Raw genomic sequence first — 80,998 nt, forward strand, 5'->3', positions numbered from 1 at the left:
TCTTAGCACTCAAAGGTTCTTCAAAGTGCCCACACAGTTTGTCTTCTATCTTCTTAATGAACTTGCCCCGAAGGCGTGCTGCGTATTCTACTGATTTCGCCAACAGTGTCAAACACTTTTTTCATTTTTTTAAAAAAAATGATGACACTCTGTTTATTGTAAATGCAGCTTGGCAATTCTACGTTTGCCAACTTGTATTATATAGGTCTTATTTGTAGATAATACAAGTGATGCATCCTCAGCTTTTTCTCCATCTATTTTAACTGCACCCTGTTTTACCAAACGAATCGCTTCTGAAGTACTTTGAGTTAGATTCATTTGCTTTAATATTTGAGCTAAAGAAAGCGATTCATTCGAGGTTATTGTTTGTTCCTCTAAATCTTCAGGAATAATCCCTTTTTGAAATCGTTCTATAAATTCTTTATGTGCATGTTCTGCTTGTGTTTGATCATGGAAGCGCGCCACGATTTCTTTAGCAAAATCAATTTTTATGTCTCTAGGATTCGCACCGTCTATTACTGATTTCTTTAAAGCCTGAATTTCCTTTCCTGTTTTAAAACTCAGTAAATCTATATATCGCCACATTAATTCATCAGATATTGACATAATTTTACCAAACATATCGGATGCTGGCTCACTAATACCAATATAATTATCTAGTGACTTAGACATTTTCTTCACACCATCTAAGCCTTCAATCAATGGAGTCATCATCACAACTTGTGGTTCAAGACCATAATGCTTTTGTAATTCGCGCCCCATTAATAAATTAAATTTTTGATCCGAACCACCCAGTTCAATATCTGCTTTGAGTGCCACAGAATCATAACCCTGAAGTAGAGGATATAAAAACTCATGAATTGCGATTGGCTGACCTGTAGTATATCGTTTGTTAAAATCATCACGCTCTAACATACGTGCAACTGTGTGGGTTGCAGCTAGACGAATTAAATCTGTTGCATTGAATTTTGCAAGCCACTGCGAGTTAAATGCTACTCTTGTTTTAAGAGGGTCTAAAATTTTAAAAACTTGCTCTTGATAGGTCTTGGCATTATTAAGAACTGTTTCTGGACTAAGTGGCAAACGTGTGACATTCTTCCCAGTTGGATCGCCAATCATCGCCGTAAAATCACCAATTAAAAAAATGACTTCATGACCATGTTGTTGAAATTGTCGTAACTTATTAAGTAATACAGTATGTCCCAAATGCAAATCAGGTGCAGTTGGATCAAAACCTGCTTTTATTTTTAAGGTAGTTCCTTTTTGTAATTTTTTTTCCAATTCATGCTGGGGAAGTACCTCCTCACAGCCTCTTATTAGCTCGGAACAAACTGAATCTTCAACTATCATGACATCAAAACCTTTATAAATGATTGACCTATCTTCTCACACCGAGTATCTTAGCCCGGTTGGCAATTTCCTGCCATACCTAAAAGGTGATTTAAGATAATTTGTCACCCGAAATTTAATAAAATGCAGACAATAGCATGATTCCGGATGGCAATGTATAGGCAAACAATGGATAAAAAACCTTATATATATATCGAAAAAAGAAAAACGAATAAAAATAAAAAATCTAATCCATCTAAGGTATTAATGGGTTTTGCCTTGATTATTGCCTTTTCACTCCCCTATTTCCTTGTAAAAAAGTTTTCACATAACTCACATCAGGGACCTACAACTCAATCCATTGCCTTACCTGATCTTGATGAAGATGAATCAGAAGAGTATCAAGATGAAGCTTATCAAGAAAATGCATTTCAAAATGAAGAAGAGCAAATTGTTGAAGAGTCTAAACCCGATCTGACAGAAGAAACAGCTAAAACTGTTGCACAAAACGCTGTTAAAGCGGTTCAACCAGTTAAAAAAATTGCCAAGGACAATGAATGGCAAACTATTAGACCTAGATCTGGTGACTCTATGGCCACTATATTTAAGCGACTTGGATTAACTGCCCAAAATCTACATTTGGTGATGCAAAAAAATCCTTATGCTAAAGCGCTTACTGCAATAAAACCAAGTCAAGAACTGAAATTTTTAATTAATAAGAATAAATTAGAAAAATTAATTATCCCGATGAACAACATACAGACACTTACAGTTTATAGGGATGGGGCAGTTTATAAAACGAAAATTGATTCCAAAAAAGTAAAAACCCAAGAGCGTTATGTAACGGGTGTAGTCAAAGGTTCCTTATTCGCAACAGCCCAACAATTAGGGATCCCGAGGAAATTAATTCAACAAATGACTACTATCTTGCGTAAAGAAATTGATTTTTCGCGTTCTGTTCGTAGTGGAGATCGATTCTCTATTGCTTATGATACGTTCTATGTGGAAAACAAAATGGTGGGCATTGGTGATGTTGTTGCCGTAAGCTACACCAATCAAGGTAAAACCGCTCAGGCCGTACGCCATATCAGTAGAAATGGCACTCGTGACTATTATACCCCTAAGGGAGAAAGCTTTAAAAAAGCATTTTCACGCTATCCCATTAAATTTAGTCATATCAGTTCGACCTTTACTACTTCAAGATATCATCCAATATTACACTATAAAAGAGCCCATAAAGGTATCGATCTTGCAGCACCGATTGGTACTCCGATTCAATCTGTCGGTGATGGGACTATTGTTAGTATTGGCAGACACAATGGGTACGGTAATATGATTGAAGTCAAACACGATAAAACCTACAGTACGCTTTATGGACACATGCTTCGATTTGCAAAAGGTCTATCCAAAGGAAGCAGAATAAGACGAGGCCAAGTTATTGGCTATGTTGGCCAAACAGGTCTTGCGACAGGCCCTCATTGTCATTATGAACTGCATGTTCATAATCAACCAAGAAATCCAACTACAACTTATTTGCCTACAGCATCTCCTGTTCCTGCGCGAGAAATGGCTCAATTTAAAGCGAAAGTGCGTAATGTGTTTGCTCACTTGAAATCAATGGAAAAAGCAAATTATGCTGGCAAAGGCAAGAAGAAAACAAAAATAGGATAATCTAAAGCAGAACTGTATAATTCATGCATGTGCCAAATTTTCGAGGGCGCCGTATATTTCGCTACCCTATGAATTTCTGGCAAAGCTACAATAGCTCTCAGTTATTATCATCCGAATAAATAGCGACAAACAAGTACTGATGCAATAATTCCAGCAAGATCAGCCAATAAACCCGCGGGTATAGCGTGCCGCGTGCGCCGAATTCCTATAGAACCGAAATATACAGCAATGACATAAAATGTCGTTTCTGTACTTCCCATCATAGTTGCTGCAATTTTGCCTATGAGTGAATCCCCGCCATATTGATGAATCAATTCCGCCATCATTCCCGTTGAAGCACTTCCAGAAAAAGGTCGAATCAAAGCCAACGGTAATACTTCTGGAGGCATACCTATCATAGCTAAAAGCGGTGAAAGAAGATTTGCCATTAAACTAAAAAAACCTGAGGCACGCAGCATGCCTATAGCAACTATCATAGCGATTAAATAGGGAACAACGCTTAAAATAGTATCAAAACCTTGTTTCGCACCGACAATAAATGCATCAAAAACATTAATTTTTTTTACTGCCGCAGCATATAAAGGAATACCTACAATAAAAACTAAAAGCATCCAATTGGATAATTGATTGGCAAACCCACTCATAGACTGTTTTTCCCTTCAACACGAAACATTGGTAATTTGGCTAATTGTTTTACAGAAATAATGGCGACCAATGTAGAAATGGTCGTTGCGATCAATGAGCTGACTATAACGCTGCTAGGATTCGTACTGCCATTGGTCGCCAAATAGGCAATTGCGGTAGCAGGGATTAATTGCACGCTTGAAGTATTAATTGCCAAGAAAGTACACATGGAATTTGTTGCAATTTGTGCGTGTTGATTCAGTGTTTGCAGCTCTTTCATTGCTTGCAGTCCAAATGGAGTAGCTGCATTGGCAAGACCTAGCATATTAGCAGCAATATTCATAGTCATTGCTCCCATTGCAGGATGCTCCGTAGGAATATCCGGAAATAGTCGTCTTAAAATTGGCCTGAGTATTTTTCCTAGTAAGGCAACCAAACCTGATTCGTTAGCTATAGACATTATTCCTAGCCATAATGACATAATTCCTGCCAAACCAAGAGCGATTTCAAAGCCTAGTTTTGCCGATTCTGTGACAGCACGTGCCACCTCATCAATACGCCCCTCAATTACGCCAACGACGACTGAAATTAGTATCATTCCTAACCAAATTATATTCAGCATCCTTGCCTCCATACTTTGGAACGGGTTAAAATGCAGTCATTATTTGGCTTTAGATAGAAAAAACTAATGAAGTACACACTCACTCCCTTAAAACATCTAGCCTTTGCAGCCTGCATTCTCATTTCTTTTCAAAGCCATGCTTTTGACTCAGATAGTGCCGAAAAACAAGCTAACTCCTCAATAGAAGAACTATACCATAGACTAAGCAACATGCCGAATAGTTCCATGCCAGATAGAATAGATTGGGTCAGCAGTCAATTTTTAGGAGTACAATATATTCTTGGTTCCTTAGGTGAAGGACCAAAGGCTCGATACGATCAATACCCTCAATATCGTGTAGATGCGTTCGACTGTGATACCTACGTCAACACCGTTGTATCATTGGCCGTTGCAAATTCGCTTGCATCGTTTCAACGATGCATAAAAAGCATACGTTATAAAAACGGAACTGTCTCTTATCTACAACGAAATCATTTTACAGGTCTGGATTGGAATCAAAATAATCAGCGAAATGGAATTCTTAAAGACATTACACTAACTATAAAAGATCAGAATAATCAACCTGTTGCAAAAATTGCTGATGCGATCATTAATAAACCCAATTGGTATGCCTATAAAACTGTTCAAACAATCAGATTAGTAAACACTGATAAGGTAAAAGAAGAAGAACGATTAATGGAATTAAAAAAGAAAGGGGCCCAATTGGAAACTCTTTCAGAAGAAGTTCCATACATCCCCTTCACTGCACTATTTTCTGAAAAAAATAAACCTAATATGTATTTATTCGCACAAATTCCTAATGGTGCAATCATCGAAATCGTAAGACCCAATTGGGAGCTAAGCCCAAAAATTGGCACTGCATTAAATATTTCTCATTTAGGCTTTGCAATTCGAAATAAAGGTCAATTGTTTTTTCGGCAAGCTTCATCAGAATATGGTAAAGTAGTTGATGTTCCATTGATTGAATATTTAGAAAAAGCAATAAATAGCCCAACGATTAAAGGAATCAATGTCCAAATTGTTGTACCAACACAACCATTAACAGACTGTAAATTGCCTGTTTAAAATCAAACTAAGTTTGGGTAAACTACAAGTCAAATGTAGTCTGGGTGAAGCGCGGCCCAGGTTTAATTAATACAATTCCCGGGTTATACTGCGCTTCACCCAGGCTAAGCCAGGCATTAGGGATTATTAAAATGAATTACGGATTAACGCAAAAACCTAACTTATCAAGTAGTGAATGTCTTGTTATTGGGGTGTTTTCTGATGCTGAACTAGCTGATTTTGCTCTGAGTAAGGAGCATCATAATTTAGTTAGTAGACTTATTAAAAAAACCTCCGAGGCTGGTGATATGCAGTGGCATCATGATCTGGATGGTAGCTTATTAATCATTCAATGTGGTGAACAAACCAAATTCACACCATCTCAGCTAAAAAAAAGAATAACAGAGATTACAGGGGCTTTAATCAAACACCGAATTCGCTCTGCAACCCTATGTTTGCCTCAAATAACGCACTATTCAGCAGATTGGCAATTGGAACAAATGATTGTTCAAATCGATAATCAACGCTATCAATTACTCGATTTTAAAAAGAAAAAAGCGAAGCCTCATCAATTAGAGTCTATAACTTTTTATTTGCCGAATGCTAGTGAAGAGGGATTAAAATTAGGTCAATCAATTGCAGCAGGTGTTGAGTTGACTCGTCATCTGGCCAATATGCCCGCTAATATCTGTACCCCTACTTATTTAGGGGATCAAGCAATGCAATTAGCTAAAGAATTTGCCCAAAATATGAGCTGCAAAGTGATGGGACCGGAAGAAATGCACCAAATGGGCATGGGAACTTTATTAGCAGTGGCACAAGGGTCAGCCCAACCACCAAGACTTATTGACATACATTACAAAGGAGCTGATGATGCTCCTCCAATCATTCTGGTAGGCAAGGGAATTACTTTTGATTCTGGCGGATTATCCATCAAACCAGCCAATGCAATGGATGAAATGAAATATGATATGTCTGGTGCTGCCAGTGTATTAGGTACTTTAAAAGCTTGTGCTTTGTTAAAACTTCCTGTTCATGTTATCGGTTTAATTGCCAGTGCTGAAAATATGGTGAGTGGCACCTCCGTCAAATCAGGTGATATTGTTACAAGTATGTCCGGGCAAACCGTGGAAATCATTAATACTGATGCCGAAGGTCGTTTGGTTTTAGCCGATGCACTGACATATGCAGAGCGATATCAACCGAAATTTGTCATCGATGTTGCAACACTTACTGGTGGAATTATTGTTGCGCTGGGAACTGTTGCATCGGGTTTTATGACTCAAGATGAAGAATTAGCACAATTGATTGAAGATGCGGCTAAGGAAAGTAATGATAGAGTCTGGCGCATGCCTTTAGATGATGACTATCAAGATGCCCTTGATAGTCCTTTAGCCGATATGATCAATGCGGGTTTTGATCGTACTGCAAGCAGTGTCACTGCAGCTTGCTTTTTGTCTCGCTTTACAGAAAAGTATCGTTGGGCACATTTAGACATTGCTGGCACAGCCTGGATCTTCGGCAAAAATCGTAATGCCACTGGCAGACCAGTTCCCTTATTAACTCAAATAATACGCCATGCCCTCAATTCGCGTTGATTTTTATCTATTAGCTAGTGACCAGACTGATGCACGCTGGTCGGTGGCTTGTCGTCTTTTGGAAAAAGCTTATGCTAAAGGACATAAGGTTTATGTCTTATGCAACAACAAACAAGATGCCGAATTTCTGGATGAGCTGCTATGGACGTTCAAAGAAGAAAGCTTTATTCCGCATAACCTGCAAGGTGAAGGCCCCGAACCCCCTCCCCCGATACAAATAGGTTATGAACGGGAACCTAGAGGATTTAACGACATCCTCTTGAATCTTGCGAATTATATTCCAGATTTTTATCCTAAATTTAAGCGTGTTATCGAAATTGTAGTGAATGTAGAAGCTGAGAAAGAATTAAGCCGTGCACACTACAGAGACTATAGAGCCAAAGGTTGCGAATTACATACGCATCAGATTGAATTGAAGTAGTGTGCTGGTTCTTTGATTCGAATGTTTCGTCATCCTGAATACCCACCAGTACACGTCATCCTCAGCGCAGTGGGAGCTCTCCATCGGATGATATGAACATAATAAAATATAATGCTCAAAGTAGTAAATCCTTCATCGTAAGCTCCTCAGGATGACACTAGTTGTGAACGATTACGATAAAGCAGGACATTAATCCCAGAGAATATCTTTATCTTTTTTTATTGCGGCTTGCAGTAAACTAATTAAAGGAACAGCACGCTTTGACAAACTGATTTCTGATTCGTTTTCATCATCCTCTTCAACCACCTTTTTTTCTTTGTTAAGGCCAGCCTGCAATCGTTCCAAAGCTTCAGGAAGATTTTCTGATTTGATTGCACCAGGAGTAGTGCCGCTATGTCCCATTAAAGAAAGCAGACGCTTAGCTACATCTGCAAAATAGGTTATATCTTCATAGGCATCAGTATGAAACGTTATTAACATCAGAATCTCCTTTTGAACTCAACTTTTTCTTGTTATCCATAAACCTTTAGCAAATATTCTGCAACCGTGTGTAACCCCATTGCTTCTCCACCTTCAGGCTTTCCAGGCCTATTACCCAAGTTCCACGCCATAATATCAAAATGCATCCAAGGTATGGATTTTGCTACGAAGCGCTGCAGAAATAATCCTGCCACAATTGCTCCTGCATAAGGATGATCGCTAGAGTTAGCTAAATCAGCAATATTTGAGCGAAGCAAATCTTCGTACGCTGGAAATAAAGGCAATCGCCAGATGGGATCAACCACTTTATAAGAGGCCGCTGTTAGTTCTGCAGCCAAGTGATCATTATTGGTAAACAGTGCGGCAATTTCAGTACCAACTGAAACACGTGCAGCTCCTGTTAGAGTTGCAAAGTCAATCAGTAAATCGGGGTGTTCTTCGCATGCTTTTACTAAAGCATCAGCCAAAACCAACCGTCCTTCCGCATCCGTATTATGCACTTCCACAGTTAAGCCGTTACGCATGGTTAAAACATCACCAGGTCTAAATGCATCAGGACCTATAGAATTTTCTACAGCAGGAATAAGCATTTGTAAGCGTACCGGTAAATTACGCGTCATAATCCATTGCGCAAGACCTATTACATGGGCAGCACCACCCATATCTTTTTTCATTAACCGCATACCAGAAGCCGATTTAATATCTAGGCCTCCGCTATCAAAACAAACCCCTTTTCCTACCAGAGTAATATGAGGATTTTTCTCATCTCCCCAAGTTAATGACAACAAGCGGGGAGATGATTTAGAAGCACGCCCAACTGCATGAATTGCTGGAAAATTATCGTTTAACAATTCATCACCAATCCATTGTCTGAATTGCGCATTATGTGTTTCAGCTAATTGTTCTACTACCTCAGCTAATTCTTTTGGACCTAAATCACTTGTTGGTTTGTTTATCAAATCCCTCACTAAAAAGTGAGCTTGAGTTAATGCCAAAATGGAATTTAAATTATCTGGATGAACTACTAAAAGCCGTGGTTGCACTTCTTGTTTTTTATATGCCTCAAAACGATATTGCGCCAAAGCCCAACTGATTGCTCCTTCTTGGGAACATATTCCTTGTACTTGATAAATATTAGGAGGAAGTATTAATGCTGCATTGGCTAAAGCCTGAACTTGATTCCCATCACCTGTACCAATATATGCTTTATCGATCAAACCATCTGCATTCTGAATGAAACAAGAATCACCTATTTTCCCTTTAAATTGATGCAAGGACAGACAATTTTGTACCGCAGGAGTAAGCATGCTTACCTCCTCTTCCCATTGACCTTGAGAAATCAAATAAAGAGGAATAGCCCTTTCACCTTGAGTCTCATAAAATAACTTTGCTTGCATGTTTTTATTCCTTCACTTGACCTCGGAAATGGGCAGGTCTAAGCCCGGTTAATCCCAGAACTAACAAATAAATGATTACTGCAGCTGTTACATGGACGGATAGTAAGGTTAGACGCATCACGGGGGAAAAACCAAGCCAGTAACTTACTGTACCACTCATTAAAATTAAATAAATACTAATTGCTGCATTAGCAAGGAGTAATTGCATACTGTATTTTAACCATCCAGGAGAAGGTTTGAATACCCCACGTTTAATTAATAAAAATAATAAAGTACCGCAATTAACATAACCTGCCAATGCGGAAGCTAAAGTTAGACCCGCGTGAGCGAAATGCCAAATAAATATAGAACACAATAAAGTATTAACTATCATAGAAATCGCACCCACCTTAACTGGAGTGCTAATGTCTTGTCGTGCATAAAAACCAGAGGCTAATACTTTGACCATCATAAAAGCAGGCACCCCGGCCCCAAGTGTGATTAAGCTTTTTTGAGTCTGAATCACATCATAAGCGGTGAATTTACCATAGGCAAAGCAACTCGCAATCAACGGCATAGCAAATAAACATAATCCTAAACCTGCTGGAATTCCTATAAGTAAAATAGAGCGTAATCCCCAATCTAAGGCACTTGAATATTGGCTTATACTCTGCTCCGCATGCCTTCGAGATAAATGAGGAAGAATCACTGTTGCAATCGCCACACCAAAAACTCCTAATGGAAAATCAGTAAGGCGGTCGGTGTAGTATAACCAAGACACACTTCCAACTTTTAAAAAGGAAGCAAAAATACTGTCAACCATTAAATTAAGTTGGGCAATAGAAACACCAAATAAAGCTGGAATCATTAACTTAAGCACTTTATTCACTCCAGCATCATTTCTGACTAACTGGGGTTTTACTAATAAACTGCGTTGATGCAAAAAAGGAATTTGAAACAGTAATTGCGCAATGCCTGCAATGAGCACGCCCCAAGCCAAACCGACTACAGGTTTTGGTAAATGAGGACATAAATAGATCGCCACAAGAATCATACTGATATTCAATAATACCGGTGTAAAGGCAGGGATTGCAAAATAACCGTAGGTATTTAATACCGCTCCAGCCATAGCTGTTAGTGAAACGAGCATTAAAAATGGAAAAGTAATACGCAACATTTCTGTAGCCAATACAGCACGGTCACTGTCATGACTAAAACCAGGGGCAAATAAAAAGATGATCACTGGTGCAGCAAATATCCCAATTAAAGTGACAACACTAAGAATAGTACCTAGATATCCGGAAATACGTGCGATAAAAACACGTACATCGCTTGGAGAACGAGTTTTTTGATACTCAGCAAGCACAGGAACAAACGCTTGAGCAAATGCTCCTTCTGCAAAAAGACGACGCATAAAATTAGGAATGCGGAATGCTACAAAAAAAGCATCCATGCCTGCTTGAGCACCAAAAAAATTGGCGAGCACCATATCGCGCACAAAACCTACAATACGTGAAATAAAGGTCATTACTGAAACCAATGTCGTTGAACGCAATAAGCTCTGTCGTTTAGGTACCATAATCTCTGTATCTGTTGCTGACATAATTTTTATACAAGGCGCAAAATACCTTATATTATACCTAAATGTATCAACTGTCATAATTATAAATATGATGTCATAGTCTTTATACTGAAATTGAACGAATAATTAGGATTTCATATTACTCAATTGATTTTGAGCATAAATGACACATACCGTCGTAGAGTGAATCAATTTATGCTTTAGAAACAAAGAAGTCTATTGACAAATTCTAACTCATTGTGCATGATCATCATCTTTTTGTACCATCTGAATGAGTGGAGATTTTTAAGTGGCAAATATTAAATCAGCGATCAAGCGTGCTCGCCAAAACGTAAAACTACGTCAACACAATGCCAGTGCACGTTCTATGTTCCGCACCTACATCAAAAATGTAATTAAAGCTGTTGAATCAGGTGATAAAGAAGCCGCTCAAGCTGCCTTCACCAAAGCGCAACCAATTATTGATAAAGCGGCTTGTAAAGGTTTAATTCATAAAAATAAAGCTGCTCGTATTAAAAGTCGTCTAGTAGCTCGTGTTAAGGCAATGGCTGCTTAATCGTTCAATTCGAAAAAATCGAACCGGAATTGCCGGTTCGATTTTTTATCTGCTGAAAGCGTTTAATAGTTCACGACTACCTTATCTATTAACATTATTATAATACTACCTGACTGGAGATTCCCTCGCTACATTCGGAAAAATTGAGCTATGTTCAAAATTTTTTCTGGTGGATGCGGCACTAATACTCTCCCTTGGCTACAGCACTCGCCTTCACCCAGGCTATGATCAAAATACTAAACGGGTACTTATACCGGCAAAGTTACCTGTGTTACTTCGTCTTCCAAATACGGCCTTCCTACTATCTTACATAGACTCTTTTTATCTTCTGTTGATAAGTAAGAAACTAAAGCTTCCAGTACGTTATAGTCTTCGCCATCTACAGTTGTAGAGGTCTCAGAAGGATACTCATCATAAATCGACCATCCATCTACTACGGCCATATAAAGAGTGTTTAAAAGCATTTTTGCCTGATGAATTTTACCTTGTAGTTTTTTCTCTTCATTACTTCTCGGAACAGAAAAAAAACCAAGAATTGAGCCTTGCCAACCTGATATTTTAGTATCATTTTTGGGCTCAATCATGGCAAATGCTTTATAACAGGAAACAATACGCTGAATTAAATCCCTTTGATATTCTTTGTATTTTTCAGGTAAAGATGCATTTCTTATTAACCACTCCAAACGCTGCAACTGACTGACGATATATTTCACTTCATCACAATACTCTTCATCGATTTTAAATAGCTTCTCGGTATCCACTGATAATTCATCAAAACGTTGTGGGGGTACGCTCCAATATAATTTAACTTCCTTATCCTGTTTCATATCTCGATAAAAAACTTCTTTACCTGATGATTTTTTATGTGTGTGTAAAGGGCCCTCACTATGCAAAAGTATAGGTTCTAAACCTGGAATCAATCGTGGCAAAGAGGAATTTTTAAATGGGGCAAGTTGCTCGTCGGTTAAGATTCCTTCCAAAAGGGAAACCGCCATAGTTTTACAGGTATTGGAATTCTTCAGACTAGGTCCCGATAAATCAAATGATAAATGAAAATCAAAAGGCTTAAGCCTGGAAGGACGTCCTTCAATTTTGGCTTTTATTTGTTCAATTTCAAAAATTTGTCTGGAGTAGGCTTCTTCTTGATAAATTCTTCCCTTTTTTGATGGATCTGCTTTAAAATTTTGACCATCACCTACTATTTCTTTAATTGCAGCCTCTTGCTCTGCAACAGCATGTGCGCATCTCTTTTGTAACAATTCAAATTCATGCTGAGTTAGCTCAAAAGTGTATCCATGTAAACCGTGCCCAAGATCCATGAAACGCACTTCCTCATTAATTAGCATCCCATGATTGCCTTGGAAATCAACATCTAAATGATATTTGTTTTTAAATTGCTCCAACCAACTGCTTTTATCTCCGGTACTGGTAACACCATAAAAGCCCCAAGTCTCAACAACTTCAAGCAATTGTTTGCTTTCATCCAGCATCGATAAAAAAAAAGAACCATGCCAAAAAGGATTCCCTCCTACAGTATGATCAAATACGCAAAAAGTTATCGTATATTTCATCGTGACACTCCTGTCATTTTGTTAGACTTTCTATTGGAATACTAGATAAATCAAAAACTATTTTGAGTAAATATTATAAAATATGCAATATTTTATCCCAAAATAAATGGAATAAATTTTAATTTGGAATCAATGGAACGATAAACAGGCAGAAAAGATGAACAAACGATAAATTATGCTTCCCGGGCGTTGTTTATCTCGCCCGGGGAATCAAGGAATTAACTAACTATCCATAAATACTGGCCAATTTTGCCTGATTCAACTGCTCAATGGCACGTTTTGCCGGTACAAAATTTGGAAACTGCGTCACTAAACGTTGTAAAATCATACGCGATAAAACTTCATCCCCCTGATTCCACTCATTTAATGCTTGCAGATACATAAAATCAGCTGTTTGCTCCGGAGTAAAAGAGGCTTTATTCATTAATACAGGTTCAATAAAACTCACACGAGCTTGATTTTGTGCTTCCATTCTCTGTAAAATTTTACGTGCCTGTATGCTGCCATTATCACTTGCCTGCTGTAGTAATTCCTTACCCTTAGAAAGAGATCGCTCACCAGCAGTTCCCTCCAAGTAATAAGTACCTAATTGATACTGTGCATAAGCATTTTGTCGTACGGCGAGTTTTTCATAAAGACTTGCAGCCATTTTGGGGTTTCTCTCAACGCCCAAACCATAATGATACATTCTTGCTAAAGCCAACATCGCCTTCTCGTTACCTTTAGCAGCAGATTGTTGGTAATAGTTAATTGCATCATTAAAATCAAGTTTGGTAATTACTCCTGTTTCTGATAATAATCCCAATTGATAAAGTGCATTGTCATCACCTAAATCTGCGGCCTTTTTATACCAGGATAAAGCTTGTTGTGTGTCACGAGATTGTCCGAGGCCATTAAAATAAATTGCACCTAATTGATTCATTGCCTCATGAACTTGATGGGTTGATGCTTCAACAAATAAATCCCTCGCTTTTTGATAATTGACTGGTGTTCCTTTGCCATATAAGTACATTAATGCCAAATCATATATTCCTAAAGGATCTCCTTTCGCAGCAGCTTGTTGATAAGCCTTAAATGCCTGGGCATAATTATCATTGACTGTTTCATCAATAAATCCTAAAGCAACAGAAGCTTCAGGTAGAACAAAGGCTGCTTTCTCATACCACTGCTTAGCCAAATTGTAATCAGGTTCGCCATTCTCACCTAATTGATAAAACTGACCTAACAGATATTGAGCAAGAGGATTTCCTTGTTCTGCAGATGCAGTATACCAACGTTGTGCCTCTGCCAGATTAGGTTCGGAACCTAAACCCTTTTCCAGCATGAAAGCCAATTTCAATTGTGCATACTGATCTCCTTTTTCGGCCAAACCAGTATAAATTTGTTTGGCTTCTTGCATTTTCTCTGGATCAGAATTTTCTGCCAAATAGAAATCGGCCAAAACAATTCCTGCATGACTGTTACCTAATTTATAAGACCGTATTAAATTAGGTAAAAAGTCTTGTCCATTTTGCTTTTGCAACACCGCCATATTAAAATCTGCATATGAGAATTTATCATCAACGGATTTCTGCAATTGCTCCATTCCTTTTGTCTTGTCTTGGGCAATACCCTTCCCTTCTGCAGAATATGTTCCTAATATAAAATCGCTTACCGAGTTTTGTCCTGCTTGCTGATACCAGGTGATGGCTTGTCCTGGATCCGCTTTAACACCAATACCCCGGTCATAGAGCAATCCCAGCAATAACGCAGCGTTTTCATCTCCACTAGTCGCTTGCTCTTTAGCAATCAGAAAAGCTTGCGCCTGCTTTGCCATATCCTGATCCATAGCATTATAAAATGCGAGAGGCAGTAGTGCCTGAGAAATGCCTCTATCTGCGGCCCCTTGATACAATTGACGAATCATAGCTATTTTGTGCTTCCTTACATTGACACTTAAACCGCTATCATTTTGACGCGCCAAGCTATCTGCAAGCTCATATTCTGCAGGACCATAATTGTTGGCTGCAGCCAGATATAACATAGACGTTGCTTGTTCTGGATTGGGTTGAATATAAACTGTACCATCCGGACCAGTTATCCCCTGGGATAGAATTCTGGCCAAAACGTATTGAGATTTTTTATTTCCTTTAAACGCTGCATCCGTTAAATCATTTAATGCAAGCTGATAATCATTTTTATCCTTAGCATGCTGTAAATATAAAATGCCTAAATTGTATTCTGCACCCAAATGTTGCTGTTGTGCCGCATTTTGATAAAAAATGATGGCTGAAGAATCACTTTGTGCTATACCGATGCCATATTGAAACATTTGTCCGATTTGAAACTGCGATTGAGCATCACCTAATATCGCTCTAAAATATAAATGATTAAACATAGACATGTAGTTAAGTTGTGCTTGCCAACCTTGAGTCCACAAATCCATGATACTGGCCTGTGAATTATCATCATAATCATAATAATTAGCATCTATATAAGGTGCAGGTAAATTCAACTGAGCATAAATTGGGGCATTTATCCTTTCCAAAGCAGAAAGCTGTGGGTCTAAAGGATAAAGAGGATATGTCCATTGATTTGCCTGGAAACTTGGGATTTTACTCAAGAGAGCATCGTAATAACTGGTGATTGGAACATCATTAGGCTGAACTAATTCAAATTGGGGCTGAAAAATAGACTGACGCATTATCTTTTTCAGCTGGGGGGCTTGGTTATAAGCAAAATCTCCTAATACAGCAGGATTATGCCAAGCACTAAGTATTCCTTTCATTTGAAAATCAGTTTGCTCGAGCTTATCGGTTGTCCCATTACTTAGCCACAATGCTGCTTGCGCTAAAGCTGCTTCCTGATTTTTTGCACTTTCATCTTGAATTGCCTGATTCTGCCATTGTTTTGCCAAATCTTGATTGGTATCAACGCCTATTCCTTTTTGATACATATCAGCTAACTCACGTTTCGCTTGCGGCAATCCATTCTGAGCTGCTTTCAAAGTCCACATAAATGCAGTTTTAGGATCATAAATTGGACTTTTTTGTTGTAAATAAATGTGAGCCAAGTCCAAATAGGCCTCATCACTTGATTGACCACCTGCTTTATTAAACCACTGCAAAGCTTGTTCTTTTTGATTTTGTTCTAAAGCTAATTCACCTAATGCCACCATTGCAGGTGCAAAGCCTTGAGCTGCAGCTTGATTTAATAATTCCTCGCCTTTCTTTTCATCTTTATCGACCAGCTGACCTGCAAGATAAAGCTCCCCCAGCCTGGTTATTGCTTGAAGGTTACCATTGGCAACTGCTTTATTTAACCAAATAAGACCTAATTTACGATTTGATGAATTACGGCTATCGATAAAATTCTTGGCTAAAGTAAATTGCGCAAGAGAGTTACCACTTTTTGCCGCATTAATATAATACCGAGTTGCCGCGTCTGTATTTTTCTTTACCCCAACTCCATACATATAAGCAGCTGCGGTAAACATCTGGGCATCTACATCTCCTGCATCGGCCGCTTTTTGAAACCACATAAAAGCTTGTTGCGGATCCTTCTCATGCAATAAAGTATATTTTGCCATCAGTTGAATTGCAGGTAGATATCCTTTTTGTGCAGATTGGGTAAAATAGCGTATTGCCAACAAGTTATTTTTAAATTGACCATATCCATAAAGATAAATCCGTCCTAAGTAGTAATCGGCGACTGCATTTTTCCCCGATTGACTCATCAAAGGCTCTATTGCTTTATTATAATTCCCTAATCGATAAGCACTAAACTCATCAGCAAAAGCATTTTGGCCGGCTGATGCAACGAATAAACAGACCCAAGGTACTAGCGATTTCATGAAAATTCTCCCTCTTTGCATGGCAATTGTAACCTGAATTTTTATCATTATATTTTCAGATTTATACCCCAGGTATTATGCCATAATGCACTACTTCATTAACTGCCCCATTTCTCGTTGTGCCATCGACTATCCAATAGTTACCTTTATTATTCAAACCAAACTTAACATTAACGTATTCACATACTTTAATCGTATCTGCACAATCTATAATTTTTCCATAAGAAGTTTTGCCATCACCCGCAGTACAAATAAATTTAACTAATGGCTCTCCTGTAGCTAACGCCGCCCATTGACGACCACCTATCGAATGATTATATCGAGTTGTGTACTGACTGTCTTCATCACGCATTTGGTACAAGCTGACCGTTTGTGGTGATTTATTAAAGAAAAAATACAAAGACTGCAAAGCCCCCTCTTTCCCAGGAAAAAGAGATAATACTTTTAAACTTTCCTTATATCCTACCGGCCTACATCCTATAGGAAATCGTGCCTCTTCCTTTTCTGCCTTGGCTTGTGCCTCTTGGGGGTTATTCTTTTTGATTTTGGCTGCTTCAAGTTGTGCAGAAGACATTAGTCCTAAGAAAAGCATCAATGAAATTGAAGTGATTTTATTTATTGTATTCATTATATTTCTCACTCACTGTCATTTATTGGACGTACAATAACCGTTGTACCCATGAAATTATTTCGTTCGCTGGATAATTCAACAAAGTTCAGATTTAACCATTTAGCATCCTGGGTAAACATACGCACACATCCGTGACTCGCTCTTACTCCCGGGATATCGTCGGAACCATGTAATGCGAAACCCTTATGGAAAAACATGCAGAAAGGCATCTTTGCGCCACCTTTACCTATGGGGAATACATCGGATGTACATTTTTCATTTTCTTTACTGAACACCCGATAAATCCCAGTTAAAGTGCGGCAAGAACGATTAGCGTCAGGGCATCGGTCTCTTCCAGATGAAATAGGTCCCCATTTCACCAAATTACCTTCGGCATCATAAGCCCCAAAGGCCAATTTATCCTGATCAACAATAATTTGTTTTTGATGTTCATTTGGAATTTTTAATGGGAAAGGTGCAACGTCAAAAACAGTGAGATAAGCTAAATTTTTCGGAACCGCGATTATCTTGCCAGCCCATAACGGGTTATAGGTCCGATTGACTCTTTGAACAATGTCACGTTGATTTTCATCCGGAAACAAAGTCTCCCAACTTTGTCCTGACTCTACTTTAATACAATCGTATTGTGGGTATCCACATAGTCCTGTGCCATAAAAATTACCCGCATTCGCTATGGCAGCCATGAGCATCATCAATGCAGCTGAAAGTAATTTATACATATGCCCCCCCTCTCACCTTTACTTATTATTTTTATATGCAAGATTTGTGCTTAAATATCAATTTATTCCAATTATTATTCGAGCATATCTAAAATAAGTTTAGTACGAATATTAGAGTTTTTGCTAGGGTTATGAATAATATTCTAATTATTGATGAATAACATAGGTACAAAACCCCGTCATCTTGAGTGCAACGAGGGATCTCCATGCTGTCGCACCATGTCCTGATAGGAGCCCCTCATTGCACTCAGGATTGCCGGAACGCACTGCGCCAATCCGGCGCTACAATTTTTTTATGACTACACTTTTTCGCCATGAAAAAATTGAAAAATACGTTTTGCCAAATGTTCACTAATTCCTGATACTTTGGCAATTTCTTCCAGTGGAGCCTTTGCAAGCTCTCGTATCCCACCAAAGCGATGCAGTAATGCTTGTCTACGTTTTGCTCCGACTCCTTCTATATCCTCAAGAGTTGATTCCAATCTCTTTTTTTGTCTTTTTTTACGATGAGCAGTAATGGCAAATCGGTGCGCCTCATCTCGAATATGTTGTAACAAATGCAAGGCTTTAGAGTCATCGGGTAAAGTCAATTCATGTGCTTCATGCACTAGAATCAATTTTTCCCACCCGGCTTTGCGTGAAGGTCCTTTAGCCACCCCCAGCAAGTTCACCGTTGATATACCTAAAGACATAAGCACTTTCTGGGCCACCGCTACTTGCCCTTTGCCTCCGTCAATAATTAATACATCAGGTAGGGATTGAATTTCCACCAAACGTTTAAAGCGTCGGGTAATTGCCTGTTCCATTGCCGCATAATCATCTCCAGGAGTAATTCCTTCGATATTAAAACGTCGATACTCATTAGGACAAGGCCCCTCATGATCAAACACAACACACGATGCAACAGTTGCCTCACCTTGCGTGTGACTTATATCAAAGCATTCCATTCGCTCAATTTGCTTTTTAAGGCCCAAAAGCCGCTCTAACTCTTGGAAACGAGATCTGATTGTAGAATGTTTTGTAACATATTCGGCTACCGAGACACGTAAATTATTCAGTGCAAAATCCATCCATCGGGACTTAATGCCACGAGGATTCACTTGAATTTTACACAATTTACCGCGTTGTTGTGATAATGCCTCTTCTAAGGACTGGTGATCCACCAAATCATGATTCGTAATGATTAATGCAGGAATCTTCTCTGGAACATCCAAATAATAGAATCCTATAAATGCATCAAAAGTTTGTTGCCACAAATCGTCGATATTGAGTTCATCTTCTAAGCCTTTTTGAGGTACCGATGGAAAATAACTACGACTTGCCAATACTTGGCCTTCGCGAATAGTCACGCATTGGACGCATGCAAAACCAGGGCTAATCTCGATTGCAATAGCATCCGCATCCCCACGTAATTGTAAAACGCCCTGTTGTTCTTGCACCAATCGCAAACTTTTAATTTGATCCCGCAAAAGCGCTGCTTCTTCAAAATTTAATTCGCTTACAGCTTTATCCATTCGTTTGGCAAGTTCATCAAGAATTAATTGGGACTTACCCTGTAAAAATCGCATAGCGTCTTGTACAGAACGTTTGTAATCCTCGGGAGTTATGTAATTGACGCAGGGAGCAGTACATCGTTTAATCTGGTACTGCAAGCAAGGTCTTGAGCGTGCATTAAAATAACTGTCCCGACAATTTCGAACTTTAAAGACTTTTTGTATGGTTACTATAGTTTCTTTTACCGCGGCGCTACTAGGATAAGGGCCAAAAAAATCACCTGAAAGAGGTTTTTTTTTAGAACGATAGCTTTCTATACGTGGAAAATCAGGATGATTAGAAAGGTGAATATAAGGATAAGATTTATCGTCTCGTAATAAAACATTGTATTTTGGTTTTAATGTTTTAATCAGATTACTTTCCAATAATAAAGCTTCGGTTTCGCTACGTGTAACAGAAATTTCTATAGAGGCGATTTGACTCACCAAAGATCGTGTTTTAATGCCTGTATTTTGTTTGTTGAAATAGCTGGTTACCCGCTTTTTCAGATTGGAAGCTTTACCTACGTAAAGAATATTGCCTACTTCATCCAGCATACGATAAACACCGGGCTCATTAGGTAACTTAGTGAGAAACAACGCTAATTCAGTAGAAATATTCATGTAATAATAGCAGTAACTCTTGGTTTAAAATGTAGCCTAGGCGGCAGTGCTATACTTTTGGGAAAAGTCAGACGCAATACCCAGACCACACACAAGGACCTTTAATCTTCTGACGTTAAATCGATGGGATTTTCTATAATTCCATGTTTCAGAGCTAAATAAGTAAGCTCCACATCATTTTTAATACCTAATTTTTCAAATGTGCGATAACGATAGCCATTAATTGTCTTGGTGCTAAGGAAAAGCCTATCACTAATTTCTTGCACATTCATGCCACTAGTAATCATCAACATCACTTGCATTTCACGTTCAGATAATACATCAAAGGGAGAACCTTGTACTTCTTCCAAGCTATTAATCGCAACTTTTTGAGCAATTTCAGCACTAAGGTATTTTTCTCCTTTGGCAACTTTACGTATCGCAGCAGCCATTTCTTCTGCACCTGACTCTTTCGTCAGATACCCCATAGCGCCTAATTGCAAAACACGGGTAGGTAACAGATCAGAACACATCGCGGTTACAGCAATAACCTTAACATGGGGATTTGATTTTTTTAGACGACGTGTTACTTCCCAGCCATCAATCCCAGGCATTTTCATATCTAAAAGGACCACGTCAGGAGAATGTTTTTTTACTAATGCCAAAGCTTCTTCACCGCTTTCTGCATCAGCGACTACCTCTACATCCGACATATCTTCGAGTAATCGTCGAATACCCATTCGAACCAATGCATGGTCATCAACAATTAGTACTTTAATCAAATAATGCTCCTTGACTTAAAAGCCAATGAACAAACTAGGTTGCTCGATGTTAACAAGACTAGCTGTTCATTACAATACGTAGATTAACATGCTCTAATATGGATATTAGGGTTATCTGGATCCACCTTAAAAAAAGGTGGAAACTCCCCTAGTTCTCGAGTTCGAGCTAAAAGTTTACCTATGTCAGATAAAACAAAGTCGTACAAAGTCTGATAATTATTGATCACAAAATAAACTGGTTGCAACATGTCGATACGATACGGCATGCGAAATGCGGCTATTGGTTCAAAAATCACTCTCAGCGGAATATCGCTTTCTACACTATATACCGTTTCACTAATGGAAGACAGTATTCCACCACCATAAGCTCGCAGCCCCTTTGCGGTCTTAATTAAACCAAACTCAACTGTAAACCAAAACAAACGTTGGAGTAATGGCCAATCTGATTCAGGGAAGGTTAACACTTTTTGAGCATAATCATAAACAAACTCAGCATATACCTTATCCGTCAACATCGGACAATGACCAAAAACTTCATGAAAGATATCAGGCTCTTTAACATAATCCAACTCTTCTTCACTACGAATAAATGTAGCTATAGGAAAATGTTTAGTTGCCAACAACTCAAAAAATTCTCGAGCAGAAATTAATGCCTCAACTGCAGACACTTGCCAGCCCGTTACTGCTTTAAGCCTTTCATTTAGATCGGGAATCTGAGGAATTACTTCAGACTTTATAGCTAAAGTTTTTAATCCCGTTATGAATTCATCACAAGCTCTTCCTGTTATTAATTTGATTTGTCTTTCAAATAAAATACTCCAGATCTTATTTTCTTCTGCAGAATATTTAACAAACCCTTGAGCGTCAGGAACATGCGCTACATAACGGCTTGAAAATTCCATAATTTCTCCTTTACACACAAATGATTGTTAAAATTAATCGAAAGAGCAGTATTTATCTTAAAAAAAACCACCTTTTCTAGTTATTAGGCAATTTCAGAATAAATGTCAATAACTATTACAGATTTTTCAAATTATGCTATAAAATCAGGCCAATATGATCTTCGGAAATAGGCAATGACCGTAGCCATTTTAGCAACTGGTGATGAAATTATTCATGGCGATACCCTAAATACTAATGGTCGCGACATCGCCCATGCCTTAAGTTCAGAAGGCTTATCTTTAGGTCTTCACCTTTCATGCAGCGACAAAAAAGTTGATATTGTCAATTGCCTGCAGTTCTTAACAAAAAAGCATGACATTATTATTATCATTGGCGGACTTGGACCAACTACCGATGACCTTACTCGCTTTGCCCTATCTCAATTTACAGGTGAGGCATTGGTACAACATTCTGAAGCTCTTGAGCACGTAATAAACCGTTTACGAGATGCCAAGCTAACCCTAAATGCGGGAAATTTACAACAATGCCTTTTTCCTGAACAAGCACTACTTTTACCCAACCCTGTGGGTAGCGCTTTAGGATGCCATTATCAGTGGAATAATAAAAACTTTTTTTTATTACCTGGCCCACCCCGTGAATGTTTGCCAATGTTTAATAATTATATAATGCCTATTTTGCAGCAAACCACCCATAGCCAAAAACAGATACTTAAGTGGCGAATATTTGGTTTGGCTGAAAGTGAAATAGCCCAAAAATTGGAGGATGCACTTCAAAATATTGATTGTCAAACCGGCTATCGCTGGGAATCACCTTACATTGAATTTAAAGTTCGTTGTACTTCCAATTTGGTGCATAAAATAAAAGCCATTGTTGATCCGATTCTAGAGCCTCACATTATTAGTTCTGTAGAGAAAAAAGCTTCTGAAACCCTACGCGAATTAATTGCAAGTATCAATGAGCCAATAACGATTATCGATGAAGCAACTGGAGGATTACTGCAATTACTGCTGACCAAACCCCATATATATCATTTACTCCATTTTAGTAGTGTACATAAAAATAAGCTGTATTTTCATATAAGTGGTTTAGCAGAATATTGGCAGCAACAACCAACAAATGGGACAACACAATTAATTATTGACTACAGTAATCACTCTCAGAAAGGTCGTGAAACCCATAACATACCCTACCGTAAGACTTCAGTAGTTGAACATGCTGCAGAATGGCTATGCTTCAGACTCTTTCATCTCATCAATGAGCTGCATCAATGAATAGCACAATTGTTGTGTTCCTTCGCCATTGATCGCGGAGATAGCAAATACCTTATCCTTCCAACCCAAACCATTTATTATGTCCTGGATTCGTTCCTCTCGACTCGCTGCATCGGGAAGCATATCTATTTTGTTCAATACCAGCCATCTGGGTTTATGTAAAAGCTCGGGATTATATTCTGCCAACTCATGAATAATTGCTTTAGCTGATGCAACTGGATCACTATCATCTATTGGAGCGACATCAATTACATGGAGTAACACACAGGTACGTGAAAGATGTTTTAAAAATCGATGCCCAAGTCCAGCTCCGGTAGAAGCTCCTTCAATGAGGCCAGGAATATCAGCCATCACAAAGCTCTTATGTGAAGAAACGCTAACAACACCTAGGCTTGGATGCAACGTTGTAAAAGGATAATCGGCCACTTTTGCTTTTGAACTGGAAACTGCGCGAATTAAAGTAGATTTGCCGGCGTTAGGCAATCCTAATAGGCCTACATCAGCCAAAACACGCAATTCTAAACGCAAATGTCGTGATTCCCCGGGGCTTCCTGGAGTAGTTTGTCTTGGAGAGCGATTCACACTACTTTTATAGCGTGTATTACCTAAACCATGAAATCCGCCTTGAGCAATTAATACAGGTACGTCTGGTTCTTTAATGTCACCAAGTAATTCTCCTGTATCAACATCATATACCATAGTACCAACGGGTACTTTTATCGTTAAATCATCACCTTTTTTCCCAGTACAATTTCCTCCCATACCGTGCTGACCATTGCGCGCTTTAAAATGACGCATATAACGGAAATCAACAAGGGTATTTAAATCCGTACTGGCTTCAAAGTATACACTTCCACCATCACCACCATCACCACCATCAGGACCACCACGTGGTATGAATTTTTCGCGTCTGAAGCTTAGACAACCATTTCCGCCATGGCCTGCTTCTACTTTTATCACTGCCTCATCAACGAATTTCATGACCAACCTCAAAATAAAAAAAAACCCCGTTGCCGGGGTCAATAACAACATTGCATTTGGGTATAACATGTATTCTGGATTAAGTAAAACCATAATCCAGAATACATCATAACACCAAGGCCGCTGTACGCGGCATATTGGTTTCCCGTAGGAATTAGTTAGCAGCTTCTTGTGCTTCTGCAACTATAGTTACGTATTTACGATTTTTGTCACCCTTGACAACAAATTGTACTAAACCTTCAACCAAGGCATACAAGGTATGATCACGACCACAGCCTACACCAGGCCCTGGATGAAAACGTGTACCACGTTGTCTTACAATTATTTCACCCGCATTAACGAATTGACCGCCATAACGCTTTACTCCAAGATACTTGGGATTCGAGTCGCGGCCGTTACGAGTACTACCACCTGCTTTCTTATGAGCCATTGCTATCCTCTCTTACTTGCTTATCGCAGTAATTTTAACTTGCGAATAATATTGTCTGTGCCCCATTTGTTTTCTGTGGTGCTTACGACGACGAAACTTGATAATTTTAACTTTTTTGTGACGACCATGATCAAGCACTTCGGCTTTCACTGTTGCCTTGGCAACTAATGGTGTACCACAAACAATTGTATCACCATCAGCCAACATTAATACTTCTTCAAATTGTATTTCATTGCCAACATCTTCAGGCAGTAATTCAATTTTTAACACATCACCTTCCTTCACGGTGTATTGCTTACCGCCAGTTTTGATTACCGCATACATAATATTTCTCCAATTCGCCTGATTGGCTATCACAAATTCAATAAAGTCGCATATTCTATGAAATTATGGCTATGACTTCAAGTTCATTTTAAAATATTGTATACTTCGCCACCCTTTCCGGATTTTTTAATTCATTATCCGGTGTTTAATCTGGTCGCGGATTAAATTTTAAAGGAACTGTATCAATTCACCACATTTACATCTTGGTAATACGCCAGATTGAGTCGCTGTGCGGAATAGTTACAAAGAACTTATATCAATTTTTGGAGTATATAATGTCAAACATCCTTTTAGAAGCACAAACAAGAACGGATATGGGGAAAGGTGCGAGCCGCCGCCTACGTCGTCTTGAAAATAAAGTACCTGCTGTAATTTACGGTGGTGATAAAAAGCCAATGTCAATTCATTTTCAACATAACAAAGTAGTTAAAGCTTTGGAAACTGAAAGTATCTATTCCAGTGTTTTTGATATTACAATCGATGGCAAAGTTGAACATGTTATTTTAAAAGCATTGCAACGTCATCCCTACAAGCCTGTTGTAATGCATATGGATTTACAACGCGTTTCTAAAACCGACATTTTGATTAAATTAGTACCTGTTCACTTTGTCAACGAAGATAAAGCTCCAGGGATTAAAGCTGGTGGTATCATTAACCATACTATGACTCAAGTAGAAATCCGTTGCCAAGCAAAAGATCTACCTGAATTTATCACAGTAGACATGTCGGGCGTTAAAATGGATGATGTTGTTCATTTATCTCATTTAAAATTGCCTAAAGGGGTACAACTGACTGTTGATGTTACAGATGGAAGTCATGACGCGCCTGTTGTAAGCATTCACATGCCCAGAGCAAATGTAACAGAAGAAGCAGCTGAAGCGACAGAAGTTCCAGCATCTGCTGTGCCAACTGTTAGCGCTGAGAAAAATGAAGAGTAATATTCAAGTTTGATTGAAAAAATGTAAACCGTAGTCGCGGTGATGCGACAGTAAAACCCGGGAAATTTTGTGTAAACTTACCCGGGTTTACCTAAGCGCTTTGCCCTGGCTATATAAGCTCAAGAATTACGACCCCTATCAAAGAGCTATATCATGGCTATAAAACTTATCATTGGTTTGCGTAACCCCGGATCAGTCTATGAACATACGCGTCATAATGCCGGTGCATGGTTAGTCTCCGCCTTAGCTCAGCGACATAGTGTCTTTTTCAAATTGGAAAAGAAAATGCAAGCCGAACTGGCTGATTTAGAATTAAATCAGCATTCAGGTAAATTGGTTTTGCCGATATCTTTTATGAACCACAGCGGTCAGCCTACTCGGCTTATTAGTCAATTTTACCGAATTCAACCCGAAGAAATACTGGTTGTACATGATGAACTGGATTTACCTCCAGGACGCATTAAACTTAAAACAGGTGGAGGCCATGGCGGTCATAATGGCTTAAGAGATATAATAGCCCAATTAGGTAGCCCGGAGTTTCACCGCTTACGAATTGGAATTGGCCATCCAGGCCATAGAGATTTAGTTCATCAATTTGTGCTCGGTAAACCCTCAGCACAAGACAGACAATTAATTTATGATGCAATTGATAGAGGCATCGCGGCAATGCCCTTAGCCTTATCTGGTGATTTGGCCAGAGCAATGAATCAATTGAACGTTTAGGTACTGCATCTTCGCAAGGTAAAAAATCCTATTCGATCTGAATAAGATTACGGAGTAACAGTTAGTTTGGTTTTAAGGTGTGTTCGATATAAACAGATAAGTTATCCTTTTATATCGAACTTAATAATTTAGAATGAATCCCATACAAAATGTTTCACATTTTTATGGGATAACGTCCGTTTAACGACATAAAAGTAGAACGTTACTTTCTGCTTTTTATGTCGGACTCACGATAGTTTTAACAATTAGAGGTATTACTCATGGGATTTAAATGCGGCATAGTGGGCTTGCCCAATGTTGGTAAATCAACTCTGTTCAATGCACTCACCAAAGCAGGTATTGAAGCAGCAAACTATCCTTTCTGCACTATTGAACCCAATGTCGGGATAGTTACTGTTCCCGATCCCCGTCTTGATGCTTTGAGTGAGATAGTAAAACCACAACAAGCGCTCCCAGCCACCATGCAATTTGTTGATATTGCTGGCATTGTGAAAGGAGCATCCAAAGGCGAAGGCTTAGGGAATCAGTTTTTAGCCAATATTCGCGAAACTGATGCAATTGCACATGTAGTCCGTTGTTTTGAAAATACTGATGTAGTGCACGTTGAAGGTCGTGTGAACCCACTCAGTGATATCGAAGTAATTAATACAGAATTGGCTTTAGCAGATATGGAAACTGTTGAAAAGGCCATCTTAAAAGCAGGAAAAAATAGCCGTAGCGGTAATAAAGAGGCAATTTTTGAAATGAAAACCTTGGAAAAAATCAAGACACATCTTGATGAAGGTTTCCCTGTCCGTACTCTTGAATTAAGTGCCGAGGAAGAACCTATTGCACGCCGTCTATTTCTACTCACCGCAAAACCAGTACTCTATATTGCAAATGTCGATGACAATGGTTATGAAAACAATCCATTACTGGATAAAGTGCGTAACTTAGCCTTGCAAGAAAAAGCCAGTATTGTCGCTCTCTGTGCAGCAACTGAGGCAGAATTGGTCGAATTGGATGAAGCAGATCGCCAAGAGTTCATGGAAGATTTAGGGTTAAGCGAGCCAGGGTTGCATCGAGTGATTCGTGCAGGTTATGAGTTGTTAGGATTACAAACTTATTTCACCGCTGGAGTAAAAGAAGTGAGAGCCTGGACCATTCCTAAAGGAGCTACAGCACCGCAAGCAGCAGGTGTTATCCACTCTGATTTTGAAAAAGGTTTCATCCGTGCAGAAGTCATAGCATACGATGCATTTATCGCGTGTAAAGGTGAACAAGGTGCTAAGGAAGCCGGAAAGTTACGCCTGGAAGGCAAGGATTATATCGTTTGTGATGGAGATGTAATGCATTTCCGATTTAATGTATGAGTTCAAGTAAACCCCAGTTTTACTTGACAATTCGTATGCTCAAACCTTAGCATTTGTTGATTGAATCGTAGAGGACAAACAATGGCGATTGACAGTATACGCGCACTAGTTAGTGACGATTTTGATGCAGTTAATACTTTAATTGTAAATAAAATTGAATCGCAAATTGGCTTAATTGATGATATGTCCCACCATATAATACAAAGTGGCGGCAAAAGACTACGACCATTGTTGGTTCTTTTAGCAAGTAATGCATGTGGTTACCAAGGTAAAGAGCATATTACTCTGGCTGCGATGGTTGAGTTTTTTCACACAGCCACTTTACTTCACGATGATGTTATTGACGAATCTACACTAAGAAGAGGACGTCAGACAGCAAACGACATCTGGGGCAGCAAAGCAAGTATTCTGGTTGGGGATTATCTCTTTACCCAATCAATAGAGCTTATTGTTGATTCCGGCAATACAGCCGTACTTAAGCTCTTTGCCAAAACCGCACTCGAGATCAGCTGTGGGGAAGTAAAACAACTATCCAACCGCCATAACCCTGCATTAACTTTTGATGAATATTTTGATGTAATTCGTGCGAAGACGGCTCTTTTATTTGCAGCTGCTGCCTGTATAGGTCCCATGATCAGCAACGCGTCTAAAGAACTGCAAGACAGTCTCTATTCCTATGGCCTCCATTTAGGTAATGCCTTCCAGCTTATAGATGATGCTCTAGATTATTGTTCTGATGCCAAAACTATAGGCAAAAACATAGGAGACGACTTAGCTGATGGGAAAGCTACGTTACCTTTAATTCATGCATTACAACATGGAACTGAACTGCAGAAACAGCAAATCATGAGCAGCCTGAAACAAGGCAGCCTGGATTTCTTACCTGAAATTCTTATCGCATTGGAAGAAACAAAAGCAATAGAATATACAAAAAAAATAGCAGCACAAGAAATCGACAAAGCATTATCCTCGTTGATGATATTGCCCGATTCAAAATATAAAGAAGCGCTTATCAATTTGGCACAATTTGCTTTGCAAAGAAGCTATTAATTTTTTTAGTATTAAGTAGTCTGAGTATCGTGCAAACCAGGGATGTCAACACAAGATTTATCAGTACCAGACTACTTATTGCTCAGCGCGGAGTGTAGCTCAGCCTGGTAGAGCACTGCCTTCGGGAGGCAGGGGTCGCAAGTTCGATTCTTGTCACTCCGACCATATAAATCAAGGAGTTAAGGATTCCCCCCAACAAAGTTTTAATTTATAAAGTGCATATAAAGTGCAAATTTATTGTATCATGGTACTAATTAAACGGAAAAACACACAGTAAAGTTGTATGAAGAAATTTGAGTTATTTTTTTTAATGTTGTTCTCACTCCATTCTTTTGCTTTTGACTGTCACCCAGACATTAATCCTAATCTTTCACAATATATTGTCGGCTATGGAAGTTTAATTGATGAGGCATCCAAAAAAAGAACAGATCCATCTGCTGAAGAGAGTGTTCCCATTTTGGTAAAAGGATATAAAAGAATTTGGGCAGGACACGGTAATTTACCTGGAGTTAATGCCACATTTTTATCTGCCATTGAAAATAAAAGCTCATCTTTTATTGGTGTAAGTTACAAATTGAGCGAACCGGCAAACATTAAAAGTTATGATAAAAGAGAAAGCTTTTATTGCAGAGAACAAATTAATCCAGAGAATTTCGTATTCCTCTCTCAATCTTCCAACTTTTCAACTCAAAAACAAGTTTGGATATACACTATAGCCTCAACGGAAAATCAACTTCCTACTAAAGACTTCCCAATTGTCCAATCCTATGTTGATAGCTTTTTACGTGGCTGTATTCAAATTGAAGAAAAATTTAAAATTACAAATTTTGCTAAAGATTGTATTGAAACTACTGATGGATGGCCGGTTTATTGGATAAACGATAGAATTTTTCCTCGCCGCCCATCCTTCCATGAACCTTTTGCTGCGCAGATAGATGCTTTACTAAAAGATACTGTATCGGAGCAATTCAGACATATTAGTTTTGAAAAGCCGTGATCTAATCACAGCTTTATTATTTTCTGTGCAGTTCTAACCAAGAGTCAAGATCATCTTTTAAATATCTAACAGATCGGCCTATCTTTATATATTTTGGTCCAGGCGTCCTATTTGCTAAAGTTCCATAAGCCCTATCTTGAGAGAGAAAAGAACGACTCATACAAATATAGTTTGCTGCCTCTGCTTCTTTAAAAACCTTTTTTTCCATAATTGCATCCTTATAGATATACATTGACGTGTATGTAAGCAAATGCATTATATACCTATAAAATGTATTTATACAATATACTATACGTGTTAAACGTATAATTATTTCAAAATATTTTCCTGCACTTCGAAAATCCTTCTTTCGGCTGAGAATTTGTCTTTGAATCGATTAATACCATCTTCACGCATTTTTGCTGCAGATTGATTAAAATAAACAGCGAGTGATTCTCTATCTTCTAATTGATATTGTACTGTTAGCTTTTCTTGGCTCAAGGAACTCTCAGCTTCCGGCCTTAAAATACGAGCTTTTATAAATCCAGGAAATTGAAGCATTTCTTTTACATGCTCTTTTAACCATAATTGGAATTGTGTATAAACGTCTTCATGAATAGTTAAGTTCACTTCGTAAATAACCATATTTTCTTCCTGTAAAATGAATAAATATCAAACATAGAGCGGCACAAATACTTATAGGAATGCCAGGATTCAGATGATTTTCGGAGGTTACAATTAAATAAGGCATTAATCCACCGAATAATGTCAAACTGATGTTATATGAAATGGCAAGCGCCCTTCCCCTCTGATTTAATTTGAATTGGGTTACTATAAATGCAGGTAATGCTGAATTTAGAAAAGCTTGAATCATTGCAAAGAGGACTAATACTATCATGCAATGAAATCCTTCCAACTGAGGTATTACAGCAAAAATCCCATATGAGAATAGCAAATAAAGTACTGATGCAATTTTTATTTGTCTAAGAACCCCTATTTTATCAGCCAATATTCCTCCAAAAGGTAAAGCTGATAAATAAGTAAAAAGAGCAATTAATGTTATTAGAATTGATTGTTGGTGTGAATGAAGATTTAATAAAGTTGATAAGAATGTAGGCATAAAAATAAATGTAATATAAAAAGCGGACGCGGAAAGATTTGATACTATAAATGTAAGCCCCAATTCTTTTTTATAATTTTTGATAAGTTTTTTAAAACCCGATAATTGCATCTGTTCATCAAGAAAATGATTATCAATCCTCTTCCGAATACAGAGCAGAACAAGACATCCTAATGAACCTATTAGAAATGGAATACGCCAAGCAAATTGAATAATTTGTTCATGTGGAATTAAAGAAAGAAGAATCAAGATGCTAAGGTTCGCCAGTAACAATCCCGTACTGCCGCCCACAAAAGCGAAACAGCCAAAAAATGCCGGATATTTTCTCCCTTGCTCGACAGCCATGATAATAGCAGAAGAAAACTCCCCTGAAATTGAAAGTCCCTGAATAATTCTACATATAATTAAACCAGCACCATAATACATACCCATTAAATTTGGAGGTAGTAAAGCTATTGCCGAAGTTGCTACAGTCATTAACACTGTTGTAAACAGCAATATTTTTTTTCGACCAAAATAATCGATTAAATAGCCAAACCCGATAGATCCAAATGGCTTAATAATATAGCTAATGACATAAGCTAAGATGGTAAAATTAATAGCACTATTTTTTGCATGGGAAGGAAAAAATACTTCGGACAATATGGGGAGCAAAAAAGGAAATATAGTGAAATCGTAAACCTCAATTAATGTCCCTAAAAATGCAGAGAGCATTGTAACTTTTTTCATTTACATCCAAGTAAAGTTTGAGTAAATTATTATAACACTGGATGTAAAAAAGTAGCAGTATGGATCTCTGTACAATTCAAAAAGTTGGAAGTTTACATAATTTTTTTCCTGAGAAGTTCGAATTACAGCTTTATCAAGCTTTTCGCAAACTCAAAGCTTTAGGATGTGATTATTTCTATTTTCTAGGATCAGATGATGTAGCCACCTATAGGTTCTGCACCCATGACGAATGGATAGATTTTTATCGCGATGAACAATTCATTTTGAATGATCCTCTTAAGCGCATAATAGAAGATGCTAAATTTCTATTATTACCTTGGTCTCAATTAACTTATTTACATAGCGATGAAAAGAGGACCATGTATGGAAGAGTTTCTTTCGGATTATTTAATGGATTAACAATAACCAGAGAATTTAATAGTAGGAAATATACTTTTGCATTAGCAACAGAATGTAAGGAGCATGACCTGGCAAGATACCTTATATTGGAAAAGATAAATACACTAGAAGAACTCATCTGTGATTGCATCAAGTTATTTGATCAATATTTAGCATTGATATTTAAACCCACTGCTCATGTAATGATGTAACCAGATTGACATGTCTAAGGATTCATAATAAAAACTGACGTAGTCAACCCAAAATGTGACACCCCAGTTAAGCAACTTTCATTAAAAAGATACTCTTCAAATTGATTTGGACTTAAATAGCCCCATTAAGAATATACCCCTGTGGTTGTTATAGAACATGGTGATATGATTCAAAATGTCCTTCTTATGCTATTTTTTGGAATTACTTATTACAAGTAATGTATAATAATTAATAAATGCAGATAAAGTTTAATTTAGATGAATAATGAACAGTTAATCCTAGGTATTCTAGAAGAGGCGCATAATTGTGGTATCTCACCATTACTGAAAACTTCTTTAATTAAATATTTATATTTATTAGAAGTATATTTGGCAGAAGAATGTCAGGGAAAGACTACCCCAAATTGGGAATGGAAATTTTTGCATTATGGCCCTTTCTCAACAAATGTTATGAAGGATATAGATACATTAGAAACAAAGAAAAAAATTATTACGATCCCTTCAACATCTCAAGAAAACGGTAAAGATTGCGTGCTTTATAAAATTACTGATTATCAAAGAACAGAAAATTTGGCTGATTTGAAAGTATCTGTCTCTGTACAGTCAAGAATTCAAGCAGACATGAAAAGATATCAGCAAAATTTAACTAAATTACTTGATTATGTCTATTTTAAAACAAATCCAATGAGAAATGCTCGTCCAGGAGATATTTTAAACTTCACCAATTGTATTAAGAAAAATCCAAATGATTATCGTGTTATACAAATGAAAAAAATTTCTTCTAAAGCAATAAAAGAGGCTCGTAATAAACTTCGGATACTTATTGATATTAGGACACAGAAAAGTATTATAGCTCATGGCTCCTACGATCAAGTTTATTACGAGGGATTAAACATGTTAGATGAAGAACCTCTTGATACAGGGCTAGAAGGCCAAGCAACTTTAAGTGATTAACTTAACATGGAATAATTATGGGTATACTGCAAGTATTTAGTACATTCCTTGAAGATACACCAAGCACAAAACCAGAACCTGGAAGTATTTATTGGGTGCCAACTCCAAATGTAGAAGAAGTAACAAGAATACTGGATATTGAAAGAGCTACCCCCGATGAACATTGTGTTACAAATTTTGAAATAAAACAAATGAGTAGTGTACATTTTACAAGTCGTGAACGGTTGCCAATAAAAAAGTTGAATTTAGGTGATACTGAGGAATTAATAATTTCGAAAGGAAAAAAAAGACCCGTTATAATTTTATCTGCTATACAAGCTAGTAATATGGATTCTATAAGCTCATCTGAACAGAGAAGACTTGCGTCACAATTAGAAAAAACAAGTTATTTGGTCGCGCCTTTTTTCAGCATTTCTACGATGTTGCAACCCGGAACCTTTGGACCTATTTTAGTCGCTCGTATTCGAGCGTTACACTATCCTCAATTTTTTTGCTTACCTGAATCCAATAATCCTGAGAAACCAAACTCAATTATTCGATTAGATAGAGTTTTTCCTACATATCTAGGAGTAGGCTGCAAGCCTATGGGTAAAAGACTTCATCCAGAACCATTTGAATTACTACTTTCACAATTTTCTATAGTAGTTAATGAAAAATGTGCTTATGATGAACCATATCAATTAATTAAAGGTCTTGCTCAAGAAGCATTACCTGATGATTTAAAATTATATTAGTTTATTTTTTACCAAATACTAAGTCTATTCCAAATAGATTAATGTCTTTAGATAATGCTTCGATAGTTCCTGATTTGTTAGCTTCCTGAATATTATCCAGATAATCCTGTTTAATTTTATCTTGCTGTTTTTCTGAAATTGATTTTTGTAAAACCTGCGATTCCTCAGCTTTTTGTTTAATAATATCCCAAAGCTCTAATGGAATTGAATATTCCATGGGCTCAATTCTACCGTTGTGAACACATATTCTTGTTTTTCTCCATGGCTTTGAATCATTTAGCTTTATATATCCTATACACAATAACCCGGGTAGCTTAGTGTATACAAAGGCAATATTTTTACTTGCTTGTACATCTATTTCAACAGATCTTTGTAGATAACGATTAATATTTACAGGTAACTCACTATGTGCGGAACTTACTTCCCCTATGAAATTATAAAGATGTTGCTCATACCCTCCAGGATTTTTATTATTATTAAAGAGGAATTCTTTCCAATTTAACAAAGCCTGATCTGACGCCTTTACTATTTTGTCATCGAAGTCGTTTAATCCTCCTAACTCTTGAAAGTACTTCAATACTCGCCAAGAAAGCGATACTGCAAACTTTAAAAAATTATTATTGTAACTTACATGATCTACATGACGTAAAGGACGAAAAATTTTATTAGAAAAATATGTTTCCCATGTACAAAGTTTGCATTCACAATCAGAACAAAGCCAGTAAAGTTTCAAACCATCTTGAACGCGTTTATTTATCTGGGTTCCAAATCGTAGATAGCTTGTTGCTGAAGTTCTGATTAGCCATCTAAAAATTAATTTTGGCACTATATGACTTTCTCTCAGCTCTCCCTTTTGATTGCAGAGTCGGCAAATTCCTATGTTCATAAAGTTTTCTTTTATCTTTGTTTAAAATTAAAGTCTTATTTTTTAACTATACTATATTTATTACACCATTTATTGCTGACTGTAATATACTATGGAGTTTGGAGATGAGAATTGAAGGAACAACCTATCAGTCTAATGCTCTATTTACTACGGCCGTTCTAATTTTTTTCTCTTTGTTTTTTTTACTTAAAATTGTGTTAGTATCATCTTATATGTATTCAATTTATTTACTAAACAATCTCATTAGTAGTCCTTCAGAGCTTATACGACAAGATTTTATCAGTTCATTAAATTTCAGTGATAGCATGACAAGGTATAATGTTATTATATTTATTTTATGTGCTGTTTCTTTTTCTTTATGGATATATAGGGCAAACAAGAATTTATCTTCTTTACGTATTACTGGGCTAGAGTTTACTCCTGCTTTGTCCGTATGGAGTTTTTATATTCCCTTACTTTGCCTTTATTGGCCATTTAAGGCGGTGGCTGAAATATGGAAGGCAAGCCAACCCGATGCCACGAACACTGGCGAAAGTTGGAAAAATTTGTCCGCGCCCTTAATTATTCCGATATGGTGGATATCATTTATTGGAGCTGGAATTTTAAGCCACATAATAAATACTTACTATCCTCCTCATTCATTATCAGAAATTAAGATGTATTTATTTGAGTGGATAGTAATTGAGTTACTTCTTTTAGTCGCCACCATTTTAATAAGCTACATCGTTTATAAAATAAACGAGAATCAAAATAATAAATTGATAATGCTTAACGCTCCAGTACAGAATAGTTCGGTTAACGTGTAATTTAATACACGGGCCTACATTCAGTAGGCGAAGATTCTATTTTTTTTCTAAGATTTAGGAAACATTGATAATTTCTTACTATGTCAGACAAATAAAAATTTTGTGCTCCCTCTTTTATAGTACTTCTGAAAAGTGTTTTTAATTTGGTCTAAAATTTAAATTAAGATACTCCGCCCGCGAGAGCTAGATGGATAATTTTAGAAAATGGATTTTCATTATATTTTTAACCACTTTAATACCCGTTTTAGGCGTTTTAGTTGGTTGGATGGTCTCAAATGGTTATGAAAATCAATATGAAGAGACAGTTGTTCAACTTTTTAAGGATAAAAAGGGCATAGATATCAGGGAAAATCCGCAAGTTTTAAATCAATTAAAACTTAATACTTTGTGCAATGAAAAGGATCTGGATCCAGCATTAAATTCTGTGTGCGATGAATTCAACCAAATAAACAACTTAAAATATTATTCATCAATAACTTTAGCATTTACTGCATTACTCTTTTGCGTAATTTTTACTTTAGGTTTTTTGTCTAGAAATAATAGAAATATTCTTTTTTATTTATTTAAACCCGGCTTATTGTTGTCACAAATTTCAGCTGCAATATTGGTAATCGCCAATGCAAGTATCCTCATTTTTAGTATTTATTTTGCTGAATCATTTTATTTTGAAAAAGTCCATTTGGGGTTGATTGTAAGTCTAGGAATAGTTGCTGGTATTACTGCAATATACGTATTAATTAAATCATTTATTCCAATAAAAGATGTGGAGGCTAAAGTTTTTGGCAAGATACTCGACAAAAGAAAATATCCAACTATATGGCAAACTGTCGAATCGGTTGCAAAAAAAGTGGGGACTAACGCACCTAGTACAATCATTGCAGGTATGGATCCGACCTTTTTTGTTACAGAAGCAAATATTTTATGTTTGGATGGTAATGTTCAGGGGAGGAGTTTATTTATATCATTACCCTTTTGTAGAGTGCTTTCAAAAAATGAGTTTTTAGCTATCCTTGGTCATGAAATGGGGCATTTTATAGGGGAAGATACAAAATGGAGTAGGAAATTTTATCCCATATATAGACGAGCTAACGATACAATTTTATCGTTAGATACTTCTAATAATGAGCAAGGATTAGCGCAATTATCTTTGCTTCCTTCATTTATTTTTATGAATATTTTTATTGGAGCGTTCGAAAAATCAGAGAAAGCCATTAGTAGAAAGAGAGAGTTAAATGCAGACTCAGTGGGTATAAAAATATCTTCTAAAGAAGAAATGAGTTCGGCTTTATTAAAAGCCCATATATACCAATATGTTTGGCTTTATACTCAGCAACAAATGGAAAAGGTATTATCAGAAGGAAAGCAGATTATAAATATATCAACTTTTTTTGCACAAATATGTAAAGAAATACCACAAGATTTCATGAAAAATGAAATAGGAAATACACATACTAGTCACCCAACAGATAGTCATCCTCCTCTTTCAATAAGATTAAACTCTATGGGGCTTGATGTAGATAGCATTTATAATAAAGGTATTAATATCGAAAGCGATCAAGCTATAACACTTATTGAGGATATAGAAACCTTAGAAAAAGAGTTAACGGATTTGGAATACTATAAATTGAGACAATCAAGCTAAGCGCAAAGCATTTATCAAATAATAAAATAATTAAAATTTCATTCGCTCAAATAAGTTTCTTTTATGAAAGTTATTCATACCTCAACATCCTTTGATTTTCTAGGGTACTACCCTAATGAGGCGTAATAGGCAATCCCATTTTCATCACGGTTAAATATATTACTAACAGCATTAATTTTAGATTTTCATTGGAAGATTTTTGATCATTAATATACAATCAAAAAATTTTTAATCAACACTGAATAAATTAAAACATCGTATTGGATAAAAAAGGTTAATTTAAGAAATAATCTTAGGACGGTACCTTACCATCATTGCTTGAACGTTACTAGCTCCTTAATCTTAATAAAGGGATTGATCGCGTAGAAATGGATTTTCTATTAATATTGGAAATTAAGCTGTGTCAATTTTAGATTTTATTAAAAAACAAATTTTACGTTATAGAGACCTTTTAGCTAACTTATCACGTAGAAATAAAGAAATTTATTATCGCGAAAGTCGGGGGCATTGCATTAATTTATCAAAAGCTCCAAAAGCAGAAGATATTTATAACGATATTATTTCAGAAAAATTTGTACCCATGCGCTCAATGTCATCAAGATTCCAAGACTTGATGAATAACTCAGATTTTGATCTAACTAAACATCTTCTATTAGAAGAAACTAAAAACACAGATTTAATTAAGAGACTTGATAAAATAAGACTTGCTGATGATAAGTTTAGACGTGAATATGGTATGCCTGGAGCTTGGCTTTTAGGTCCATTTCTTTGTTGGAGGGATAGCGCAAATTATAGGCAAGATGAGTTATTAATCTCACCAATTTTTAAAATTGCAGTAGATGTTATTAAGGATAAAAGAAAAAAATGGAGTCTAAAGCTAGAAGATAATATTGTACAATTGAATCCATCATTACGCCTTGCACTTCGGCAAAAATTAGGTATAAAGCTTCCAGAGCACTTCGAATCTGACCAGGTATCCGATGCTTTACAAGAGTTTAAGAATTATCTAGATAAATATGGTAAATCAGTAATTCATGATGAATCATTTACTGATGCTCTTCCCAAAATTCCTCCCCGTTTTAAAATAGTAAAAAATGAAGAAGGAGAACTTGTTGATAGGATTCCAGTTAACCTGGAAGAAGCTCTCTCGAAAAAAGAGTATGAGCTATATAGCAAAGTCAATGCAAACCAGTTTTATTTAATTGATATTGTCTTAATAGACCATCTTAATGCAAGCCGCACTGTACTTCTTAGAGATTATGACTCTATTTTTGAATATTCAGAAATGCATCCCATTTTATCAGAGTTATTTCTCGGAAAACCTATCCCTACTGATAAAGGTGAAATATACGAAAGAACAAAAGCTCTCGATGATTATAAAGAGCGAGATAATTTTTTTGTTGTAAATATTGATTCATCTCAACATAGAGCTATAGATCAAACAACAAAAGGCAAAGTAACAGTAATACAAGGACCACCTGGAACTGGAAAAAGTCAAACAATTACAAATCTTATTGCAGAAGGTATATCAAAAGGTAAAAAAGTACTATTTGTTTCAGAAAAAAGAGCCGCGTTGGATGTTGTATATGCTCGATTAAAAAAAGCTAACCTAGTATCTCAATCAGTACTTATTCATAGTAGCGATTTAAATAAACAAAGCTTATATAGCTCATTTCTAGAACTAGCTGAAGCAAATCATGATCCTCAAGCTGAAAAGCAATGGGATTTGCTTACAAATGAACTCGATAATCTTAAATCAGAAATCAATAATTATTACCGAATACTAGAAACAGTTCACAATCCAAGTGGATTGAATATTTCTGAGTTACTTACACTACATTCTGAGCAAATAAACGTTAAAATGAATATTCAATTTGCCAATTTATTTGCAAGATATTCATTTGATGACTTAAATAGCATTTGCGGAAAATTAAGCGAACTGCAAGCGTATGCCGCAAGAGTGAAAGATATTCCTAATCATCCATGGCTTCATAGGAAAAATGACACTATTTTGACCAATAGCTTTATACAAGTAATGTCAGATTTGGTCGAAAAAATTAAACTCACTGAACAATCAATATCCGCAATTAAAATACAGATTGAAGATCTTGGAGTGAATAATATCGAAGCGCTCCCCTCATCTAATGAGTTAATGGAGTTAAGTCAATTATCTCTACCTTCTGAATGGTTTGAATTTGCAGACATGTTTTATTCTGATTTATCTGGCTTAATGATATATCAAAAAGAAATCCAGGAAATAATACAAACAATTAACAGCGAGAAGTCTCATTTTGATTTGATAAATAAAAACGCTGATGACGAAATAATTCGACAACTTGAAATGTACTATTCTATTTCTCGTAGTGTATTTGATTGGTTCACCCCAAATTTTTGGAGAATGAGGAGTTTTAGACGTCAATTCCTAACGAATTGGGATAGAACAAATAAGTCATTTAAATCATATCGATTAGTAAAAGAAGCAATAAAATCATTCAAATCCATCACTCAAAATAAGTTACTCCCATTAGAGAGTAATGAGTCAGATCCAGAAAAAATAATTCTAGCCTTCAATGCAATTAATCCAATACTTAAAACCATAACTAGTATCGGGGATGCCATGAGGACATTAGGCTTAGTCTCGAATCCTGAACTCTCTAGTTATAACAGCCAATCTGCTATAAAAATTAAAAAAATATTTACTGACTTATCTCAGACAAAAATTAACTTGGAAGAGCAAATTGAGATACTAGATAAGTTAAAAGATAATCTAAATCAGTATTTCGAAAAACCACTAGTCTCAGATACTGATAATGAAAATTATAATTATGATCTACTTATTGAAAAGATGATAGATTTAGAAGTATTAGATAAGATAGATTTATGTTTAAACAGCATAAGATCATCTTTTAATTGTGATTTATCAAAAGAACTAATAATTAAAAATCTCATTCCTATTGATGACTCCTGGGACCAATACGTTATTTCTTTAGTGATCAAATGGTGGATAGATGAAATCATTACACAATATCCTGGGTTAAGAAATTTCGATCGAAATAATTTTCATACAAAAATTGAATCCTTTAAAAAAATTGAAACAGAACACCGACTTTCTGCACGTGAATTCGTAAATAATGCTGTTTCCAAAAGATGGGGAAATGGTGTTGGGGAATTTGAAGGATTAAGTTTACTCAAGAAAGAAGCTAACAAACAACGTAAGGTTCTTTCGCCACGTGAAATTATGGAGCGTGGAGCACTTTCTACAATGTTAAAACTTAAGCCTTGTTGGTTAATGAGTCCCTTAAGCATTAGCCAAATACTACCTATGGAAATGGGGCTTTTTGATATTATTATTTTCGACGAGGCATCCCAAGTAAGAGTTGAAGATGCAATACCCTCGATTTATAGAGCAAATTCTATGGTTGTTGTAGGTGATCCAAAACAAATGCCCCCTACAAACTTCTTTTCAGCAATTGAATTTATTGACGATGATGACGATGAAAATGAATCGGATTTATCGCAAAGTATATTAGATTTAGCTTCCCAAATTTATCCTTCTGAAATATTAGAATGGCATTATAGAAGCCGCTCTGAATCCCTAATTGCATTTTCAAATAGAGCATTTTATGGAGGCAGATTAATTGCAGTCCCTAACCCATATTATTTAACTGAAGGTGAAGTTATTAAGTTTCATCAAATAAATAATGCATATTTTAATCAAAAGGAAGGCAATAATGTGGAGGCTGATGCCTTAGTCGACAGATTAGCTCTGTTATTCCAAATTTATCCTGAAAAATCTTTGGGTGTGATTGCGATGGGACAATCGCAAATGCTAGCAATTGAAGATGCTATCGAACGTAGAATACTTTCTGATGTAAGTTTTAAAAATAATATAAAAAGAGCAAGAATGCTAAGTGATGGCGAATCAGATATACCTTTTTTCGTGAAAAACTTGGAAAATGTTCAAGGAGATGAAAGAGATTTAGTGCTCATTTCAGTTGGATATGCACCTTCTGCACAAGGTAGAAAATTGTATATGAATTTTGGTCCACTTTCGAAACAAGGTGGTGGGCGGCGTCTAAATGTTGCGATCACTCGTGCAAAACAAAGCATAGAAGTATTCTGCTCATTTGATCCAAATCTAATTCCAGCAGAAGAAAAAGATTTTACAAAAAACCCTGATTTGGTTTTATTTGGAAGATATCTTAAATATGCAAAGGCAATCAATGATAAAAATTATCCTGAAGCAAAAGCTATCTTAGATTCCTTTGGTATTGGCGGTGCAATTACTACGCGAAAAACAAGCTCATTCAGCAAAAATGTCCAACGCCGTTTAGAAGAGTTAGGCTATAAGGTATCAGCTGAGATTGGATCAAGTGGCTTTTATATCGATTTAGGAGTTCATCATCCAGTTATTCAAACTAATTTTATTTTAGGAATAGAGTGTGATGGAGCATTATTTCATTCTACGCCCTATGCTCGTGATCGTGATAAAACTAGACAGGAACTGTTGGAGTCTCGTGGATGGAGAATAGAGAGAATTTGGTCACAAGATTGGTCTAGGGACTGGAAGTCTGAAATTACAAGAATAGACAATATATTGAAACAAATTCTAAATATGGATAATGCTCAAAAGTCATTTTATAAGACAACAGAAGAAGTATAATACAGATCTTCTAGTTTAATTATTACTTTTATATCATTAGTATACTGATAATATAAACCATAATGTTCTCGTGAGTAATCACACTATAATCATGGACCTATATCTTTAGATGAGTTTGCATAATGCAAAAAAAATCAACTATTCGACTCCATCGAAAATGCCCTTGTGGTAGCAAAAAAAAAATATAGAAACTGTTGTGGTAAAAAAAATACTGTTAACTTTCATGACTTACCTAAAGAAACACAACAAATGTTTCACGAGCTTCAAGTAAAACATAAAATTGGTTCTCAATATCACCATGATCACATGGGTTACACGCCTGAAATTGTTAGTTCAGTTTTTCAAGGAAGAAGATTTGTTGCTCTCGGAGGTAGTCTTATTCAATCCGATGCCCCAGAAGGAGATTGGGATGAACCGGCAGATTTTTTAACTTCACACCTAAAAACTACACTAGGTAACGAATGGTTTGATGATGAATTAAAAAAGCAGGAAAATGAAAGGCACATAATTTTATCATGGGCAGTCGATGGTGAGTGTTCGGTGATGGACGCCAACAAACCGATTGAGTCAAGAAAACATAATGGTAGCGCTCTTGCTTATTTACATTTGGCGTACGATTTATTTGTTTTACATAATCAAGGCCACATCACTGACAAACTAATATCAAGATTAAAATCTAAACAAGGTTTTAATGGTGCTAGATACGAACTCTTTGTTCTGGCAACTATGATAAGGGCTGGTTTCAACATAGAGCCATTTGATGAAACCCTGGGTGTAGGGAAAGTAACTGAATGTAAAGCGACACATATACAAACCGGGGTTACTGTTCAAGTTGAAGCAAAAACACGTAATGTAAAATATGTCTTAGGCTCTACAGAGGGGAAAGCTAAGAATATTCGTTTGTACGACAAACTCAGAGATGCGATTGAAAAGGAGGTAAACCAACCTTACCTAATATTTGTTGATCTGAATTTTCCAGAGCTGAATGTATATGCTGAAAATGAAAAGATAAAAAAAATACAAGAAGAACATAATAAACTTATAAAACTACACCCCACTAACCTCCCCAATGCTATTATTTACACTAATATCCCTTTCCATTATGCACGTGATTATAATGTAACAAACACTGCGTTTGGTTTAATAAAAATCAATAGGCCAAAACTAAAGCTTGAGAATGAAAACATTATTCTCAATGCAATTAATTCTGCATTAAAACAATATCAATATCTTCCAAGAGAATTTAATGAAAGTGAAAAGCACGCTGAAACTGTAATCAATGCAATAAAAAAACATGCCCAAAGATCATGAATGATCAGCTGAAAACTTAGCCAATCACATACACGCAATTGTGTTGCGCTCATGATAATTAACAAATGTAGATAAAATTGCAAAGTAATCGACAATGAGAATATCTATCTTATATATACAGTACACACACCTTTCGCACGATAAAATTATTCATTATATCTGCATGATTAATAATAATATTTAACTATTTTTATATGTTTAATGCAAAAAAATGCCGGTGAATACGTGATGAATTGTCTAGTGAAAGAAATCCGTCTATCTAATTAGGGAATCAGCCTCCATTTCACCATTAATTCACCAATTAATCACCACAAAATAAAAAATAATCATATATTTATGTTAGGCTAGCGCTCTCAATTAGTGAGCACTACACAAAGCCTAAAACCCGTTAAAAAGCACTTGTCTTGTTACACCGTGGACAATAGTCTTTATTTTTTATCCGACATCTATCCCTTATTACTTTTTGATAAATATGGTTTTGAGGACAAATCCACCAGGCTACTTTTCCACTCCCTGGTGTAACCTGACTAGGTAATAAAGAACCATTTTTAGAAGGGTGCCACTGAATAGCAATTGCTGGATATATTGCTGCTAAGGAATTATCTTCATTTGCTTTTTTACCAGCACAATAAGGGCAGGAATTGCCTTGCACTCTGTCAATAATAGCAGCCTGATAAATATGTTTGTTTTTACACTGCCACCAGGCTTTATAACTACTACCAGCGGTAAAATCAAACGGAGTTTTAGAGTCATTTTTACTGTCTGACCATTCTAATGCCAAATTCGGGTACTTATTTGCAAAACAATTATCTGAACACACTTGATTACCAGAACAGTAGGGGCAACCACTACCGCCAGCCCTGTAGGCAATAACAGTCTTGTATTCATGGCCTTTAGGACATAACCACCAAACGCTTTTACCACTATATTTTTGAAAATCAAAAGAAGATAATTCAGCATTTCTTATAGGGTGCCATTCTTTTGCTACATCAGGGCATAAAACTCCAAAGCTAGTACACTTTGGGCAGTCATTATATTTTATTTGTGTTCTTATTAAGCGAGAATACTCATGTCCTTTTGGACATCTCCACCATGCATTAAAAGTACTAGTTTTAGTAAAGCTAACTGGACTTTTGCCTTTATTTAAAGTTGGGTGCCAATGTTTGGCTATATTTGGATACATCATTTGAATATTGTTATCTTTGGTCACTACTCTTTTGTTGCAATAAGGGCATCCGCTACCTTGAACTCTGCTAATTATTGGGGATTGATAGTGGTGGTTTTGAAGGCAACTCCACCAGGCATTATAGCCACTGCCTTTCGTATACTTAGCAACTGAGAACTCATTTTTATCATTGTCCCACTCATTTGCAAGAGAAGGATAATTTAACGCAAATGAGTTTTCTTTTGATACTTTTTTTCCCGAGCAAAAAGGGCAGTTTCGGCCATTTGTCCTTTTAACTATAGTAGCTTCATATGAGTGGCCAGATAGACAAATCCACCATACTTTAAATCCACTGCCAGAGGAAAAGCTTTCAGGTACTAGGGGCATGTTTTTTTCGTAATCCCACTCTTGGGCAATCCCTGGATAATTAACAGGCAACGAGTGTTGAGGAAGTGGGGCAGGATAATAAGATAGGTATTGATTAAATGTCATACTATTTTGAAATTTGTTTTTCCCTATGTATGAATCAATCTTATGATGAAATTTATTGGGTATTAATTTTTTTATGATTATCAAAAGTTCATTTATAACTTTTTTTGTTATTTCATTTTTACCTACGCAAATATCTGAACTGTCTATTTTATTTAACGGCTTCTCTCTAACTCGTATTAATTTAATGCCTCTGTCGCCAACAGCCTTGTTTTTTTCATTGTCTCTATTTGTCTTTTTCTGTCCTTTATGAAAGTAATACCCATCATACTCAATTCCAATTTTTAATTCAGGTATATATATATCAATTTCACTCCCATCAATAGATTCTCGGTTAATCACTTCATCAAAAACAACCATCAATTCAGTTAAAATTCTAAGCTCTGGTTTTGACGTTTGGTTAGTACAATACTTACACCCAATACCACGAGTTCTATCTCCAATAATAGACTGATACTCATGCCCTCTTGGACATATCCACCAAGCCTTAAAATTACTACCTCTTGTAAAAAATTCAGGCTTAACTTCTCCATTTTTTATAGGGTGCCATTCGCTTGCTAATTCAGGAAATAGTTCTTGTATATTATTATCTTTACATACTTTGGCTCCACTACAATTTGGGCAACCTGACCCCCTTGTTCTAGCCCCTATACTGGCCTTATATTCATGACCTTTGGGACATTTCCACCAAGCCTTGAGTCCGCTCCCTTTTGTATATTCGTTAGGTATCTTTCCCTGGTTTTTGTCAGGGTGCCATTCCTTAGCTATTTCGGGAAACAATGCTAATAAACTATTTTCCTTAGACACTTTCTTTCCTGCACAATAAGGACATGAGGTGGGACCTGACTTTCTTGTTCTTTCACATATTGCAGTTTGATATACATGCCCCTTTTCACAAAACCACCATACCTTTTCTTTACAACCATAGGTAAAATTGCTAGGACGCTTTTTGCCATTTAACTTTGGATGCCATTCTTTAGAAACTTCAGGAAATAAATTCTCTAAGCTATTCTCAGCACATACCATTTTTCCTGCACAGAAAGGACACCCTCTACCAGCAGTTCTGCTTCTAATTGCAGATAAATAACTATGACCTAAATCACATTTCCACCAAAATTTTTTCCCACTTTTTGGAGTATAGTGCTCTGGTTTATTATTCTCATTTTTTTGTAAATCCCATTCTTTTGCTATATCTGGGTACAAAGTTGAGAAACAGTTATCCTTACACGCTTTTTTTCCAGAACAATAAGGACAGCCACTTTTCCTATATGTCCGGTTGGCGATTGTTGCCCTGTAAGAGTGTCCTTTGGAACAACTCCACCAAACTTTTTTTTGGCTTCCGCTTGAAACATCACCAGGAGTTAGTGGGTCATTTTTAATACAATCCCACTCTTTAGAAATTTCGGGGTACCTTAGTATTAAACTATTATCTATTGACATTTTCCTTGCGTAAAATTATTTATCTTTTTAATAAATAATAGACTAGGTTAGTAATATTTCATCGTTTGGGAAACCACCTATTAATTCCACTATTGGCTAGTCTCGTTTAATGAAACCTTAACACTATGCCTAGCGAGTGATTCAGTTTCAAATACTCTACATATAGATTCTATGTTACCTATTTTTAATACAATAGGCTCAGATTCAATTCTAGCTGGATCTAAGATAGCTAGGCGCCATTCATTTTGCCATGCATATTCTTCGAGCTTAGAAAAGCAGCCTATTCGTCCGCTATATTCATTAGCTAAATAATCTACTTTATCAAAAAATTTGTTGGAACATGGTGGAGATTTTTTTCCATTTACACTTTTTGTAATTCTATCTATAAATTCTTGTGGTTGTGTAATTAATATCGCTTTATCACCAAATCCGCAAAATCTTTTGTCTAATTTAAAATTAAAATTTGTCACCTCTAAAAAATTAAGTTCAAATAAGGTCATACAAAATATATTAACTTGATGATCAAAGGGATACATAAAATTAATTCTATTGATTAAGCCTCCAATCGGAACAAGCTTTCCCTCAGAATTAGTTATAGAAATCTTAACAGAATCAGCTAGATAACTAGATGCCACTCCCTCTTGCTTATCGCCACGATTAATTTTTTCCTCAGTTTTTCTATAAAAGTTATATGTATTCATAAATAAATTACCATCCAAGATGTCATCTAAATATTCATCTTTAGTAATTTTAAATAAAAGAACATTTTTCATAAGAACTCATTACTCGTTGAGATATTCTTATAGTGTAGTCTTTCCAACCCCCACCATCTTACAAATCGCTCGATTTCCGAAAATTATGTTCCAAAACTATATCTGAATACTGTAACTACTACTCAAGTCATTAAGTTTTAAAGAACTTATTGCAATGAAAATTTAAAGGAAAGGTGTTATTGGCCATAATATTTCTGCTCGCCTTTACAATGACCGTTAATTTATATTCTGATATCGCTTGCTGCTAAGACCGCTCGTTCTTACAAAGATATAATTAATCAATGATGAACTTTCAATATCTCACTTCGTAGCCATGCTACTTAATTCAGCAAACTTCCCTACCGCTGCCCTTTGCAACTGTTCAAAATCTTCTTGATTAAACTTAAGTAATTCTACTGACATATTTTTAATCAGTGCATTCATTTGAATAATTAATTGTTGACAATGCTGCTCCACAATCTGATTTGATTTTTGTTGCCCCTCATACCAGTGCTGTAGACCAACATGGATTAATCGATTAATGATACTGGACATCGAATCATCATGCTGTATAGCTAGTGATGAAATACGATTGTGTAAATTATCAGGTAATGAAATAGTTAATCGTGACATGATTTATCTCCAAAATTATAGTTCTAGTTCCTTGATTGATTCTTTGGGCTTTTCGTTGTAGCTATTATTCTTGGTGAAATAAAGCTCTTCAATTTTGTTTTTAGGATGTAATTGATCGAATCTCTGATTAGCTTCATAGAGTATTTTCTTATCAATTACAGACTGGATTGATAATTGAGCCTTGCCCATAAAACGATCTTCATGATTCATCAATTGCTTACTTGAAATCACATCAAGAGAAGCCGGCTTTTCATTTGAATTTCTTTGAATGGCCTCAATAAGTTCTTCTTTATTATCGGTGACTAAGGTCATACCATGAACTGCCCTGGAAATTTGCACATAAAAATTTTTTAAAGTAGCACTAAAGCGATGATAAGATTCCATAAGTCCAATTCCATAAGGAGCATCTTTCCCTTGTACTTTGTAATTGGTTAACACATAGCTGTAATCAAGATGTTTTAATGCAGAGTGAGATTGTTTAAGGGTTAAAGACTGTCCCTCTGCAGTAGTAAAAAGAATTGCCTCATCATTAATTTCTTGAATTGTGGCGCATTGTCCATTGCGAATACCGTCTTTATTGAAATTACGTGTCCACATCACTTTATCACCCACATAGAGTTCGAGTGATTTGGCTTCGTAGAGTTCTATGACACGCTCAAAAGGAGCCGTATGTGTTTTGTAATGGGGAAGGTTCTTCAACGCAAATTGAATTGCTTTTCCTTGTTCATTAACTATCGGTAAAACATTGTCTCTAAGATGTGCTTGTGTGATAGTCCCGACTGTATAATAACTCCCTTGCTTAATTCGCCCCTTTTGAAAATCCTGATTAAAACGGATTACATCTCCTTTTTGATAATAAGCAACAAATCGCTGTTGCACCGCTTCAATCGTTTTTGCTTTTAAAACTTTTTGCTCAAGTGATGTACCTTTTAAGACCCCTTCACTCTGAAGGCCTTCACGAATAATTTGAGTAATTGCCTCCCTATTTGCATGAGTGGGAGCAAATAAAAGAGTTTTTTCTCGCTCCTCTGGAATCAACGATAACCAATGATCTGCTATCCACTGAATTCGTTCTTCATGAGTACCTAGAGTTTGCACATTAAGATGCTCCAAAGCCTCTTTTACATTCCCTTTTGTTGCACAAATTACAGCATCTTTTGCTTTTTGATTCTTTTGACGGACAATTTCATCCATGACATTCGTTTCAATCCCATATTCCTGAGTAAGACTAAAAATCCTACCTGTATTAACACTGGGTAATTGTGCTTTATCACCGACCAAAACCAAACGAGCCCCTGTTCGTTCTACTTGCTTTAAAAGCTCATGGCCTTGATGTGCAGAAAGCATCGATGCTTCATCCACAATAAATACCGTTTTAGACAAAGAGGCCGTAGGTGCCTTTTTTAACTCCTGATGCACAATGGGAAATACATCGGTAGAAATACCTGCTTTAGTTTGCAGCTCATGTGCTGCTGAGCTTGCAACCGTTATCCCTCTTAACTGATAACCTCTTTCCTCAATAAGCATCCTTGCTTCTGCAAGCATCGAGGTTTTGGCAACTCCGGCATACCCTTGAATTGCAGAAAAGCGATCGGTTCCAGTTAACAAGGCAACCATTGATTGCTTTTGTGAATCAGTCATTGGATAAGGTAAAATTTGACTTCGCTCACGCTGAAAAGACTCCAGTCGTTCTTTTGATGCAATAGAGGATAACGCCCTTTTATTGTTTTCAATTCGTGCAATGGTTTCGGCTTCTACTGTAAGTAACCAAGGAGTAGTTAAAACTGTTTGTCGTGTTTCAGGGCATTGAGCCTCATACAGATTTTGGTTTATTTTTTCTTGCCCAATTGCAGTAATTAACGTTTCTTTGGTGATGACTTCAGGATAGATGAGGCTGTGTTTCATCGCTTCGTTTAATAAAGTACGTTCACTAAAAACTGCTGTACGCTGACTTAACGTTTCAATAGCAACCTGAACACATGCAAGTGCCACACCTGTTTCCGGGGGTTGTTTATTCTTTTTAACTAAAGCAATGAGCTTCTCTTTAATAGCTGAAAACCAGTTTTGCGATTCAATATGTTGATGGCGGTTTTTGATAAAGTGATGGGCGTCAAATCCAAGAGCTTTAGCACGCTCTTGCCAATCTAACGCAAGTACATCCATTTCTTGATCCTCTTTCCCATGACGTGTTAAAAGGGTTGCAGCAGAAGCACTTTTAGCTCCTGACCACCCTTTTTCTTCCAAATGTTTCTCAATATCCTCTCGCCTTCGTGAAAACTCACGCAAAACTGCATCGGGAATACCATCAATTTCAAACAAACCATCACCAGCCATGCGAAGAGGAAAGCCTGCTTTTTTTAACGAGTTCGCCAAATGCTGTCTATAAATCAATCCACAATAATGGGCGTTGTTTTGGATTTGCTCAATCACCCCATGATTTCTTGAGGGGTCGCTGGCCAATGAACGAATCTTTCCCTGGTGAAAGGTCATGTTCATCGTCACACAATGAGTATGAAGTGCAGGATCATTAGCCCGTGAGTTCGGTTGTCTAAATGCTGCCACTAATAAGTTATCCGTCTTTTCATAACAAATTTCACCATCACGTCGAACACGTGTTTGGGCAAATTCACGTTCAATTTGACCAATTGCATATTTAACTGCTTCATCATGAAATCGTACTAATTCAGGTGCTGCTCCTAAACCAACTAATAAGGATACACTTTTAGGTGCTGAAAAAGTCATGTCAAACCCAGGTCGATGCTCCCCTTTTAGGTTTTGCAGCACTTGTCCATTGGGTAACCTTCCTTCGAGCAAAGCCAACATGTGTTCTTTTTCAATCACCCCATTTAATTGAAAATGTGAGCTAGTTTTACCCAACCACTGCATAGCTGTTGCATCACCTGCATAATAGTTAAATGCAGCGGCATAATAGTCTGCGGCACCTTGTGCTGATTTTAGTGGTTGTATACTAAGCATCTTTATCCCTAATCCATATATTCTATCAGTTGGCGTTCTTTCATTCTTTGTGAGCTGTGTTCCAAACCTTGCCCTAAGGACTCACTATCCTCATCCCCACTTGAAACATCCTCTGTTATGGATTCAGGTACATTTCGTTCGATAAAACCTAAGCTTTGCGAATCACGTTGGATTAATTGAATAGGCAACTTTGTCACTGGATAAGGGCCTGGAAGACGCAAAAAACAGGTTAAATCTTTGAGTTCCAAAATTTCGGGATATGCAACAATAGGACGAGTCACACGTTGACTTCCTAAGGAAATACCATCTCGGATGCTGTTGGCACCATAAGAATAATTTTCCCGAGACTCTTCAATTTCCTCCTCCCCTAGCTCACTAGCTACTAGACGCGCCATATCGCTGCTTGGACTGCGGAAGAAAAAGCGAGTGTTGAGTAAATCAAAAATTTCTCTAGCCCCACTTTGACCATAGACCTTAGTTAGCTGTGAAAAGCTTTGCATCCCTAAAAGAAAACAGCCACCAAATTTACGCACTTCAGCGATCGTCTCCCCAAGTAAAGGAAGTTTATGCAAACTAGGTAATTCATCACAGACAAACCAAATACGTCGATCTCGATCTGGCGTTAAACTCAAAAGCGTCAGGGAAGCCATGGCTAACCACATCGACATAAGTGGTTTTAGAGTTTTATGTTGCTCTCCATTGGATGAAATAAACAACCACCCTTTTCTATGTTCATCAAGGATGTAGTCACGAATGGAGAAAGAAGGCTTATTATCTTTCCCAAGACCTGATAAAGACTGCAATGATTTAAGATAAGTCGTGATTACCGAACGGATGGAAATTGCTGTTTTTTCAATTTTACCACTGACTAAAGTGGCTGCAGCCGTTCCTCGCAAATACTCTTCTAAAGTAGAAAATTCACCAGTTAATAAAAGCCGCAATAATTTATCAAGTGAGCGCTCATTATCATGGCGCATGGTAGATGCAACAGATGCAAAAACAGTTCGGGCAGCATTCACCCAAAAAGGATCAGATTCCCCATGCATAGGAATAAGGCTTTCTGCCATATTTTCAAAATCTGAATCCCGAGGTGCTTCACACCACATATCCCAATTAGGACAACGTGCATCAAAAGGATTTAAAACAATATCACAGTCTTCACGAAAATAATGAGTTATAAAAGAGCACCCTTTATCATAAATAATGACCCTATCTCCACGTGCTCTCAAAGCATCTAAGATCTTCATGATGAGTTGGCTTTTTCCAGTCCCTACTGTTCCATGTACTAATAGGTGCTGCACCTCACTACCTTGAATTAAAGGAAAATCATCAATATGAATGTCGGAATGTGCCGCATCATTTAGGATCATTTCTTTTACCTGAGCTGGTGTATCGATTCGACTTCCTCGAATAAACTGATGTTTACTCTGTTCTTTACCTCGGCGAATAAAGTAAATGGCAAACCCTATTCCAATAAAAAATGCCATGCCAAATGCAACTAAGGCCGATTGCCCCATAGTTCTGATGACCTCATTGGCATTATCACGATAATAGGAATAATGAAGAATTTGCTGAACATTTTGCTGGAAGGTTTTTCCATGGAAAGAAAAATGAAACACATGATTTTGACCAATAGCATTTAAAAATTGAGCCCAATAATAAGCAAATGCATGGTGTAGCTTTTCAACAGAAGTGATACTCCAAATAATAACCCCAGTAAACACTACCCAAAGCAACAAGCAAATTAAGGTTAACGATTTAGTAATTTGATCCCACATGCGAAGATTATGGAAACTAATTTGCCCACCACGAGTATAGTGTTTGAAATTAGGCTCATCACGCATCTGTTTTTCTCCTTATACCTTTTAGGCAAAGCAGTAGCTAACACTGCCTTTAAAGTGATTAAAATTAATTCTTAATGATTTTTTATTGGTTTATCTCAAGGGTAACTCAATTTTTTTTCCTTTATGAAAAAACTCGTTGATTAGAGTAAATATGGTGCTTATACCAATTCGACTAATTTCCATACTCACTAGGAAATAGGTAACCAGTAAGCTTCCAAAAAATGCAAATCCAACGAACATAAAGATTGCAGCAGATTCACCATAACTTGCAAATAGAGCACAAAATAAAGCAAATACCCCCAAAAAAAGGTACGAAAACTGTTTTAATTTTTTTACAACTAAAGATCCTGTTTTAAGCCTTTTTTCCAAATGAAACCTAAAAAGAATGTAGAAATTAAGTGCCTGAAACAATAAGAACATGGCACCTGCACTCATAAAAAATGCCATCAATACTGATTCTCCAATCACCTGAGAAGCAGCCTCTCTTGCGAGCCCTTCGTTTGATGGATGAACTATTCCTGCATAAGCAATCGTGATTGAAGTAATAAGCCAAAATATCAAGAGACCATTTAAAAATAATTTCGAGAGACTCCAATAATAAAAGCGAGCAGGAATAATATCGGGTTGAAGACCTGTAATTGCACCCACATCCTCATCAATAGCACACTTTAAATCCTTATAATTCATCCTATTCTCCTTTATTATGAAGTCCCCATGTTCTTGGTAGTTTTTCGGTTAAAATCACATTCTTTTGTGCTCTGACCATCCCCTCTCTCAATGCGGCTTCCTTCTTGTCCATTAGATCATGGTGATCTTTCTTAATCAACTCCTTCCCTTGATTAAGATTTTGAAAAGATTCATCCAATTGCTGGTGAACATTGTGTTTTAATGGTTTAGCCTTATTTTGATCAATTCCTACTTTGAGTAATTGAGCATCGTACTCCAATTCTTGATTATTTTTTTGATAATGAGTCCCTAACTGTTTTCCCATTGAGCTCACTTGATGCTTTTCTTGGCTATAAAAAGAGTCTATTCTTTTATGGATATCTTGAGTTCCAAAGTCTCTAATTAATTCATCGCGTTTGTGAGCTAGAAAATCTTGCCCTAAAGCCTGGAGTTTATTTAATGAGTGCATATCGCCTGGATGGCTAAATAGTTCGTCACGAGCGGCCTCCCCTATCTTACTTGCTACATAGGCAGGAAACGCTTGATTCAGATCGGTATTAATTTGAGATGAATGTGATTCAACATAGCTTTTTGCTTTGGAAATCCGTTCCGCTTTATTTAGGGTTGCATCATAATTATGGCTTGCAGTTTCTGCAGTCCGCAAATCAGCTCCCAATTGATTTGATAAAGAAGCAGCTTGTGAATGATTGTCATCAAAATGATGCGTTTGAGAAAAATGTTTCACATAGTTAAGTGCATCATTAAAATCACGTGCCTCACGTGCTGAAATACTGCCATCCATCCCTGTATGATATCGATCCTGACTTGAAGAGTTGCGATCAAATTTAAGATGTGTATCGCCTCCCGCATTAAAACCTGTACCCCACTGAGCCACTTTACCGAAGATACTTCGATTTGTTTTCACCCCAGCATGCGCACCCCAACCACCACTGGTTAAATGAGAAAGAGCATCCTCTTTGCTTACCCCAGTTCGTTTCGCCACATCCTCTGCAACATGGCTAATCGTCGATAACGCTTTAGAATATTGACTTGATTCACTATTAGATACTCCATCCCCTAGACGCATCTCATGTCCTTGTAATTGGGAGAGTTGTAATGCCCGATGGGCGAAATGAGATAATGCCGATTGATAATGATTGGACTCATTAAGAGCAGCTTGACGTGACTGTTCATACGCTTGGTTCAGTGAGGCACTTAGCCCTTCGGATGTATTAATAGACACTGCACTTCGTGTCATTCCAGGACTGACGTCAAAAACTCTTTCTCCATTGCCAGTAATGGTTTTTAATACTCCGCTTCCCAATTGCTCAGTATTCATCCCATGCATATGCGTCCAATTGGAGTCATGCTTATTGGCTGAGAAATTATTAGCCGTCGTATTATAGAAACTGGTTTGTCCTAGACCAAAAGAGGAGCTAGCAGCTTCCCCTGCCACGGACATACTTGATCCTTGCATGTGGCTCATCATGCTGGTAGCTAAATTGCTGAAAGCACCGCCCAGATTAGAAACTAAACCATGAGATAAAAAGGGAATTAGCATCATTAAATAACCACAAGCTCCTGAAATATCTGCATGCAATTCATCAATTTTATCAAGATTCACCATTGTAAAATGGCCATATTCAGCAGATGTTGAAGCGCCATAAAGAGTCATACCGGCATTTAAAATGGCAAAAAGCACAGGCCAAAATTGCAGTGACATGAAAAATTGCAAATATCCATAAAGAATTCGAATTCCTCCTGGTAAGGTAGTTAATGCAATAATTAAGGGAAAAACACCAAATAATAAAAGGGTTAGACAGGTATGGGTAATAGGCAAAATCCACAATGCTTTTTGGCCTAAAACCTCCCAACTCCAGCGATGTTGTACTTGAGATTTGGTAAATTGCTGATTAACCACACCCGCAGTAGCATCGGTAAACGCTTGATAATGAGCAACTCCGTCCCCCATCGCATTAATCATCATGCTTTGTAAAAAGATATTGCTCGCCGTATCCGTTAAGCCTTGATAATAGTCAAAAGCAGATTTCAGATGGTGGCTAAACAATGCTTCATAAGTCGTATTCTTTGGTTTGCCAAACAAATTCACGCCAAAAAACGTATATGCTTTTTTAATTTCAACATCCAGTTTTTTACGCAAGCTGTATTGTCCGTCAGGTTTGGAGGCATCAGAGCAAGTAACAAGTTTGCCATTCACACTAATCATACGAAGGGGTGATGCTTTAGAGGTCAATAAATTCCAAATATCGATAGAATGCGCTAAATCACTGACACTGTATTTGCGGTTCATCCGAATGTCTCCAACCACGCAGTTCCGAAAATACTCATTCATTTCTTCTTTCAACACAGGATCTTTAATTCGAAAGGAGGTTGATGCCTGAATGAGGCGAGAACCAAACAACGCACCTGTTTTGGTATATTGCAAATCATCAGGCATAGTGAGCAGTGCATCATACGTTTGAGCAAGGCCATAACCAATCGTAGTGACAAGACTAGCACTTAACGCAAACACCATAGGCACATTATCAACGATTTTAGGATTTTGTGCTGAAATGTCGTCAATGAGCACCGATGTTTTAGGTAATAACACCAAATTCACAAACAATACGTATCCTAAAAACCAACGTGCAAAGGCCATAGGATCTCGAGTCTTTAGAAAACCAACTGTTGCCATAACAATGCCAATCAGCGCTGTTATTCGCAGCAATCCTAAAAAACTGTCTTGTTTCATAAAGGAAGCCAATGCATTGAGCACATGTTGAAATAATTCCCCAGCTGCCAAGACATGAATGGTTATCATTACCTATTCTCCTTACCCTGCCGTACTATTCATACTGGAAGCCACTTGCTTTTCAATACGAGCCATGCGCTCAATCAGAGCCAGCTTTTCTTGTAGTTTGCGACCTACCTTAGGATCAATATCGGCTACTTTAGTCACAGCTACATTGATTCTTTTTTGAATTTCTTTAACTAAATCTGAATTCAATTCTGCGCCTGCCGTCGCTTGACTCACCTCTGTGAGCAATTCCGTAAGATAATTAGTCAATAAATCCTGAGCGATTAACATCGAATACTCTTCTATATCCACAGTAGTACTGCCATAGTGCATGCTGTTTAAAACGGATAAAAACTTCATAACAGGGAGTGATGTCATACTTAAGAAATTAAGCTCGCGATTACCGGGTTTTTCATCGTTAACTAGTTTGGTATTGATACTTCGAATAATCTCACGAATTTTAAAAGTAAGAGTAGAGGCTTCAGGGATAGTGATCTCCTGTAAACTCACCTGCATACACTGGTTGTTGGTACCTTTATCCTTACAGCGCCATATTTTTGCAGTACGAGTTCCATTTCCTGTACCAATCAGCACATTAATGAGATCGGCATTTCCAGCCAATGAAGGGACATTCGTCACTTTGCCTTCTTTATCGATAATCAGCGTTCCCGTCAGACTCATCACCATTTCGGAAAGTTCCTGGTCGCTATTTAAGAAGGACTTAGCTTGCAAAAGTGACCATACCAAATTTTTGTTTAAAACAACTTGCTTTTTACGCTCTGGATCTTGGGATGCTTTATTCATTACGTTATCAAAACCACTGCCAGAACAGGCCATACGTGCTTTGACGTAATCACTAAATAATCCTTCTTTGCCCATAGCCGCTTGGTCTTTGCAAATTTTCTGCTGGCTTTCCGCGGTCTTTGGCCAGACCCCACCAACCATGTTTTGTGACAACTGACAGGAGTTGATACTGGCCTGATTGGCCATTTGTTCCAATTGTTGTAAATAATCTCGAACTTGTTTCAGCTCAGGAACAGTTGATGCCAGCATTACATCTACGGCATAAGCGCCAGCATTGGTCATCACTGATTTGCCTAAATCCACAAGCTTTTGTTCGCTTAAAAAACTCATACTTCCGGTGAATAAATCGATTCCCCCACATCCTGCGCGATAGCTGGGGAGGTCTAATTGCACCAACTGATATTGTCGTACTTGATTGCGCGCATACAGCGAACCTCCACCAAAAAATCCTGCTGCTTGTGACTCAAAAGCAGCGGGAGAAGTTACATTGGATGCGTAGCCAATTCCATTAAAGAAATTATCTAAATCGGTGCTGACACTAGCCCGTGTCATTGAAACCACACTCAACAGCACAAGGCTTACCATTAATTTGTTCATAGCATCACTCCACTGCGCTCATAAGATGTAATTTTGGGAATGAGGTGCTCCATACGATAATTTAATTCGTCTTGGGTCATAGACCCAAATCCAACAGGAAACAGCATCTTTGTTTTGGGATTCACCACAAACAATGCAGGATAGGTAATGGGTTTTCCTTGAAATGCTGCGTTAATCCATTCGGTGGTAGCTGGTAAAAAGTTTGGAAATTCAGGCAAGGGTTGATTGTCAAATGCTAAGGGAAGTATCTCTACTTCATTCTGCACAGCCCATGATTTAAGAATGGGCGCGAATAGATGGCAATGAGGACATTGGCTTGCATAAAAGAGAATGAGTCCATGTTCTCTAAAAAAGCCATGGTGTCGGGTTTTGGGTTCTTCTTTGGCTGTATGTTGTAGTACACCCTGCTCCTTGGAAGCCATAATCTTCGTAAACCATTCGGAACTTTTTGCGTGCACAGTGAATGTACTTATAGTCAGAGTAAGTACGGTAATAAACGAACGCCATTTCATCTTTGTTCTCCTTGAAATAGAGTTCCTATCTGCATGAGTCGCTCCATTAATACATCCTGAGTGGTTAAACCATACGCCACAGGTTCTGTTTTATGGAATTGTGGGTTTACCAAAAGGAGTGCAGGAAAATAATGCACGCCAAGATGATTTGCTTGCCCTGAGTCAATTTTTGAGTGAGGGAATTCAGGTGAAATCACCCCATCCACACTAATGGGCATGAAAGTCAAACGAAACCGATGACAAAAATCAGCAAGAATGGGAATTTGCTTGAGATCATAAGGACTTTTACCCCGGTAGAAAAACAGTAATCCATGGGATTTGGCGAGAGTTTTGATTACTTCTATACGGTGTGTCTCACGTACTTCATCAGTGATTTTAGTACCCATACTCGATGTAGGGTGGGTCACTGTATAATCGTATTGGGGATAAGCAAGCATCGTTTTTTGGAATAAGGTTTTAAAATGCGTTGACTCATTGAGCCAATAATCTTGAAGACTCAGAAAAACGCGCATGTCTTCGACCTTTCTGGTGTACCGTGCTTTATGCAGGGCTTCCATGGTATAGAAACGAAGTATCGCATCGCGTTCAGTAAAACTAAGCTGGTTAAAGGGAATACCTCCAGGCGGTAGTTGTCTTGTCTTTTTCTGTTCCTTTTCGATGCTGTACCAAAGAAAACCGACCGGTTTCTCGGCGAACACACCAAGGGAATTAAGGAATATCAAAAGAAAAATGCCCCATTTAATCATGTGCACGCCCCATCTGTTTTAAGCGCTCGATATGGGACTGATTGACCGCAGAGACTTGCCCGTCATCTGGAAGTACTTTACGACTCATGAGCTCTTGAGTAATGGGGGATAAATCCAAAGCAGAGAAGTTAATACGTTCGAGTTCTTCTGGAGTAATACCACGACAATTGGCTTTATTATCCTCATCTTTTGCCCAACCAAAGTGAATGCCTAACTGATAAAAACGTCCTTGAATTTGCAGAATAGAAGCCAATTTGGTAGGAAAAACGCACCACGACTCTTTTTCTTCAAGACAAATGCCTAATTCTTTTTTGGCACAGAACGTTCCTACGTTAAATGCTCGCCCTTCTTCCTTGGCTTTGGCCAGCCGCTTCTCATCCTCACTGCAATGAGTCATGTGGTAACTGCCATGACAACAATTACGTATATTGGCAACCACTTTGCGACAAGTTGAATTGGTTCCGGTAAAAATGGCAGGCATCCCACTGCGAACTTGCTTGGTTGCAACATCGGATGCCACGCCAGCCAAAGCCCCTAGGCGTGACAAGCCTTCCGCCGCATCATCACTTTCTTCTGCAAAAGATAAGTCACACGCTCCATCACTGCAGGGGATTTTGTCAGGACAAATGGTTTTTTCTGGAAAACACACCTGATTCATACAGGAAAATGTTTGGAGAAACCGAGTGCATAATCCATTGGATGCAGTAAGACACTGTGAACTTATTTGCGAACAGCCGGCCTGAAGCAAAGGCATGCAATAACTGTTTTCTAAATAAGAACAGTGATAGTTGGAAGCATGCCCCCAGCAAGGTCTGGTAATAGCAATACCCTCAATGATTTTTGTGGCATTAGGTTCAAGGCATGAATTGGTGTTCGTCAAAATACAAGAATCCGAGGTATTCTTTTCGCAGGCTTGAGTGACCCAAGACTCTTCACTTACCTGTTGCGTCAATGTCATCCTAAGCGGTATCGGTGCCTTAATTATTTTTCCTAAAGAAACCGTCACTGTGGGGTCTTTGCAGGCAGGATTTTTTATGATTTGCAGCACTTTATTGTGATACATCACCACCAGATTTAATGCTTCACACGCAGGGCTTATTTCGGCAAGATTAGCTTTGCTGCATTTTTTGTTGTGTTTGCCACATTGGGCTAAATGAAACGTTGCGCTTCCTTGAGGAAACATGAGCTCGCGAGTAAAATTTTGTGTGAGTGGTTTTAGCGTTACCTTAAGCGCTTCACCACAGGAAATATTTTTATAGCCCACAGTTTCTTCGCAGATTTTGGTCTCTGGGGTAGATTCACAGAAGCCTGGTTCTTTATAGCAGACGCCATTTACCGCATCTTCGGGATGTTCAAGCAATTGTTCAGCATAGCGCATCTCAGGGCTATTCGGATTGTAGCGCCCTTTAGTGCGGGTTCCTGCGTGTTGATAAACTTCTAAAGCATCGGGATTATTAGACAGTGCGTTTAAGCCTGTAGAAGGCAAAGTGTTTGTTCCTTCTTGCGGGAGAAGGCTCGTCTCGTTGGGATATTGTGTATACCCCTTCAATACGTTTGCAGGATTAAATCCATTTAAAGCCTGCATCGCTTGCTCACGCGCCTTTAATACATCGACTGGAGTTTGAGCAAATCCCGCAGTAATGAATAGAGAGGAAAATAAAATCAAGATGAGTTTACTCATCACCAATCCTCCGAGCATCACGCATTGAAAAGTGGGTATCTCCATGTCCTGCAATTCGCGACAATCCTTCTCGAAGAGTTAAATGACCATAAATCACATCAAAGACGTTACCCTCGTCAACAACCAGTGCAGGGACTTGCTGAATCCCAAAGCGCTCAAATAAGGTTGGGTCAATTGCCAGATTCAAATTTGGGATTTGCTTGCTTAATTCCATGACCTTGAGTGCGGTATCCCTCATTGAATCGTGATATAGTCCATTTAAATACGCAGGAATGTGTAACCTGCTGCTTTCTTTGAGTGTCTCCTCCAAAAGCGTATCCGGCATGGAAAAGCTGACAAACACTGATACCGCAGAGGCAACAATTACAGTATTCGCAAAACATCCCAGTAAAAAAATAATTCCTTTTTTTAGCATTTCAAACTCCGTCTAAAGGAAAGTACAGTTGCGTTTTCGCCACACTAAAAATCCATATTGGTCGGGGGTATGTGGTTTAATTTTTCCGAACTCCCAAGCCAAAGTACTTAAACCGCCTGGATAGCAATGCTTGCCATCTGATACCTGATTCACCATCTCATAGCGATAGCGAGATTTAGGGGTTACGGTGTAATAATGTTCTTTGCAAATTGCACCGGACGCGGAATTTGAATCAGACACTAAAAATTCACGATGCATTTTGTAATTCATACGTTCGGTCAAAAGAAGTGCGGTTTGCACCGGAGAAATAGGTGCATGCACATGGCCTGTCAGAGGATAATGAGTCCCTTGACTACCTGCACACCAAAAAAGGCTGTCTATGGGTTTCTTGGTCAATGTCGAAGAAAGAGCGTCCGCAGCGCATGCTGAAGCTGCTATGGGATTAGCAAACAATACTGACTCAGGACTTAATACAAAGCTCATTTCAGAATCTTGCCAGGTGGGGTCAAGTTCGGTCAGATAAGCAATATCAAAATCACCACCTTGCAAACAGCCAATCGAGGTGATGAGATTAAGCCAGCTGATGAGCGGATATTTGTACCAATGGACATGGAAAAACGCACGTTGCTGCCCATTACCCACCACATGACGCCCTCCCTTATTCTGTTTTAAACCCAATTTGAGCTTGATGCCTCCAAGATTCACCAGGCAATATGGTGTATCGGTCACATCAGTCAGCGCCACAGGCTCCCAAAATCCAATATTCAGTCCCACACGCAATCCCATAGGGCTTGGGCATATACCTACGGGACTTGATGCATTGACGGTATCGGGAAGAGATGAATTTACTACTTTGATGTTGCCTATCGACAAAGGAAATAAGCATCGCCAACACACATCGATAATCGGATTAACAAAATGTCCTGTACACTGCTTGCTAAAACCACTGCAAGAAAAAATAAATAAAACCATTAAAAATAGAGTTCTAAACAACATTGCCATTCTCCTTAATTGCCACTTCAACAATAAGAAGCTGATTTTCTTTGCGTGTTACTTGTGCTGGCACATGTTCAATATTAAGCTTTCTTATAATGCGCCCTTCCTGATCAAAATAAATCACAGCATTTAGACTCTTTTCAGCGCGCTTAATTGCCCCACCCGTCAAAATAAATTTGGGATTAGGACATTTACTCTTCTGCATCTGCGCCCAACGAACCTGTGCTTTGTCATCCGCATTAAAAAATAACCAACAAGGTCTATACGCTGGCATATACTCCATGGCATTGACATAAGTTCCCTTTGGGTACAGAACATTGCCTTTATGGTCAGTGATATCCTGACTTAAAGTTATTTCTGATTTGTAGTAATGTCTGATTGTTTGGTTGATTCGCTCCAAACCTAATGCGGTAGGTCTGTTAGTATGGTTGACCACTGTATTAATCCATTTCCGGTTTAATGCCTCCAACTCACCACTAGTGGTTAATGTGCGTAAACGTTCTTCGATCAGTACTAAAAAGCTTTTTTCTGCAATGGGGAAAACCTCGCCTACAACACCGAATGATTTAGCATTAACATCCCAATAAATTGCTAACATAAGAGACACAAGCAATACCCTTTTCATAACTTGCTCCTCATTGCTTGTCCTAATTTGTTAGCAATCTCATTGGTAATGTCATCACCACCGGCAAGAACCTTACGATGATCTAAAATCATGACGTGATGTTGCTTTGCATACTGTATTAACAGAATTTGGAGTTTATTTTTAAATTGACGTGTTGCATGGATCACTTGCTCATCATTTGCTTGATGCTCTGCTAATTGACGAATCAATTGCGCCTGAATTGCTTCGGTATCAAAAAACACCACTTTAGTGTTTGGTGAACTCCAAAACAGTTCCAATCCAATAAGAATTAATGCAGCTACACTCACTAAAACTTGATGAACTAATCGCATAATTCATCTCCATAATATTGTTGCGCCACACGATAAACAGCATCTGTAAGTGGTACTCCTTGGTTCATTAAGGATTCTATTTCCCCAAATTCATCACCTGAGGTAGAAAACAAAACCCTTGAAAATGGATCGCAAAAATAACGATGAAATGTTGTGACATTACCAAATTGAATCATTAAATTGGAAAAGCCTTGTGTTTTAGCCTCACCAAAGGATTCGATCATGGATACTTCTAGAGGGTTAAAATGGTCGGGATGGCTTTCTATAAAATCTCGAAATGCTCCTTGGCGCATGATGATTTTGGTATCTGCTGCAGCAGCAATGGCTTGCCCTTGTAGCGTTTTCATAGTGTCGGAGAGGTTTTGGGTAATTACCGCAAAACCACCGGTATGTTTTCTTGCCGTACGAAACCCCTGCTCAATAAATCCTGCAGAAATTGGATTAGAACCTACAGCCAGAAATCGCCACGCTTCATCAATAATGCAGCGTTTTTGAATTCGGCGGTCGGAATGGTAAAATTGACCCTGAATAATCACAATCATGACGAACATGACAATGGTAAGCAGTTCTGGGTTACTTTCAAGTTTCCCCATTTCCAGAACCACAAAATTAGAGTTATTCAAGAGAGGGGTATCGCTGTTAAACAGCTTGCCGTAGATTCCTTGGCTTCCATATTTATCCAACAAAACCAGCAAATCTTTTAATCTTCGGTCATTTCTGGATTCTGGTTTGTGAAGAAGCTCTCTCAGTGCTGCCAATACATCATCCATTTTGGCGAGCCGTCCTCTCTCTTTCCAACAGGTAAGAACCGCATCCAAAAGCCATGCTTTTTGTACCTCACCCAATCCTTCATTGGGACTCGCCATAATGGCTAACAAGTCTCTGATTTGAATGTAATCATTCACCTTTTCGCCATCAATTTCCGTAACCCCATCAAAATCAAATAACGTAAAAGGATTAAGCGTCAATGTAGATGCATCAATGTAGCTTCCACCGACTAATTCACATAAATGCTTGTAAGAACCCCCTAAATCAATAACAAAAATTTGCTGCCCACGTGATAAACCATCAAGAATTTGTGCTTGTTCAAAAAAGGATTTACCAGAGCCTGGGCTTGCAATGGTTAAACGATTAAAATTGGTAATAGGTAAAACTCGGTCATCAAAGGTATCTAAATAAAACAATTGATGGCGGTATGTTGGTAGAATAAGCCCCTGCCGTGCTCCTTTAAAATCAGCAACCACAGGCAAAAGATTGGCCACATTCGTATGACTTAGTTTTTTGGTTAAGCCTAAGAGTTCAAGGCTTGAAAAAAGCCCTTCGGTCAACATAAAAGGGAAGCTTCCCAAAAATCGAAGCCACTGTTTGCAACGGCTTTGGATCAGTGTAAATCCCATTTGCCTAAAACTCGCGATTGCTTTTGCCACATGCTCCCGTTCTTTTTCAACGGTGGTGTACAATACTAGATTGTAAAACGTAGGCAGCAGATACAGTTCGCCTTTGGATGCGTACTCATGAACAAATTGCCATTCGGAAGCCTCCTCTTTAATACTAGGATTAATAAAGGATTGAATGGCATTGTTATTAGCACTTAAAGATTTAGCTCTTTTTTTCGCTTGTGCCTTCATCTTTTCCTGATTGACACCACGAACGGTAAATGAAAGAAGAAATGGACATTGAATACCTTGTTCAGGCTTTAAAAGATTGGCAAATAAATCTGGCGTTTGCCATAAGGCAAATGGTGCCTTAGGAAAACTCGTGAGCTCACAATTCACTACCCTTGAACGCTGAATAGCACTTTCATCATCGGCAATGGAAATATCAATGTTCTCATCACCAATTTCATAGATTGTAGTCGGATTAGGAATGGATTCACTAATAAAAGGTTGTGAATCCTCAATTTTTGGCCAGGAACATTCATTGAAATTTGGTGACACAAGAGCACGCATCAGAACTTTAAAATCGTGCGCCTCACACCGCATAAAACTAAACCCTGCAACTTTGAGTTCGGATTCAAAGTCATCTCGCAGTCCCTGAAGCTTGCCTTCAACTCCAAGCTCTGTTGGTCTTGAAATAAAAAGATAACATCGATAATCCGAGAGTGTTGCTGGGACATTGCGTCCATTTTTATAGCCCTTTGCAATAGCACTAAGATGGTATTTGAGACTTTGGCGTGCAAGTTCTGCATAAATCCCACCTTGCTTTAAAATGGGCACGTAATTTTGATACATATTTTGCGCAAGCCAAGGATGCTTATACATTAACACCGTACAATCCGTCCCTTCGGTTAGCTTGTTTTTAAAAGTTTCGGAAAGCGATTTCATCAAAGACTCATCAGCACCTGCCATAGGCATTAACAAAAGACCAAACCCCGCAGAGCTTCGGTTTATAAAAAATCCTTCTTCACTGACTGTTTCATAGGGAAACAGGTTTTTTATAGAAGGCAAATCTAAAGTACACGACTCAAATGCTTTTGAATGATGTTGCAATGATTCCGGTTTAATGCCTGCAGTTTCCCCTAGTTTGTGACTTACACGATGCACCAGATCACGTGCTTTATCTCGCCATTGATTTAGCCTTAAGCCCATGATTGCTCCTTAACTGTTTGTGCCAGCCATAGGGCTTGTCCACTATCTTGTTTGACTATTTTTCCTTGATTTAAAAGAGGTTTGCTTTCAGCCTTCATCATGTTCTTTCTGGAACTATAGGGTTTTACATCATCTGCAAACCGAGTCATGGCATCGACCTGCTCGATGGTCAAACAACTATCCCCGGCCGTGGCATTACAACTGAAATTGGAATTGATTGGCCCACATGCTGCTAATCCCATATAAATTAAAAGGATCAGACTCTTTTTAATTATTTTCATCGTAATACCCCTGTCAAATTTGCGCTCAAGCTGTTCGCATGGTCAATTTTCCCTAATACCTCAGGCGGCACCGTAAAATTCATGTCAGTCGAATTCCCTTCATGGTTAGCAGCAATTAACCTTTGTGCTTCTTCCTCTGCTTTGACTTGGTTCATGGCATGTTGGCTTTTGTCTTCATCAGGCTCTAAATAAAATCCATCTTTAAAAACCACCGTGACCACATTGCCAGAACCGACTTGAATGACAGGATGGTATTGTTCTGCGCGTTTAACGTAATACGCAGATAACGTATCTGCTGCTTTGGAAGCACCTCCATAAGCTGCAAAAGGTGCAATTTGGCTTGATGGAACTACAGAAGTTGCACCATAAGGGCCAATCGCTTGTACGCTTTGAGCATATTGTGCGGCTTGGGCAATTCCAGATAACGCACCACTAACTCCTGCCCAAGTCATCACTTTGTTATCCCTCATCAATGGCTTCCCTTTAATCCCCACTTTGCCATTGAAAAACACCCAACCCGTCACTTCTTTATCAATAATGGGTTGGCCTGGATGAGCACAAGAGAGACGATATAAGGTTGCAAAAGCGCGTTCACTGGAAATATCTCCATAGGAATTCGCACTCACGCGACATCCCCGAAGACGTGAGCGCGCTCCATTAGGTAGTGTTCCATCCTCTAGGAACTTAAAGAGCATTACGCCATTATTTTTAGATTGGCCATTAACGGATGCATCAGCATCAGCTCCACCTAAAACAACTGCTCTTACTGAAGTGTTTGATGGTACATAATGAGCTGGATTTAAATAGTTATTATGATGAGTTCTAGTGCTGCGGCGTTTCGTTCGAAATGACACTGTATGAATGCGTGGAGTGATATCTGCTAAGGTCATCATGTCAGAATTGCTATTCATGGCATAAGTATTGGGATGATGCCAAAACTCTGGGTTTTGTACTTCCTTTAACTCATTAGATGTATTAGGTACTTTCTCAGAAGCACTTGATTTTTCCTGATTTGCCAAAACCATCGTGCTTATTTGTGCGGTCAATTCTTCTTTTTGAGTGCTTAATTGCTTCTCATGTTCCTCAGCCATCTTTTTCATCGTGAGAGTCAATTCACTAATTTGCTTTTTGAGTGATTCGAGTTCAGTTTGTTGGACTGTTAATGCATTATCAGCTGCAGCTTCTGTAAACGATTCATCCACAATTCCAGTTATATCTACTGGTTTTTGTATCGCAGAAGTTTTTTTTGGGCGACCATCTATAAGCAATACAATCATGATGGCCAGAATAAGCAAAACTCCACTTCCCACCATGATTAATGTACGAAGTTGGCGGCTTTTAACCATTGTATTGAGTTGCCAATTAGCCATGATCCACTCCTGCAACACGGTAAAGCATGGTACGTTCGCGAGGATTAATTGTGGGCTTCGAAAATTTAATCGCTAGAGTATCCTTCTTTGCAAACCATTCTTGAGATAACTCTAAAGGCTCTTTACCCCCGTTATAGAGTTCAATGGTTTCTCCTTTAAGAAACTTCCCATCCCAAGACTCTTTAGGTAACAGTGTTAAACCTCTTTCCCAACGCTGGGCTTTGCCAAATTGACGCGTTACAACCACATCAGTAAACGGTTTGTGATTCTCCATATGAGTAAGCATTGCAAGAATTGCTTCTGGAATAGCTTCATGAGTCCCAACTACCTGACTGGCTTTCGTTTGACGAGGTGTTACTTTTACAGGTAGTGGCTGTTGCGGAATGAGTTCAATTGTTTTACCTAATGACTCCTCACTATTTAAAGTTACCGAAAAATGACGACCTGCTTCAGTAGTCAAAAACAAGGTAAACGGATTAGTTGCTGCCAACATGATATAAACTGATCCATCCTGCTCATCACGTTTAATCGCCATCGCCTTTTCCGGAAATACCGCTTCCATGATTTTGTCATTTTTCACAAAAATGCGGTTGTAATTTCCCTGGCTTAAAGTTAATGCGATTTCACTATTATCTTTAAAAGGGATACTGTTACTCCCAATCACACTCATTGATACCAGTGCCAAAATGACACCAAGCCCTTTATTCATCGTTACTCTCCTTCTTTGGTGCAAATTGGACGATTGATAAACGACCATCCACATATTGAAATACCAACTTGTATGTTGTTTGCGTATCAGAAAGTGCTTGAATTCCCACATAGCGCTTTAACGTTCCATTCACCACAGCATTAAGTTCATTGGGGTTTACTTTGATTTCAGTGATGTCAAAGGTAGATGACATTTTTTTGTTTTTAATAACTCTGGCTTCCTGGGCAAGCAGCTTTAAAAAATAGGGATACTGTTGATGATTCACAAAGGAAAGCAGACGCTTATGATTCGCATCAACTGTTTCAGGACTCACGTTGAGACGTTCATTGATAAAATTCTCCGTCATTAAACTTAAGTAATGACTGTCAACAAATGAAGCACTTTTTAAATAACCAGGATTCCCTGAAAAAGGGGTAATCTCTACGGTATGATGTTTGAACGCTGAATATACAAAGAAAGACAGCAGCACATTAGATACCAATAAACCAAACACAAGGCACACCATCAAATTAAATCGTGCGGATAATTGGCTTAATCGGCTTTGGTGCGTTTTAAAGTCCATTTAGATCTCCTTAAGCCACATACACACGATGATGTGACAGTGGTAATTGGGGTAACAAGAACTGAGTCAGTCCGCTTGGGAGATGCCAATAAGCCAATACAAGAAGCGATTTTGGACCCTCCCCTTTCTTCAAATAACGCAAACTGCTTAATAACCCCAACCCGAACAGTGAGACCAAAATCTTTTGATTACTAATGATGAGCAACATAAAACCCAATCCTGCGACCACAAGCTCATCCATAGTTAACGTCAGTATTCTCTTGGGTGCATCAATGTGGCTTAAAAATTGATAATTCATGTTGCTCATCGTTTGCTTCCTCCTTAAAACACGAATGTTTTCAATAAAAATGCAGGTATAAAGGCCACTGCAGTAACACCAACAAAAACCATCGGATTCTTACTTTTAACAGCCATTGCAGTAGCTAAAATAATGTCCACCAAAATAAACACTTTCCAAAACATTGAACCACTTCCTAATGAATCCTTGACATCACCTTCCAATGCTTTGGATAAAAGATCATTCGCAAACACACTGCTTGATAAAACAATCATTCCCAAAACACCTAAACTCTTTTGCATCAAACATGTTATTTTTTTCCTCTTCTTCACTGTTTTCTCCTTTTTAAGGTTGTAGAAATCCCTAAGCACAATTTTGCTCATTATTTGCCAGTCATTGATTCGCTAAATTCGCGAGAAATTACGCTTATTGATATAAGAATATTTTCATAACTTATTCCCTCTTACTTACCAAATAACTTGGTTTCAGTTTTTTTAGTAACTCTTGAAATTGTATATATCCTTCTTGGTTCTGCTCTTTTGGCAGATCTGAGAGGTTCTTTTGTTTTTTAATTATATGTACCTTGCTAACAGTAGGTGCTACATGAGTTCTGTAACATTTTCTAAACTCAACAGGCGATGGCGGAAATGAAGGAACAGAATGATGGCCTGATAAAAGATAATCAATTGTTCCTAAAATTCCCTTTTTACCTATTTTACATACTAAGTCCTGCCATTCTTGTCGAATAGCTGATGCTTCCGTGGGATTATCTCCCTCATAGATAGTGCGGCTGTAAATAATTTTAATTTTAAAGATAAGCCATTCTGTTAAATTAATTACCTCAAGATCTGATAGCTTTGCTTCACGAACTTCGTTTTCGACTTCTGAACTCTTCATTAAATTGCTGGATTGCATCATGTCTATTGGCGATGTCATTTGAGTTTTTGTCTTGGTTTCGAGTAACACTAGATTTGTATTGGACATCTAAGTAACACTCCCTTTGCTGTTTCATAACTTGTTTACTTTGGGTTAACCCAGAATTTCGTCTTAGCAATTCAGATTGATAAAATGCTTCGTCTAAATAAACTTCATCTTCCCAACGCGCTTCTTTAAGCCAACCTGAGGGATCAGGCCATTGGGCAACAAACAGATTCAACCGCTGACGTAGGTCTTTTTCCTGCTTTTGTTTTTCTAAAGCATCCAAGATCTCGCGCATCAGAGGGTCTTCTAAACTTTTAACTATCCTTGTAAAAATTTCTGAAGATCTCTTTTTATTAACTGGCTTATTGGTAAACTCAACCCATTTATCCCAGAAGACACCAAAAGCATCAAAACGTGTGTTTATTTGTGTAGGTAATTTCTGTAAGTAATCTTGGTATGTATTCTTTGTATATTGCTGAGTGCAATTTGCTCCTATGGTTGGAGCAATTTGCTCTTCTGGTAGATCACTTTTGTAATCATCGTAAGTGCAATTCTCACTTATCGATAGGTGCAAATCGTCCCTATCGATCAGATCATTTTGCACCATCGATGAAGTATTTTCGAAAGACTTGTCTTCATTAACATTTGGCTTTTTTGCGGAATAATCCTTTAACCAAGCACAAACTTCATTTGGATGAAATAAAAAAAATCTTGTTTTATCAAATGAATACCTTGGGTTCGGATTTCGATGTATAGAGATAAACTTTAAATTTTCTAATACTTCAATAGCCTTTTGAATACGCCTTTTATTAAAAATATTTAATAAAGAAGATTCTAATTGTTCTGATGTATGCCATTGCAATAAAGTTTCAATTTGTGAACTATTATCACCATGTCTTTGAGCAACCTCATTGTAGCTTTGAGCTTGGGATTTTTGTTCAAGCTTGATATTGTGCCAATATTCAAATAAATTTAGTAAAGCCGCCGCACAAGCATCTTTTTCGCAAGCGTTAAGTTGCCACTTGCGTATTAACAATAGTCGTTCACTCTCTGGATGAGGAATACAGCTTGTTCGAGGCATTACGCTTCTCCGTGCGTCATGATATGTATTGAAGCAATATTATACCTGTTATACGTATATGTAAATAATTTTATACCAAAATATGGTATAATTTTCATAAGGGTCTATTGGGTTTTTTATGGAACAAAATATTGAAGATCAACGAATAAATATCGGACGTCGCATTAAAACGGCTAGAAGCTTGGCTGGAATCTCTCGCAAAGATTTAGAGCAAAAATATGGTATTAGTATGCATACCCTACAATCTTGGGAGCTAGGTAGAAATCCTTTAACAGAAAAAGCAGCTTCTAAGCTTGTAGAAATCTTTCATAGTACTGGGGTAAGTTGTTCAACACAGTGGCTTCTTAATGGTTCAGGAAAAAGTCCAAGCCTTGTTGCCTCTGAATTTGTTCCTTTTCCAACTCTGGATAAAGACATTGCCCCTTTATTTACCCAAGAAAACGCTATTCAGAAAGAAATAGAGTTTTTTAAATCAAACAACCCGAACGCTATAGTAATCATGGTTTCTGACGACACTATGGAACCAACTTATTCTAAAGGTGATTTTGTAGGAGGTATTCAGTATATGGATACTTCAGAAATACAAAAATGTATTGGAAATGATTGTATTGTGGAAATTAGCGAGGGTATTTATTTTCGTCGCTTAGTACAAAGAAAAAATGGCTATGCATTAGTATGTTTGAATGCTCAGACAGTAATTGAAGATCCTGTTATCTTCTCAAAAAAAATCTTAGCAGTAACTCCTGTTATTTGGCATCGGTGGAAATTTAAAAAACCGGATTAACGTAGGAATTACTTATGTCCTCTAAACAAAGTACTATCGATTTTATTCTTGATCAAATCGCAGATACTAACATGATCCGTGCGAAAAAAATGTTTGGAGAATATGCAATTTACTATCATGAAAAAGTAATAGCTTTAGTTTGTGATGATCAACTATTTATCAAGCCAACTAAGGCTGGTAAGGCATTCATTAATAACTACATTGAAGATATTCCATATCCAGGTGCAAAACCTTACTTACTCATATCTGGTGACTTGCTGGAAGATAGTGAATGGTTAACTCACCTAGTTAGACTTACGGCATCAGAACTCCCTGAACCGAAAAAGAAACGTCCAAAAAAATAGCATGTGTAATACATAATTTTCTTAAGTATAATAACTTAATTAATTTACACCTATTTGAAGGACTTACATAATGATGGATCTGTATTACTGGCCCACCCCAAACGGCCATAAAATTACAATATTTTTTGAGGAATCCGGTCTCCCATACAAGCTAATACCCATAAATATTTTTGAGGGAGAACAATTTTCCGAAGAGTTCTTACGGATATCCCCCAATAATCGAATTCCTGCCATAGTTGATCATAACCCTAAAGACAGCAGTAATCCTATATCAATCTTTGAATCAGGTGCTATTTTACTGTATTTAGCAGAAAAAACAGGTCATTTTTTGTCTAAAAATGTTCATGATCGTTATGAAATTTTGCAATGGCTTTTTTGGCAAGTTGGTGGACTAGGTCCTATGGCAGGGCAAAATCATCACTTTAGTCAGCATGCCAAGAATCTAACTTATGCAGTGGATCGTTATGTCAGAGAAACTGCCAGATTATATGGTGTTCTTAATAAGCATTTAGCTAATCGAGAGTTTATAGCAAATGAATACTCAATTGCTGATATGGCATGTTATCCATGGATAGTTTCTTATGAAAAACAACAACAAAATTTAGATGATTTTCCTGATTTAAAAAGATGGTTTTTACATATAAAAAAACGTCCTGCAGTTCAACGTGCCTATGATGCAGCTAAGGATATACAAGTTGATCAAGTTTTATCGGAGGAGTCGAAACGAATTTTATTTAATCAAGGCAAACAAGCATAGTAAAGGTAACCTTCACTATTTAACCACTTTTTTAAAGTGACATAGAAAAATACAAATGAAAATTTTGATAAATTACATTAGCAAACCAATGCAAGCTTCCTTATTATATTAAAGTATTGTTTAAGGTATCGACAGTGCCATACGAACGGTTCATATTGTAACTTTTATCGAGAAACTCTTGTAAATAATTTACATTAACTATATTAACTATATAAGTAAATATTCTATCGCCCTTCAGGAAAATAGGTAATTTGTTAGAAACCACTTTATGCTTAACCCACTTATGATTCGTCGCAGATATAGGATCTTGTTCATAATCTATTACCCATATCTGCGCATTTGTAACAATGAGTGGCATTATGTGGATCGGTTTTTCTTCGGTAGGGGATTTTTGCTTAATGTCCCAAGATACTGCATGTATTGCATTAGTAAGCTGAGTTTGGGCTTTATAAAAATTGTTTTCTGTGTCATTTTTTGATAATTTTTTTAACTTATTTTGTTCTTTACTAAAAAAATCGCCAGTAAATGTACAGAAAAGGCCAGCACCACGAAATCCCATGATTCTACTATTATTATCAATTTCTCTTCTTACATATATAGATTCTGATTTATCGGGGTCTTTAATTAGGATTAACATCGAATTGCTAGCCGTACCTTTGCATTCAATTAAAAATAATCTGTCATTTAATTCAGCTTGAACATCTACCGCTAAAAGTTCGCCCTCATAATAATAAAACTTATTAATTTCAGTGTCATATCCTTTCATTTGAAATAGATTTTTTGTTTTGAATTCTATGTTAAATCCATATTTTTCAGCTGCATCTATCACCAAAGCCTCATCAGATGTACTCACATTCTCTCCTTAACAAACTCTTTTTATAAATGATAATTGAATTATTTTTACATTTAAATGCAACCAGGTCTGTTTGAACTTCATAAAATTAATTAATACTTTGATGCATCCAATCTATTTTTTTTACTGCGTTAATTTTATACTCAGGAGCCAAATGCGCGTATCGTAAAGTCATTTTAATATCGGAATGCCCCATTAACTCGCGAACTGTATTTAAGTCGACACCTGTCATAACTAACCTACTTGCAAAATGATGACGTAAATCATGCCATCTAAACCGAGTAATTTGAGCTTTTTCTAAAAGTGAGGCCCAAGATCTTTTCACGTGATTGAACGGCTGATTATTTTTACTTAAAAAAACCAGACCATTTTTAATGGCACTTTTTTCATATAGCTGTTTTACTACACGGTATGCTTCATCATTTAAAGGGATAAAACGTGAGCTATTATTTTTTGTAATTTCACCATCCAAAAGAATTGATCTTTCAGTAAGATTTACCATTTCCCAAGTTAAATTAAAAAGCTCTCCCCTTCGCAAGCCTGTATTAATTGAAATAAGTACCATAGGCATTAAATAATCAAAATACTCCCCATTCCCAAATTCAGGATACAGAGGATACCCACGAACTGTGCGCCATTTATTTGCATTCATTCGATCTTGCTTTAACTTATTTTCTCTCTCCAAAAGAGCCTGTCGCAAGCGAGATTCCTCATCAACCGAAAGGTATCTAACCTTTGGAGAGCGATCAATTTTAAATTGCTTTAAATTTCTTAAAGTATTTTCCTTTAGAAAACCCCAATCCACTGCTTTGGTTATAACAGCTTTAAGAGTGGTAATATTACGATTAATAGTAGCTTGAGCAGTGCCTGCATTGACACGCTTCACCCGCCATTGTTCCAAAAGTGCGGGAGTTATTTCTGTTAAAGGTTTGGAGTACATGGTATTAAAACAACGGTTTAAAGCTGCAAGCGTTTCCTCACCTCTTTTATGATGAGCTAGAACCCAAGGCTTATAATCACTTTCAATGAATTCTTTTAGTGTTCTAGGTTTATTAGCACCTTTTTTTACTTCTGGTTTAATACCTTTATGATAATTGTTTAATACTTCAATTGCTTTTTCTCGAGCTTGTGCAGCAGAAATAACCCCTGCTTTTCCAAGATTAACACGGCCTCCGCGTGCATACTGACACAAATAAACCATACTTCCTGTCGGATGGACCCGTAATATAAAACCTTTTAAATTTATGTCTCGAACATCATAGGCTTTTTTTTCATTAGGAATTAAAGTTTTTATTAGGGAATTACTGATTCTTGCTATCATCATCATCTCCTAAATCTTTATTACTTTGTGTATAGGCACTCAACTCTGATTCTATTTCTTCTGTAGTAGGTAAAACATTATTAAGTTTTTCAGTTAGTGCTTTGCTTAGCTCATACTCTGCAATTCCCATTGGACTACTGACACGCCTTAATGAATATTCAGCAATAACTTTATCCTTCTTTTCACAAAGTAATAAACCAATTGTTGGGCCGTCTTCGGCCATTTTTAATTGCTCATCAACAGCAGATAAATAAAAATTTAATTGACCTGTGTCTTTAGGATTAAGCTCTCCTCGCTTGAGTTCAACGACCACGTAAACATGAAGTTTGGTGTTATACATTAATAAATCAATTTCGAAACGTTTCCCTGAAACTATAATAGGATGCCTGGTCCCATACAAAGCAAAGCCCTGCCCTAATTCCATAAGAAATTCTTTTACGTGAGTAAGTAGCCCATCATGGATATCCTTTTCATGAGCTTCCTCTCCTACAGACAAAAAATGAAACTTATATGGATCTTTAATCATTTCTTGAGCCAAATGCGAATGATGTGCTGGAAGCTTGTCTTTAAAATTAGTTGTCTTATGTTCTAGTTTCGCTTGCCTGCTGTAAAGATCACTTTTTATTTGTTTTTGAAGTTCACGATAAGACCATTCATTTTCAATAGTTTTTTGGGCATACCAGTGTTTTACGTTTGCTTGCTCAGCCGAAAAAGCCTGAATTAATACAATATGATGTGTCCAAGTTAATTGGTCAGGCAGTGCCTGACTAAATTCACCATTTGGATAATTAAGTGCAAAAAGACGCATATACTTCAGATTTGTTTTAGAAAATCCCTCTGTATTAGGGAAAGCTCTGCGTAAATCGTTAGATAAAATTTCAAATAGCTTATCTCCCCATTGGGCTTTCTTTTGTTCTTGAATAATGAGTTTCCCAATATCCCAATAAAATTTAATTAATTCATGATTTACTACTATAGCTGCACGAATCTGGGCTTTTTTTAACCTTTCTTTTATTTCAGTTAATAAGTTTTGATATGATGTATCTAGATGAAGTTGTGATGCATTAATAATCTTGTTCGACATTTGGTATCCCATTGACTGTATTTGGTCAGGCACTGCCTGTCCAATTATAAAGTGCATATAAAGTGCTATTTTTTTGTAAAGTGTAACATAACAATAAATAGCAGTGCATCAATAATAAATATAACTCAATGAAATTAAATAATATTTTTTACATGGGAATACATGGAGATACATTGGGAATTTATTATATTCGCCTTCGGGAGGCAGGGGTCGCAGGTTCAATTCCTGTCACTCCGACCAATAAAATCAAGGATTTTTGGAGTTTTTCAAAAATCAAATTATCATTTTAGGGTGCAAATTGAATGAATCATGATGCAAAGGAAACAAAATAATTATCTAATACGTTGTACGATTTATGAAGAAATTCACTTTACTTTTCTTGACTCTAATCCCTTTTTCTTCTTTTGCTTTGGACTGTCACCCAGACATTAATCCTAATATTCCACAATATATTGTCGGCTATGGAAGTTTAATTGATGAGACATCTAAAAAAAGAACAGATCCATCTGCTGAAGAGAGTGTTCCTATTTTGATAAAAGGATATAAGAGAATTTGGGCAGGACACGGTAATTTACCTGGAGTTAATGCCACGTTTTTATCTGCCATTAAAAATAAAAGCTCATCTTTTATTGGTGTAAGTTACAAAGTGAGCGAGCCGGAAAAAATCAGAAGTTATGATAAAAGAGAAAGCTTTTATTGCAGAGAACAGATTAATCCAGATAACATCGTATTCCTTTCTCAATCTTCCAACTTTTCAACCCAAAAACAAGTTTGGATATACACTATAGCCTCAACGGAAAATCAACTTCCTACCAAAGACTTTCCAATTGTCCAATCCTATGTTGATATCTTTTTACGTGGCTGTATTCAAATTGAAGAAAAATTTAAAATTACAAATTTTGCTAAAGATTGTATTGAAACTACTGATGGATGGCCGATTTATTGGATAAACGACCGGATTTTTCCTCGCCGCCCATCATTCTATGAGCCTTTTGCGGCGCAGATAGATGCTTTACTCAAAGATACTGTATCGGAACAATTCAAACATATTAGTTTTGAAAAGCCATGATCTAATCACAGCTTTATTGTTTTTGTGTAGTTCCAACCAAGAAACAAGAAATAGTATTTAATCCTGTGCCGTGTTACCTAATTTATGCGACTTGCACTCTTAATAACCTTATTCTGACATGCCAACCAAGATTTTCAATTTTAGAAAATTTGCTTTGCGAAAATTTCATTTATATTGCAAGACCAATTTAATATTGAATTAATATCGAACAGATATGATGAATTATTTATATGAAAAGCTGATTTATTATGACCCAGCGTATTATTTTAAAGAAATTTATTAAATTCTTAGAAATAACTGAAATTCAGCTAATTAAAGAGTTGCAAGAAGAATTTCCTAAGAATTATCAGGACAAAGTAACAGCAATTCAAAAAGATCTGTATGATTTACGCACCGCCCTCAAGAAGGGACATTGCCTGGGTTTTAGCGTCATTGATGGAGCGATGGATCACATTGGGAAATTAAAGTGGTGGGATCATGCAAAAGCAGCTGTTGCAAATTGGGATGAGCAGGAATCAACACTTGATAAACTCATTGAATTACCGGGATCTGAAGAAGATTCTTTTTGGCAAACTAAAAAAGAAAAAGAACAACAATCGCTACAATCTCCCCCTATAGATAAGAAAAAAATTAAGCTAAAAACACTTTTTAACCGATTATTACCTTATGTAATTTCGAACCATGCCTGTTTTGATAAAAATTTTAAAACCAGTAATCTCAATCAATATACGCTCTTGTCTCCTACAGAGCATCATTTTGAAATTCTAAGCAAACAAGGTATCGTCAAAAAAATTCAACAAAGAAAAATAACTGCAGGTAAATTAACTACAAACGAACTCATAAGGTTACTGAACGAAAATGACTTCACAGATACAATCGCCATTATCAATTCACCTACACATACAATTCGTGTAAGCTTCAAAAACGGGTCATGGTCCGTATATAACTCTAACTATGATCAAACTTCGCCCGCTACATGTCGTAAATATTTTCCAAATAAACTCGTCGCAGTGAATGAAGTATTCCGAATTCTAGGTCAATCAATAGCAATTGTAATTGCCAGTACTAATTCAGAAAAAAAAATATCCCTTCCTCTATTGAGCACGCTTAAACCTTTTGAGATGCTCGATCGATTAACTGAGGATGGCCTCTTTATTATAGCAAAATGGTGTCCTGATATTCTCCAGAACGTATTGGAACAGGTTGAGAATCTTCCCTCTGCGGGCGAAGTTATTGCGCAAGGTCTTCTATGTCAGAGCAATGGAACAGGATTACAATGCATTGCCAAGAGCGTTCCCGGAGCATTACCGAAGGCATTAGAATTGGCAGCCAAAGCAAAAAACGGTGATAAACTGATTGTTCAAGCACTGTTAACCCAAGATGAGGATAAAGAAATAGGATTAAAAACAATTTTATTCTATGCTCCAGCTTCTTTAGAGCTCGCATTGGATAAGGCTACTCAGACGTTAAACGATTGCGAGCTCATAACTCAAGCCCTTCTATCTAAGGACGATGAGGATTGGTCCGCTTTACACTATATTGCCGCGGACTTCCCAGAGCTTTTACCAAGAGTTTTTAGTTTATTTAATAAAACAGCGAATGGCCCACAGCAGCTTGCAAAATGCATCCTAGAGAAAAATAAACATAATTCAACACTCCTTTACCTTGTTGCACGTTACAGCCCCAATTCCTTATCTCAAACATTAGATATTGCCAGTAAATGGAATGTACATGACCCCGAGCCTCTTGCAAAAGAAATTGTAAATAACCTCAAAGTAATTGCCCAATATGCGCCACCTACTTTATCTAAAGCATTGAATATGGCTTTGAAAGCACCTAATGGTTCCACTCTTATCAAGGAAGCACTGTTAGCTAAAAATGAGAAAGGGTTACGCATAATAAAGCGCTATTCACCAGATTGTCTGGATCAAGTACAGCAAATTATCCAAAACAATCCAAGTAAATCAATCAAGTATCAAGGATCTCCCCAAATAGTCCGTACAAACCTAAGCTTCTGGGAACGAAACCAAGTTTCAGCTACCATACTGACTGCAACAGTTGTTGGCGTCACCGCTTGGTTCGCAACTAAAAAATAAGCGGGTCCTGCTCCCTAGCCTGCGCAACTATAGTCAGCAAACGCAACACGTTGGCGAAATTAAAGGTCAAACAAATAGGGAGTTTTGTTTACCAGTTAAATATAAATATGGATAGGTCAGGGTCAGGCCCTGAATCGTGAATTGTAACCCCAAACTCAATAAAAACTGTTCTATTCGAAATTTAAGTCCTGCCCCAGATGTGCTGATATTCTGAACCAGCTATTTATGGAAGAAGTCAATTATAGCAAAGCTATTTTATCAATTTTATCGGCGTACTTCAGAGAAAATATCAACGATTATAATGTTTTCGAGTTATCCAGATTACGGCAGACAATGCTATTACAATCTAGAATTAAGAGGAATAAAATTGAACATGCCCTTTTTTACCAAGCCCCGGGCCGGAGCTCATCTCACTCGAAAAAGTAGTTTTTTATATAAAAACATTCATTGATCTAAATCAAATCGACTCAATTACTTTAATGCTATCCTTTTAGCGCTTATAACTGTAGATGGCCCTTAGAAGGAGTTCAATATGCTTTATTTTAATGCAAGTACCGGAGAAACCGTCCTCTCTGGATTAACTAATGTAAATGGCGATATGTTAATGCGCTCTATTTTTAAAATAAACAAAAACACAAAACATATTGATATGGGATGGAATAATTTTGGTAAAAGATCAAATTTCGAATTGCAAGTAGCATTAAGTCACCTGAATGACCAAATAAAATTTGTAACTTTACGTGGAAACAGTTTAGGAAAAAAATCAGGAGAAGATGCTGCGCTTGTTTTCTTATCATTAAAGCATGCTACTCATGTAGACTTAAGTTTTAATGACCTTAATGTTCAAAAAAGGCTAGATATTGGATTAAAAGGTTTTGTCTCAACTCAAGTAACGTCATTGGATCTGAGCTCTAACAATTTAGGTATTGATATTAATAAGCAGCTCAACAAGGCGGTAGCTGTTCTTATAGGTTTAAAATCATTAAATATGAGCTACAACAAATTGGATAGAAAGAGCGAAGAAGAACTAGAAACCCTATGTGCGGCGTTCCCCGCAAACTTAGAGCATCTTGATTTAAGCAACAATAATCTGGGCAGCAAAATTAACTTAATTAGAAAGTTACCTAAAAATATTACTTCTTTGAATATTAGCGATAATGACATCGGTCAATTAGCTGTTGAGGAAATTTATAATTTGAAGAGTTCATTAACCCATTTACAAACACTTTATATCAGTATTGATGAACTCACTAAGATGTCCCCAAAACAAAAAAAAGCTTGGGAATCTATTCTTTCACCTATAAATAAAGTTGTTTTTCTTGATTCATCAGAAAGAGAAGTTATACCGGAACAATCTCTTTTTGCAACCAATAAATCTGGTTTCTTCATCCGAAATTATGACAACAAAGAGCAGGATATTGTTGAATCGCTTAAAGGTTTTGCGAAATCTATTACTGATAGCCTGAGAAAATAAAATCAAAGGGCAAGGTCATAGAGAGACATTCATCGCTTCAATCAATTAGCTGGTTCGTTTTTTAATCGCTTGGTACATTTTTCTGTGTTTTTTATAAGGTAAGGACGTGATGTAGTAACGCGTGGCGGTTTCAACATGGCCTGTCGGTAAATGACGTATCGATTCTACGCGAATATAGGCACTTAAATCCTTCCATTGTTGGCTATATCGTGGCAGATACATAGCGGGCAAAAGGGTATACTTTCTTTCTTCAATACGGCTATGGTCGTAGTTCATGGACTCTTTTTGTTGATACACCATCGCCTTGTAGTTGAGCTCATCTGCTTTAGCGAAAAGATTATCAACCTTTTTATACAGACGCTGATGATTTTTCTTTAACGCAAGCACATAGTGGGCTTGTTTAAGACGGATGAGATTCGCAATTCCTTTGTGCGTACCCATCGCATCAATCGTTATTATTTTATCCTTGATAGCCAGTGCTTTTAATAAAATAGGTATTCCTTTTATTTCATTGCTCTTATCAGGCGTAGCGGTACTTGCTAAGGTGGTCGACAATCTGGGGGAATACGCATTAATTAGATGCGTGGCTTTCTTGTTTCCT

72 protein-coding genes and 1 tRNA gene are annotated in these 80,998 nt (G+C 37.3%); 25 read left to right on the forward strand and 48 right to left on the reverse strand.

The window, feature by feature from the left end; genetic code table 11:
- Window positions 1-153: 153 nt before the first annotated feature.
- On the reverse strand, window positions 154-1,350 hold the full coding sequence (gene tyrS, locus ELY20_RS13250; protein ID WP_110143710.1) for a tyrosine--tRNA ligase: 1,197 nt from the start codon (window positions 1,348-1,350) through the stop codon (window positions 154-156).
- Window positions 1,351-1,518: 168 nt separating this feature from the next.
- Here tyrS and ELY20_RS13255 point away from each other — a divergent pair, with 168 nt between their 5' ends.
- Window positions 1,519-3,000 (forward strand): M23 family metallopeptidase, encoded by a 1,482-nt coding sequence (locus ELY20_RS13255; RefSeq protein WP_110143711.1) that lies wholly within the window; start codon window positions 1,519-1,521, stop codon window positions 2,998-3,000.
- 107 nt (window positions 3,001-3,107) lie between these two features.
- Here the strand turns inward: ELY20_RS13255 and ELY20_RS13260 are convergent, their stop codons facing one another.
- Window positions 3,108-3,644, reverse strand: coding sequence for a spore maturation protein (locus ELY20_RS13260; protein ID WP_110143712.1), 537 nt, complete (start codon window positions 3,642-3,644; stop codon window positions 3,108-3,110).
- The gene (locus ELY20_RS13265) at window positions 3,641-4,246 is read right to left on the reverse strand and encodes a nucleoside recognition domain-containing protein (protein ID WP_165831638.1); all 606 of its coding nucleotides are present in this window, start codon (window positions 4,244-4,246) and stop codon (window positions 3,641-3,643) included. Before ELY20_RS13265 ends, ELY20_RS13260 begins: the two co-directional genes overlap by 4 nt.
- Before the next feature lie 66 nt (window positions 4,247-4,312).
- Between ELY20_RS13265 and ELY20_RS13270 the strand changes: the two genes are divergently transcribed.
- The 3 genes from ELY20_RS13270 (at window position 4,313) to ELY20_RS13280 (ending at window position 7,309) form a co-directional block, all read left to right on the forward strand.
- Entirely contained in the window at window positions 4,313-5,311 is a 999-nt protein-coding gene (locus ELY20_RS13270; RefSeq protein WP_110143714.1) for an N-acetylmuramoyl-L-alanine amidase-like domain-containing protein, read from the forward strand.
- Window positions 5,312-5,442: 131 nt separating this feature from the next.
- The gene (locus ELY20_RS13275) at window positions 5,443-6,888 is read left to right on the forward strand and encodes a leucyl aminopeptidase (RefSeq protein ID WP_110143715.1); all 1,446 of its coding nucleotides are present in this window, start codon (window positions 5,443-5,445) and stop codon (window positions 6,886-6,888) included.
- Window positions 6,869-7,309, forward strand: a complete 441-nt coding sequence (locus ELY20_RS13280; RefSeq protein ID WP_110143716.1) for a DNA polymerase III subunit chi — start codon at window positions 6,869-6,871, stop codon at window positions 7,307-7,309. Before ELY20_RS13275 ends, ELY20_RS13280 begins: the two co-directional genes overlap by 20 nt.
- Window positions 7,310-7,498: 189 nt before the next feature.
- Here the strand turns inward: ELY20_RS13280 and ELY20_RS13285 are convergent, their stop codons facing one another.
- From ELY20_RS13285 to murJ, 3 genes are read right to left on the reverse strand one after another with little or no spacing between them, the layout of a single operon-like run.
- Window positions 7,499-7,789: a DUF1840 domain-containing protein gene (locus tag ELY20_RS13285; protein WP_110143717.1), complete on the reverse strand. Its 291-nt coding sequence runs from the start codon at window positions 7,787-7,789 to the stop codon at window positions 7,499-7,501.
- A 32-nt stretch (window positions 7,790-7,821) separates the two neighbouring features.
- Window positions 7,822-9,186 carry a leucyl aminopeptidase family protein gene (locus tag ELY20_RS13290; RefSeq protein WP_110144017.1) on the reverse strand — a complete coding sequence of 455 codons (1,365 nt, stop codon included), beginning with the start codon at window positions 9,184-9,186 and terminating at the stop codon, window positions 7,822-7,824.
- Window positions 9,187-9,190: 4 nt separating this feature from the next.
- Window positions 9,191-10,768 (reverse strand): murein biosynthesis integral membrane protein MurJ, encoded by a 1,578-nt coding sequence (gene murJ / locus ELY20_RS13295; RefSeq protein WP_110143718.1) that lies wholly within the window; start codon window positions 10,766-10,768, stop codon window positions 9,191-9,193.
- 268 nt (window positions 10,769-11,036) lie between these two features.
- On the opposite strand from murJ, the gene rpsT reads away from it, so the two are divergent.
- Window positions 11,037-11,303 (forward strand): 30S ribosomal protein S20, encoded by a 267-nt coding sequence (rpsT, locus tag ELY20_RS13300; protein WP_110143719.1) that lies wholly within the window; start codon window positions 11,037-11,039, stop codon window positions 11,301-11,303.
- A 248-nt stretch (window positions 11,304-11,551) separates the two neighbouring features.
- On the opposite strand, the gene ELY20_RS13305 is transcribed toward rpsT, so the two are convergent.
- The 7 genes from ELY20_RS13305 to phhA all read right to left on the reverse strand — a co-directional run bounded on the left by ELY20_RS13305 (window position 11,552) and on the right by phhA (window position 21,875).
- Window positions 11,552-12,874 carry a hypothetical protein gene (locus ELY20_RS13305; RefSeq protein WP_110143720.1) on the reverse strand — a complete coding sequence of 441 codons (1,323 nt, stop codon included), beginning with the start codon at window positions 12,872-12,874 and terminating at the stop codon, window positions 11,552-11,554.
- Window positions 12,875-13,100: 226 nt separating this feature from the next.
- On the reverse strand, window positions 13,101-16,706 hold the full coding sequence (locus tag ELY20_RS13310; RefSeq protein ID WP_110143721.1) for an SEL1-like repeat protein: 3,606 nt from the start codon (window positions 16,704-16,706) through the stop codon (window positions 13,101-13,103).
- Window positions 16,707-16,767: 61 nt separating this feature from the next.
- Window positions 16,768-17,334 carry an endopeptidase IV gene (locus ELY20_RS13315; RefSeq protein WP_110143722.1) on the reverse strand — a complete coding sequence of 189 codons (567 nt, stop codon included), beginning with the start codon at window positions 17,332-17,334 and terminating at the stop codon, window positions 16,768-16,770.
- An 8-nt stretch (window positions 17,335-17,342) separates the two neighbouring features.
- Complete coding sequence (locus tag ELY20_RS13320) at window positions 17,343-18,056, reverse strand: L,D-transpeptidase (protein ID WP_110143723.1); 714 nt, start codon at window positions 18,054-18,056, stop codon at window positions 17,343-17,345.
- A gap of 299 nt (window positions 18,057-18,355) precedes the next feature.
- Window positions 18,356-20,212, reverse strand: coding sequence for an excinuclease ABC subunit UvrC (uvrC, locus tag ELY20_RS13325; protein WP_110143724.1), 1,857 nt, complete (start codon window positions 20,210-20,212; stop codon window positions 18,356-18,358).
- 101 nt (window positions 20,213-20,313) lie between these two features.
- On the reverse strand, window positions 20,314-20,973 hold the full coding sequence (gene letA, locus ELY20_RS13330) for a two-component system response regulator LetA (RefSeq protein ID WP_058466537.1): 660 nt from the start codon (window positions 20,971-20,973) through the stop codon (window positions 20,314-20,316).
- Window positions 20,974-21,056: 83 nt separating this feature from the next.
- Window positions 21,057-21,875, reverse strand: coding sequence for a phenylalanine 4-monooxygenase (gene phhA, locus ELY20_RS13335; RefSeq protein ID WP_110143725.1), 819 nt, complete (start codon window positions 21,873-21,875; stop codon window positions 21,057-21,059).
- 174 nt (window positions 21,876-22,049) lie between these two features.
- Here phhA and ELY20_RS13340 point away from each other — a divergent pair, with 174 nt between their 5' ends.
- Complete coding sequence (locus ELY20_RS13340; RefSeq protein WP_110143726.1) at window positions 22,050-23,147, forward strand: competence/damage-inducible protein A; 1,098 nt, start codon at window positions 22,050-22,052, stop codon at window positions 23,145-23,147.
- Here ELY20_RS13340 and cgtA read toward each other — a convergent pair.
- The 3 genes from cgtA to rplU form a co-directional block, all read right to left on the reverse strand.
- Complete coding sequence (gene cgtA / locus ELY20_RS13345; protein WP_110143751.1) at window positions 23,103-24,128, reverse strand: Obg family GTPase CgtA; 1,026 nt, start codon at window positions 24,126-24,128, stop codon at window positions 23,103-23,105. The two genes, ELY20_RS13340 and cgtA, sit on opposite strands and share 45 nt — an antisense overlap.
- A gap of 154 nt (window positions 24,129-24,282) precedes the next feature.
- Window positions 24,283-24,558, reverse strand: a complete 276-nt coding sequence (gene rpmA, locus ELY20_RS13350; protein ID WP_110143727.1) for a 50S ribosomal protein L27 — start codon at window positions 24,556-24,558, stop codon at window positions 24,283-24,285.
- A gap of 12 nt (window positions 24,559-24,570) precedes the next feature.
- Window positions 24,571-24,882, reverse strand: a complete 312-nt coding sequence (gene rplU, locus ELY20_RS13355; protein ID WP_110143728.1) for a 50S ribosomal protein L21 — start codon at window positions 24,880-24,882, stop codon at window positions 24,571-24,573.
- Between the two features lie 275 nt (window positions 24,883-25,157).
- Between rplU and ELY20_RS13360 the strand changes: the two genes are divergently transcribed.
- From ELY20_RS13360 to ELY20_RS13385, 6 genes are all read left to right on the forward strand, one after another.
- Entirely contained in the window at window positions 25,158-25,820 is a 663-nt protein-coding gene (locus tag ELY20_RS13360) for a 50S ribosomal protein L25/general stress protein Ctc (protein ID WP_110143729.1), read from the forward strand.
- A gap of 153 nt (window positions 25,821-25,973) precedes the next feature.
- Window positions 25,974-26,543, forward strand: coding sequence for an aminoacyl-tRNA hydrolase (gene pth, locus ELY20_RS13365; protein WP_110143730.1), 570 nt, complete (start codon window positions 25,974-25,976; stop codon window positions 26,541-26,543).
- Between the two features lie 260 nt (window positions 26,544-26,803).
- Window positions 26,804-27,895, forward strand: a complete 1,092-nt coding sequence (gene ychF, locus ELY20_RS13370) for a redox-regulated ATPase YchF (RefSeq protein WP_110143731.1) — start codon at window positions 26,804-26,806, stop codon at window positions 27,893-27,895.
- A gap of 81 nt (window positions 27,896-27,976) precedes the next feature.
- Window positions 27,977-28,945 carry a polyprenyl synthetase family protein gene (locus ELY20_RS13375; RefSeq protein ID WP_110143732.1) on the forward strand — a complete coding sequence of 323 codons (969 nt, stop codon included), beginning with the start codon at window positions 27,977-27,979 and terminating at the stop codon, window positions 28,943-28,945.
- 88 nt (window positions 28,946-29,033) lie between these two features.
- Window positions 29,034-29,110 (forward strand) — tRNA-Pro (locus tag ELY20_RS13380).
- A 118-nt stretch (window positions 29,111-29,228) separates the two neighbouring features.
- Window positions 29,229-29,942 (forward strand): gamma-glutamylcyclotransferase family protein, encoded by a 714-nt coding sequence (locus tag ELY20_RS13385; RefSeq protein ID WP_110143733.1) that lies wholly within the window; start codon window positions 29,229-29,231, stop codon window positions 29,940-29,942.
- Window positions 29,943-29,958: 16 nt separating this feature from the next.
- Here the strand turns inward: ELY20_RS13385 and ELY20_RS13390 are convergent, their stop codons facing one another.
- The 3 genes from ELY20_RS13390 to ELY20_RS13400 all read right to left on the reverse strand — a co-directional run bounded on the left by ELY20_RS13390 (window position 29,959) and on the right by ELY20_RS13400 (window position 31,770).
- Window positions 29,959-30,150 (reverse strand): helix-turn-helix transcriptional regulator, encoded by a 192-nt coding sequence (locus ELY20_RS13390; RefSeq protein ID WP_110143734.1) that lies wholly within the window; start codon window positions 30,148-30,150, stop codon window positions 29,959-29,961.
- Window positions 30,151-30,251: 101 nt separating this feature from the next.
- On the reverse strand, window positions 30,252-30,566 hold the full coding sequence (locus ELY20_RS13395; RefSeq protein WP_110143735.1) for a DUF4286 family protein: 315 nt from the start codon (window positions 30,564-30,566) through the stop codon (window positions 30,252-30,254).
- Window positions 30,532-31,770, reverse strand: coding sequence for an MFS transporter (locus tag ELY20_RS13400; protein WP_110143736.1), 1,239 nt, complete (start codon window positions 31,768-31,770; stop codon window positions 30,532-30,534). The genes ELY20_RS13395 and ELY20_RS13400 overlap by 35 nt, the downstream gene beginning before the upstream one ends.
- A gap of 59 nt (window positions 31,771-31,829) precedes the next feature.
- On the opposite strand from ELY20_RS13400, the gene ELY20_RS13405 reads away from it, so the two are divergent.
- The 3 genes from ELY20_RS13405 (at window position 31,830) to ELY20_RS13415 (ending at window position 34,048) form a co-directional block, all read left to right on the forward strand.
- Window positions 31,830-32,360: an autoinducer binding domain-containing protein gene (locus tag ELY20_RS13405; protein ID WP_110143737.1), complete on the forward strand. Its 531-nt coding sequence runs from the start codon at window positions 31,830-31,832 to the stop codon at window positions 32,358-32,360.
- 258 nt (window positions 32,361-32,618) lie between these two features.
- Complete coding sequence (locus ELY20_RS13410) at window positions 32,619-33,314, forward strand: hypothetical protein (protein ID WP_110143738.1); 696 nt, start codon at window positions 32,619-32,621, stop codon at window positions 33,312-33,314.
- A 17-nt stretch (window positions 33,315-33,331) separates the two neighbouring features.
- Window positions 33,332-34,048 (forward strand): hypothetical protein, encoded by a 717-nt coding sequence (locus ELY20_RS13415; protein WP_110143739.1) that lies wholly within the window; start codon window positions 33,332-33,334, stop codon window positions 34,046-34,048.
- A gap of 1 nt (window position 34,049) precedes the next feature.
- On the opposite strand, the gene ELY20_RS13420 is transcribed toward ELY20_RS13415, so the two are convergent.
- Window positions 34,050-34,934, reverse strand: a complete 885-nt coding sequence (locus tag ELY20_RS13420; protein WP_110143740.1) for a hypothetical protein — start codon at window positions 34,932-34,934, stop codon at window positions 34,050-34,052.
- Between the two features lie 104 nt (window positions 34,935-35,038).
- Here ELY20_RS13420 and ELY20_RS13425 point away from each other — a divergent pair, with 104 nt between their 5' ends.
- The 4 genes from ELY20_RS13425 (at window position 35,039) to ELY20_RS13440 (ending at window position 43,356) form a co-directional block, all read left to right on the forward strand.
- A complete protein-coding gene (locus ELY20_RS13425) occupies window positions 35,039-35,740 on the forward strand; it encodes a DUF4328 domain-containing protein (protein WP_110143741.1) in 702 nt (233 codons plus the stop codon).
- Window positions 35,741-35,927: 187 nt separating this feature from the next.
- Window positions 35,928-37,382: a M48 family metallopeptidase gene (locus ELY20_RS13430; protein WP_110143742.1), complete on the forward strand. Its 1,455-nt coding sequence runs from the start codon at window positions 35,928-35,930 to the stop codon at window positions 37,380-37,382.
- Window positions 37,383-37,782: 400 nt separating this feature from the next.
- The gene (locus ELY20_RS13435) at window positions 37,783-42,045 is read left to right on the forward strand and encodes an AAA domain-containing protein (protein ID WP_110143743.1); all 4,263 of its coding nucleotides are present in this window, start codon (window positions 37,783-37,785) and stop codon (window positions 42,043-42,045) included.
- 165 nt (window positions 42,046-42,210) lie between these two features.
- A complete protein-coding gene (locus tag ELY20_RS13440; protein WP_127059491.1) occupies window positions 42,211-43,356 on the forward strand; it encodes a hypothetical protein in 1,146 nt (381 codons plus the stop codon).
- A gap of 388 nt (window positions 43,357-43,744) precedes the next feature.
- Here ELY20_RS13440 and ELY20_RS13445 read toward each other — a convergent pair whose 3' ends face one another.
- The 24 genes from ELY20_RS13445 to ELY20_RS13560 all read right to left on the reverse strand — a co-directional run bounded on the left by ELY20_RS13445 (window position 43,745) and on the right by ELY20_RS13560 (window position 70,615).
- Window positions 43,745-46,450, reverse strand: a complete 2,706-nt coding sequence (locus tag ELY20_RS13445; protein ID WP_110143745.1) for a zinc-ribbon domain-containing protein — start codon at window positions 46,448-46,450, stop codon at window positions 43,745-43,747.
- Between the two features lie 89 nt (window positions 46,451-46,539).
- The gene (locus ELY20_RS13450; RefSeq protein WP_110143746.1) at window positions 46,540-47,223 is read right to left on the reverse strand and encodes a hypothetical protein; all 684 of its coding nucleotides are present in this window, start codon (window positions 47,221-47,223) and stop codon (window positions 46,540-46,542) included.
- Between the two features lie 300 nt (window positions 47,224-47,523).
- Entirely contained in the window at window positions 47,524-47,835 is a 312-nt protein-coding gene (locus tag ELY20_RS13455) for a hypothetical protein (protein WP_110143747.1), read from the reverse strand.
- Window positions 47,836-47,850: 15 nt separating this feature from the next.
- On the reverse strand, window positions 47,851-50,811 hold the full coding sequence (mobF, locus tag ELY20_RS13460) for a MobF family relaxase (RefSeq protein WP_110143748.1): 2,961 nt from the start codon (window positions 50,809-50,811) through the stop codon (window positions 47,851-47,853).
- Window positions 50,812-50,819: 8 nt separating this feature from the next.
- Window positions 50,820-52,655, reverse strand: coding sequence for a type IV conjugative transfer system coupling protein TraD (gene traD / locus ELY20_RS13465; RefSeq protein ID WP_110143749.1), 1,836 nt, complete (start codon window positions 52,653-52,655; stop codon window positions 50,820-50,822).
- A 90-nt stretch (window positions 52,656-52,745) separates the two neighbouring features.
- Window positions 52,746-53,342: a hypothetical protein gene (locus ELY20_RS13470; RefSeq protein WP_110143750.1), complete on the reverse strand. Its 597-nt coding sequence runs from the start codon at window positions 53,340-53,342 to the stop codon at window positions 52,746-52,748.
- A 1-nt stretch (window position 53,343) separates the two neighbouring features.
- A complete protein-coding gene (gene traG, locus ELY20_RS13475; protein ID WP_127059492.1) occupies window positions 53,344-56,142 on the reverse strand; it encodes a conjugal transfer mating-pair stabilization protein TraG in 2,799 nt (932 codons plus the stop codon).
- A gap of 12 nt (window positions 56,143-56,154) precedes the next feature.
- The gene (locus ELY20_RS13480) at window positions 56,155-57,519 is read right to left on the reverse strand and encodes a conjugal transfer protein TraH (RefSeq protein WP_127059493.1); all 1,365 of its coding nucleotides are present in this window, start codon (window positions 57,517-57,519) and stop codon (window positions 56,155-56,157) included.
- On the reverse strand, window positions 57,516-58,031 hold the full coding sequence (gene trbB / locus ELY20_RS13485; protein ID WP_110144289.1) for a type-F conjugative transfer system pilin assembly thiol-disulfide isomerase TrbB: 516 nt from the start codon (window positions 58,029-58,031) through the stop codon (window positions 57,516-57,518). The genes ELY20_RS13480 and trbB overlap by 4 nt, the downstream gene beginning before the upstream one ends.
- Complete coding sequence (traF, locus tag ELY20_RS13490; RefSeq protein ID WP_110144288.1) at window positions 58,028-58,777, reverse strand: type-F conjugative transfer system pilin assembly protein TraF; 750 nt, start codon at window positions 58,775-58,777, stop codon at window positions 58,028-58,030. The genes trbB and traF overlap by 4 nt, the downstream gene beginning before the upstream one ends.
- Window positions 58,770-60,458, reverse strand: coding sequence for a conjugal transfer protein TraN (gene traN, locus ELY20_RS13495; RefSeq protein WP_110144287.1), 1,689 nt, complete (start codon window positions 60,456-60,458; stop codon window positions 58,770-58,772). The genes traF and traN overlap by 8 nt, the downstream gene beginning before the upstream one ends.
- Complete coding sequence (trbC, locus tag ELY20_RS13500) at window positions 60,451-60,873, reverse strand: type-F conjugative transfer system pilin assembly protein TrbC (RefSeq protein WP_110144286.1); 423 nt, start codon at window positions 60,871-60,873, stop codon at window positions 60,451-60,453. Before trbC ends, traN begins: the two co-directional genes overlap by 8 nt.
- Before the next feature lie 12 nt (window positions 60,874-60,885).
- Window positions 60,886-61,869 (reverse strand): conjugal transfer pilus assembly protein TraU, encoded by a 984-nt coding sequence (traU, locus tag ELY20_RS13505; RefSeq protein ID WP_110144285.1) that lies wholly within the window; start codon window positions 61,867-61,869, stop codon window positions 60,886-60,888.
- Complete coding sequence (gene traW, locus ELY20_RS13510) at window positions 61,859-62,494, reverse strand: type-F conjugative transfer system protein TraW (protein WP_110144284.1); 636 nt, start codon at window positions 62,492-62,494, stop codon at window positions 61,859-61,861. The genes traU and traW overlap by 11 nt, the downstream gene beginning before the upstream one ends.
- Window positions 62,491-62,826, reverse strand: a complete 336-nt coding sequence (locus ELY20_RS13515; RefSeq protein WP_110144283.1) for a TrbI F-type domain-containing protein — start codon at window positions 62,824-62,826, stop codon at window positions 62,491-62,493. The genes traW and ELY20_RS13515 overlap by 4 nt, the downstream gene beginning before the upstream one ends.
- Window positions 62,817-65,414, reverse strand: a complete 2,598-nt coding sequence (gene traC / locus ELY20_RS13520) for a type IV secretion system protein TraC (protein ID WP_127059494.1) — start codon at window positions 65,412-65,414, stop codon at window positions 62,817-62,819. Before traC ends, ELY20_RS13515 begins: the two co-directional genes overlap by 10 nt.
- Window positions 65,405-65,695 (reverse strand): TraV family lipoprotein, encoded by a 291-nt coding sequence (locus ELY20_RS13525; RefSeq protein WP_110144294.1) that lies wholly within the window; start codon window positions 65,693-65,695, stop codon window positions 65,405-65,407. Before ELY20_RS13525 ends, traC begins: the two co-directional genes overlap by 10 nt.
- A complete protein-coding gene (locus ELY20_RS13530) occupies window positions 65,692-67,065 on the reverse strand; it encodes a TrbI/VirB10 family protein (RefSeq protein ID WP_127059495.1) in 1,374 nt (457 codons plus the stop codon). Before ELY20_RS13530 ends, ELY20_RS13525 begins: the two co-directional genes overlap by 4 nt.
- Window positions 67,058-67,774 carry a type-F conjugative transfer system secretin TraK gene (gene traK, locus ELY20_RS13535; protein ID WP_127059496.1) on the reverse strand — a complete coding sequence of 239 codons (717 nt, stop codon included), beginning with the start codon at window positions 67,772-67,774 and terminating at the stop codon, window positions 67,058-67,060. The genes ELY20_RS13530 and traK overlap by 8 nt, the downstream gene beginning before the upstream one ends.
- Window positions 67,767-68,336 carry a type IV conjugative transfer system protein TraE gene (traE, locus tag ELY20_RS13540; protein WP_127059497.1) on the reverse strand — a complete coding sequence of 190 codons (570 nt, stop codon included), beginning with the start codon at window positions 68,334-68,336 and terminating at the stop codon, window positions 67,767-67,769. Before traE ends, traK begins: the two co-directional genes overlap by 8 nt.
- 10 nt (window positions 68,337-68,346) lie before the next feature.
- Window positions 68,347-68,643, reverse strand: coding sequence for a type IV conjugative transfer system protein TraL (traL, locus tag ELY20_RS13545; RefSeq protein WP_110144266.1), 297 nt, complete (start codon window positions 68,641-68,643; stop codon window positions 68,347-68,349).
- A 14-nt stretch (window positions 68,644-68,657) separates the two neighbouring features.
- Entirely contained in the window at window positions 68,658-68,945 is a 288-nt protein-coding gene (locus ELY20_RS13550; RefSeq protein WP_110144229.1) for a hypothetical protein, read from the reverse strand.
- Window positions 68,946-69,066: 121 nt separating this feature from the next.
- The gene (locus ELY20_RS13555) at window positions 69,067-69,510 is read right to left on the reverse strand and encodes a hypothetical protein (RefSeq protein WP_110144230.1); all 444 of its coding nucleotides are present in this window, start codon (window positions 69,508-69,510) and stop codon (window positions 69,067-69,069) included.
- The gene (locus tag ELY20_RS13560) at window positions 69,476-70,615 is read right to left on the reverse strand and encodes a hypothetical protein (RefSeq protein WP_110144231.1); all 1,140 of its coding nucleotides are present in this window, start codon (window positions 70,613-70,615) and stop codon (window positions 69,476-69,478) included. The genes ELY20_RS13555 and ELY20_RS13560 overlap by 35 nt, the downstream gene beginning before the upstream one ends.
- Before the next feature lie 118 nt (window positions 70,616-70,733).
- Between ELY20_RS13560 and ELY20_RS13565 the strand changes: the two genes are divergently transcribed.
- From ELY20_RS13565 to ELY20_RS13575, 3 genes are all read left to right on the forward strand, one after another.
- Entirely contained in the window at window positions 70,734-71,399 is a 666-nt protein-coding gene (locus tag ELY20_RS13565) for a helix-turn-helix domain-containing protein (protein WP_110144232.1), read from the forward strand.
- Window positions 71,400-71,413: 14 nt separating this feature from the next.
- Window positions 71,414-71,743 carry a TfoX/Sxy family protein gene (locus tag ELY20_RS13570; RefSeq protein ID WP_110144233.1) on the forward strand — a complete coding sequence of 110 codons (330 nt, stop codon included), beginning with the start codon at window positions 71,414-71,416 and terminating at the stop codon, window positions 71,741-71,743.
- Window positions 71,744-71,813: 70 nt separating this feature from the next.
- Complete coding sequence (locus tag ELY20_RS13575; protein WP_110144234.1) at window positions 71,814-72,500, forward strand: glutathione S-transferase N-terminal domain-containing protein; 687 nt, start codon at window positions 71,814-71,816, stop codon at window positions 72,498-72,500.
- 103 nt (window positions 72,501-72,603) lie between these two features.
- Here ELY20_RS13575 and ELY20_RS13580 read toward each other — a convergent pair whose 3' ends face one another.
- The 3 genes from ELY20_RS13580 to ELY20_RS13590 all read right to left on the reverse strand — a co-directional run bounded on the left by ELY20_RS13580 (window position 72,604) and on the right by ELY20_RS13590 (window position 75,758).
- Window positions 72,604-73,353, reverse strand: a complete 750-nt coding sequence (locus ELY20_RS13580) for a hypothetical protein (RefSeq protein ID WP_110144235.1) — start codon at window positions 73,351-73,353, stop codon at window positions 72,604-72,606.
- 88 nt (window positions 73,354-73,441) lie between these two features.
- Window positions 73,442-74,674 carry a site-specific integrase gene (locus ELY20_RS13585; RefSeq protein ID WP_110144236.1) on the reverse strand — a complete coding sequence of 411 codons (1,233 nt, stop codon included), beginning with the start codon at window positions 74,672-74,674 and terminating at the stop codon, window positions 73,442-73,444.
- Complete coding sequence (locus ELY20_RS13590; RefSeq protein WP_110144237.1) at window positions 74,655-75,758, reverse strand: PDDEXK nuclease domain-containing protein; 1,104 nt, start codon at window positions 75,756-75,758, stop codon at window positions 74,655-74,657. Before ELY20_RS13590 ends, ELY20_RS13585 begins: the two co-directional genes overlap by 20 nt.
- Before the next feature lie 355 nt (window positions 75,759-76,113).
- On the opposite strand from ELY20_RS13590, the gene ELY20_RS13595 reads away from it, so the two are divergent.
- The 3 genes from ELY20_RS13595 (at window position 76,114) to ELY20_RS13605 (ending at window position 80,397) form a co-directional block, all read left to right on the forward strand.
- Complete coding sequence (locus ELY20_RS13595) at window positions 76,114-76,827, forward strand: gamma-glutamylcyclotransferase family protein (protein WP_110144238.1); 714 nt, start codon at window positions 76,114-76,116, stop codon at window positions 76,825-76,827.
- A 248-nt stretch (window positions 76,828-77,075) separates the two neighbouring features.
- Window positions 77,076-78,923: a hypothetical protein gene (locus ELY20_RS13600; RefSeq protein WP_110144239.1), complete on the forward strand. Its 1,848-nt coding sequence runs from the start codon at window positions 77,076-77,078 to the stop codon at window positions 78,921-78,923.
- A gap of 532 nt (window positions 78,924-79,455) precedes the next feature.
- Window positions 79,456-80,397: a leucine-rich repeat domain-containing protein gene (locus tag ELY20_RS13605; protein ID WP_110144240.1), complete on the forward strand. Its 942-nt coding sequence runs from the start codon at window positions 79,456-79,458 to the stop codon at window positions 80,395-80,397.
- Between the two features lie 45 nt (window positions 80,398-80,442).
- On the opposite strand, the gene ELY20_RS13610 is transcribed toward ELY20_RS13605, so the two are convergent.
- Window positions 80,443-80,998 (reverse strand): ISAs1 family transposase (locus tag ELY20_RS13610; RefSeq protein ID WP_127059498.1); only part of this gene is annotated, 556 nt, incomplete at its 5' end.

The sequence above is a fragment of the Legionella qingyii genome, from assembly GCF_003990155.1.
Taxonomy (GTDB): domain Bacteria; phylum Pseudomonadota; class Gammaproteobacteria; order Legionellales; family Legionellaceae; genus Legionella; species Legionella qingyii.

Coding starts and splice junctions, on each gene's coding strand:
- ELY20_RS13480 (WP_127059493.1), bottom strand. CDS start 57,519: ATGAACAAATTAATGGTAAGCCTTGTGCTGTTGAGTGTGGTTTCAATG.
- traW (WP_110144284.1), bottom strand. CDS start 62,494: ATGAAAAGGGTATTGCTTGTGTCTCTTATGTTAGCAATTTATTGGGAT.
- ELY20_RS13285 (WP_110143717.1), bottom strand. CDS start 7,789: ATGTTAATAACGTTTCATACTGATGCCTATGAAGATATAACCTATTTT.
- ELY20_RS13425 (WP_110143741.1), top strand. CDS start 35,039: ATGAGAATTGAAGGAACAACCTATCAGTCTAATGCTCTATTTACTACG.
- ELY20_RS13255 (WP_110143711.1), top strand. CDS start 1,519: ATGGATAAAAAACCTTATATATATATCGAAAAAAGAAAAACGAATAAA.
- ELY20_RS13515 (WP_110144283.1), bottom strand. CDS start 62,826: ATGCGATTAGTTCATCAAGTTTTAGTGAGTGTAGCTGCATTAATTCTT.
- phhA (WP_110143725.1), bottom strand. CDS start 21,875: ATGGAATTTTCAAGCCGTTATGTAGCGCATGTTCCTGACGCTCAAGGG.
- pth (WP_110143730.1), top strand. CDS start 25,974: ATGGCTATAAAACTTATCATTGGTTTGCGTAACCCCGGATCAGTCTAT.
- ELY20_RS13280 (WP_110143716.1), top strand. CDS start 6,869: ATGCCCTCAATTCGCGTTGATTTTTATCTATTAGCTAGTGACCAGACT.
- mobF (WP_110143748.1), bottom strand. CDS start 50,811: ATGCTTAGTATACAACCACTAAAATCAGCACAAGGTGCCGCAGACTAT.
- ELY20_RS13395 (WP_110143735.1), bottom strand. CDS start 30,566: ATGGTTATTTACGAAGTGAACTTAACTATTCATGAAGACGTTTATACA.
- ELY20_RS13405 (WP_110143737.1), top strand. CDS start 31,830: ATGGATCTCTGTACAATTCAAAAAGTTGGAAGTTTACATAATTTTTTT.
- rpmA (WP_110143727.1), bottom strand. CDS start 24,558: ATGGCTCATAAGAAAGCAGGTGGTAGTACTCGTAACGGCCGCGACTCG.
- uvrC (WP_110143724.1), bottom strand. CDS start 20,212: ATGAATATTTCTACTGAATTAGCGTTGTTTCTCACTAAGTTACCTAAT.
- ELY20_RS13410 (WP_110143738.1), top strand. CDS start 32,619: ATGAATAATGAACAGTTAATCCTAGGTATTCTAGAAGAGGCGCATAAT.
- ELY20_RS13470 (WP_110143750.1), bottom strand. CDS start 53,342: ATGAATTATAAGGATTTAAAGTGTGCTATTGATGAGGATGTGGGTGCA.
- ELY20_RS13275 (WP_110143715.1), top strand. CDS start 5,443: ATGAATTACGGATTAACGCAAAAACCTAACTTATCAAGTAGTGAATGT.
- ELY20_RS13415 (WP_110143739.1), top strand. CDS start 33,332: ATGGGTATACTGCAAGTATTTAGTACATTCCTTGAAGATACACCAAGC.
- ELY20_RS13320 (WP_110143723.1), bottom strand. CDS start 18,056: ATGTATAAATTACTTTCAGCTGCATTGATGATGCTCATGGCTGCCATA.
- ELY20_RS13575 (WP_110144234.1), top strand. CDS start 71,814: ATGATGGATCTGTATTACTGGCCCACCCCAAACGGCCATAAAATTACA.
- ELY20_RS13360 (WP_110143729.1), top strand. CDS start 25,158: ATGTCAAACATCCTTTTAGAAGCACAAACAAGAACGGATATGGGGAAA.
- ELY20_RS13590 (WP_110144237.1), bottom strand. CDS start 75,758: ATGTCGAACAAGATTATTAATGCATCACAACTTCATCTAGATACATCA.
- trbC (WP_110144286.1), bottom strand. CDS start 60,873: ATGCTAAAAAAAGGAATTATTTTTTTACTGGGATGTTTTGCGAATACT.
- ELY20_RS13455 (WP_110143747.1), bottom strand. CDS start 47,835: ATGTCACGATTAACTATTTCATTACCTGATAATTTACACAATCGTATT.
- ELY20_RS13450 (WP_110143746.1), bottom strand. CDS start 47,223: ATGAAAAATGTTCTTTTATTTAAAATTACTAAAGATGAATATTTAGAT.
- ELY20_RS13305 (WP_110143720.1), bottom strand. CDS start 12,874: ATGAAATATACGATAACTTTTTGCGTATTTGATCATACTGTAGGAGGG.
- ELY20_RS13430 (WP_110143742.1), top strand. CDS start 35,928: ATGGATAATTTTAGAAAATGGATTTTCATTATATTTTTAACCACTTTA.
- ELY20_RS13530 (WP_127059495.1), bottom strand. CDS start 67,065: ATGGCTAATTGGCAACTCAATACAATGGTTAAAAGCCGCCAACTTCGT.
- traU (WP_110144285.1), bottom strand. CDS start 61,869: ATGTTGTTTAGAACTCTATTTTTAATGGTTTTATTTATTTTTTCTTGC.
- tyrS (WP_110143710.1), bottom strand. CDS start 1,350: ATGATAGTTGAAGATTCAGTTTGTTCCGAGCTAATAAGAGGCTGTGAG.
- ELY20_RS13265 (WP_165831638.1), bottom strand. CDS start 4,246: ATGCTGAATATAATTTGGTTAGGAATGATACTAATTTCAGTCGTCGTT.
- trbB (WP_110144289.1), bottom strand. CDS start 58,031: ATGAAATGGCGTTCGTTTATTACCGTACTTACTCTGACTATAAGTACA.
- ELY20_RS13290 (WP_110144017.1), bottom strand. CDS start 9,186: ATGCAAGCAAAGTTATTTTATGAGACTCAAGGTGAAAGGGCTATTCCT.
- traG (WP_127059492.1), bottom strand. CDS start 56,142: ATGATAACCATTCATGTCTTGGCAGCTGGGGAATTATTTCAACATGTG.
- ELY20_RS13315 (WP_110143722.1), bottom strand. CDS start 17,334: ATGAATACAATAAATAAAATCACTTCAATTTCATTGATGCTTTTCTTA.
- ELY20_RS13565 (WP_110144232.1), top strand. CDS start 70,734: ATGGAACAAAATATTGAAGATCAACGAATAAATATCGGACGTCGCATT.
- ELY20_RS13595 (WP_110144238.1), top strand. CDS start 76,114: ATGAAGAAATTCACTTTACTTTTCTTGACTCTAATCCCTTTTTCTTCT.
- ELY20_RS13385 (WP_110143733.1), top strand. CDS start 29,229: ATGAAGAAATTTGAGTTATTTTTTTTAATGTTGTTCTCACTCCATTCT.
- ELY20_RS13340 (WP_110143726.1), top strand. CDS start 22,050: ATGACCGTAGCCATTTTAGCAACTGGTGATGAAATTATTCATGGCGAT.
- ELY20_RS13260 (WP_110143712.1), bottom strand. CDS start 3,644: ATGAGTGGGTTTGCCAATCAATTATCCAATTGGATGCTTTTAGTTTTT.
- ELY20_RS13390 (WP_110143734.1), bottom strand. CDS start 30,150: ATGGAAAAAAAGGTTTTTAAAGAAGCAGAGGCAGCAAACTATATTTGT.
- ELY20_RS13270 (WP_110143714.1), top strand. CDS start 4,313: ATGAAGTACACACTCACTCCCTTAAAACATCTAGCCTTTGCAGCCTGC.
- ELY20_RS13375 (WP_110143732.1), top strand. CDS start 27,977: ATGGCGATTGACAGTATACGCGCACTAGTTAGTGACGATTTTGATGCA.
- traL (WP_110144266.1), bottom strand. CDS start 68,643: ATGAGCAACATGAATTATCAATTTTTAAGCCACATTGATGCACCCAAG.
- ELY20_RS13310 (WP_110143721.1), bottom strand. CDS start 16,706: ATGAAATCGCTAGTACCTTGGGTCTGTTTATTCGTTGCATCAGCCGGC.
- murJ (WP_110143718.1), bottom strand. CDS start 10,768: ATGTCAGCAACAGATACAGAGATTATGGTACCTAAACGACAGAGCTTA.
- traK (WP_127059496.1), bottom strand. CDS start 67,774: ATGAATAAAGGGCTTGGTGTCATTTTGGCACTGGTATCAATGAGTGTG.
- traC (WP_127059494.1), bottom strand. CDS start 65,414: ATGGGCTTAAGGCTAAATCAATGGCGAGATAAAGCACGTGATCTGGTG.
- ELY20_RS13605 (WP_110144240.1), top strand. CDS start 79,456: ATGCTTTATTTTAATGCAAGTACCGGAGAAACCGTCCTCTCTGGATTA.
- ELY20_RS13420 (WP_110143740.1), bottom strand. CDS start 34,934: ATGAACATAGGAATTTGCCGACTCTGCAATCAAAAGGGAGAGCTGAGA.
- ELY20_RS13600 (WP_110144239.1), top strand. CDS start 77,076: ATGACCCAGCGTATTATTTTAAAGAAATTTATTAAATTCTTAGAAATA.
- ELY20_RS13445 (WP_110143745.1), bottom strand. CDS start 46,450: ATGTCAATAGATAATAGTTTAATACTAAGGTACCCCGAAATTTCTAAA.
- ELY20_RS13525 (WP_110144294.1), bottom strand. CDS start 65,695: ATGAAAATAATTAAAAAGAGTCTGATCCTTTTAATTTATATGGGATTA.
- ELY20_RS13400 (WP_110143736.1), bottom strand. CDS start 31,770: ATGAAAAAAGTTACAATGCTCTCTGCATTTTTAGGGACATTAATTGAG.
- ELY20_RS13560 (WP_110144231.1), bottom strand. CDS start 70,615: ATGCCTCGAACAAGCTGTATTCCTCATCCAGAGAGTGAACGACTATTG.
- ELY20_RS13555 (WP_110144230.1), bottom strand. CDS start 69,510: ATGAAGAGTTCAGAAGTCGAAAACGAAGTTCGTGAAGCAAAGCTATCA.
- traE (WP_127059497.1), bottom strand. CDS start 68,336: ATGGACTTTAAAACGCACCAAAGCCGATTAAGCCAATTATCCGCACGA.
- ELY20_RS13585 (WP_110144236.1), bottom strand. CDS start 74,674: ATGATAGCAAGAATCAGTAATTCCCTAATAAAAACTTTAATTCCTAAT.
- rplU (WP_110143728.1), bottom strand. CDS start 24,882: ATGTATGCGGTAATCAAAACTGGCGGTAAGCAATACACCGTGAAGGAA.
- traN (WP_110144287.1), bottom strand. CDS start 60,458: ATGAGTAAACTCATCTTGATTTTATTTTCCTCTCTATTCATTACTGCG.
- cgtA (WP_110143751.1), bottom strand. CDS start 24,128: ATGAAATTCGTTGATGAGGCAGTGATAAAAGTAGAAGCAGGCCATGGC.
- traD (WP_110143749.1), bottom strand. CDS start 52,655: ATGCGTGATGAGCCTAATTTCAAACACTATACTCGTGGTGGGCAAATT.
- traF (WP_110144288.1), bottom strand. CDS start 58,777: ATGATTAAATGGGGCATTTTTCTTTTGATATTCCTTAATTCCCTTGGT.
- ELY20_RS13570 (WP_110144233.1), top strand. CDS start 71,414: ATGTCCTCTAAACAAAGTACTATCGATTTTATTCTTGATCAAATCGCA.
- ychF (WP_110143731.1), top strand. CDS start 26,804: ATGGGATTTAAATGCGGCATAGTGGGCTTGCCCAATGTTGGTAAATCA.